This is a genomic window from Micromonospora sp. WMMD967 (assembly GCF_029626165.1).
GTDB lineage: Bacteria > Actinomycetota > Actinomycetes > Mycobacteriales > Micromonosporaceae > Micromonospora > Micromonospora taraxaci.
Genome location: NZ_JARUBK010000001.1, coordinates 7,117,192 through 7,230,598, shown reverse-complemented (window position 1 = coordinate 7,230,598; position 113,407 = coordinate 7,117,192). Strand labels below are relative to the sequence as shown.

Sequence of the window (113,407 nt, the reverse complement as noted above, 5' to 3'; positions counted from 1 at the left end):
AGATCTGCACGGTGTTCGGCACCGTGCTGACGGTGCTCAGTGGGGCAGTGCTGGTCGGCTCCGAGGTGCTGATGGCGCGCTACGAGGGTGCCGTCGGCAAGGCGGACCTGTTCGGTGACCAGGCGGCGGGCGCTCAGGCGAAGAAGAGCGACATCAAGGGTCCGCTCAACATCCTGCTGGTCGGCATCGACCCGCGTACGCCGACGGCGGCACCACTGGCAGACTCGATCATGGTGCTACACGTGCCGGCGTCGATGGACCGCGCCTACCTGTTCTCGATGCCTCGGGACCTCTACGTGCGCATCCCGCCGTTCAAGAAGGCCGAGTTCCTGGGCGAGACCACGAAGATCAACGCTGCCATGTCACACGGCAGCAAGGTCCCGGGGGCGAACCCCGACGCGGCCCGGGGCTTCGAGCTGCTGGCGACGACAGTGCAGAACGTGACGGGCATCAAGCGATTCGACGCCGGCGCGATCATCAACTTCAGCGGTTTCCAGAAGATCGTCGACGCCATGGGTGGCGTCGACATGTACATCGAGCGGGAGGTGCGGTCCGAGCACAAGCAGCCGGACGGTAAGGCGCGACCGGGCAACACCCGCGGTGAGGGCTACGTCGGCCCGCAGGCGGTGTACAAGAAGGGCAACCAGCACCTGAGTGGGTGGCAGGCGCTGGACTACGTGCGGCAGCGTTACCCGAAGAACGGCGTTCCGGATTCGGACTACGGCCGGCAGCGCCACCAGCAGCAGTTCGTCAAGGCGATGGTCGGCCAGGCGTTCAGCGCCGACGTGGTGTCCAACCCGGTCAAGCTGGACAAGGTTCTCCGCGCCGCCGGTCAGTCGCTGATCTTCAACGGTCGGGGCAACAGCGTTGTCGACTTCGGGCTCGCCCTGAAGGACATCCGCCCGAACACCATCGAGATGATCAAGCTTCCGGGTGGCGGGGTGTACGACGGCAAGAGGTACCTGGGTGAGCAGTTCCAGGAGGGGGTCCCGGACTTCTTCACCGCACTGCACAACGAGCAGCTCGATCCGTTCCTGTTGGAGCACCCCGAATTCGTGAACAAGACGAAATAGTCGTGACGCCGATGTCCCCCACCCGCGTGGGGCGCGCCCCGGCGTCAGGCTAGACTTTCGGCAATCCGTAGCCGCAGCAAGGAGACAGCGTGGCACAGCAGCTTCACGTCGAGCTCGTCGCCGTCGAGGAGAAGGTCTGGTCGGGTGAGGCCGAGATGGTCGTCGCCCGGACGACCGAGGGCGAGCTCGGTGTCCTGCCGGGCCACGCGCCGCTGCTCGGCCAGCTCGCCGAGCCCGGCCAGGTGCGCATCAAGCTCGCTGGTGGCGAGCAGGTCTCCTACGAGGTCGCTGGCGGCTTCCTCTCGGTGAGCGCCGACGGTGTCACCGTGTTGGCCGAGAGCGCAACCCCGGTTTCCGCGCAGAGCCGCTGAGTCAGACCGGGGATGGAGATCGTCGAGGGATTCGGGATCGGCGTAGTCGTCATCCTCGTCGCGCTTCTGATCCTCTTCGTCCGGCGAGCTCTGGTCACCCGTAGCGGTGGCATCATCCGGCTCAGCGTCCGAGTCACCACCGTACTGGACGGTCGCGGCTGGTCGCCCGGTTTCGGCCGCTTCGTCGGCGACGAGCTGCGGTGGTACCGGATGTTCAGCTTCGCGATCCGGCCCAAGCGGGTGCTGTCGCGCAAAGGGCTGGCGGTCGAGCGCCGACGGTTGCCCGAAGGTCAGGAACGGCTCTCCATGCCGGCCGACTGGGTGATCCTCCGCTGTACCAGTCACCATGCACCGGTGGAGATCGCCATGGCGCGATCGACAGTCACCGGCTTTCTCTCCTGGCTCGAGGCCGCCCCTCCGGGGGCGGTCTCGCCGCGTATGGCCTCCCAGGACTGGCCGGCTGCCTGACGGCGGCCTGCACAACGTGCGGCCAGCTTGATCGACACCGTATTGCCGATGTGGCGGTGTCGGAGCCAGCAAGTTGCCGCCACATCGCCGAACTGGTGTCGATCATCATCTGCGTAGAGCGCCCGGCGAGAAGCCTGTGTTTTTCAGGCGTGGCCGTGGCGGGACGGGGAACCCACCCCTGCCCGAGATGAGAACCCATCCCGCCAGGGGCGGGAGCCCGCCTCGACGTGGTGCCCAGCGCCGACGTTCAGCGCTTGCCGCCCGGCACCCATAGCACGTCTCCAGCCGGATTTGCCGTTCTTGACAGGATAAAGAGCAGATCGGAGAGCCGGTTGAGATACTTTGCCGGGAGCGTGCTGGTTCGTTCCGGATCGTGGCTGACCAGCGCCCAGGCCGCCCGTTCGGCTCGCCGGGCGATGGTCCGTGCCACGTGCAGCAGTGCCGCGCCGGCGGTGCCGCCCGGGAGGATGAAGGAGTCGAGCGTGCTCAGGCGTGCGTTGTACTCGTCGCACCAGCCCTCCAGGCGCTCGACGTACTCCTCGGTCACCCGCAGCGGTGGGTACTTCGGCTCCGGCTCGACGGGGGTGGACAGGTCGGCGCCGACGTCGAACAGGTCGTTCTGCACCGACGCCAGAACGCCCCGCAGTTCCTCGTCGAGCTGGCCCAGGGCGATCGCGACGCCGATCGCCGCGTTGCACTCGTCGACATCCGCGTACGCGGCGATGCGCGGATCGGTCTTCGGCACCTGCTCGTTGTTGCTCAGCCTGGTCATGCCGGCGTCGCCGGCCTTGGTGTAGATGCGCGTGAGGTGGACGGCCATGACGCACAGCCTACGGATTCCCGACCTGACGATCCCGGCGCGGCCGGACAGCACTCCCAGTTGGCCGGTGGTGGTAGGCCCCGGCGACGCGGGCGACCCGGCGGTCAACGACGTCGACGTCATCCGGGTGCACGGTGACGCCCGGCTGGCCGGCACCGTGCACGTGGTGGGTGCCAAGAACTCGGCGTTGAAGCTGATGGCCGCCGCGCTGCTCGCGCCCGGCCGCAGTGTGATCACGAACGTCCCGCGGATCACCGATATCGCGATCATGGGGGAGGTGCTGCGTCGGTTGGGCTGTGACGTCCAGTTCGACGCGGACGATCCGGTCGATCCGATGGTCGCGCAGGGCGGGATCGCCCGGTCCCGTTCGGTGACCATCGACGTGCCCGAGCAGCCGGGCGCCGACGCCGACTACGACCTGGTCCGCCGGTTGCGTGCGTCGATCTGCGTGCTCGGCCCACTGCTGGCCCGTCGGGGGTACGTGCGGGTGGCGCACCCCGGCGGGGACGCCATCGGCTCCCGTGGGCTGGACATGCACATCTCCGGTCTGACCCGGATGGGCGCGGAGATCTCCGGTGAACACGGCTTCGTCATCGCGTCAGCCCCGCACGGGTTGCGCGGTGCGGACATCGTGTTGGACTTCCCCAGCGTCGGCGCGACCGAGAACCTGGTGATGGCGGCCGTGCTGGCCCAGGGCACCACGATGATCGACAACGCGGCCCGGGAGCCGGAGATCGTCGACATCTGCACGATGCTCAACCAGATGGGCGCGCGGATCGCCGGTGCGGGCACGTCCACGTTGCGGATCACCGGGGTTTCCGGGCTGCGTCCGGTCCGACACGCCACGGTGGGGGATCGGATCGTGGCGGGCACGTGGGCGTTCGGGGCGGCGATGACCCGGGGGGACGTGACGGTGACCGGGCTGGACCCGGCGTACCTGGAGGTCGCGCTGGACAAGGTGGTCGCGGCCGGCGGCCTGGTGGAGACCCGGGGGGACGGCTTCCGGGTACGGATGGACGACCGGCCCCGGGCGGTGGACGTGGTGACGCTGCCGTACCCCGGCTTCGCCACCGACCTGCTGCCGATGGCGATCGGTCTGGCGGCGGTCAGCGACGGCGCCTCCCTGATCACCGAGAACATCTTCGACGGCCGGTTCATGTTCGCCAACGAGATGATGCGGCTCGGTGCGGACATCAAGACCGACGGACACCACGCGGTGGTCCGTGGGCGGGACCGTCTCTCCGGCGCACCGGTACGGGCCACCGACATCCGTGCCGGTGCCGGGCTGATCATCGCCGGGCTCTGCGCGGAGGGGGTCACCGAGGTCTCCCACGTCCACCACGTCGACCGGGGCTATCCGGACTTCGTGGCCGACCTGCGCGCGCTCGGGGTGGCGGTCGAGCGGGGCACCACGCCGGAGGAGCCGTCGCTGGAGATCTGAGACAGCCGCCCACGACGCCACTTAGCCATCGTTCAGGCTCGCGGACTAGGGTGCAGTCAGGCACTCAATCGCAGCGAGGGAGAAGTAGATGGCGGGTCGACTCGCGGTCGTCGGGGCTGGGCTGATGGGCTCCGGCATCGCCCAGGTGGCGGCGCAGGCGGGCTGGCAGGTGACGCTGCGCGACCTGGACGACGCGGCCACCGACCGAGGGCTCGGCGGCATCCGGAAGTCGCTGGAGAAGTTCGCCGAGAAGGGCCGGATCGAGGCGTCCGAGGTCGAGGCGACGCTGGCCCGGATCACCCCGACCACCGACCTGGAAGCGGCGGCCGACGCGGACATCGTGGTCGAGGCGGTCTTCGAGCGGCTGGAGATCAAGCACGAGGTGTTCCGCGCCCTGGACAAGATCTGCAAGTCGGACGCCGTGCTCGCCACGAACACGTCGGCCATTCCGGTCACCCAGATCGCCGCGGTGACCGAGCGTCCCGAGGCGGTCGTCGGCACCCACTTCTTCTCCCCGGTGCCGATGATGCAGCTCTGCGAGCTGGTCCGCGGTTACAAGACCAGCGACGCCACGCTGGACACCGCGCGGGCCTTCGCCGAGGAGATCGGCAAGACGGTCGTGGTGGTCAACCGGGACATCGCCGGTTTCGTCACCACCCGGTTGATCTCCGCCCTGGTGGTGGAGGCCGTCAAGCTGGTGGAGTCCGGCGTGGTGTCGGCGGAGGATCTGGACACGGCCTGCCGCCTGGGCTTCGGGCACGCGATGGGCCCGCTCGCCACCACCGACCTGACCGGCGTGGACGTGCTGCTGCACGCCTCGAAGAACATCTACACCGACACGGCCGACGAGAAGTTCTTCCCGCCGGAGCTGCTCCAGCGGATGGTCACGGCCGGCGACCTGGGCCGCAAGACCGGCAAGGGTTTCTACACGTACTGAGTGTGGCGACCGGGGCGGACGTCCGCCCCGGTCGGCCGCTCAGCCGTCGCGCTTGGTGGTCCAGCGGAAGGTGGTCAGGCAGAGCACCACGCCGATCACGCACCACAGGACCAGCACCAGCGCGACCCGTCCCAGCTCGAACGAGCCGCCCGGCTCCTGCGCGCCGAAGCTCTCCGGCAGGAAGACCGCGCGCAGCCCCTGGCACATCCACTTGAGCGGGAACAGCGCCGCGACCTGCTGCATCCAGGTGGGCAGGTCGGTGAAGACGAAGAACACCCCGGAGATGAACTGGAGCACCAGGGCGACCGGGGTGACCACGGCGGAGCCGCTGCGCGCGGTGCGGGCCAGCGACGAGATGGCGATGCCGCACAGGGTGCACGCGGTCACGCCGAGCACGGAGACCCAGCCGAAGGTGAACCACTTGCCGGCGGTGCCCGGCAGGTCGAGGTCGAACAGCGCCACCGCGACGGCCAGCAGCAGCACGGTCTCGGCGATGCCGATCGCCACCACCATGATCACCTTGCCGGCGAACCAGACCCACTTCGGCATCGGCGTGCCCCGGTAGCGCTTGAGCACCCCACGGTCCCGCTCGACGGGGATCCAGATGCCGAGGTTCTGGAAGCTCACCGTCATCAGGCCGGTCGCGATCATGCCGGTGATGAAGTACTGGGTGAACTTCACCCCACCGCCGATCGTCCCGTCGAAGATCGACGCGAAGATCAGGATCATGATGATGGGGAAGCCCATCGTGAAGACCACGGACTCCCGGCTGCGCAGGAACTGGGTGATCTCCAGCCGGCCCTGGCGCAGTGCGAGCGCGCCGGCGCTCGGCCGTCGGCCGGGGGTCGCGGCGACCGGCGTCGCCGGCTTCGTCGTGGTCGTCATCGTCCGTGTCCGATCATGGTGAGGTAGACGTCCTCCAGGGTCGGCCGGGTCACCGTGAGCCCGGGGACCTCGCCGCCGTGACGCGCGGCCAGGTCGGCCACGAAGACCGTCGGCGTCGCGGTCTGCGCGCTCTCCAGCGCCCCTTCCGGGGTACGCCAGGAAACCGTGGCGAGGGCGTCCTGCCGATTGCCCAGCTGGTTGGGAGCGGCGACCTCCACCAGCCGACCGCCGGCGATCACGCCGACCCGGTCGGCGAGGGCTTCGGCCTCGTCCAGGTAGTGGGTGGTGAGCACGATGGTGGTGCCGGCCGCGGCGAGGTCGCGGATCAGCTCCCAGAATTCGCGGCGGGCCTCCGGGTCGAAACCCGTGGTCGGCTCGTCGAGGAAGAGCAGCTCGGGGCGACCGATGATGCCCAGCGCCACGTCCAGGCGGCGCTTCTGCCCGCCGGAGAGGGTGTGTGTGCGGGCCCTCGCCTTGCCGGCCAGCCCGACCCGCTCGATCACCTTGTCCGGGTCGTCGGCGCCGGGGTAGAAGCCCGAGAAGTGCCGGACCACCTCGGCCACCGTCAGCTCGTCGAACTCGCCGGTGCCCTGGAGCACGATGCCGACGCGGGACCGCCAACTGGCGTCGGGGTTCGCCGGGTCCGCGCCGAGCACGGAGACCTCGCCGGCATCCCGGTGCCGGTAACCCTCAAGGATCTCCACCGTGGTGGTCTTGCCGGCGCCGTTCGGGCCGAGCAACGCGAACACCTCGCCACGGTGCACGTCGAGGTCCACGCCCGCCACCGCCACGTTGTCGCCGTACGCCTTACGCAGCCCTCGGACGGAGATGGCCAGCTCGTCATCCATGCCGTCCAGTGTGCGTCCTGGCAGCAACGGGCGGGTGCCCGGGGTGTGGCGATGCGCGCCACTGCGGGTGCTTAGCGCCCGGTCGTCCTCGACATGGACCTGTGTGGTTTTCCACAGCCCTTTTTACTGGGCGGTAACTTAAACTCCGGCCATGGATGAGACGGCATTTCCGGGGCGGCTGCCCGAGCGGGACCGCCCGTGGGTGATGCGCACCTACGCCGGCCACTCGTCGGCGGCCGCGACCAACGCGCTCTTCCGCCGAAACCTGGCGAAGGGGCAGACCGGCCTCTCGGTCGCCTTCGACCTGCCCACCCAGACCGGGTACGACCCGGACCACGAGCTGGCCTCAGGTGAGGTCGGCCGGGTCGGCGTGCCGGTGGCCCACCTCGACGACATGCGGGCGCTGTTCGACGGCATCCCGCTCGCCGAGATGAACACCTCGATGACCATCAACGCCCCGGCGATGTGGTTGCTCGCCCTCTACGCCGGTGTGGCGTCGGAGCAGGACGCCGAGTTGACCCGCTGCGCGGGCACCACACAGAACGACATCATCAAGGAGTACCTGTCCCGCGGGACGTACATCTTCCCGCCGGCCGCGTCGCTGCGGCTCACCGCCGACGTGGTGGCGTACACGCTGCGGGAGATGCCGCGCTGGAACCCGGTCAACATCTGCTCGTACCACCTCCAGGAGGCCGGTGCCACGCCCGTGCAGGAGGTCGGCTTCGCGCTGGCCACCGCGGTCGCCGTGCTCGACGCGGTCCGCGACTCCGGTCAGGTGCCCGCCGAACGGACGGGCGACGTCGTGCAGCGGGTGTCGTTCTTCGTCAACGCCGGGGTGCGTTTCGTCGAGGAGATCGCCAAGATGCGCGCGTTCGGCGTGCTCTGGGACGAGATCACCCGGGAGCGGTACGGGGTCACGGAGGCCCGGCAACGGCGGTTCCGCTACGGGGTGCAGGTGAACTCGCTCGGCCTCACCGAGGCGCAGCCGGAGAACAACATCCAACGCATCGTGCTGGAGATGCTCGGCGTCACGATGTCCCGCGACGCGCGGGCCCGCGCCGTGCAACTGCCCGCCTGGAACGAGGCGCTCGGCCTGCCCCGCCCGTGGGACCAGCAGTGGTCGCTGCGGATGCAGCAGGTCCTGGCGTACGAGTCGGACCTACTCGAATATCCCGACCTCTTCGCCGGCTCACACGTGATGACCGCGTTGGTCGACGAGATCGTCACCGGGGCGCGGGTCGAGTTGGACAAGATCCTCGAACTGGGCGGCGTGATCGCCGCCGTGGAGACCGGGTACCTCAAGAGCGCCCTGGTCGCCTCGCTGGCCGAGCGCCGCCGCCGGATCGAGTCCGGCGCCGACGTGGTGGTCGGGGTCAACAGGTACGCCGAGACCGAACCGTCCCCGCTCACCACCGCCGGAGCGGACGCCGTCGAGCAGGTCGACCCGGCCGTCGAGGCGGCCGCCGTCGACCGCGTACGCCGATGGCGTGCCGATCGGGACGGTGCGGCCGTGGACGCGGCTCTCGCCCGGCTCCGCGCGGACGCCGCGAGCACCGCCAACCTGATGCCGGCGACCCTGGACTGTGTGCGGGCCGGGGTGACCACCGGCGAGTGGGCCGGCGCGCTGCGTCAGGTCTTCGGCGAGTACCGCGCACCGACCGGCCTCGCCGGCGCCACCGGCAGCGGTGGCGACCCGGGGCTCGCGGCCGTCCGGGAACGGGTCACCGCCACCGCCCGCGAGCTGGGCAGCGGCCGGCTGCGGCTGCTGGTCGGCAAACCCGGCCTGGACGGGCACTCCAACGGCGCGGAGCAGATCGCGGTACGCGCCCGCGACGCCGGTTTCGAGGTCGTCTACCAAGGCATCCGGTTGACCGCCGCGCAGATCGTCGCCGCCGCCGTCGAGGAGGACGTCGACCTGGTCGGGCTGTCCGTGCTGTCCGGGTCGCACCTGGCCGCCGTGCCCGCGGTGCTCGACGGGCTGCGCGCCGCCGGCCGGGCGGACCTGCCGGTGGTGGTGGGCGGCATCATCCCGGCCGGCGACGCGGACACCCTCCGGGCCGCCGGGGTGGCCCGGGTGTTCACCCCGAAGGACTTCGCCCTCACCGACATCATCGACGACCTGGTGACGGTCATCCGTAGCGCCAACGACCTGCCCTGACGGGACGCGCCCCGGACGTCAGACGCGGAACCCGGCGGCGCGGGCCGCGTCACGTTCCCGTCGGCGTTCGCTTCACCGACGGAAGAACCAGTAGACGAAGAACGCCAGGCCGACCAGGAAGACGAGCACCAGCACCGGCAGGAGGACCGCCACCAGGGAGACCACCACGCTCGTCGCGTCCTCGGCGGTGCTCGCGACCGGGGCGCCGAAGCCGGCGGTGGTCGCGTTGACGATGGGCCGCGCCGCGGACTTGAGCAGGTGCACGCCCAGCGCCAGCAGTACGCCGGTGACGACCGGCACCCACTGGTGGGTCGAGAAGAAGCTTCCCGGGTCGCTGACCGTCACCGTCTCGGACGAGGAGCCGGCACCGAAGGCCAGGCCGCCGGCTGTCGGTCGGACCACCGTCTGCACCACGTCGTTGATGTGGTCGACGACGGGCACCTTGTCCGCCACCATCTCCACGGCCAGCAGCACGGCCATGATGAGGATGACCCAGCCGTTGCCGAGCCAGGTCCAGCCGCTGGGCAGGTCGATCAGGTCGGTGTAGCGGCCGAGGAGACCGAGGATGAGCAGGGGTATGTAGGCGTTCAGTCCTGCCGAGGCGGCGAGACCGGTGCCGGTGAGAACTTCGAACACGGTCTCAGCATCGCATCGACGCGCCAGTGCCGCTCGCTGGCGACCGGCGGGTGCTCGGCTACCCTCGTCGGGTGCGGTTGGTCATTGCGAAGTGCTCGGTGGACTACGTCGGACGGCTCTCGGCTCACCTGCCGCCGGCCACTCGGTTGCTGATGGTGAAGGCGGACGGGTCGGTGTCGATCCATGCCGACGACCGGGCGTACAAGCCGTTGAACTGGATGAGCCCGCCGTGCCGGTTGGAGGAGGCCCCCGGTGTGTGGCGGGTCGTCAACAAGGCCGGCGAGGAGTTGCGGATCACCCTCGAGGAGATCTTCCAGGACACCTCGTACGAGCTGGGTGTGGACCCGGGCCTGCGCAAGGACGGGGTGGAGGCGCACCTGCAGGAGTTGTTGGCCGCCAACCCCGAGACGCTGGGGGAGGGGTTCACGCTGGTCCGCCGCGAGTACATGACGGCGATCGGCCCGGTCGACCTGCTGTGCCGGGACGCCAACTCCGGTGCCGTCGCCGTCGAGGTCAAGCGGCGCGGTGACATCGACGGCGTGGAGCAGTTGACCCGCTATCTCGAGTTGATGAACCGTGACCCGCTGCTCAGCCCGGTTACCGGGGTCTTCGCCGCTCAGGAGATCAAGCCGCAGGCCCGGGTGCTCGCCACCGACCGGGGCATCCGGTGCGTGGTCGTGAACTACGACAAGCTGCGGGGCATCGAGAAGGACGAGCTGACGCTGTTCTGATCGGCCGCTCAGCTCCCGGAACGCACCGCGATCAACGACTTGGGCAGGCCGAAGACCCGCTCGACGAGCATCGTCGAGTCGGGGAAGTAGTGGCGCATCTGCGAGCGGTCCAGCAACTCGGTCCAGAGCACCTGGTGGATGGCGGCGTCGTGGCTGCGGGTCGGCTTGTGCCCCAGCGGCCAGCGTCGGGCGAGCGCGGTGCGCAGTCGTACCGGTAGGAACTGCATTCCCGGCGCGATCCAGTGTGGCTCGATGGGGAAGTAGCGGTAGGGCGTCTGCACCCAGTGCCGGTCGGCCAGCGAGCGGACGGAGGCGGCGAAACGCAACCGCCGTTCGTGCCCGCCCACATGCTCCAGCACCGAGTTCGAGAAGACCATGTCGTAGCTGCCCCTGGCGATGTGCTCCGGCAGGTCGCAGGCGTCGGCCTGTTCGACGTGGGCCCATTCCGGAACGACGGACGGGGGCTGTTCCAGGTTGACGACCGTCACGCGTGCCGGCCGGACGGTGGCGCGGTGCCAGGTGCCGAGCCGGCCGCCGAGATCGACCACGTGCATGTCCCCGAGGTCGGGGAAGGTGCGGGCCAGCCAGTCGGAGCGGTGCCGACGCCGACGGGCGCTCCACGACTGGTCACTGTCGACAAGGCGGTAGCGCAATCGATTGGGGCCCATTTAACGCAATGTACCGCTGTTGCCACTGGCCATAAACATGTGGATACACCGATCTTTGCTGAAGATCGGTTATCCGACACTCACCTGCCGTACATCACCTTGATCGCCTTCACGAGTCGGGCCATGTCGGTCGGCGTCCGTTCGAAGGTCATCGACGGCAGCAGCGACCGGGCGCGACGTCGGGTGATCGCCTTGGCCCGACCGAACTCGCGCAGCCCGTCCTCGCCGTGGATCCGCCCGAAGCCGGAGTCGCCCACCCCGCCGAACGGCAGTGTGGACATGCCCGCGAAGGTCAGGGTGGAGTTGACCGAGGCCATTCCGGAGCGCAGCCGCCGCGCGATGGCCACCGCGCGCCGTCGGCCGAAGACCGAACCGCCCAGGCCGTACGGCAGGGCGTTGGCGCGTGCGACGGCCTCGTCGGCGTCGCGGACCCGGTTGATGGTCAACGTGGGGCCGAAGGTCTCCTCCTGGACGGCGGCGGAATCCTCCGGGACGTCCACGAGCACCGTCGGGTGGACGTACGGCGGCTGCACCGCGGTCGAGCCGCCGAGTGCGGCACGCCCGCCGGAGGCGATCGCGGACTCGATGTGCCGGCGGATCACGTCGATCTGTTTCGGCATGGTGATCGGGCCGATGTCGGCGCCCTCTCCTCCGACGGTCAGTCGGCCGGCACGGGTCACCACCTTGTCGACGAAGGTGTCGAAGACGGAGTCGACCGCGTACACCCGCTCGATGCCGATGCAGGTCTGCCCCGCGTTGGTCATGCCGCCCCAGACGCACGCCTCGGCGGCGGCGTCCAGGTCGGCGTCGCTGTCGACGATCATGGCGTCCTTGCCGCCGCCCTCGATCAACACCGGGGTCAGCGTCTCGGCGCAGGCGGCCATGACCTTCCGGGCGGTCGCTGTGGACCCGGTGAAGGCCAGCTTGTCGACCCCGGAGCGGCACAGTGCGGCACCGACGTCGCCCAGGCCGTGCACGGCGGTGAACACCTGCTGCTCGGGCACCACCTCGGCGAAGCTGTCCACCAGCCACTGGCCGACGGCGGGCGTGTACTCGCTCGGCTTGAGCACCACGGCGTTGCCGGCCGCGAGGGCGTACGCGGCGGAGCCGATCGGCGTGAAGACGGGATAGTTCCACGGCCCGATCACGCCGACCACACCGTGCGGCTGGTATTCGAGGTGCCCGGAGAACTCGGCGAGGATGAGCCGGGAGCGCACCCGGCGCGGGCCGAGCACGCGGGCGGCGTTGCGAGCGGCCCAGTCGATGTGCTCGATCGCGGTGACGATCTCGACGATCGCATCGGCGACCGGCTTTCCGCCCTCGACGTGCACCACCTCGGCCAACTGCTCGATCCGCTTGGCGAGCAGGGCGCGCCACCGCAGCAGCCGGTCGCGGCGACCGGTGAAGCCGAGCCCGGCCCACCACTCGCCGGCGACGCGGGCGTGTTCGACGGCCTGGCGCACGTCGGCGTCGGTGGCGACGGGGAAGCGACCGGCCTCGACGCCGGTGGCCGGACTGGTCGACACCAGGTGGCCCGCCTCGATGATCGGGATGCCCGGGACATGCACAGCCGTCATGGCGGAAGTCTAGACCCGAAAATTACTCACTGGTAGCTCACGATTCGAGGAGTCCCGACGGGAGTCGCGCGGCCCCGGCCGATCGTTGATCAGTGCAGGTCAGGGCGGTGGTGTCGAAAACCTCTCGCCCGAATCGTCGAACGGTAGGTGGCCGGGAGGTGACGAGAGGCTGACCGGCCGGTCGGTATTGACGATTACCGTCTGATGGCAGGCTGACGCGCGGAGTAACGGTGTGGGGTGGAGGGCTGACTGTCCATGGAGGAACATCCGGAACTGATGCCGCTGTTGACGGTCGCGGGTGGGCCGATGCGCGGGGCGAGCTTCCGAGTGCGCACCGAACCGCAGGTGATCGGCCGCGCGCCGACCGGTCACGTGGTCATCAACGACCCGCACCTGAGTCGTCGCCACGCCGAGGTGTGCCTGACCCCGGAGGGTCTGTCCCTGCGGGATCTGGGTTCGACCAACGGCACCTGGCTCAACGACCGTCGGATCAGCCAGGTGGAGTTGCTCTCCGACGGCGACGTGATCCGGCTCGGCCGTACCGAACTGCGCCTGTTCGATCCCGGGGTGGCGCTCACCGATCCGGTGGGTCTCAGCTTCGGCCCGTCCCGGCGCGACGTCCGACCGACACTGCCGCTGCCGTTGGCGACGCCGCCGGGCACGCGACGGTAAGCGCCGCCCACACTCGGGGCGGTCCCCGGATGGTTCCCGGACCCCTGGATTGTCGGGGTCGAGCGTGGCAGCATGCCGCGGATGGAGACCGAGCAGCGGACCGTGACGGCGAACGGCATCACCCAGGCGGTACGCGTGGCCGGCCCGACCGACGGCACGCCGGTGCTGCTGATCCACGGCAACTGCTCGTCCGCGCTGTTCTGGGAGCCGCTGGTCCGCCGCCTGCCACCGACGCTGCGGGTGGTCGCCCCCGACCTGCGCGGGTACGGCGACTCCGAGACGGCCCCGGTGGACGCCACCCGTGGGCTCGGTGACTTCGCCGACGACGTGGCCGCCCTTCTGGACGACCCGACGCTCTTCGGCGCCGACGCCCGCCCGGTGGTGGTCGGGCACTCCCTCGGTGGCGGAGTGGCGATGCGTCTGCTGGTCGACCATCCGCACCGGGTGAGCGCACTGCTGCTCGCGGCGCCGGTCTCCCCGTACGGTTTCGGCGGCACCCGTGACCTGATCGGCACGCCGACCACCCCGGACTTCGCCGGCACCGGCGCCGGCACCGCCAACTCGGACTTCGTCGCCCGGCTCGCGGCCGGTGACCGGGGCGTGGACGCGCCGGCCAGCCCCCGTGCGGTCCTGCGAGCCACCTATGTGGCCGATCCCGCCTCGCTCGGCACCGACGAGGACCTGCTGCTGGACACCGTGCTCTCCACCGCCACCGGGGACGACAACTACCCGGGAACGGCGGTGCCCTCGGACAACTGGCCCGGCACCGCGCCGGGGGAGCGTGGCGTGCTCAACGCGCTCGCACCGACCTGGTTCCGGGTCGCCGACGACCTGGTGGCCGTCGCCGAGAAGCCCCCGATCGCCTGGGTACGCGGAGACGCCGACGTCATCGTCTCGGACACCTCACTGTTCGACCTGGCGTACCTGGGTTCGCTGGGTGTGGTGCCCGGCTGGCCGGGCGAGGAGGTGTGTCCACCGCAGCCGATGGTGGGGCAGACCCGCGCGGTGCTGGAGCGGTACGCGGCGGAAGGCGGGGCGTACCACGAGGTGGTGCTGCCCGGCTGTGGTCACAGCCCGCACCTGGAACGTCCGGCGGAGTTCGTCGCGGAGCTGCTCGCCCTGACCACGGTGCCCGCCGCCTAGCGGCCACGGTGCCCGCCGCCTGAACAGGCGCGGCGTCGTGGGTGAAATATGCCACGGCGTCTCGACAACACACCGTCACGTGGCAGACTCGCGCGCATAACCTTAGCGGCCGTTCAGTGGCCGTGCGGAGTCTGGGGAGGCCGGTCGTGGCACGCGATTTCAGCACCGTGGGCGTGGTGGGGCTGGGCACCATGGGTGCCGGCATCGTCGAGGTCTTCGCCCGCAACGGCATCGACGTCGTGGCCGTCGAAATCTCCGAGCCGGCGCTGGAGCGCGGCCGGGCCACCCTCGCCGGCTCCACCGATCGCGCGGTGGCCAAGGGCAAGCTCGCCGCGGCGGACCGCGACGCCCTGCACGAGCGGGTGCACTTCGCCGTCGGGCTGGATGCCCTGCACTCCGTCGACCTGGTCATCGAGGCGGTGCCCGAGCACCTGGACCTCAAGCAGCGGATCTTCGCGGAGCTGGACCGGGTCTGCCGGCCGGAGACCATCCTCGCCACCAACACCTCCTCGCTGAGCGTCACCGAGATCTCCGTGGCCACCAGTCGGCCCAACCAGGTGATCGGCATCCACTTCTTCAACCCGGCGCCGGTGATGAAGCTGGTCGAGGTGGTCCGCACCGTCGTCACCTCGCCCGAGGTGGTCGCCGACGTCGAGGCGCTCTGCGCCCGGCTCGGCAAGGTCGACGTCACCATCAACGACCGGGCCGGCTTCATCGCGAACGCGCTGCTCTTCGGCTACCTCAACCACGCGGTCGGGATGTTCGAGTCGCACTACGCGACGCGGGAGGACATCGACGCCGCCATGAAGCTCGGCTGTGGCCTGCCGATGGGCCCGCTGGCGCTGATGGACCTGATCGGTCTGGACACCGCGTACGAAATCCTGGACACCATGTACCGGCGCGGCGGTCGGGACCGCCGACACGCCCCGGTGCCACTGCTCAAGCAGATGGTGACGGCGGGGCTGCTCGGCCGGAAGTCCGGTCGGGGCTTCTACACCTACGAGCGGCCCGGATCGCCGAAGGTCGTACCCGATGAGACGACGCCGCTGGCCACGGACACCGCGCTCGCCGACGGCTCGCGCGCCATCACCAAGGTCGGCATTGTGGGTTCCGGGACGATGGCCACCGGGATCATCGAGGTCTTCGCGAAGGCCGGCTACGAGGTCGTTTCCGTGACCCGTGGCGTGGAGAAGTCCGCGGCGGTCTGCGAGGCCGTGAAGACCTCGTTGAACAAGGGCGTGGTGCGGGGCAAGCTCGCCGAGGACGACCGGGACGCGGCGCTCGGCCGGATCACCTGGTCGGCCACGCTGGACCACCTCGCCGACGTCGACCTCGTGGTCGAGGCGGTGATCGAGGAGCTGAGCGTCAAGAAGGCCCTCTTCGCGAGCCTCGACGAGATCTGCAAACCGGGCGTCGTGCTGGCGACCACCACCTCCTCGCTGCCGGTGATCGACGTGGCGATGGCCACCCAGCGGCCGGCCGACGTGGTGGGGCTGCACTTCTTCAACCCGGCGCCGGTCATGCCGCTGGTCGAGGTGGTCCGCACCATCCGTACCTCACCGGAGACCACCGCCACCGCCCGCGCGGTCTGCGCCGCGCTCGGCAAGACCGGCGTGGTCTGCGGCGACCGGTCCGGGTTCATCGTCAACGCGCTGCTCTTCCCGTACCTCAACGACGCGGTGAAGATGTTGGAAGCCAGCTACTCGACGGCCGACGACATCGACCACGCGATGAAGCTGGGCTGCGGCTACCCGATGGGGCCGTTCGAGCTGCTCGACGTGGTCGGGTTGGACGTCTCACTGGCCATCCAGCGCGAGCTGTACCTGGAGTTGCGCGAACCCGGCTTCGCGCCCGCGCCGCTGCTGGAACACCTGGTCACCGCCGGCTACCTGGGCCGCAAGACCCGCCGAGGCTTCCGCGACCACTCGCACCGCTGACCGGTCAACGCCGGAGGGTGCCGACGGCGTCTGCAAGGTGTGACCTTCGAGGAGTACGTCAGCAGCCGGGGTCCGGCGCTGGTCCGGCTCGCCCGGTTGCTGACCGGTGACGCACACCGGGCCGAGGACCTCACCCAGGAGGTGCTGTCCCAGGCGTACGTGCAGTGGCGTCGGATCGCCCGCGCCGACCGACCCGACGTGTACGTGCGCCGCATGCTGGTCAACGCCAACATCTCCTGGTGGCGTCGTCGGTCGAGCCGTGAGCTGGTCGTCGACACCTTCGCGGACCGGCCGCACCGCGGCGACCTCGGCCGCGAGGCGGCGGACCGGGACGAGATGTGGCGGCTGATCCTCGGCCTGCCCGACCGTCAGCGCGCGGTGCTGGTGCTGCGCTACTACGAGGACCTCGACGACACGACGATCGCCCAGATCCTGGACTGCTCGCCGGTCACCGTCCGCACCCACGCGATGCGGGCGCTCGCCAACCTGCGGGAGCGCTGCGGTGCCCCGACCACGAACGGGAGCCGACCATGACAGACCTCGACGAGCGGATCGTCCTGACGCTGCGGGAACACGCCGAGGGGCCGGTGGACGGCGACCGGCTGCTGGTCTGCGCGGTGCGCCGAGGGCGTACCCGGGTCCGTCGGCGGCGCGTCACCGCTGGCGCCACCCTGAGCGTGGTCGCGCTGCTCGGCGCCGGCGTGGCCGTCGGGCCGATGGGTCGTCTGCCCGGCCTCGGCCACACTGTCACCCCCGGCCTGGCCGAGCCCACTGTCGCCTTCCTGCCGCCGTCGGTCGACGGCGCTCCCGGCGCGGCGGCCCGCCCCGACCGGATCGGCAGGGACCCCGCCCTGCTGCACATCGGCCTCGCCCCGGGCGGCCCCCGGTTCCTGGAGTGGAACGTCGGCGGCGGCAAGGAGACCGCGAAGATCGACGTGGGCGGCCGGACGGTCACCGTCGAGCTGACCTCGGCCGACGTGCTGCGATCCGTCGGTGCCTGGAACATGCCGCCGTTGGACGGCCCCACCGCCAACCTCTACGACGGCACAGTGGTCCGCGCCGTCGGGCCCGACGATGTGCCGATCTGGCGCCGCTACTGGCAGCCGGCCCCCGGGGTGTACGCCGGCGCCAGCGTGCCCGGCACGGACGAGGGTCCGCTGCACGAGGCCGCCGCCGCGTTACGGCTCGATCGGGCGTACCGGTGCGCCGGGCCACTGCGGTTGACCGACCTGCCGGCCGGTGCCGAGGTGGCCACCTGTTCGAGTGTCGTGGGCACCTACCCGGCGTCGTACGCCGTGGTCCTGAGCGTGCGGGACGACCGGGACAGAGGGGTGTCGGTCGAGCTCCAGTACGCCAGAACCACACTGGTGGAGAAGGCACCGGCGAACCGGACCATCGGCGGCAGACCCGCCTACTACGACCCCTCCTACAACCCCAGCGGCTCACGGCTGGAACTCCTGGACATTCCGCAGGCCCAACTGTTCGCGGCGTTCAACCACGAGCGGAGCTTCAGTGAGGCGGAGGCGACGACTGTGCTCCTCGGTGCGCAGGTCGCCGAACACCTGGACCGGCCCGCGACCTGGTGACCGCCCCGGGCCGTTGCGCGGAACGGACCGTACGCTTGGTGACTGTGAGCCCCCGTCGCAATCGCCCTCGCCGGGACGAGAACGCCAACCTGGACGCCGATCGGGTCCGGCAGGGCGTCGCCTCGGTGCAGCAGTGGACCGACGGCGCCTGGCAGGTACGCGGGATCGGCGCCGGCGCGTCAGTCAAGACGTACCGTTGCCCCGGCTGTGACCAGGAGATCCGACCCGGGGTGGCGCACCTGGTGGCCTGGCCGGCGGACGGCCTGGGTGACCTGACCGACCGGCGGCACTGGCACAGCGGCTGCTGGCGCGCCCGGGACCGACGCGGCCCGGCGGTGCAGCGCGGCCGGGGCACCCCGCGCTACTGACCGATCCACCGAGCGACCTGGATCACCCTGTTCGTGCCTGGGTGGGCGGCGGCGGCGGTTTCGCGACAGACTTGGGCGGTGAGCACAGCGATCCGCGCCTCGTCGATCCTGCCCGGCCGCCGGGAGAACATCGAGCTGCACACCGCCGACGGTCTGCGACTGGTCGGCGAGTTGGCGCTGCCGGCCGACCGCCCGCCGGTGGCCACCCTGGTCTGCCTGCACCCGCTGCCCACCCACGGCGGGATGATGGACAGCCACGTCTTCCGCAAGGCGGCCTGGCGGTTGCCCGCGCTGGCCGACCTGGCGGTGCTGCGGTTCAACACCCGGGGCACCAGCAGCCTGCGCGGCACCAGCGAGGGCGAGTTCGACGGTGCCGTGGGCGAGCGGTACGACGTGGCCGCCGCCATCGAGTACGCCGAGTTCGCCGAGCTGCCCAACATCTGGCTCGTGGGCTGGTCGTTCGGCACCGACCTGGCCCTGAAGTACGGCTGTGACCCGGCGATCGCCGGTGCGATCCTGCTCTCCCCGCCGTTGCGCTTCTCGGCCCCGGAGGACCTGGCCACCTGGGCCGCCTCGGGTCGGCCGTTGACCGCGCTCGTGCCGGAGTTCGACGACTACCTGCGGCCGACCGAGGCGCGGGAGCGGTTCGGTGCGGCGCCGCAGGCCGAGGTGGTCGGGGTGCCCGGTGCCAAGCACCTCTGGGTGGGTGACGCGGAGACGGTGCTCGACGAGATCGTCCGGCGGGTCAACCCCGCCGTCGAGGTCCCACTGCCGACGACCTGGGACGGCCCGATGGAAGCCGGCGACGTCAGCGCGTACGCCGACCGGACGGTGGCCTCGTTCGCGGACACCCCCGTCCCGCAGCCGGGCGACTGACCGGTCACCCTCTCTCCTGGCGGGGCAGCACCACCTCGCGCAGGATCAGTTGCAGCGCGGCCACCGTGGGGATGGCGATCAGCGCGCCCACCACACCCAGCAGCGCCACTCCGAGCAGCGCGGCGAGCAGGGCCGCCACCTCGTTGACCTCGACCGAGCGCCGCATCACCTTCGGGTAGATCAGGTAGTTCTCCACCTGCTGGTAGACGAGGAAGAACACCGCGCAGGCGATACCGGTGGGCAGGTCGGCGGCGAAGCCGACCAGGCTCACGATCACCGCGCCCAGGGTCGCGCCGATCTGCGGGATCAGGTCGGTCACCGCGACCACCACCGCCAACGCGAACGGGTACGGCAGCCCGACGATCAGCGCGAACACGAAGGTGGTCGCCCCGGCCAACACCGCGATGCTCAACGCGCCGACCATGTAGGCGCCCACCTTGGCGAGGATCTCGTCGCCGATCAGCTGCACCCGCTCCCGTCGCGAGCGTGGCACCAGCGAGTAGCCCAGGGCACGCAGCTTGTTGAAGTAGGCCAGGAAGTAGATCGTCAGCACCAGCACGGTAAGCGTCCGGAACACCGTGCCGAAGATCAGTTGAGCCCCGCCGAGCACCCCGCCCAACGCCCGGCCGACAGTCTCCGCGTTGGCAGCGCCCTGGACGCGCTCCACCACGTCGTACCGCTCCACCAGGTCGTTCACCGTCGGATTGCGGCGCAGCTCGTCGAGCAGGCTCGGGATCTGGTCGATGAACTGCCCCGACTGGGTGACGATCGGCGGGACCAGCGCGACAACTCCGCCGCAGAGCAGCAGCACCACAGTCAACGCCACGAGCGCCACCGCCAGGCCGTGCGGCACACCCCAGCGGCGTAGTCGGACCACCGCCGGGTTGAGGCCGACCGCGAGGAAGAGCGCGATCACCACCAGCACCAGGATGCCGCCGGCATTGCGAATCCCCAGATAGAGGGTGTACGCCAGCAGCACGCCCAGCGCACCCGTGAAGCCGATCAGGAAGCTGCTGCGGCGCAACGGCCGCCCCGGGGTGCCGAACTTCCCGGACGGGACAGCCGGTGGCTCGTCCGGGTCGATCCCCGGTGCGGGGACCGGCACCGGAGGCGGCACCTCGGCCGGCGTGGTCGGGGGAGGATCGGCCGGCGTGGTCGACGGGGGATCGGTCGGCGTGTCCGGGGGGTCGGCCGGCGCGTCAGGCGGCCCAGCCGTGACGCCCGGGTCGCCGGACGGCCGGGTGCCTGGTGGTGCGGCACCGGGCTTCGGGGCGCCCAGCGGCGCCGGCCCGGTCGGCGGTGCGCCTTGGGGCGTGTGCGCGGTCGGCGGTGCGCCTTGCGGTGTGTGCGCGGTCGGCGGTGCGCCTTGCGGTGTGTGCGCGGTCGGCGGTGCGGCCTCCGGTGCGTGACCGGTCGGCCGGCTACCGGCCGTCTCGTCCGGGTCATCGGCCGGCGGGTTGGGCTGCGGCACCAGGACCTCCCGGGGTCAGGCGATGGGTAGACGGGCTCGGGTTACCGACGCCCGTCACGCGGTCGGCGCGCAGACCAGCCCCGGGCCGCTCGGGTCCTCGCTGTCCGACGCGCCAGCAGCCTAGCCACCCCATGGTCGCCACCGACCACGAGACCGTCAACGCGGTGCTTCATGTGCCCACCCAACCACCGTCGGCCGCCCGGCACCGTCCACACTCTGACGACGCGCAGATCTTGGACAGTTTCCGTTACGTGTGGACGGAAACTGTCCAAGATCTGGTGGAGCGGCAGCCCTCCGGTGTGAAGGCTGTTCGGATGCTGCCTGCCGACGACGCCGACGCACTCGACTGGCTCGCCTTCGAACAGGCGGGCGTCCTCACGACCGCACAGGTCTCCAGCCTGCTCAGCGAGGGGGCGGTACGCGGCCGCATCCGCTCTGGTCGGTGGCGGTCGATCTGCCGTGGCATCGTGTCGACCGGCAACGGTCGAGGGCCGCGACCAGCAACTCTGGGTCGCGGTGCTGGCAGCCGGACCAGGGGCGATGTTGGCCGGGGCAACCGCCGCCACCGAAGCCGGGGTACGAGGGCTGCGTCGGGAGCCGCTACACGTGCTGGTTCCGGCCGCCCGCCGCGCGGCGCGGACCTCCCTGCGCCGCCTCCCGATCGACATGCCCGCAGTGCTCGTGCATCGCACCTCGGTGCTGCCGGACTCGCACCGTCAACTCGCCCGTCCGCCGCGCACCACCACGGCCAGGGCGCTGGTGGACGCGGCGGGGTGGGCGGTCAGCGTGGACGAGGCGCAGGGGGTGCTGGCAGCCGGTTGTCAGCAGCGCCGGGTTCTCCCCGAGGAGTTGCAGGCGGTGCTCGACGTTCTGCCCCGAGCGCCCCACCGACACCTGATTCAACAGACGGTCCGTGACATCGCCGGCGGTGCGGAGGCGCTCTCCGAGATCGACTTCCTGCGTCTCTGTCGGCGGCATAACCTGCCCCTACCCGACCTACAGGAGCGGCGGCTCGACGCGGCGGGCCGCAACCGCTGGCTGGACGCGTACTGGCGACAGTGGCGTGTGCAGGTCGAGATCGACGGCGCGCACCACATGGACACCCGGCAGTGGGCGGCGGACATGCGTCGGCAGAACGACGTGTGGACCAGCGGCGACCGGATTCTGCGCTTTCCGGCCTGGCTGGTCCGTGCCCGCCCCGACGAGGTCGCCGACACCGTACGGCGCGCGCTCGTCGCAGCCGGCTGGATCCCCACCCCGCAGCTGCGCAAGCCGACCCACATATGAATCTTGGACAGTTTCCGTCATCGCGTAACGGAAACTGTCCAAGATCTCGAAGCTCGCGCCCAGGTTCAGTCCTTTTCGATGGTGACCTTGCTGGGCTTGGCGCTGCGTTCGTCGGTGGTCGGCTTGGTGGGCCGCTTGCCGTTCTCGCCGGTGCTGGTGATCTTGGTCGGTTTGGCGTCCCGGCCGCCCACGCCCGGGACGGCGGCGACGGTCGGCTCACCGTCCACCCCGGCGCTGGCCGTGCCACCGTCGACGGTGGTCACCGGTTCGGCCACCGGACGAGTCGCCGGCTGGCCGGCGTCCTCCGCGTTGGCGTTCACCGGCTGCCTGGTGTCGGTGGGCTCGGCCTTGAGACCGGTGGCCGCACCCGATCCGGGCGTCGAGCCGGAGACGGCCACGCCGTCGTCGCCACCGCCGGTTGCGCTGCTGCTCGCGGCGTCGTCGGCCGTCGGCGCGGTCGGACCGTCGATCGGGCCGGCGACGTTCTGCAACCGCAGCTCGGCCATCTGCCGCTGGAGGTCGTCGGACTCCTGCCGGGCCTTCCAGGTCTCCTGCCGCAGGTCCGCGAGTTGCTGCTGGGCCTGGGCGATATCCAACATCACCTGGGCGAGCTGCTGCCGACCCGCCGCCGCCTCCTGCTGGGTGGCTGCCAGGTGCTGCTGCGTGGTGGCCAGGTGCTGCTGGGTCGTGGCCGCGTACTCCTCGAACTGCCGACGCGAGGACGCGACATGCTCGTCGGCCTCGCGGCGCTTGTCGCTGGCTTCGGTCGTGGCCCGGCTCAGCAGCTCGGTGGCCTCCGCCTCGGCCCGCTCACGCAGAGCCGCCGCATCCTGCTCGGCTGCCTGGAGGACCGCCGCCGCGCCCTGCTCGATCTCGTTCTTGCGGGCCGTGTATTCAGTCTCCAGCTCGTCCCGACGGGCGGTGTACGCGGTCTCCAGCTCGTTCTTACGGCCGGTGTATTCGGACTCCAGCTCGTCGCGGCGGGTGGTGAAGCCCGCCTCCAGCTCCTGCTGACGGCTGGTGAACCCGGTCTCCAGCTCCTGCTGGCGGGACGTGTGCTGCTTGTCCAGCTCGTCGCGGTGCTTGGCGTACTCCTGTTCAGCCGCGGCCCGTCGCTGCTCCAGCTCCCGGTCGGCAGCCTCCCGCCGGGAGTTGACCTCCTGCTCCACCCCGGCCCGCCACGCGCCCAGTTCCTGCTGGGTCTGCTCCCGGGTGTGCTTGACGTACGCCTCGGTCTCGGTGCGCATCCGCTGCACGTACGCCTCGGTCTCGGCGCGGTTGCGCTTGGCCGACTCGGACGCCTGCGTGATCAGCCGCTCCGCCTCCTGCTGCGCCTTGGCGCGGGTGGCCCGGCCCGCCATCGACGCGTCGTCGATGATCTGCTTGGCCTCCTGCTGCGCCTTGGCGTGCGTGGCCCGGCCCGCCTCGGTGGCGGTGTCGGTGAGCCGCTTGGCCTCCTGTAGGGCCTTGGCGTGCACCTCCTTGGCCGCGTCGCGCAGGTCGTTGGCCTCCTGCCGGGCGTTGGCCAGCGTCTCGCGAGCCGTCTCGCGCAGCTTGGTCGACTCCTGCTGGGCCCGGGTGTGGATTTCCTTGGCGGTGTCCCGGAGCTGGGTGGCCTCCTGCTGCGCCTTGGCCAACGCGTCCTGGGCCGCCTTGCGCAGCTGCGCCGACTCGTCCCGGGCCGACCGCAGGGTCTTCTCCGCCTCGGCCCGCTGGGCGGCGCTGTGCCGCTCCTCCTCCGCGCGCCGCGCGGCGAGGGCGATCTCGAAGTCCTTCAGTGCCCGGTCGGCCTGCTCGCGGGCCTCTTCGATGATGTGCTCGGCGGCGGCGCGACGGGCCTCGATCTCCACGTTGGCGTCGGCGACGATCTGCTCGGCCAACTCCTCGGCCTGGCTGAGGATCGAGTCGACGAGCGGCCCGAGGTGCTTGAACGAGGCCTTGTCCACCACGTTCATCTGCTTGCGCACCTGGGTCAGGTCACGCTGGAGCACCTCGACCTGGCCGGCGAGCTTGTGGATCTGTGTGTACGCCTGTTCTCGTTCGGCGGCGAGAGTCGCGATCTCGTGCTCGGCACGTGCGACATAGCGGTCGACCTGTTTCCGTTCATACCCCCGCAGGGCGGACTCGAAGCTGGGCTCCGTCGTCACGTCCCCGCCGAGAGCGAACAGTTCCTCGCCGTGCGACATGCCCCCATCCTCACACGCATCGGACCCTGCTGGGGCGATACGGACGGGCCTTGTGCGAGCTACTTCACTCCGTTCGGGGCGACGCATTCCACGAACTGAGAAACGCATACGGCGCGAGGTGCGACCGGTCACCCGGTGTCACCTCGCGCCGTCGATGCCCCGACCTACGCCACGCGTCAGCCAGCGGTCTCCGCGGGAACCCGGTCCTGACCGCCGTCGGTCTTCTTGGCCTCCGGCTTGGCCGCCGGAGCCGCCGCGGCCGGCACTCCCGGAACGATGCCAGCGAGCCCGGAGAGCATCTGGCCCAGCTGCGAGGTGACCGCGTCCTTCTGCCGGGTGAGGTCCTCGACCTCGCGGCGGGCGGCCTGCGTGGTCAGCTCCGCCTCCGTGCGGGCCTCGGTGAGCAGGCGCTGCGACTCGGCCTTGGCCTCGTTGAGCGTCTTCTCCGAGTGCGCCTTGGCCTTGTCCACCGTCTCGGCGGCGTTGCGCTCAGACTCGATCCGGCGAGCCTCGGCGCGCTGCTCGATCTCCTTGGCGCGCTCCTGCGCGGCCCGGGCACGCTGCTCGGCCTCGCTGACCAGCTTCTGGGTCTGCGCGACCTGGGCGGCGTGGCGCTCGGACTCCTCGCGCTCGGCTTTCTCGCGCCGCTCGGCGAGCTGGAGCTCCAGAGCCTGAAGGTCCTTGTCGCGCTTGTCCCGTGCGTCGGTCAGCAGCTTGGTCGCCTCGGCACGCTTCTCCTCGGCCTCGCGGGCGGCCTTCGCCCGCTGCTGGGTGATCTCGCGCTCGGCGGTGGCCCGGAGGGTGGCCACCTCCCGCTCGACTGTCGACTTCAGCTCGGCCACCTCGTGCGCGGTGACGGTGCGCAGCTGCTTGGTCTCGCGGTCGGCGTCCGCGCGCAGCGTGTCGGCCTCACGGCGGGCCTGCACCCGAACCTCGGCGGCCTCGCGCTCGGCGGCCGTCCGCAGGTTGCCCGCCTCACGCTCGGCGCTCGCCTTCATGGCGGCGGCCTCGGCGCGTGCCTTGTCGGTGATCTCGCGAGCCTCGAGGCGGGCGGCGGAGAGGATGCCCTCGGACTCGCGCTTGGCCTCGTTGCGGTGGTCGTTGGCCTGCTCCTCGGCGAGCCGGAGGATCTGCTCGACACGGGTGCCGAGCCCGGAGAGGGTGGGCCGGTTGTTCTCTTCGAGCTGCTTGTTCGTGTCGGTGAGCTTCTGCTCCAGCGCGCTCATGCGCTGTTCTGCCTGGCGGAGCCGACGCTGGGCGTCGTTCATCCGCTGCTCGGCCTCGGCACGGGCCTGCTCGGACTGGGTGAGCGCGGCGGTCATCCGGCCGAGGAAGTCGTCGACCTGGTGAGTGTTGTATCCGCGCAGGCCCACGGTGAAATCTGGCTGCGAGTTCGCGTTATCGAAGAACGCGAGAGGGGAGGACTGCTGCTGGGGCATTGGGACATACTGGCAGACGCCCCAGGGTGGTTCGCAAGAGCGGTGCGGAGCTTTCATGCCCTCTTTGCATGGTCAACTTCCGCGTTCGGCAGGGCCGGACCAACCGGCGATCTTGGCAGGTCCCGGGCGGGACGGACGCCATGCGGTGTGATCCGGAAAAGGGCCCCGAGGTAACCCCGAGGCCCTTTCTTCGGTCCCAGGCCGGCCTTGCGCTAATGGGATGGAAGAACAATGCCGAGCACCACAATGGCCACCCGGTGCTCATCCGTCCGGCCGGTGACCAGGTCAGTGTCGTCCAGCCGACGGCGTCGGCTCAGTGCCCCCGGAACCGGTTGATCGCGTCCTCGTGCTGCGCGCGCAGCTCCCCGTCGCGTACGCCCAGCCCGTCGGTGGGCGCGAGGCACCGCACCCCGACCTTGCCCTGGTGGGCGTTGCGGTGCACCTCGTACGCGGCCTGGCCGGTCCGCTCCAGCGGATAGGTGCGGGAGACCGTCGGGTGCACCTTGCCGAGCGCGACCAGACGGTTGGCCTGCCACGCCTCGTGGTAGTTGGCGAAGTGGCTGCCGACGATCCGCTTGAGGTGCATCCACAGGTAGCGGTTGTCGTACTGGTGCTGGAAGCCGCTCGTGGACGCGCAGGTGACGATGGTCCCGCCGCGCCGGGCCACGAAGACGCTGGCGCCGAACGTCTCCCGACCCGGGTGCTCGAAGACGATGTCCGGGTCCTCGCCGCCGGTCAGCTCGCGGATTCGCTCGCCGAAGCGCCGCCACTCGTCCGGGTCCTGGGTCTCCTCGTCCTTCCAGAAACGGAAACCCTCGGCGGCCCGGTCGATGACCAGCTCCGCGCCCATCCGGCGGCACAGTTCGGCTTTCTCCGGCGAGGAGACGACGCAGACCGGGATCGCGCCGCCGTTCAGCGCCATCTGGGTGGCGTAGCCGCCGAGGCCGCCGGAGGCGCCCCAGATCAGCACCACGTCACCCTGCTTCATGTTGGCCCCGTGGTGCGAGACGAGCTGCCGGTACGCGGTGGAGTTGACCAGCCCGGGGCTGGCCGCCTCCTCCCAGCTCAGGTGCCGGGGCTTCGGCATCAGCTGGTTGGCCTTGACCACCGCCATCTCGGCCAGCCCACCGAAGTTGGTCTCGAAACCCCAGATCCGCTGCTGCGGGTCGAGCATGGTGTCGTCGTGCCCGGCCGCGTCCTCCAGCTCGACGGAGAGGCAGTGCGCGACCACCTCGTCGCCGGGTGCCCAGCGGGTCACCCCGGGCCCGACGCGCAGCACCACGCCGGCGGCGTCCGAGCCGACCACGTGGTACGGCAGGTCGTGCCGACGGGTCAGCTCGGAGACCCGGCCGTAGCGCTGGAGGAACTTGAACGTGGGCAGCGGCTCGAAGATGCTGGTCCACACGGTGTTGTAGTTGATCGCGCTGGCCATCACCGCGACCAGCGCCTCGCCAGGCGCCAGCTCCGGCGTCGGCACCTCCTGCACGTGCAGCGCCTTGCGCGGGTCCTTGTCACGGGTGGCCATGCCGTCGAACATCCGGGACTCCTCGGCGCGGACCACCACGCCCCGGTAGCTCTCCGGTACGGGCAGCCCGGCGACGCCGGCGAGCTCGCGGTCCGGATCGTTCGATTCCTCCGCCGCCATGATCGCTTCGAGGATGTCCTGCACGGTGACCTCCGGTTCATCCGCACCCGCACGGGCCCGGGTGCTGCCATCGTCGGCGCCGGTGGACACGACCGCCATGTCGGCATTCGACACATCCAGCACCAGTCGCGCTCCGGTGGGGCCGGACGTTACTGAACGGTAGCTAGGCCCGGAAGTCCTCTGTGAAAAACTGCATCCGCCGATGCGTGAAGGTGTCCGACCAGCCCGCCAACCGCGCACTGACGTGCGCGCGAACCCCGATCCGCGCCACCCACACCCACACCCACACCCACACCCACGGCTCCCGCCCTCGCAGAGGCAGCAAGTTCGGGGATGTTGCTGCCTCCATCGCGCTTGAGGCAGCAACATCCCCGAAGTTGTGCGGATCTTGGTGCGGGGTGCGGGGTGCGGGGTGCGGGGTGCGGGCGGGGTGCGCGGTGCGGGGTGGGGCGTGCGGGTGGACGTGGGGGGTGCGGGCGGGGCGATGGGTTTGGAGGGTCGTGGGGGCGTGGGGATCAGTGGGCGGTGGGGGCGGGCTCTACCAGTTCGACGAGAACGCCGCCGGCGTCCTTCGGGTGGACGAAGTTGATCCGGCTGTCCGCGGTGCCGCGTCGCGGGGTCTCGAAGAGAAGTCGCATTCCCCGCTCGCGCAGTGCCGCGCAGGCCGCGTCGACGTCCACCACCGTGTACGCGACCTGCTGCACGCCCGGCCCGCTCCGGTCCAGGAACTTGGCGATCGTCGACTCCGGGGTCAGTGGTGCGAGCAGTTGCACGCAGCCGCCGTCGGTGGTCGGGCCGACGGACAGCATCGCCTCGCGAACGCCCTGCTCCTCGTTCGTCTCGACGTGTACGCAGCGCATCCCGAACGTCCGCTGGTAGAAGTCGATAGCGGCGTCCAGGTCGGCCACGGCGATCCCGACGTGGTCAATCTTGCGAAGCCCGATGTCTGTGACGTAGTCCGCACCGGGCTCGGCGGGGGAGTTCTCAGCCATGGCGTTAGTCTGACCGAATAATCGTTAAGGCGTACAGCTAGGCACCCCCCTTGAACAGTTCGGCACCCCCCTTCGGAGGCAGGCATGGCTTCGGTGATCGTCAGCGGCGCGCGGACCCCGATGGGGCGCCTGCTGGGCAACCTCAAGGACCTCCCGGCCACGAAGCTCGGCGGTATCGCCATCAAGGCGGCGTTGGAGCGGGCCGGCGTCAGCCCCGACCAGGTCCAGTACGTGATCATGGGGCAGGTGTTGCAGGCCGGCGCCGGTCAGATCCCGGCGCGGCAGGCGGCGGTGGAGGCCGGCGTTCCGATGTCGGTGCCGGCGCTGACCATCAACAAGGTCTGCCTCTCCGGCCTGGACGCCATCGCCCTGGCCGACCAGCTGATCCGCGCCGGCGAGTTCGACATCGTGGTGGCGGGCGGCATGGAGTCGATGACCAACGCCCCGCACCTGCTGATGGGCCAGCGCACCGGCTACAAGTACGGCGACGTGGTGGTCAAGGACCACATGGCGCACGACGGGCTCAGCGACGCCTGGGACTGCTGCTCGATGGGCGAGTCCACCGAGCGGCTCGGCGGTAAGCACGGCATCACTCGCGAGGAGCAGGACGCCTTCGCGGCGGCCAGCCACCAGCGGGCCGCCGCCGCGCAGAAGAACGGCCACTTCGCCGACGAGATCACCCCGGTGGTGATCCCGCAGCGCAAGGGTGACCCGCTGGTGATCAGCGAGGACGAGGGCATCCGCCCGGACACCACCGTCGAGTCGCTGGCCAAGCTGCGTCCGGCCTTCGCCAAGGACGGCACCATCACCGCCGGCAGCTCGTCGCCGATCTCCGACGGCGCGGCCGCAGTGCTGGTGATGAGCAAGGCCAAGGCCACCGAGCTGGGGCTGACCTGGCTGGCCGAGATCGGGGCGCACGGCAACGTGGCGGGCCCCGACAACTCCCTGCACTCGCAGCCGTCGAACGCGATCAACCACGCCCTGAAGAAGGGTGGCCTGAGCGTCGCGGACCTGGACCTCATCGAGATCAACGAGGCGTTCGCCCAGGTCGGCATCCAGTCCACCCGTGACCTGGGCATCAGCCCGGACAAGGTCAACGTCAACGGCGGCGCGATCGCGCTCGGGCACCCGATCGGCATGTCCGGCGCGCGTCTCGTCCTCACGCTCGCCCTGGAGCTCAAGCGGCGCGGCGGTGGCACCGGCGCGGCGGCCCTCTGCGGCGGCGGTGGCCAGGGCGACGCGCTGATCATCCACGTGCCGGGCCAGTGAGCGGAGCGGCCGAGCACGCGCCGACGGCGGGCACCACGTCGGTGCGCCGCAGTCGGGACGTACCGCTGCTGGTGGAACGGGCCCGCGCGGGTGACCCCCGCGCGGTGGCCCGGTTGATCACGCTTGTGGAGAACGGCGACACGCTGCTGCCGGAGATCGCCGCGGCGCTGGCACCGTACGCCGGGCAGGCCCAGGTGGTCGGGTTGACCGGTTCGCCCGGGGTGGGCAAGTCGACCACCACGAACGAGCTGGTCCGGGCGCTACGGGCGCGCGGGCACCGGGTCGGCGTGCTGGCGGTCGACCCGTCCAGCCCGTTCACCGGCGGTGCGATCCTGGGCGACCGGGTGCGCATGCAGGACCACGCCACCGACCCGGGTGTCTACATCCGGTCCATGTCCAGCCGGGGTCACCTCGGTGGGCTGGCGGCGGCGACGCCGCAGGCGGTCCGGGTGCTGGAGGGCGCCGGCTGTGACGTGGTGCTGGTGGAGACCGTCGGCGTCGGGCAGGCCGAGGTCGAGGTCGCCTCGCTGGCCGACACCACGCTGGTGCTGCTCGCGCCGGGGATGGGCGACGCGATCCAGGCGGTCAAGGCCGGCATCCTGGAGATCGCCGACGTCTTCGTGGTCAACAAGGCCGACCGGGACGGCGTCGACGCCACCGTCCGCGACATCCAGGGCATGATCGCCCTCGGTGAGCGCGGTCCCGGGCAGTGGCGACCGCAGGTGGTCCGCTCGATCGCCGCCCGGGGCGAGGGCATCGACGACATCGCCGCCGCGATCGACAAGCACCGCGGCTGGCTGGTCGAGCACGGTGAGCTGCGCCGCCGCCAGGAGGCGCGGGCCGCCGCCGAGATCGAGGCCATCGCGCTCGGCATCCTCCGCGCCCGGATCGGCTCACTCCGCGACGGTACGGAGTTGGCCACGCTCGCGACCAAGGTCGCCGAGGGCGCGACCGACCCGTACACGGCGGCGGACGACCTGCTCGCCCAGCTCGCCCGCTGAGCCGGTAGTGCGACGGGGCCGACGCCGATCACCGGCGACGGCCCCGCGTCGGCTCGGTCTAGCCGCAGTGGCCCCAGGGGCTGGTCCACACGGTGCCCCGGCTGAGTCCGCCGAACTGGATGCACTTTCCGGCGGCCGCGGCCCGCACCGGCCCCGCGTAGTACTTGTAGGGGTCCTCGTCGAAGGCGCCAAGATCGTTCGACAGGATCAGGTATGCGCCGACCATGGTGGCCTTGCCCCGGTCTGCGGTCTTGATGGTGACCACGCAGTTGTAGCCGTTGGACTTGTAGAGCAGATACACCGTCGCGCCGGGCAGCCCGTGACTGTCGATGACGTAGTACCCGGAGCCGCAGAGGGCGCTGGGCGACTCGGCCGCCTGGGCCGGGCTGGCCGCGCCGAGCAGCGCGCCGATCGACAGGGTGACCGCCGTGGCGAAACTCAACAACTTCCTGCGCATAAACAGACCTCAATCATGGTGCCTACGGACGTCCAACGTGGACATGCTGATTCGCACCCTAGTCGCCAAGATCAGCCTGCGCGGTCCCTCGGCGGCGCGTCGGGCGACCGGAAGCGAAGGTCGCTCCGGTTTTAGTAGGCTCGCGGCGCGTGGCCGGGAGCAAGGCTGGCCCGCGGCGGGCCGACAGGACGGTCGGTCCACAATGGGTCGCACCAGGGGAGATGTGATCATGACGGACGCGGTGGAGAACGCCGGTACGGTGCCGGCCGCGACGGGTGCGGCGCGGGGCGTCACGTCGGTTTCCGACGAGGTCGTGGAGAAGATCGCCGGAACCGCCGCCCGTGCGGTGCCCGGTGTCGCCGATCTCGGTGGTGACGTGGCCCGATTCTTCAACAGTGTGCTGGACAAGGTCGGCCTGGACGAGGTGGGCGACGCCAGCCGGGGTGTTTCGGCCGAGGTGAAGGGTGCATCGGCCGTCATCGACGTGGTCCTGGTGATCGACGCGGGGCACGTCGTCGCGGACGTGACCGAGGCCGTGCGAGTCGCCGTGATCGAGGCGGTGGAGAAGTACGGCCTGACGGTCACCCAGGTCAACATCACTGTCGACGACATCGAGCTGAACCAGCCAGGGGCGGCCGGAGCCTGAGGCGTAGCGGTTGGGCGGCGCATCCCGAGCCGCCCGTAACCGGTCCACCGAAGACACTCCGACGGCACGTCGGGCTTGTAGGCTCGCACCGCCCCACCGAGGTGGAGGCCGGGCGGTGTCTCGACGCGGTGATGCGAGGAAGGGGAGCGATGGTGGACCACGAGGTGACGCAGGAGCTGACCGGAGCGTCGATGACGGTCGGCGGAACGACGAAGGTCGCGGACGAGGTGGTCGAGAAGATCGCCGTCGCGGCGGCCAGGGCGGTGCCCGGCGTGGTCGAGCTGGGCGGGGACGTCGCCCGGTTCTTCAACGCGGTGTTCGACCGGGTCGGGCTGGACCAGTTGGGCGACGCGCGGCGGGGCTGCTCCGCCTATGTGACCGGGGACGCCGCCGTGATCAACCTGGTGCTAGTGATCGAGGGTGGTCGCCCGGTGCCGGAGATCACCGGCGAGGTGCGCGCCCAGGTGACGGCGGCGGTCGAGGCGTACGGGTTGCGGGTCGACGAGGTCAACATCCGAGTCGACGACGTGGCGATGGGCGACTCCACCGCGTAGGCGGCAGCCGATTACCCGCCGGTAGGCGGTGACTTAGCGATCGTTCAGGTGAGGGCTCTACACTCGACGTGCAGTCGAGGACCCGAGGAGGAGCCCTGCTCATGGACGCCGACGAGATCGACGCCGGACGGGCGCGCTGGCAGGCCCGTTACGACGCCGCGCGCAAGCGGGACGCCGACTTCACCACGCTCTCCGGGATGCCGGTGGACCCGGTCTACGGGCCGCCGGAAGGCGCCACCTACCCGGGCTTCGAGCGGATCGGCTGGCCGGGCGAGTACCCGTACACCCGGGGTCTGTATCCGACCGGATATCGCGGACGGACCTGGACGATCCGGCAGTTCGCCGGCTTCGGCAACGCCCAGCAGACCAACGAGCGCTACAAGATGATCCTCGGCGCGGGTGGTGGCGGCCTCTCGGTCGCGTTCGACATGCCCACGCTGATGGGCCGCGACTCGGACGACCCGCAGGCGCTCGGCGAGGTCGGGCACTGCGGCGTCGCCATCGACACCGCCACCGACATGGAGGCGCTCTTCGACGGCATCGACCTGGCCGGTGTCACCACCTCGATGACGATCTCCGGCCCGGCCGTGCCGGTGTTCTGCATGTACCTGGTCGCCGCCGAGCGGCAGGGCGCCGACCTGTCCGCGCTGGACGGCACGCTCCAGACCGACATCTTCAAGGAGTACATCGCGCAGAAGGAGTGGCTCTTCGACCCCGAGCCGCACCTGCGCCTGATCGGCGACCTGATGGAATACTGCGCCGCCGAAATCCCGCGCTACAAGCCGCTGTCGGTCTCCGGTTACCACATCCGCGAGGCCGGCTCGACCGCCGCGCAGGAGTTGGCGTACACCCTGGCCGACGGTTTCGGCTACGTGGAGCTGGGTCTCTCGCGCGGGCTGGACGTCAACGTGTTCGCGCCGGGGCTGAGCTTCTTCTTCGACTCGCACGTCGACTTCTTCGAGGAGATCGCCAAGTTCCGCGCCGCCCGCCGGATCTGGGCCCGGTGGCTGCGTGACGTCTACGGCGCGACCAGCGAGAAGGCGCTCTGGCTGCGGTTCCACACGCAGACCGCCGGTGTGTCGCTGACCGCGCAGCAGCCGGTCAACAACGTCGTACGGACCGCCGTCGAGGCTCTCGCGGCGGTGCTCGGCGGCACCAACTCGCTGCACACCAACGCGCTGGACGAGACGCTGGCGCTGCCCACCGACGAGTCCGCCGAAATCGCCCTGCGTACGCAGCAGGTGCTGATGGAGGAGACCGGTGTGGTCAACGTCGCCGACCCGCTGGGCGGCTCCTGGTACGTCGAGGCGCTGACCGACAAGATCGAGGCCGAGGCGGAGGAGATCTTCGCCCGGATCCGGCAGCTCGGCGGGGAGGGACCGCACCAGATCGGCCCGATGACCTCGGGCATCCTGCGCGGCATCGAGGACGGCTGGTTCACCGGTCACATCGCCGAGTCGGCCTTCGTCTACCAGCAGGCCCTGGAGAAGGGCGACAAGAAGATCGTCGGGGTCAACTGCCACACCGGCACCGTCGCCAAGGAGCTGGAGATCCTGCGCATCTCGCACGAGGTGGAGCTGGAGCAGCGCCGGGTGCTCGCCGAGCGCAAGAGCGCCCGGGACGAGGCGGCGGTCCGCGCGGCGGTGACCCGGATGGTCGAGGTCAGCCGCACCGACGGGAACATGATCCCCGCGATGTTGGACGCGGTTCGCGCCGAGGCGACCCTGGGCGAGATCTGCGACGCGCTCCGCGCCGAGTGGGGCACCTACCGCGAGCCGGCGCGCTTCTGACCGATACCCCTCCGTCGATCGTGCGTTTCCGGTGGGATGAATACGGCGAACGGCGCGTATTCCCCCTCCTCAAGCGCACGATCGCGGGGGTGTGCGGCGGGGCGTGAGAGTTGCAACGTCGGGGTTGCGGGTGAGCTGAGAATTCGGGCTCACGTGCGAGACTAGGTAACCATGAGCGACCCACGGATCACCTCGTCGATCTTCACCCGCGGCGCGGTCGACCTCAGCACACTGCGCGGCCCCGCACCAGCCAGCTCCCGCCCCGGCACGCCCCCACAGGGCGGCCCGTCCAACGGCGCACCCGCCGGCGGTAACACCGCCATCGTCGACGTCACCGAGGCGACCATCCAGTCCGACGTGCTCGAACGGTCGATGGCCATGCCCGTCGTCGTGTTCTTCGGCGCCGCCGGCTTCCCGGAGAGCGACGAGTTCGCCCCGGTGTTGGAGCGACTGAACGCCGAGGGCGGCGGCAGCTGGGTGCTGGCACGGGTCGACGTGCAGGAAAATCCGCGCATCGCCCAGATGTTCCGGGTCCAGGGCATCCCCATGGTCTACGCGGTCGTCGGCGGCCAGCCGGTCGACGCCTTCTCCGGGGTGGTGCCCGAGGCGCAACTGCGGCAGTGGCTCCAGGCCGTGCTCAAGGCCGGCGGCGTGACGGTCGCCGAGCCGGAGGACCCCCGCCTCGACGAGGCGGACGACGCGCTGATGAGCGGTGACCTCGACGCCGCCGAGCAGGCGTACCGCAAGATCCTCGCGGACGCGCCGGCGGACGCGGCGGCGACGGCCGGTCTGGCCCAGGTCGGGGTGGCCCGCCGGGTGGCCGGAGCGGACCCCGCCGCCGCCCTGGCCGCCGCCGAGAGTGCCCCCGACGACGTGGCCGCCCAGCTGCTGGCCGCCGACATCGAGGTGCTCAGCGGTCTCGCCGAGCAGGCCTACTCCCGGCTCGTCGGTCTGGTCCGGCGCACCGCCGGCGAGGACCGCGAGACGGTGCGCCAGCACCTGGTCTCGCTCTTCTCCATCGCCGGCCCGGACGACCCGGCGGTCGCCTCGGCGCGTCGGGCCCTGGCCAGCGCCCTGTTCTGAGTTCGTAGCACGCCAGCGCGGGCCGGCGCTCCGGCCGGCCCGCCCGACCACCGAGGACGGGAGCTCATGATGCGCCGGATCGCCGTCCTCGACGCGCCGACAAACCTTGGCCTGCGGCCGCCGACGCCCACGTCCGTCCCCGGCTGCGCCAAAGCTCCCGGCGCGCTGCGCGACCACGACCTGCTGCCCCGGCTGCGGGCCCGCGACGCCGGCTGCGTCACCCCACCCCGATACGACCCGGGCGACTGGCGGCCCGGCGACGGGGTCTGCCACGCCCGGGAGATCGCCGACTACTCGCTGGCGCTCGCCGAACGGATCGGCTCGATCATCGACCGGGGAGAGTTCCCGGTCGTGCTGGGTGGCGACTGCTCGGTGCTGCTCGGCTCGGCGCTGGCCATGCACCGCCTCGGCGAGGCCGTCGGCGGGCGGATCGGGCTGGTCTTCGTCGACGGGCACTCCGACTTCCGGCACCCCGGCAACGCCTCCTACGTCGGCGCCGCCGCCGGCGAGGATCTCGCCCTCGTCACCGGGCGAGGGCAGGCCGACCTGGCCGCGCTGGAGGGACGCCGACCCTACTTCCGCGACATCGACGTGGTGGTGCTCGGCATCCGCGCCCAGGACGAGTACCGGCTCGACCTCCAAGCCGCCGGGATCACCACCCGCCCCGTGCCCGCGCTAAGGGCCGAAGGCGCCGCCCGCACGGCCCAGTGGGCGCACGAGCAGCTCGCCGACTGCGCGGGCTACTGGGTGCACATCGACGTGGACGTGCTCGACCCCGCGGTGATGCCCGCCGTGGACGCCCCCGACCCGGGCGGTATCGCCTTCGCCGAGCTGGAGATCCTCCTCGCCGGCCTGGTCGACACCCCGCACTGCCTCGGCGTCGAGCTGACCGTCTTCGACCCCGACTACGACCCGGACGGCTCGTACGCCGCCGAGATCGTCAACACGGTGGTCGCCGGCCTGGCTCCGGTCACCGCCCCGGAGGCGGTGCCGCCCCGACTGCTGTCGGCCCGACCCACGCCCGCCCCTCGGCGTGGCGCTTCCGCCGACCGTGTGGAGCGGTCCGCCGGGGTGGACGCGGGGCGGTCCGGTGGGGTGAACGGGCTCGACGCTGTGGGGCGGCTCGACGCTGTGGGTCTTGCCGCCGGCTCCGGTGACGGGATGGCTGATGCCGGCAGGGACGGCGCGGTCGAGGCGGAGCAGTCGGGTATTCCCGGACCTGCCCACGCCGAGCCGTCCGGGGTGGCCGCTGTGCTCCCGGTCGCGGTCGAGCGCGAACCGGTCGGCCCGCCCGCTTCGGCCGGCCCGGGTCTGCTCCGGCGAACCTCGCCGCCCGCCCAGGACTCCTCCGGGTCGAACTCTGCCCGCGACAATGGCGCAGATCTACACGAAGCCGACACCGCCTGAACTGCCCGCGATCCGTAGGCCGCTGATCGACTCGCGTTCATTGAAGTCGGGGTATCCGATGGTGCCGGATAGCGCGGTTTCACCGAACGCGAGTGGATCGGAGCCGCCTCTCGGCGGCGCAGTCGGCCGTCTATCGGCGGTGGCCGCCTGGAGCCGGGTTGATCGACACGAGATCGGCGATGTCGGGGTGTCCGGGTCGTCGGAAACCGCCACATCGCCGATCTCGTGTCGATCATCGCTGCCCGGGGCCACCGCTCGGAGTGGCCCCGTGGAGTGGCGCAGCCCCGACGAGGTCGAGGTCGAGGTCAGGCCGCCGGGAGGTCGAGGTCGAGGTCAGGCCACCGGGAGGTCGAGGTCAGGCCGCCGGGAGGGCGCGGAGGAAGCGCTCGGCGATCGGCACGGCCGAGGCCGTGCTGGCACCGCCCTTCTCCACGAACACGGCGAAGGCAACATCGCCCCGCCACCCCACGAACCACGCGTGGGTATGGGCCGGGTTGTCGTCGTACTCGGCGGTGCCGGTCTTCCCGTAGACCTCACCCGGCACATCCTTGAGGGCGCTGCCCGTGCCGGAGGTGACCACGTCGCGCATCATCGACTTCAGCGCGGTGACCGATTCCGGCTTGAGTTGCTCGCCGGCCGGGGCGGGCTTGGCCGGCGCCGGGTCGAGCACCAGCTTCGGCTGTTCGAAGCGGCCTCGGGCGACGGCAGCGGTGGCACCGGCCATGGCCAGCGGGCTGACCAGCGTGGTGCCCTGCCCGAACGAGGCGGCGGCCTGCTCGGCGAGGCTGCCGCCCGTCGACACCTTGCCGGTGAAGGCGTCCGCGCCGATGTCCCACTGACCCTCCAGGCCCAGCGAGCGGCCGGCGGCGGCCAGCCCGTCGCCGCCGAGCTTCGGGGCGAGCGAGGCGAACGCGGTGTTGCAGGACTTGGCGAAGTCGGTGCGGAACGGCACCGAGCCGAGCTCGAAGTTGTCGGAATTCTTGAAGGATCGACCGTCCACGGTGAAGGTCTTCGGGCAGGCCACCGGCCCGTCCAGAGTGACCGCGCCCCGATCCAGCAGGCCCAGTGTGCTGACCATCTTGAACGTGGAGCCCGGCGGCACCTGGGCGTTGAAGGCGAGGTTTTCACCGGCCGGCCCGGGGCCGTTCGCCGCGGCGAGCACCGCGCCGTCGCTGATCCGGACGGCCACCAGAGCGGATCGGCGGGACTCGGCACGCAAGGACCCGTCGGCCGCGTTCTGGACGGCGGTGTCCAGCGTGGTCTTCAGTGGCTGGCCGGGCTGCGGCTCCCGACGGAACAGCTCCGCGCCGGTCGGCTCCAGCTTGCCGCCCTCGATGGGACGCTCGACCACCACGGTCAGCCCCGGGCCGCCGCGTAGCCGCTCGTCGTAGCGGCCCTGCAACCCGCCGTGCCCGACCAGGTCGCCGGCGACGTACCGGTCCGGGTGCGCGGCGAGGTCGTCCGCCTGCGCCGGGTCGACGGTCCCGAGCACCGCCCGGGCGAACTCCCGGGTCGGTGCCAGGTCGACCTTGCCGGAGATGAACTTGGTGCCGGGCAGGTCGTAGATCCGGGGCTTGATCTGGAGGTACGCCTCCTCGCGCAGCGACACCACCTCGACGAAGGCACCCGGCTCGGCCTCGGCCACCCGCTTGGGCAGGTCGCTCAGGTCGACGGCGGGGACCAGCGCCGGACGGATCGCCTTGAACGCGGCGTCGAGCTCCTTGACGAGGGCCTTGATGTCGGCGACCCCGTTGGGCTGCACACCGACCCGCACCACCGGGCGGGGAGTCACGATCGGGTTCCCGGCGCTGTCCAGCACGCCGGCCCGGGCACTGGCGTCGCGGCGCAACGCCATCCGGTCACCCTTGGTGAGCTGCTCGTGCACCACCCGTGGCTCCCAGATCACCTGCCACTGGTCGCCGTCGCTCTGGGCGAGGCGTACCTCCCGGTCGTACGTCCAGCGGGTCTCACCCGGCAGGGTCCACTCCACCTGGACGGTAGCGGTCGCGATGTCCGCCGTGACCTTCGGCTCGCCGCGGCGCGTCAGTTTCGGCGGGGTGGCCGCCAACTCACCGGAGAGCTCCTTGATCTCGCGTGTCACCTCGGCCGACGGCAGCTTGCTGCCGGTCGGGTCGATCAGGCCGACCGCCTGGAGGTCACCACTGCGCCAGCCGGAGAGGAACGCGTCGACGGTGCGCTCCGGCCCGTCGTCACCCGAGCAGCCGGCCAGGACACCCGCCGTGAGCGCCGCGGTGGTGAGGGCGGCAATCAGACGGCGGGCGTGGTTCGGCCGGTGGGGCCGGGGGTACGACAACGGCATGGAGCTGGTCCTTCCGATCTCAGAGTGCCCCCGCACGGTAATACGCGAGCGCCGTCCCCAACGTCCCGCAGGAGCGCGAGCGCGGCCAAAGACGGGCCGGGCCCGTGTGATGAACATCGCGTGGCGGGGTATCCCGCAGCCGGCCAACCTCGGACCCGCAACGGGTGAAAGGACAGAGTCCCGATCCGGACGTCTGGCTAGTGGTCCGCCGACGAAGGCGCAGAACGGCAGGGCCTAGGCTGGGCGGCAGAGTGACCCACAACGCGGTGGGTCGAGGGGAGTGGCACCGATGGACCGGCGTCCGGCGATCAAACCGGAACCCGACCTCCGGCAGGATGACTCCGGCCGGGACGACGACAGCTTCGATTCGGCGACCGACGGGGACGGCTACGGCCGGCTCGACGTGGGAGTGACCGGGCTGACCGGGTCGAGCATCGACACCATCTACGATCTGGGCCTACCGACTGAGGTGTTGGCCGACGACGTGGAGGACGCCGAGCTCGACGAGCCCGTTCCCAACGCGGAGCGTCTGGTGGCCCAGGCTGTCGCGCTCGCGGGAGACGACCACGACGCGGCGACACTTGTCGGCCGTTTCTGGCGCTTCGCGCCGGATGAGGAGTTGGTCGGGTTCACGGCCGAGGAGATGCTCGACGCGGCCCGGGCGCACCGGGACCTCGCCCAGCAGCGGGTTCCTGGCGAGTTGAAGCTGCGGATCCACGAACCGCACGCCGACCAGCACCACACGGTCGTCGAGATCGTCACCGACGACATGCCGTTCCTGGTCGACTCGGTGACCGCGCTGCTCAACTCCTACCACCTCGACGTGCACCTGCTGGTGCACCCGCTCGTGGTGGTCCGGCGAGAGCCGCTGGGCCGACTCACCGAGGTTTCCGCGGACGTGGAGCCGGATGATGCGATCAGCGGCGACATCATCGAGAGCTGGATGCGGATCGAGATCGACCCGGTCCGGGACGTGTCCGAGCGGGAGCGGCTGCGCCGTGAGCTGCAGCGGGTGCTCACCGACGTCCGGGAGGCGGTCGAGGACTGGCCGAAGATGCGTCAGCGTGCCCTCGCGCTCGCCGACGAGCTGGCGTCGACCCGCACCTCCGACAACCGTCCGCCGGTGCCGGAGAAGGACATCACCGACTCGGTGGAGTTGCTGCGGTGGCTCGCCCACGACCACTTCACCTTCCTCGGCTACCGCGAGTACCGGCTGGTGGACGCCCCCGGGGGTGACACGACCGACCCGGTCGACGGCAAGGCCCTCGAAGCGGTGCTCGGCACCGGCCTGGGCATCCTGCGCTCCGACTCGCCGGACGCGCGGTCGCTGTCGTCGATGACGCCCGAGGCGCACGAGAAGGTGCTGGAGAAGCGCCTGCTCATCATCACCAAGGCCAATTCGCGGGCGACTGTGCACCGCTCGGCCTACCTCGACTACATCGGCTTCAAGATCTTCAACGCGGCCGGCGAGGTGATCGGCGAGCGGCGTTTCCTGGGCCTGTTCTCCACGGCCGCGTACCGGACCAGCGTCCGGGAACTGCCGGTGGTACGCCGCAAGGTGGCCGAGGTGCTGGACCGCTCCGGCCTGAGCCAGCGCAGCCACTCCGGCAAGGATCTGATCCAGATCCTGGAGACGTACCCGCGCGACGAGCTGTTCCAGATCAAGACCGACGACCTGTACCACGCGGTGATCGGCGTGCTGCGCATGGCCGGGCGTCGGCAGTTGCGGGTGTTCCTGCGTCGGGACGCATACGGGCGGTTCATCTCCTGCCTGATCTACCTGCCCCGGGACCGGTTCACCACCCAGAACCGGCTGCGCATGCAGGACATCCTGTTGCGCGAGCTGAACGGCGTCGGGGTGGACTACACCACCCGGGTCACCGAGTCGATGCTCGCCCGGGTGCACTTCATCGTCCGCACCGACCCGAGCCGGCCGCCGGGCGACATCGACGCCGACCTGCTGGCCGAGGAGCTGGCCGACGCGACGCGGCTCTGGGACGACGACTACCGGTTGGTGCTGGAGCGCAAGCTCGGCGACGAGCAGGCCAAGCACCTGTTCACCCGGTACGCCGACGCGTTCCCGGAGGGTTACAAGGACGGGCACACGCCGTACGAGGCGATGAAGGACCTGGCGAAGCTGGAGCTGCTGGAGGAGCCCGGCCAGCTGGAGATGCACCTGTTCCGCAAGCAACTCGCGCCCCGACCGGGCACCCGGGTACCCGGTGCGGACCTCGCCGAGGCCATGGACGTCCGGTTCAAGGTCTACCGGTACGGCGAGCCGATGATGCTCTCCGCCGTGCTGCCCGTGCTGCACTCGCTCGGCGTACGCGTGGTCGACGAGCACCCGTACGAGGTGGACCGGATCGACGGTCGGGTCTACCTGTACGACTTCGGCCTCATGCTGCCGGAGGGGCACCACGAGCTGGCCGAGGTGCGCCCGCACGTGGAGAACGCGTTCGCGGCGGCCTGGCGCGGCGAGGCCGAGGTGGACCGGTTCAACGAGTTGGTGCTGCGCGGCGGTCTGACCTGGCGGCAGGTGGTGGTGCTGCGGGCGTACGCGAAGTACCTGCGGCAGGCCGGCACGGTCTTCTCGCAGGACTACATGGAGCAGACCTTCATCGCGTACCCGAAGCTCGCCGCGTTGCTGGTGGAGCTGTTCGAGACCCGATTCGCGCCGGGCGAGCAGACCAACGAGCAGCGGCAGCAGCGCAGCGGTGAGCTGGTGGAGACGATCCGGGGCGCGCTGGACGACGTGGCCAGCCTCGACCAGGACCGGATCCTGCGCTCATACCTGACGGTGATCGAGGCGACCCTGCGGACCAGCTTCTACCAGAAGCGCGCCGACGGGCGGCCCAAGGCGTACGTGGCGTTCAAGCTGGACCCGCAGGCCATTCCGGACCTGCCGGCGCCGCGACCGAAGTTCGAGATCTTCGTCTACTCGCCGCGCTTCGAGGGTGTGCACCTGCGGTTCGGGCCGGTGGCCCGGGGCGGGTTGCGCTGGTCGGACCGTCGGGAGGACTTCCGGACCGAGGTGCTCGGCCTGGTCAAGGCGCAGATGGTGAAGAACACCGTGATCGTGCCGGTGGGCGCCAAGGGCGGCTTCGTGTTGAAGCAGAAGCCGGGCGACCGGGACGAGGCCGTCGCCTGCTACCAGGAGTTCGTCGGCGCGATGCTGGACGTCACCGACAACATCGCCAGCGGGCAGATCGTGCCACCCGAGGACGTCGTCCGGCACGACGGCGACGACCCGTACCTGGTGGTGGCGGCCGACAAGGGCACGGCGACGTTCTCCGACATCGCCAACGAGATCTCCAAGGCCCACAACTTCTGGATGGGCGACGCGTTCGCCTCCGGCGGTTCGGCCGGCTACGACCACAAGAAGATGGGCATCACCGCCCGCGGCGCCTGGGAGTCGGTCAAGCGGCACTTCCGGGAGCTGGGCCTGGACACCCAGACCCAGGACTTCACAGTGGTCGGCGTCGGCGACATGTCCGGGGACGTGTTCGGCAACGGGATGCTGCTGTCCGAGCACATCCGGCTGGTGGCCGCCTTCGACCACCGGCACATCTTCCTCGACCCGGAGCCGGACGCGGCCACCTCGTACGCGGAGCGGCGGCGGCTGTTCGAGCTGCCCCGTTCCTCCTGGGAGGACTACAACCCGGAGCTGATCTCGGCCGGTGGCGGCATCTTCCCGCGTACCGCGAAGTCGATCCCGATCACGCCGCAGGTCCGGGCGGCGATCGGCCTGGGCGACGACGTCACGCAGATGTCGCCGCAGGACCTGATGAAGGCGATCGTCACCGCTCCGGTGGATCTCTTCTGGAACGGCGGCATCGGCACCTACGTCAAGGCGTCCAGCCAGACCAACGCGGAGGTGGGCGACAAGTCCAACGACGCGATCCGGGTGGACGGGCGCGACCTGCGCTGCCGGGTTGCGGGCGAGGGCGGAAACCTGGGCTGGACCCAGCTCGGCCGGATCGAGTACGCGTTGACCGGTGGCCGGATCTACACGGACTTCATCGACAACGCGGCCGGGGTGGACACCTCCGACCACGAGGTGAACATCAAGATCCTGCTGAACACCGCTGTTGCCGACGGCGAGTTGACCATGGCCGACCGGGACGAGCTGCTCGCCGGGATGACCGACGAGGTCGCGGAGCTGGTGCTGCGGGACAACTACGACCAGGCTCGGGCGATCAACAACGCCCAGGCCCAGGCCGCCTCGCTGCTCCCGGTGCACCGCCGGATGATCAACGAGTTGGAACGTTCGGGTGGGTTGGACCGGGCGTTGGAGGCGTTGCCGCCGGACGAGGAGCTGGCGGTGCGCAGCGAGTCCGGGCTGACCGCGCCGGAGTTCGCGGTGCTGCTCGCGTACGTGAAGATCGTCCTGGAGCGGGAGATCCTCACCGAGGGGTTGGCGGACGAGGAGTGGACGACCGAGGTCCTGGTCAACTACTTCCCGACGCCGATGCGTGAACGGTTCGCCGAGCGGATGGGCCGGCACCGGCTGCGCCGGGACATCGTCACCACGGTGCTCGTCAACGAGGCGATCAACCGGGGCGGCATCTCGTTCATCTTCCGGGTGGTCGAGGAGACCGCGGCCAGCGCCGCTGACGTGATCCGGGCGTACGTGGTGGTCAGCGAGGTGTTCGGCCTGCGTGACCTGTGGGACGCGGTCGAGGCGCTGGACAACAAGGTGGCGCCCGAGTTGCAGACGAGTGTCTACCTGGACACCCGTCGGCTGCTCGACCGTGCGGTGCGGTGGCTGGTCTCCAACCGGCGCTCGCCGATCGACGTGCCGGCCGAGATCTCCCGGCTGCGCGACGGTGTCACGCGGTTGTTGCCGGGGCTCGAGGAGCTGTTCTACGGCAACGAGCGGCAGGGCATCGCCGCGCACATGGACTCGATGACCGAGCGTGGGCTGCCCCGCGAGCTGGCCGAGCGGGCGACCCGGCTGATGTACAGCTTCGGTCTGATGGACGTGGTGGAGACCGCCAACTCCAGCGGACGGGACGTCAGCGAGGTGGCCTCGGTCTACTTCGTGTTGTCCGACCTCTTCCGGGTGGACTCCCTGCTGTCGAAGATCTCCCTGCTGCCTCGGGAGGACCGCTGGCAGACGCTCGCCCGGATGGCGCTGCGCTACGACCTGTACGCCGCGCTGGCCGCTCTCACCGCCGAGGTGCTCGACTCCACCCCGGACGACCTGCCGCCGCACGAGCGGGTGCAGCAGTGGGAGCAGTCGAACGCGACCTCGATCCACCGCGCCCGTCGCGCGATGGGGGAGTTCGACGAGTCGCGGGCGGATCTCGCCGCCCTCTCGGTGCTGCTGCGCCAGATCCGCACCCTGGTGCGGACCTCCGCGGCCGCCTGAGTCAGGTACGCCGGACGCGGTCCGGCCGATCGGGTCGCCCCGATCGGCCGGACCGCTCTCGTTCGTCGCCGGTCACGCCGCCAGCGTGGCGAAGACGACGATGTTGTCCGGATAGCTCTTGGCGACCTCGTCGAACTGACCGCCGCAGGTGACCACCCGCAGGCTGGGCCGGTCGCTCGGTCCGTACACCAACTCGGTGGGGAAGGCCGTCTTCGGGTACGACGTCACCGAGTCCACGGTGAAGGTGGCGGGCACGCCGTCGGTCCGTCGCACCGTGATGGTGTCGCCCGGGACGAGAGCGCCCAGGTCGAAGAAGACGGCCGGGCCGAGCACCGCCGAGTCCACATGCCCGACGATCACCGCGTTACCCGTCTCGCCCGGGCTGGCGCCCGGCTCGTACCAACCGGCTTTGTCGGCTTGGTCCAGCGGGGGGACCTGGACGGTGCCGTCCGGGTTGGTGCCCAACGACATGATCGTCGCGGCGACGCCGATCCGGGGAATCTCGATGGTGGTCGGCGCGGAACGCGCCAGCCCGGCCGGGGCGTCCCCGACCGGCTGCCCGTCGGTCGGGACGTCGTTCGGGGCGTCGTCCGGGGTGGTCGCCGGTCGGGAGGCCTCGGGGCCGGCCTGGGCCAACGGCTGCGGCGGTCGGGGAGCGGGCGTGGTCTTCAGGGAAGCGCCGATCATGCCAGCGCCGATCATGGCCATGGTGACGACGACGGCCGCGCCGGCGGCACGCCACGGTTTCCCGTGACGGCCGCCGGCCCGTGTCGTCGTCACGTCAGACGAGCGAACCATCGGTCCGCCGACGACGCATCAGCACGATCCCGCCCAGCGCGGCAGCGCCGAGCAGGCCCGCCCCGCCGGTGGCCAGGCCACGGTCGGTGCCGGTGCTGGCGCCACCGTCACCACCGTCGACACCGCCGTGCGGCAGCACGACGAGCTCGCCCTCGCCGCACGAGCCCTTGAGCTCGTAGCGACCCGGCTTGGCGTCCTTGTCGACAGTGGCCTCGCCGTAGTAGACGAACTCGCGCTCCTTGTCCCAGCTGCGCTCGTCCGAGCCACGGTCCTCGGAGTCCCAGCCCTTGTCCGAGCCGTAGCTGCCGTGCTCGTCCGAGCCGTACTCGTCGGAGCCGTAGCTGCCGTGCTCGTCCGAGCCGTACTCGTCGGAGCCGTAGCCCTTGTTCTCCCAGCCCCTGTCCGAGCCGTACTCGTCGGAGCCGTAGCTGCCGTGCTCGTCGGAGCCGTACTCGTCGGAGCCGTGGCCCTTGTTCTCCCAGCCCTTGTCCGAGCCGCGCTCGTCCGAGCCGTGGCCGTTGGACTCCCAGTCCTTCTTGCCTTCGTCCTTGGACTCCCAGTCCTTCTTGTCGCGGCTGTCGTCCGCGTCCTGGCCGTGCTCCTCGCCCTTCCAGTCCTTGCCACCCTCGTCGCCGAGAGCGTCGGCGGCAGCGCCGCCACCCTGGCCGCCGGGCTGCGGCTTGTCCTTGCCGTTCTCGTCCTTGCCCTCGTGGTCCTTGCCCTTGTCGTCCTTGCCGTGCTCGTCCTTGCCCTTGTCGTCCTTACCGTGCTCGTCCTTGCCGTTTTCGTCCTTGCCCTCGTGGTCCTTGCCCTTGTCGTCCTTGCCGTGCTCGTCCTTGCCGTTGTCGTGGTCGCGGGAGTCCTCCTCCTCGCCCCACTCGCGGTCCTCACCCCGGTCGTCACGCACCGGCTTGAGATTGACCTTGCCGGTGACCTTGGACCACACGTACGCGTGCTCCTGCCGATCCGGGCAGATCTCGAGGAGCTTGACCTCTTCGCCGGCCTTGACCACGTGCGGCTTGGCGTAGACCTTGCCGTCGCGGTCCTTGCCGCCGTCGTGGTGACCGTCGGCGAACGCGATCCCCGGCGCGAACACCAGGAGCGACGCGCCGCCGAGCGCGGCGCCCGCTACGACCTTCCCGAGCATCTTCTTAGCCATGACCTGCGTCACTCCATCCCTGTTGTCCTGAGCCCGGCGACAACCGAGCTAAGACCGACGTTAGACCGTTTCATGACTTATGAAGTGAAAGATTCGCGTTTTGGCTTTTGCTCCAGGTAGGCGCTGAACAGGGGGTAAGCGGCCTTCGCCACTCTGAGTGGCGCCTCAGACCCCCGAGGTGTGGTCCGGGCGCGGCGCGGTCTCTGAGGCTCGGCGTGGTCCGCCGTCGCTTGTCGTCCGGTACCGCCAGGGACCGTCCCGTCAGGTGCCGACCGGGAAGGTCCGGGGGTATCGTCCGAAACGGCAACGGCGCTGAACTCTGCCCCGACGCATCGAGCCATTGCCATGGAAGCGCTCCCATGCAAGAATCGGCGAACGCGGTTCGGAGAGCCACACCGCGCAGGCAGGGAGTCGAGGGCACCGGTTCGCCGGGCGACGTCCCGCCGAAGGACCGGCCGCTGCACCGGTCGGTCACGCACCACCACCACCCTCGCCCGTCCGGGCCGGGCACCCCCCGAAATCCCGTTGGCGCCGGCGGCCGTCCGTGACAGGACGCTCACCGGGCCGTCTCGCCGGGCTGTACCTGAGCCCGGTCTCGCCCAAGGAGATCAGTGGCATGAATGTGTGGAGAAGGCTGACCGGCCCACGCCGGGCCCTTGCGCTCGCGGGCGCGGGCGCCCTGGTCGCCGGTGGGCTGGTGACGATTCCGGTTACCGCGGCGCAGGCCGCGACGCAGTGCGACATCGCGTACACGACCAACGACTGGCAGGGCGGCTTCACCGCGAACATCACCATCAAGAACCTCGGTGACCCGGTCAACGGCTGGACCCTGGGCTGGACCTTCCCCAACTCCAGCCAGCGGGTACAGCAGGGCTGGTCGGCCACGTACACCCAGTCCGGCAGTCAGGTGACCGCCCGGAGCATGTCCTACAACGGCAACCTCGGCACCGGCGCGTCGACGACCCTGGGCTTCAACGGCGCGTGGAGTGGCAGCAACCCGAAGCCGACCTCGTTCACCCTGAACGGCGTGGTCTGCAACGGTGGCACCACCACCCCGCCGACCACCACGCCCCCGCCGACCGACCCGCCGCCGACCAGCCCGCCGCCGACCGACCCGCCGCCCACGACCAACCCGCCGCCCGGCACGAAGGTCGACAACCCGTACGCCGGGGTGCGCGGCTACGTGAACCCGGAGTGGAAGGCCAAGGCGGACGCCGAGCCCGGCGGAAGCCGGGTCTCCAACAACCCCACCGCCGTCTGGCTGGACCGGATCGCCGCGATCAACGGCACGCCGGACAGCAGCTCCAACGGCGCCTTCGGGGTGAAGGACCACCTGGACGAGGCGCTGCGCCAGGGCGCCGGCTACATCCAGTTCGTCATCTACAACCTGCCCGGCCGGGACTGCTCGGCGCTCGCCTCCAACGGTGAGCTGGGCCCGGACGAGCTGCCGAAGTACAAGGCCCAGTACATCGACCCGATCGCCGCGATCCAGGGCGACTCGAAGTACAGCAGCCTGCGGATCATCAACATCATCGAGATCGACTCGCTGCCGAACCTGGTGACCAACACCTCCGGTCAGCCCGGCGGCACGGTCATGTGCGACACGGTCAAGGCCAACGGCGCCTACGTCAACGGCGTCGGCTACGCCCTCGCCAAGCTGGGCGCGATCGGCAACGTCTACAACTACATCGACTCCGGGCACCACGGTTGGCTCGGTTGGGACAGCAACTTCAACCCGTCCGCCGAGATCCTGAAGACCGCCGCTGTGGCCTCCGGCAGCACTGTCAACAACGTGCACGGCTTCATCACCAACACCGCCAACTACTCGGCGCTGCAGGAGCCGTACTTCAAGGTCACCGACAACGTGAACGGCCAGACGGTGCGGCAGTCCAAGTGGGTCGACTGGAACTACTACGTCGACGAGCTGTCGTTCGCCCAGGCGTTCCGGACCAAGCTGGTCTCGTTGGGCTTCAACTCCAACATCGGCATGCTCATCGACACCTCCCGCAACGGTTGGGGCGGCTCCGCCCGGCCCACCGGCCCGGGTGCGACGACGAGCGTCGACACGTACGTCAACGGTGGCCGCATCGACCGTCGGGCGCACCTCGGCAACTGGTGCAACCAGGCCGGCGCCGGTCTCGGTGAGCGGCCTCGGGTGGCCCCGGCCACGGGCATCGACGCCTACGTCTGGGTGAAGCCTCCGGGCGAGTCGGACGGCTCCAGCAAGGAGATCCCGAACAACGAGGGCAAGGGCTTCGACCGGATGTGCGACCCGACGTACGGCGGCAACGCCCGCAACGGCAACAACCCGTCGGGCGCCCTGGCCGACGCGCCGATCTCCGGTGCGTGGTTCTCCGCCCAGTTCCAGGAGCTCATGCGTAACGCGTACCCGGCTCTCTGACCGGAACGCTTCCACACCAACCCGCCACCGGCAGTAGGTGAGGCACTGCCGGCGGCTGGTTCCCCCCGGGTCCCCGGCCCGACCGCTCTGGTCGGGTCGGGGACCCGCCCTTCGTGCTCAGGTCAGGGCACGGTGCGCTCGATCGCCGCCTGGCCCTGCTCGGCCAGGTCGCGGCGCGCCTTGTCCAGGTTCTCCGGGGTGAGGTCCTGTCCACGGGCCAGCACCAGGTCCTCCGGCTCCCACTGTTGCTCCGCCCCGGTGCGGATGTTGTCCCCGCCGGCGCCGGTGCCCGTCCCGGTCGCCCCGGTGCCGGCAGCGTACGGGTCGCCGATCAGGTCGTCGGTGTCCGGCGCGAGGTCGTCCGGCCGGCTGTGGGGTTCGGCGAAGGACGGGTTGTCCTGGTCCGGGCCGCCTCCGGTCCGCAGCTGCGTGACGGTGATGTCGTCGTCCACCGCCGAGGCCACCTCCGGGCTCTCCTCCAACGGCGGTTGGCGATCGCGATCGGTCATGGTGCTGCCTCCTGTGTCCGACACGGTGCCTGATTCCCTCGCGTACCCCCTCGTGCCGCCCTCATGCCGCCCGGCCCGGCGGTCAGGTGCCGGGCTGCTGCTCGTTGGGGGCCGGCGGCTCCGCCGGGCGCAGCCACTGCCAGAGCAGCATGAGCAGGCCGAAGGCGAGCATCGCCAGCCCGGCCCACAGGTTGATCCGGACACCTTCGGCCTTGTCGATCTCGGCCCGACTGTCGAAGACGCCGATCAGCGTCACGATCACCCCGTAGGCGACGAAGAGGCCACCGATCACCCGGCGGATGTCGAACAGTCGGGCGGCTGCGGAACGCCGCTGCTCCGCCTGCGTCTCGTCGATCAGCGGGTCCTTCGCCGGCTGGCCGTCGTTGCTCATCTGCCCAACCCCTTTTCCTAGAAGACCGGGATGTAGAAGAGGGCGGCCAGCGCGACCGCGATCACGCCGAGCAGCACCGGGGAGCGGTACCAGACAGCGTCTCCGGCGAGCACGTCACCCTTGAGGTCGACGCCCCCCATGCCGTACACCAGCCCGCGCAGTTCCTCGTCGCGCTTCGGGGCGGTGAGCGGGGTGAGGACCACCGCGACGATCGCCACCGTGACGAACGCGATTCCCGCGCCCCAGAAGCTCTCTTCCAGGTCCGAGTTGAAGTCGATCACGCCGCCCTTGTAGAGCAGGTAGGTCGCCAGCGACGCCAGGGTGCCCAGCAGCAGCGACCAGAAGCCGGCCAGTGCGCTCATCCGCTTCCAGAACATGCCGATGATGAAGGTGGCGAACAGCGGCGCGTTGAACAGCGAGAAGAGCGCCTGGATGTAGTTCATGATGTTGCTGAATCCGGCCGCGATGAACGCGGTGCCGATGCCGATGACCACGGCGGCCACCGTCGCCCACCGGCCGATGCGCAGGTAGTAGTCGTCCGAGCGGCCGGGACGTAGGTACGCCTGCCAGATGTCGTAGGTGAAGACGGTGTTGAAGCCGCTCACGTTGGCCGCCATGCCGGCCATGAACGAGGCGAGCAGGCCGGTGACCGCGACCCCGAGCACGCCGTTGGGGAGCAGGTCGCGCATCAGCAGCGGGATGGCGTTGTTGTACTGCAGGTCGCCGCTCTCCGCGCCGAGCCCTTTCACCGTGACCAGGGCCACCAGGCCGGGGATCACCGTGACCAGGGGAATGAACAGCTTCGGGTACGCGGCGATGATCGGCGTACGCCGGGCGGCGCTCATGTTCTTCGCCGAGAGGGCCCGTTGCACCTCGGCGAAGTTCGTCGTCCAGTAGCCGAACGACAGCACGAAGCCGAGGCCGAAGACGATGCCGATCCAGTGTGCGCCCAGGGGGTTGGCCGTGCTGCCGGTGTCCTGCCACGCGTGCAGGCCCGCCTCGCCGAGCTTGGAGTCGGCGACCGCGTCCATCAGGCCGTTCCAGCCGCCCACCTTGACCAGGCCGATCACGGTGACCGGGATGAGGCCGGCGAGGATGACGAAGAACTGGAGCACCTCGTTGTAGATCGCCCCGGAGAGACCGCCGATGGTGATGTACGCCAGCACGATCGCCGCGCCGACCACGATCGCCGTCCAGAGCGGCCAGCCGAGCAGCGCCTGCATGACCAGGGCCAGCGCGTAGAGGTTCACCCCGGCGATCAACACCTGGGCGACGGCGAAGCTGAGCGCGTTCAGCAGGTGGGTGGGGCGGTTGAACCGCAACCGCAGGTACTCCGGGACGCTGCGCACCTTCGAGCCGTAGTAGAAGGGCATCATCACGATGCCCAGGAAGACCATCGCCGGCACCGCACCGATCCAGTAGTAGTGGACGGTCATCACGCCGTACTGGGCGCCGTTGGCCGCCATACCGATGATCTCCAGCGCGCCCAGGTTCGCCGAGACGAAGGCGAGACCGGTCACCCAGGCCGGCAGGGACCGACCGGAGAGGAAGAAGTCGACGCTGGTCCGGATCGCCCGGCGGGCGGCGAAGCCGACGCCGAGGACGGTCACGAAGTACAGGGCGAGGATCAGGTAGTCCAGCCCGTTCATGTTCAGCCGAAGACCGTCGCCGTCCATGCCGTCACTCCTCGTCCGGACCTCCACGCCGATGTACCGCGCGGCCTATTACCCCGGCCGCGCGGTTTCACACCCGGTGGACGAATCCGGTGAGTTACGGGCCGATCGGGCTCTCTGCCACAACGGGGGCGCCTCGGCTGAATTCGGCCGAGGCGCCCCCGTTGGTCGTGTGGATCAACGGCCCAGTACGCGGTCCAGGAAGTCCCGGTAGTTGCGCACCGCCACCCGCAGTTGTTCGGTGTCGGCCGAGCCGGCGTCCTGCCACCCGCCCAGCGTGGTCTTCTGCGCGGCCAGCGCCGAGGAGAGAGCCTGGATGGCCTCCTCCACCAGCGACTGCGCCTCGCCGGCCGCCGCGTGCGGATCGTCGACGAAACGCAACTGCACGTCGCGCCAGCGGTCCCGGAAGCCCTGGGCAGTGTCCGTGTCCAACAGCGTGGCCGCCGCGGACGCGACTGTCGACCCGGCGGGGCGCGACGTCCCGGCGGATTCCAGCGAGGTGCCGGTGTCCTCGGTGTGGACCGTTTCGCCGTCCGCGTCGGGGTCGACCATCTCCGGTGTCGCACTGCCGTAGCCGGCCGCGTCCGCGTCGGGCCGCGCGTCGACGCCGGTGTCGCGGCGGTGCAACTCGGCGGTCGGGTCGGCGCGCAGACCCTCCCGCTCGCCGTCCTCGGCGCCGTCGCCGGGCTGGGCCGTCCGCTCCGCGCGGGGATCCGGCTGGTCCTGGGGGCGCGGGCTGGCCAGCGCGGACGCGGCCACCGCGTCGGCCACCGTGGTCGCGCCGAACGTCGTCGGCAGCGGCCCCGGCTCGTGGAACTCTTCCGCGTCGGTGGACCGGTCGTCGCGCCGGTGGCGCGAGTCCCGCTCGTCGCCGGCCAGATCGTCGGCGGCGTCCCGTTCGGCGCCGTTCGCCCGCTCCGCGTCGGTGGTCCCGTCGTGGTCGGTCATCCGGTCGCGGTCGGTGGTCCGATCGTGGTCGGTGCCCTGGTCGTCGAAGGTGCCCCGCTCGTCGAGGGCGTCCTCCGGGACGTCGGAGCGGCCGACCCGATCGCCGGCCGGGGGTACCGGCACGGGCGCGGAGCGAACCGCCTCCGGGTGGTCGTTGCTCACCTGCTGCTCTTCCTGGCGCATCGGTGGCCTCCTCAGCGGCTCGTGGAGTCGTGGTCCGGGTGGTGGCGCTGTTCGGGCGTACGGTGGCCGAGCGGTTCCTCGCCGAGCAGGTCGGCGAAGAGCGCCCGGTAGTGCACGACCGCCTGCCGAAGCTCCTCGGTGCTCGCCTCGCCCCGGGTGTTGCGCAGGTGGATGTCGTGCGCGTCCCGGTAGTTGGTCAGCGTGCGCGCGTGCTCGACGGAGAGGTGCGCGATCTGGTCGGAGAAGTCCCCGGTCGGGTAGCCCCGCTCCTCGACGAGCCGGGTGACCAGTTCGTCGGCGTCGCCCACCGTCTCGCCGGGCGAGTCGATGAAGCGGACCTGGAGCTCCTCCCAGGCGGCGCTGTAGCGGGCCCGGGACTCCGGGCTGAGCGGGGTGAGCGAGAGTTCGGCGTGCCGGCGTTCCCGATCACGCAGTTCGCGCTCCGCGGCGGACCGGCTGTCCTGCTCGGCCACCACCCGGTCGTACTCCGGCCCGAAACGGTCGCGCAACGCGCGGCGGCGGCCCAGCGACCGGACGGCCACGGCCAGCGCCGCGACGACCACCAGCACGACGAGCACGATGACGATTACCTGAGTGGGCGACATGGGCTCCTCCTTCGTCATCTGGTATTCCCTCCACACACTGATCGCCAATCCCGATCCGGGACACTTTCCTGACGAGGGACGCAGCTCGCCCCTGCCGAGGAGGGACGCAGCACCGCCGCGCCGCTGAAACTTGACTGGTTCCAGAAAAGGCGCTTTGGTGGGGTGATGCACCCACCGGCCAGCAAGCCGACCCTGACCACCCGGCAGGGCCACCCAGTGCACAACAACCAGCAGCAGCGGACGGTCGGCTCGCGAGGGCCCGCGACGCTGGAGAACTACCACTTCCTGGAGAAGATCAGCCACTTCGACCGGGAGCGGATCCCCGAGCGGGTCGTGCACGCGCGTGGTTTCGTCGCGCACGGTGAGTTCGAGGCGTACGGGACCATCGGCGACGAGCCGGCAGCGACCTACACCCGGGCCAAGCTGTTCCAGGCCAGGGGCAAGAAGACCCCGGTGACCCTGCGCTTCTCCACTGTCATCGGCGGCCGGGACTCCTCCGAGGCCACCCGCGACCCGCGCGGTTTCGCCGTCAAGTTCCGCACCGACGACGGCAACTGGGACCTGGTCGGCAACAACCTGCCGGTCTTCTTCATCCGGGACGCGGTCAAGTTTCCCGACGTCATCCACGCGCTGAAGCCGGACCCGGTGACCTTCCGCCAGGAACCGAACCGCATCTTCGACTTCATGTCCAACACCCCAGAGTCGATGCACATGCTGACCTGGCTGTTCAGCCCGCGTGGCATCCCCGCCAACTACCGGACCCAGGACGGCTTCGGCGTCAACACGTACCGCATGGTCAACGCCGCGGGCGAGGGTGTGCTGGTCAAGTACCACTGGAAGTCGCAGCAGGGCATCGAGTCGCTGACCGAGGAGCAGGCCGCCGCCATCCAGGCGTACGAGCTGGGGCACGCCTCCAGGGACCTCTACGAGGCGATCGAGCGCGGCGACCACCCGCAGTGGGAGCTGAACGTCCAGATCATGAGCGACGAGGAGCACCCGGAGCTGGACTTCGACCCCCTGGACGACACCAAGACCTGGCCGGAGGACGCCTTTCCCCTGCGCCCGGTCGGCATGATGACGCTGCACCGCAACGTCAGCAACTTCCACAACGAGAACGAGCAGATCGCGTTCGGCACCGGTGTTCTGGTCGACGGACTGGACTTCTCCGACGACAAGATGCTGGTGGGGCGTACGTTCTCCTACTCGGACACGCAGCGCTACCGGGTCGGCCCGAACTACCTCCAGTTGCCGATCAACGCACCCCGCCAGGACGTCCAGGTCAACACCAACCAGGACGGTGGCCCGATGGCGTACGCGGTGGACGGTCGGGGCGGCAACCCGCACATCAACTTCGAGCCGTCCTCGGTGGCCGGTCTCCAACAGGCCGACGAGTCGTACCGGGAGTACCGACCGTTCGTCTCGGGCCGGGTCATGCGGGCGCCGATCGAGCGGCAGAACAACTACGGCCAGGCCGGTGAGCGCTTCCGGACCATGCCGCAGTGGGAACGCGACGACCTGGTGAAGAACCTGACCAACCTGTTGGCCCAGTGCGACAAACAGGTCCAGGAGAAGATGGTCTGGCACCTCAGCCAGTGCGACGACGCCTACGGTCGGCGGGTCGCCGAAGGGCTCGGCATCGCCGACGACGCCTGATCCGATCCGCCGCACGACGACGCCCCGCCGCCCGCGGCGGGGCGTTCGCCGTTACCCGGTCGGCCGCATGTCGGAGCGTCGATGTCGGCACGACGGGCGGTAGTGCAAAGGCCCTCGATTACGTATCCTGCCCAAGGCGCCCGCGCCGGTGCCCGGCTTCGACGCCGGGCAACGCACCCGGCCGGCGCGTTGCCCGGCGGTGCCGGCGCCCCTCCTGCCACCCCTGCACGGGCGAGGTCTGATGAGAACCCGCGACTGGCCGATCCGCTCCAAGCTGACCGCACTGGTCGTCGCGCCGGTGACCGCGCTGCTGGCCCTGTGGATCTTCGCTACGACGCTGACCTTCGGTCCCGCGCTGAACCTGCTCTCCGCGCGCACGCTGCTGTACGACCTGGGTCGTCCCGGCGAGGCGGTGGTCACCGAACTGCAACGCGAACGCCGGCTGTCGGTGGTGCAGCTCGCCGGTACCACCGAACTGCCGGCGCTGACCGAGCAGCGTCAGCGCACCGATCGGGCGATCGCCGAGCTGCGCCGCCGGGTCGACGGGGAGGCGTTGCGCGACGCCGCCGACGACCTGTTGGAGGACCGGGTCGACCGGCTGGTCACCGCCCTGTCGGCGCTGCCGAGCGGTCGCGGCTTCATCGACGGCCGCCTGATGGACCGCACCGGCGTGGTCGGCCTCTACAGCGGGATGGTCTCCGCGGCCTTCCAGGCGTTCTCCGCGATGGCGAACCTGACCGATCCCGCCATCAACAGGCAGGCTCTGGCGCTCACCGCGCTGGGCCGATCCCGAGAGCTGCTCGGCCAGACCGACGCCATGCTGGCCGGGGTGCTGACCACCGGCCGGTTCGCCGCGGGTGAGCACGCCCAGCTCGTACAGATGATCGGCAACCAGCGGTGGCTCACCGACAGCGCGGTGGCCGACCTGCCCGAGGCGGGGCGCGCGGCGTACCAGCGGCTGAGCGAAAGCCCGGACTTCACCAGCGTGCGCGCCATGCAGGACGCGTTGATCGGGGCCAACAGGTCAGGCCGGCCGCCGGTGGACGCGGCGAGCTGGCAGGCCGGCCACGACGCCGTCCAACAGCAGTTGCGCGACTTCGAGCTGGACGAGGCCGACAACCTCGCCGACCGCTCGGTGCCGATGGCGGTCGGGATCCTGGCCCGGCTGGCCGCAGCCGGGGTGCTCGGGCTCGTCGCCGTGGTGGTCTCGGTGCTGGTGGCGTTGCGGGTCGGTCGCACCCTGGTCCGGCGGCTCAGCAGCGTCCGCACCGCCGCGCTCGACCTGGCCGAGCACCGTCTGCCGGACGTGGTGACCCGGCTGCGCCGGGGTGAGCAGGTGGACGTCGCCCGGGAGGCGCCGCCCCTGGAGTACGGCCACGACGAGATCGGCGAGGTCGGGCGCGCCTTCACCGAGGTGCAGCGCACCGCCGTCCAGGCCGCGGTGGACGAGGTCACCCTGCGTCGCGGGCTCAACGAGGTCTTCCTCAACATCGCCCGACGCAGCCAGAGCCTGGTCCATCGCCAGCTGCACCTGCTGGACCGGATGGAGCGCCGCGCGGAGGATCCGGACGAGTTGGCCCAGCTGTTCCAGGTCGACCACCTGGCGACCCGACTCCGTCGGCACGCCGAGGACCTGGTCATCCTCGCCGGCTCCGCGCCCGGCCGCGGTTGGCGGAACCCCGTCGCGATGGTCGACCTGATCCGCGGCGCGATCTCCGAGGTCGAGGCGTACGACCGGGTGGACATCGCCGCCGTGCAGCCGGCCGGAGTGCTGGGCCGAGCGGTCGGCGACATCATCCACCTGCTCGCCGAGGTGGTCGAGAACGCCACCGCCTTCTCCCCGCCGGACACCCGCGTCACCGTCGTCGGGGAACAGGTGGCCAACGGGTACGCCCTGGAGATCACCGATCAGGGGCTGGGGATGTCCGCCGCTGCGCTGGAGACCGCCAACACCCGGCTGGCCAGCTCACCGGAGTTCGACCCGGCGCAGAGCGCCCGCCTCGGCCTGTTCGTGGTGGCCCGGCTCGCGGCCCGGCACAACGTACGGGTGCGGTTGCGCCCCTCCGGCGACGGCGGGGTGACCGCCGTGGTGCTGATCCCCAGCGACCTCGTCACCACCGAACCCCCCGCCGGCCCCGACCGTGCCACGCTGGATGCCGCCTCGGCCGACGCCGGCCGACGGCTGACCCGCCCGGCACGCCGGGACACCGTGCCCCGCGCCCGCACCCGCCCGACAGCGGCCCTGTCCGCCGTCGCGGCTCCGTCTCCTGTCGCGGCCCAGTCGGCTTCGGCCGCTGTCGCGGCTGCGTCGGCTTCGGCCGCTGTCGCCGCGCGGCCCGCGTCCGGGGCCGGAGTGTCGACCTCGGACACGTCGCCCGCGAACGGGCGCGGTGAAGCCGGGTCGACGACGCCCGGCGAGACGGTCGACGACGAGCTGGACGGCCTCCCGCGCCGGGTGCGACGCCGCACTCCCACCGCGCAACCCCGGTCGACCGTCACGGACACGCCGTCACCCCGGTCGCCCGAGGAGGTCCGCCGGGTGATGGCCGCCCTCCAGGCCGGCACCGCGCGCGGCCGCGCCACCGTCATCACCCCGACGGCGCCGGTCGCGCCGACGGCGGCGGTCACCCCGACGGCGGCGGTCACTCCGACGGCGCCGGTCACGAAGGCACCGGCGGTGCCGACAGGTCCCGCGAGCCCGGCTGCGCCCGCTGATCCCCAGCCCACCTCCGAACACCCGACCGCGACTGAGAGGGACGCCTAGTGCAGCATTCGACGAAGCAGAGCGCAGGCCTCGATTGGCTGCTCGACGAGCTGGTGCAGCGGGTTCCGGCCGCCCGGGAGGCGGTGGTGCTCTCCGCCGACGGCCTGCTCCTCGGCTGTTCGGCCGAGTTGGAGCGTTCCGACGCCGAGCACCTGTGTGCACTCGCCGCTGGTTTCTCCAGCCTGGCCCGGGGCGCCAGCCGGCACGTGGACGGCGGTCCGGTCCGACAGACCGTGGTGGAGATGGAGTCCGCGTACCTCTTCGTGACCGCTGCCGGTCAGGGCGCCTGCCTGGCGGTGGTCAGCGACGCCGACGCGGACATCGGGCTGGTTGCGTACGAGATGGCGATGCTTGTCATCAGGGTGGGGGAGAGCCTCTCCGCGCCGGCCCGAACGTCGGCCGGAGCCGGTGATGCGGACTGAGCCGCCCGGGCCGCAGCACGAGTGGCTGGACGGCGACGCCGGGCCGGTAGTGCGCCCGTACACCCTCACCGGGGGACGGGTACGCTCCGCCGTCGACGGTTTCAACCTGGTCGCGTTCGTGCTGGCCGGATCGGACGTCGACGCGGCGAGTCACCCGCACCTGCTTCCGGAGCATCGACGGCTGGTCGCGTTGTCCCGCCGGCCGGTGTCGGTGGCCGAGTTGGCAGCCGAGCTGGACCTCGCTGTCGGTGTGGTCCGGGTCCTGCTCGGTGATCTCCTGGCCGAGGGCCTGGTAGCGGTGCACGAGCCGCCGGCCGCCGGCATCCTTCCCAACGACGACATTCTCAAGGCGGTGGTCAGTGGACTCCGTGCGCTATGACCATGTGGGCACCAGCACCACCATCCCGCTGGCCCTGAAGATCCTCATCGCGGGGGGCTTCGGGGCTGGCAAGACGACGTTGGTGAGCGCCCTGAGCGAGGTCCGTCCGTTGCAGACCGAGGAGGTGTTGACCGGTGCCGGGATCGGCACCGACGACATCTCCGGAGTGGAGGGCAAGTCGACCACCACCGTGGCGATGGACTTCGGCCGGATCACCATCAACGACGACCTTCAGGTCTACCTGTTCGGTACCCCGGGTCAGGACCGGTTCTGGTTCCTCTGGGACGAGTTGGCCTTCGGGGACCTCGGCGCTGTGGTGCTCGCCGACACCCGTCGGCTGGCCGACTGCTTCCCCTCCATCGACTACTTCGAGCAGCGGGGCATCCCGTTCGTCGTGGGCGTCAACTGCTTCGACGACTCCCGCCGCTTCAACCTGGAGACCGTACGCCGAGCCCTCGACCTGGACCCGGACGTGCCGATGGTGCTCTGCGACGCTCGGGACCGGCAGTCCGGGAAGATGGTGTTGATCTCGCTGGTGGAGCATGTGGCCCGGCAACGCGGTGAGCCGGTGCCGACGGCGTGAGATCCGGTTAACGGCAGGGCTTCGTGGGCAGCCTCTGGTTGGATCAGCGGAGGACGCCAGCGGAGGAGTCGGACGTGAGTGGTCAGGATGAGGTTGTCCACATCGGTGGATACACCGCCCAGAGCGGTGGTCGGGGCAGCGGCATCGTCGCGGCGCACCGTGACCCGACGACCGGGGCGCTGACCCCGCTCGGCACGGTGGCGGTCACCGCGTCGCCCTCCTTCCTGGCGCGGCACCCCTCCCGACCGGTGCTCTACGCGGTGAACGAGTTGACGGACGGCGAGGTCAGCGCCTGGCGGGTCGGGTCGGAGGGCGCACTGGCTCCGCTCGGCAGCCAGTCCACCGGTGGCGCCGAGCCGTGCCACCTGGCGGTGCTGCCCGACGGCGGCCACCTGCTGGCGGCCAACTACGGCAGCGGCAGCGTCGCGGTCTTCCCGCTGGACGCGCAGGGCGTGCCCGGCGAACGCACCGACCTGGTGGTGCACGAGGGGCACGGCCCCGACCCGGATCGTCAGGACCACGCCCACGCCCACATGGTCTCCCCGGGTTCCGGCCGTGGGCCGATCTTCGCGGTCGACCTCGGCACCGACTCGGTCTACCGCTACGACCTGGACGACGCGACCGGACGGCTGGTGCCCCGCGCGCCGAGGATCCGCACGACGGCTGGCACCGGGCCGCGGCACCTCGCCCGCCACCCGGACGGACGGCGTTGCTTCCTCGTCGGTGAGCTGGACGCCTCGGTCACCGCCTACGAGCTCACCGACGACGGTGCGTTGCACCAGCACGGTCGGGTCGAGGCGAGCGGGCGGTCCGGTCATGTCCAGCCGTCGGAGGTAGCGGTCTCCCCGGACGGGCGCTTCCTCTATGTCGGCAATCGCGGGGTGGGGACTGTTGCGGTCTTCGCCCTGGCCGGGGCCCTGCCCGAGTTGGTGGCCGAGGTGGACACCGGTGGTGAGTGGCCCCGGCACTTCGCGCTGATCGGGGCGCACCTCTACGTCGCCGACGAGCGGGCGGACATGGTGCGGGTCTTCCGGCGCGACGCCGACACCGGTGTTCCCGAGGCGGTCGGTGAGCCGGTGCCGGTGCCGAGCCCGACCTGTGTGCTGCCGTGAGCGACAAAGCCGAGATGTGAGGACGGCACAACTTAGGCAACGCCACGGGGCTGCTTCGTCACGCTGTGTTGCTAAAAAGTGGGCAACTGTTTCTCCTGCGTAACTTTAGTCCGAACGGATGTGGCAGAGACGGCACCTTGTACGCAAGATGGTCACCGTGTCAGCAGGCCGCCATCGCATGCGTTCGAAACTCCACCTAGCAGCCGCCGCCGCGACGGCGGGTGTGCTCGTCGTAACGACGGGCGCGTGGTTCGGCTACCAGGAGTTGATCAAACCGAGCTGCTCAGGGGAGATCCGCCTCGCTGTGGCGGTCGCCTCCGAGCTCGCGCCAGCGGTGGACGCCGCCGCCTCCCAGTGGGTCAAGGACGGCGCGGCGGTGGGCCCGACCTGCATTCGGGTCGACGTCTCGGCGTCCGACCCGGTCGACGTGGCCGCCGTGGTGGCGGCGAAGCACGGAGCGGTCCTGGCCGGCGTGGGGCAGGCCAGCGGCACCGCCGTCAGCCCCGACGTGTGGGTCCCCGACTCCTCGACCTGGTTGCTGCGGTTGAAGAAGGACGCCACGGCGTTCGCCCCGACCAACGGCGCGTCCATCGCGCGCAGCCCCATCGTCGTCGCGATGCCCGAGCCGATCGCCATGCGCCTGGGCTGGCCGGACAAGAAGTTCAACTGGACCGACCTGCTCAAGCAGGTCAACAACTCCAGCGCGCCCCTGCGGACCGGGATCGTCGAGCCGACCCGCGACGCGGCGGGGCTGTCCGGGCTGCTCTCGCTGACCGCGGCGGCCAACGGCGCCGGCGGGGATGCCCAGCGCAACACCGTCGGCGCGCTTCGGGCGCTGGCCACCGGCCGCTCGTCGCTGCGTAACGACCTGCTGGCCCGGTTCCCGACCGCCAACGACGCGACGTCCATCGCCAGCGGTCTCGGCGCGGCGGCCCTGTCCGAAGAAGACGTGATCGCGTACAACAGCAAGAAGCCGCCGGTGTCGCTCGCCGCGCTCTACATGGAGCCGGCGCCGATGCCGCTCGACTACCCGTACGCGGTGCTGCCCGGCATCGAGCCGAGCAAGGCGTCGGCCGCCCGGGTGCTGTTCGAGCTGCTCACCAGCCCCTCGTTCCGCGACCGCCTCGCGGCGCAGTCGCTGCGCGGGCCGGACGGCAACTGGGGCGACGGCTTCAAGGCGCCGCAGGGTGCCCCCAGCCCGTCCGGCGGTGCGCCCACCGCACCGGCGAACGGCGGTAGCGCGGCCGGCGGCCTGGACCCGGCAGCCATCCAGCGGGTCGTCTCCAGCTGGTCGATCGCCACCCAGTCCGGTCGGATGCTGGCCGTCATCGACGTGTCCGGCTCGATGAAGGAACCGGTGCCCAGCGCCAACAACCGGAGCCGGGAGGAGGTCACCGTGGACGCGGCACGCCGTGGCCTCGGCCTCTTCGACGACTCCTGGTCGATCGGCCTGTGGACCTTCTCCACGAAGCTGGTCGGCAGCCGGGACTACCGGCAGCTGGTGCCCATCGGGCCGCTCTCCGCCCAACGGGCCCAGTTGGAGGGCGCGCTCGCCACCGTCAAGCCGTCCAGTGGTGACACCGGCCTCTACGACACGATGCTCGCCGCGTACCAGGCCGTGCAGGAGGACTGGCAGCCCGGCCGGGTCAACTCGATCGTGCTGTTCACCGACGGCAAGAACGAGGACGACGAGGGCGTCAACCAGCAGCAGTTGCTCGCCAAGCTCAAGCAGATCGCCGACCCGGAGCGGCCGGTCCAGGTCATCATGATCGGTATCGGTGAGGGCGTCAGCAAGGCCGAGCTGGAGTCGATCACGAAGGTGACCGGCGGCGACGTCTTCGTCACCAAGGACCCGAGCGAGATCGGCAGCATCTTCCTCAGCGCCATCGCACGGCGTCCACCGGCGCCGCGCTGATCCGACGCTCAGACGCCAAAGGGCCTGCCGTACCGGCAATCGGTGTGGCAGGCCCTTTTTGGCCGCCGGGTTGAAGAAAAGTGACGGCAATACGTCGGAAGCAATCGGCAGTCATAGTTGTCAAGGCAGGATGTCGACTGTTCCGGCATGGTCGGTCCGCCTCCGGTCCGACCCGTCAGCCGGGGCCATCCTGAACAGAGTGGGAGGGCCGGTGAGCGCGGCGACACTGTTGACCCCCGCCACGTCGGCGGAGTCGGACGGCCGTCCTGCCGGGCTGGTGGCCCGGGCCGACGAACGGTCCTACGTCCGGGTTCTGGTTGTCCTGGACACCACCATCATCATCATCGCGCTGCTCATCGGGTACGTCACCCGCTTCGGTGACGACGAGCCGACCGGCTCGGAGGTCCCGTACGTGTTGGTCGCCCCCGGGTTGGTGCTGGCCTGGCTGATCTCCCTCAAGGCACTCGGCTGCTACGACGACCGGGTGATCGGCTATGGGGCGGACGAGTACCGGCGGGTCAGCTCCGCCAGTCTGCGGCTGGCTGGTGCGATCGCGATCGTCGGCTACATCGCCGACGTCGGCGTCTCCCGGGGCTTCCTCGGCATCACCTTCGCGGTGGGCACCGTCGGGTTGGAGGTGGCGCGGTTCGCCGCCCGTAAGCGCCTGCACCGGGCTCGTTCGCAGGGCGCCGGCTGGTCGCGGAAGGTACTGGTGGTCGGCGACACCGCGCACGTGCTGGAGTTGGTGCACACGCTGCGCCGCGAGCCGTACGCCGGGTACCAGGTGGTGGGCGCGTGCATTCCGGACGCCCTGCTCGCGCCGGTGGCGCAGCGGCTGGGTGACGTGCCGGTGGTGGGGTCCTTCCGGGGCATCCCGGAGGCCGCCACCGCGATCGGCGCGGACACCGTCGCGGTGACCGCCTCCGGTGAGCTGACCGCCACCCGGCTGCGTCGCCTCGGCTGGCAACTGGAGGGCACCGGTGTCGACCTGGTCGTGGCGCCCGCCCTGACCGACGTCGCCGGCCCGCGGATCCACACCCGCCCGGTTGCCGGGCTGCCGCTGATCCACGTCGAGGCTCCCGAGTTCCGGGGCGCCCGAAAGCTGGTGAAGGGTCTCGTCGACCGGTCCGCCTCGTCGTTGGCGTTGGCGCTGCTGCTGCCGCTGATCGCGTTCGTCGCCCTGGCCATCAAACTGGACAGTCGGGGGCCGGTGCTGTTCCGACAGGTCCGCGTCGGTCGGGGCGGGCAGGAGTTCGACGTGTTCAAGTTCCGCACCATGGTGGTGAACGCCGACGCCATGCTCGCCGAGTTGACCGCCAGCAACGAGACCGACGGTCTGATGTTCAAGATGCGCCGGGACCCCCGGGTCACCCGCGTCGGTCGGTTGCTGCGCAAGTGGTCGCTGGACGAGCTGCCGCAACTGGTCAACGTCCTGCTGGGTCAGATGAGCCTGGTCGGGCCCCGCCCACCGCTGCCCTCGGAGGTGGCCCGCTACGACGGCGACGTGGCCCGGCGGCTGTTGGTCAAACCCGGCATGACCGGCCTCTGGCAGGTCAGTGGCCGTTCCGACCTGAGCTGGGAGGACGGCATCCGACTCGATCTCTACTACGTGGAGAACTGGTCGCTCGCCGCCGACCTCACCATCCTCTGGAAGACCGTCGGCGCGGTCCTGAACGGCCGCGGCGCGTACTGACCCCGCCGGTCACGGTTGCGGGCCGGTCCAGTCCAGGCAGACGACCACGGCGTCGTCGACCAGGTCACCGGCCACGAACGCGCGCAGGTCACCGATCAGCGACCGGACGGCGTCCAGGGGCGCCATCGGCCCGGTCCGCCGCAGGAACCGGTCCAGTGCCGTCTCGCCGTAGCGCATGTGCTGACCGGTGGCCTCCACCACCCCGTCGCTGACCACGAAGATCCGGTCGCCGCGCTCCAGCGGGAACTTCTGCTCGTGGTAGTCGGTCGCCTCGAACATGCCCAGCGGGAACTGCGCCTCCAGCGGCTGCTCGGTGACGTTCCCGTCGCGGAGCAGGACCAGTCGGGGCGACCCGGCGTCTACCACTGTCATCATCCCGGACCGCAGATCCAGCTCCATCAGCAACGCGGAGATGTGCTGCTCGCCCCGGTACAGGTCGTAGACGGCCTGGTCGGCGAGGGCGGCCTGGTCGGCCAGGCTCAGCCCGGCCCGACGCGCGTTGCGCAGCGCGTGGGTGGCCAGCGAGGTGAGCAGGGAGGCGGCCACGCCCTCACCGGTGCCGTTGATCGTAGACAACCAGAGCCGTTCCCCGTCGTCGGACCAGTCGAAGCTGTCGCCGCGCACCGCGTACGCCGGTTCCAACTGCCCGGCCAGGCTGAACGAGGGTCGGACCCTGCTGCGCCCGGGGAGCAGGTCCCACTGCATCTCGGCGGCCAGGGTGAGGCGCTGGCTGCGCCGGGCCGCCCGGTAGACGTCGGTGCCGGCGGAGACCGCCGCCACCTCGTGGGCGAGCGCGGTGGCGATGACGGTCAGGTCGGCGAGGAACTCCGGGTCGTCCGGAACGGGCGACAGGCGCAGTACCCCTCGACGCTCGCCACGCATCGTGACCGGGAACCAGGCGGTGCCGTCGGTGACAATCGGCGACTGGTGGTCGAAGGCGCGCCAGGCCGGATGCCCGGGGCTCGTGATCGACTCACCCTCGGTTAGTGGCAGTAGCTCCGCGAGTCGGTAGTCGACCTGGTAGAGCTCGACGTCGGTGATCCCGTACGACTGGGCGAGCACGTCCCCGATTCCACCAATGAGCCCGTCAGCGGGTGTCTCGTTCAGGGCGCGACGTGCCCGATTGACCGGTTCGCTCATGCTGGCTCCCTCGCTAAAGCTCGACCACCTGTGGGTTCGGAGTAGTCTCGGGCCACCATGGCCGAACTGAACGGTCCGACGGACCCCGAGACGAGTATGGCTGCCGCGCTGGATGCGGCGGCCGCTTCCCTGCTGGGCATCTGGGAATCCGCCCGGGAGGGGACCTCCAACCGTGTCTCCGGCGCGCAGCTACGGGCGGTGATGGTGGTGGAGCAGGCCGACGGCATCAACCTGCGTCGGCTCGCCACCCAGCTCGACATGCTGCTCAGCTCCGCCAGCCGCCTCTGCGACCGGCTGGTCGCCGCCGGCATGCTGGAGCGTGAGCCGGGCCGCTTCGACCGGCGGGAGATTTCGCTGCACCTCACCCCGGAGGCCCGTCGGCTCCTCGCCGAGCTGCGGGCCGACCGTCAGGCACAGCTCGCCGCCGTGCTTGCCGGGATGACCCCGCAGGGTCGCGACGCGCTGCTGAGCGGAATGCGGGAGTTCGACGGGGTCGCTCGCCGGCAGCAAACGGACACCACACTGGCGGGCGAGTCGGTGGAGGAAAAGGACTGGCCGGGCGACCCGGACGGGCCGGGTGGGCCAGGCGGGCCGCCGGACCGGAGCGGGCAGACCCGCACGCGGTGGACTGATTCGTCGGGCGCCCCGGAGCGGTCGGTCGGCACCACCCGGGAGTGGCCGACCGGCGGGCCGGTGGCGCGGACCGCCTGATCGAGCGGTGCCGGCTCGTCGTCACCGTCCGCGGTGCCGCCGCTGCGTCGGGGCCGCCGCTCACGTCGGCACCGACGCGCGGATGGCCAGCATCGCGATGTCGTCGTGGGCCTGCCCGTCCAGCCAGTCGTCGACCGCCCGGAGCACCCGGTCGATCAGCGCCGCGGGCAGCTGCCCGGCCGCCGACGCCAGCGCGGCGTGCAGTCGGGCCTCGCCGAATATCTCCGCGTCGCGCGGCCCGCGCGCCTCGGTGACCCCGTCGGTGTACGCGAGCAGCACGTCGCCGGGGTCGAGGTGAACCCGGGTCTCGACGAATCGTGCGGTGGTCAGCGCCCCGACCGCCGTGCCGCCCACCGGGACTGGGGTGACCGTGCCGTCGGCGGTGACCAGCAGGGGCGACGGGTGACCTCCACCGGCGATCGTGACGTCCACCCCGGCGGGGCTGTGGTCCAGGGAGCCGAGCAGCAGCGTGGTGAACTGGCTGCGCCGCGCCGCGTCCGGGGCATCGAACAACGCCCGGTTGAGCAGGTGGATCAGCTCCAGTGGGCGTTGCTCGACGAGCCGCAGCGTCTGCAGGCACTGGCGGACCCGGCCGGTCAGCACCGCCGCGCTCACGCCCCGGCCGCACACGTCACCGAGCGCGAACAGGGCCCCGCGTGGGTGCGGGAACACCTCGTAGAAGTCGCCGCCGATGCGCAGGGTGTCCCCGGCGGCGCGGTAACCGCCGGCCACTGTCACGCCGGGCACCGTGGGCAGCTCGGGCGGGAGCAGGCTGGCCTGGAGCACCCGGGCCAGGTGGGCCTGCTCGTCGTGGAGATCCGCGGTGGCCAGCGCGGCGCCCGCCCGGGCGGCGAACTCCCGGGCAAGCTCGATCTCGCGCTCGTCGAAGCCGGGCCGCCCGGTGCGTCGGACGAGCAGCAGAGCACCGGCCGAGCCGTCGGCGCCGGGCATCGGGCAGACCAGCACGGTGCCCGGCGAGCCGAACCCGGGCGGCAGCATGGTGGCCAGGTCGGTGAACTCGGTGCCCCGGCAGGGGACCGGGTCGGCGAGGTCGCCGGCCAGCGCCTCGGCCAGCACGGGCACGGTGCTGGTCAGCGTCAGCGGGGCCAGCCCGTCGGTCGGGGCGGGCTCGCCGTCGGCGTACCGGATCCAACGGGCGTGCGGCTCGGCCGGCGCGACCGGTCGGGGCAGCGCCACGGCGGCATCGGCCAGGTACGGCACGGCCAGGGTGGTGGTGGACCGCAGCACCTGGTGCCGGTGCAGGGACATCCCGAGTTGGTTGCCCGCCTCGGCGAGGAAGGTGGTGCGGGATCGTTCGGCACGTAGCGCGTCGGCGCGGTCGTGCTCCTCGGTGACGTCACGGACGTACCACGCGAAACGGGGACCGGCGAGTTGCCGCCGGGCACCGCGCAGCCGTCGGCCGTGATGGTCGGCGTCGAAGCGGTCGGCGCCGGTGGTGACCGCGTCGGCCACTGCCGCCACCGGGCATCGGGACAACTCGGTGCCGACGGTGATCTCCGGGAGCAGTCGCGCCGCCATGGCGTTGAGCAGTGTGACCCGGCCGGTCTCGTCGGTGGTCAGGACCGCTTCGGCGAGCCCGTCGAGCAGCTCGCGAGCCAACGGCGCGTCGGCGGGCAGCGGGGTGCCACTGGGTTGCCGGGTCGTGGTCACCGCCGGACGCCGGCTCGCAACTGGCGACTCCTGCGCATGCTGCTTCTCGACTCCTCACCCGGCATCGTTGCTGTGGGGCAAGGATAGCGACCCCCTCCGACAGACACCCACAGCGTGGCGACGGTCAGCCCTAGGGCCTGTGTCAAAACCCTTGGCCGGCCTGCGGCGGGCCCGGACTGTGACACAGGCCCTAGGGCCTGTTTCATAAGAACTGGTCGGCCTGCGGCGGGCCCAGACGACGCCCGGCGGCGTTGCGGTTTCGTCCGGATACAACACCGGTATCCGGACGAAACCGCGCCTTGCCGGATCGCCGCCCGGACTCCGCCTCGGCTCGACCGCCCTTATGAAACAGGCCCTAGCGGGCCAGCCAACCGGCGGGCTGGGCGACGATGCGCCGGACGACCGACCCGGCGGCCCCTACCGCCGCGGCCTCCGCGCCGAGCGTGGACGGCCGAACCGTGACCGGTGACCAGGCGGCGGTCAGCACCCGGTCGGCGATCTCGGCGAGCACCGGAGGGCACAGCCAGGGCGCCAGGGCCGCGTAACCGCCGCCGAGCACCACGGTGTCCAGGTCGAGCAGGTTGACGACGCCGGCCACCGCCACGCCGAGCGCCGTCCCGGCGTCGTGCAGCGCCCGCAGCGCGTCGGCGTCGCCGGCCTCGGCCAGCTCGGCGAGCCGTGCCGTCGCGGTGTCCGCCGGAAGCTCCGCCCGCGCCAGCCCGGCAGCGGTCACGATCGCCTCCTGGCCGGCGTACTGCTCCAGGCAGCCCTGCCCGCCGCAGCGGCACGGACGACCCTCGGGGTGCACCGGGAGGTGCCCGATCTCGCCGCTCCAACCGCGGACGCCGCGAAACAGCGCGCCGTCCAGCACGATGCCCGCGCCGATGCCCACCTCTCCGGAGATGTGCAGGAAGCTGGACGGGGCGGGTGGTCGGGAGTGCAGTTCGCCGAGCGCGGCGAGGTTGGCCTCGTTGTCGACCACCAGGCCGGGCACGCCGGGCACCTGCTCGACCAGCGGCGGGTGCTCGGCGAGCAGGGCGGGCACCGGCACGTCGTGCCAGCCGAGGTTCGGCGCGAGCCGGACCAGACCGGCGTCGTCCACCAGGCCGGGCACCGCGAGCGCGGCCCCGACCAGTGTGAGGCCCTGGTCGGCGGCGTCGTCACGGGCGGCCCCGGCCATCTCGACCAGCTGTGCCAACGCGTCGGCGGGGGCCACCGGACGCAGGTCGGCCCGGTGTACGGTGCGGTGCCGGACCTCACCCGCGAGGTCCACCACGCAGACCGCCAGGTAGTCGACGTTGACCTCCAGGCCGAGCCCGGCCGGCCCCTGATCGGCCAGGACCAGCCCGCGCGCCGGACGGCCGGCGCCGGAGCGGGGAGCCGGGTCGGACTCGCTGACCAGACGGCCGGCGAGCAGGTCCTCGACCACCGCGGACACTGTTGCTCTGGTGAGGCCGGTCGCGGTCGCCAGGTCGGCTCGGGACGGGGGGCGTTCGGCCGCGGCGATGCGGCCGAGCACCAGGGCGAGGTTGAGCTCGCGCAGACTGCCCTGACGGACTGCGCCAGCCGGGGCGTGGGTGAGGCTCACCCCTTGACACTGCCATAGGGTGGGCAAATAATTCAATGGCTGAACAAATAGCCGACAACACCACCCCGGAGGTTGCTCATGGCACCCCGTCCCACTCCCGCCGACAAGTTCTCCTTCGGGCTCTGGACCGTGGGTTGGCAGGCCCGCGACCCGTTCGGTGACGCCACGCGCCCCGAGCTCGACGCGGTCGAGGCAGTGCACCGGCTCGCCGAGCTGGGCGCGTACGGCATCACCTTCCACGACGACGACCTGATCCCGTTCGGCGTCGACGCCGGCACCCGCGACCAGCACATCGCGCGGTTCCGCAAGGCCCTCGACGAGACGGGCCTGGTGGTGCCGATGGTGACCACCAACCTGTTCACCCACCCGATCTTCAAGGACGGCGGCTTCACCAGCAACGACCGCGACGTCCGCCGCTACGCGCTGCGCAAGGTGCTGCGGCAGGTCGACCTGGCCGCCGAGCTGGGCGCCAGCACCTTCGTCATGTGGGGTGGCCGCGAGGGCTCCGAGTACGACCTCGCCAAGGACGTCCGCGCCGCCCTGGACCGCTACCGCGAGGCCGTCAACCTGCTCACCCAGTACTCCATCGACAAGGGCTACAACCTGCGGTTCGCCCTGGAGCCCAAGCCCAACGAGCCGCGCGGCGACATCCTGCTGCCCACCATCGGGCACGCGCTCGGCTTCATCTCCCAGCTGGAGCACCCCGAGCTGGTCGGCCTCAACCCGGAGGTCGGTCACGAGCAGATGGCCGGGCTCAACTACGCGCACGGCATCGCCCAGGCGCTCTGGCAGGGCAAGCTGTTCCACCTCGACCTCAACGGCCAGCGCGGCATCAAGTACGACCAGGACCTGGTCTTCGGCCACGGCGACCTGATGAACGCGTTCGCCCTGGTGGACCTCCTGGAGAACGGCGGCCCCAACGGCGGACCGGCCTACGACGGCCCCCGGCACTTCGACTACAAGCCGTCCCGCACCGAGGACATGGACGGCGTCTGGGCCTCCGCGGCGGCCAACATGAGCACCTACCTGCTGCTCAAGGAGCGCGCCGCGGCGTTCCGCGCCGACCCCGAGGTGGTCGAGGCGCTCGCCGCCAGCAAGGTCGGCGACCTGAACACGCCGACGCTCAACGACGGCGAGGGTTACGAGGAGTTCCTGGCCGACCGGTCCGCGTTCGAGGACGTCGACGTCGACGCGGTGGCCGCCCGAGGCTTCGCCTTCGTCCGGCTCAACCAGCTCGCCGTCGAGCACCTGCTCGGCGCCCGCTGAGGCCCCGCCATGCCGTTGGTCGCGGGCGTCGACTCGTCCACCCAGTCCTGCAAGGTGGTCATCCGGGACGCGGAGACCGGTGCCCTGCTCCGGCAGGGTCGGGCCGCACATCCGGATGGCACCGAGGTCGACCCGGAGGCCTGGTGGCAGGCGCTGCGTAGCGCTGCCGACCAGGCCGGCGGGTTGGCCGACGTGGCCGCGATCTCCGTCGCCGGCCAGCAACACGGCATGGTGTGCCTCGACGAGGACGGCCGGGTGGTCCGCCCGGCGCTGCTGTGGAACGACACCCGGTCCGCCGACGCCGCCGCCGACCTCATCGAAGAGGCCGGCGGCGGTGCGGCCGGGCGTCGGTTCTGGGCCGAGGCCACCGGCAGCGTGCCGGTGGCCAGCTTCACCCTCACGAAGCTGCGCTGGCTGGCCCGGCACGAGCCGGAGCAGGCCGCCCGGGTGGCCGCCGTGTGCCTGCCACACGACTGGCTGACCTGGCGGTTGGCCGGCGCCCCGGGGTTGGGCGCGCTGCGTACCGACCGGGGGGATGCGAGCGGCACCAGCTACTGGTCGCCGGCCAGCGGCGAATATCGGCTGGACCTGTTGGAGCAGGGCTTCGGGCGGCGACTGATCGTCCCGGAGGTGCTCGGCCCGGCGGACTCGGCGGGGAAGCTCGCCGACGAGCTGGGTGGCGGTGCGTTGCTCGGTGCGGGCACCGGCGACAACGCCGCCGCAGCGCTCGGCGTCGGTGCCGGTCCGGGTGACGTGATCGTCTCCATCGGCACCTCCGGCACCGTGTTCAGCGTCGCCGACGTGCCGGCCGGCGACGAGAGCGGCGCGGTGGCGGGCTTCGCCGACGCCTCAGGTCGTTTCCTTCCGCTGGTCGCCACGCTCAACGCGGCCCGGGTGCTGGACGCGGCCGCCGCGATGCTCGGCGTCAGCCTGGACGAGTTGGCCGAGTTGGCGCTGTCCGCGCCGGCCGGTGCGGACGGGCTGGTCATGGTGCCCTATCTGGAGGGTGAGCGGACGCCCAACCGCCCGCTCGCCACCGGGGCGGTGCACGGTCTGACCCTGCGTACGTCGACGCCGGCGCACCTGGCGCGGGCCGCCGTGGAGGGCATGCTCTGCGCTCTCGCCGACGGTCTGGACGCGCTGACCGCACAGGGTGCCACGGCCCGCCGGGTCATCCTGGTCGGCGGCGGGGCCCGGTCGGCCGCGGTGCGTCGGATCGCGCCGCAGGTCTTCGGCTGCCCGGTCGTCGTCCCGCCAGCGGGGGAGTACGTCGCCGACGGCGCCGCCCGGCAGGCCGCCTGGGTCGCCCTGGGTGGCCCGACGCCGCCGCTCTGGGCGCTCGAGGGCACCGAGGAGTACGCGGGCGAGCACGTCCCCGCCGTTCGTGAGCAGTACGCGGCGGCCCGTGGACTGGTTCTCGACCGCCGCTGACCGTCGGGATCGACGCGGGTGGGTGCCCGGGAACGCTGACCGGCACCCACCCGCGTGACGACCTCCTCAGCCGCGTCTGGTTGGCTGCCGGTCATGACGGTGACCAGTGGCGGGCCGGGCCGGGGCGGGCAGCAGCCCGACCGACGCCCGCACGCCCGGGGCGGCGGCCCGGCGCACCGGCTGTACAGCGTCGTGGTGTTCGTGCTGCTCGCCTCACTGGACAACGTGGCGATCGGGTTGGTCCCGCCGCTGTACGGCCCGATCTCCGACGCCTTCGACGTGTCGGGGCGGCTGCTCGGCCTGGTCACCGCCGTCAGCTTCCTGGTCAGCGCGGTGGCAGCGGTCGGCTGGGCGTACGTCGGTGACCGCACCAACCGTAAGCCGCTGCTCATGGTGGGCACTCTGTTGTGGGCGGCGGGCACCGGCGGTAGCGCGCTCGCCGGTGGTTACCTGACCTTCTTCGCGGGGCAACTGGTCGCCGCGGTCGGCCTCGGTGCGGTCGGCTCGGTCGGCTTCTCGGTGGTCACCGACCTGATCTCACCGACCCGGCGCGGGCTGGTGATGAGCTTCTGGGGGCTCTCCCAGGGGGTCGGCACCCTCGCGGGCACCCTCGTCGGAGGGCTGCTCGGCGCGACGGACTGGCGGCGGCCGTTTTTGATCCTGACCGGTGTCGGCCTGGTCGCCACGGTGGCCTACCTGTTCACGTACGACATCCGACGCGGCCAGAGTGAACCGGAGTTGGCCGACCGGCTGGACGCCGGCGCCGAGTACGACTACCGGATCAGTCGCGCCGACCTGCCGCGCATCCTGGCCCGACGCACCAACCGGTGGCTGATCCTGCAGGGCCTCACCGCGCAGGCCGCGTTCGGGTCCCTGGTGTGGTTGCCGGTGCTCTTCGCCGAACGAGCCGAGGCCCAGGGCTACTCGTCGTCCACGGCGGTGGTGGTGGGCAGCGTCTTCGCCACGCTGTTCCAGCTCGGCGGGGTGCTCTCCATCGTCGGTGGGCTGGTCGGCGACGCGCTGCAACGGCGTACGCCGAGAGGCCGCGCCCTGGTCGCCGCTGTCGGCATCCTCGCCGCGTTGCCGTTCTACCTGGTGTTGTTCTTCGTCCCGGTGACCATCGACGTGCCGGACGGCGCGGGCGGCGGCGCGGTGGTCGGCGCGGTGCTGTCCAGCGTCTTCACCGAGCCGTCGGTGGGGCTGAGCCTGCTCACCGCGATCGTGGCGCTCGCGTTGACCTCGGCCAACTCGCCGAACTGGTTCGCGCTGATCGCCGACGTCAACCCGCCGGAGCACCGGGGCACCGTCTACAGCTTGGGCAACCTGGTCAACGGGGTCGGTCGCGCGGCCGGCAACGGGCTGGTCGGGGTGGCGTTCCAGGGGCTGCGCGCGGCATTCCCGCCGCCGTTGAACTTCGCCGTCGGGCTGGCCGCGTTCCAGCTCTTCTTCATTCCCACGGGTGTCATGTACTGGTTGGCGTCGCGAACCTCACCGGAGGACATCGAGAACGTGCACGACCTGCTGCACACCCGAGCCGACCGCCTCTGACCCTCACGCGCCCCACCCGCGCGTCCCGCGGGCGCTCCCCGTCCACGCGCCCCGCGCCCCGCGCCTCAAGATCCGCGCAACATCCGGGAAAGTGCTGCCTCGGGCGAGCATGAGGGGCCAACATCCCTGATGTTGCGCGGATCTTGGCCCCTCCCAGGCTCGGGTCAGGCGGTGCGGAGCCAGACGGTCACGTCGGTGGGGACCGCGCCGTCGCCGTCGAGCGGGGCGCTGCTCGCTAGCACCTCGGCTCCGGTCGGGACCGGCACCGGCGTCTCGCCGAAGTTGGTCAGCACGGTCAGCTCGCCGTTGCGGAAGGTCAGCACCTCGTCGCCGGAGGACAACCACTCAAGGGTGCCGCGACCCAGCCCGTGGGCGCGGCGCAGCCGCAGCGCCGTGCGGTACAGCTCGTACGTCGAACCGGGCACGTCGCGCTGGCGGTCCAGCGCGTACTCCGCCCAGAGCGACGGCTGCGGCAGCCAGCTCGCGTCGGTGGGCCCGAAGCCGTACGACGGCGCGTCGGCCTCCCACGGGATCGGCACCCGGCAGCCGTCCCGGCCGCGCTGGGTGTGCCCGGTGCGTGCCCAGGTCGGGTCCTGCCGGGCCTCGTCCGGCAGCGTGGTGTGCTCGGGGAGACCCAGCTCCTCGCCCTGGTAGAGGTACGCGGAGCCGGGCAGGGCGAGCATCAGCAGCGTGGCCGCCCGGGCCCGGCGCAGGCCGAGCGCGGCGTCCGGCTGCGGGTCGCCGATGCCGATGCCGTTGGGGCGGCCACCGCCGATCGCCAGGCCGAGGCGGGACGCGTGCCGCACCACGTCGTGGTTGGACAGCACCCAGGTGGTCGGCGCGCCGACCGAGTCGGTCGCCTCCAACGAGCGGGTGATCACCGCGTACTGGGCCGGTGCGGTCCACGCGGCGAGCAGGTACTCGAAGTTGAACGCCTGGTGCATCTCGTCCGACCGCACGTACCGGGCCAGCCGCTCGGCCGGTTCCACCCACGCCTCGGCGACCAGCACCCGCTCGCCCGGGTAGCTGTCCAGGACCTGCCGCCACTGCCGGTAGATCTCGTGCACACCCTCCTGGTCCCACATCGGCGGACGCGGCTTGTCGATCTCGTTGCCGGAGAGGATCTCCTGCGGTTCCTGCCAGTCGGCCAGGTCGGCCTGCTTGACCAGGCCGTGCGCCACGTCGACCCGGAAGCCGTCCACCCCGCGGTCCAACCAGAACCGCAGCACGTCCAGGAACTCCGCGTGCACCTCCGGGTTGTCCCAGTTGAGGTCCGGCTGGCCGGTGTCGAACAGGTGCAGGTACCACTGGCCGGGCTGCCCGTCCGGGTCCACGGTGCGGGTCCAGGCGGGGCCGCCGAAGACGCTCTGCCAGTCGTTCGGCGGCTGCTCGCCGTCGGGGCCGAGACCGTCGCGGAAGATGTACCGGGACCGTTCCGGGCTGCCGGGCGGTGTGGGCAGGGCCTCCTGGAACCAGCGGTGTGCCGAGGAGGTGTGGTTCGGCACCAGGTCCACGATCACCCGCAGGCCGCGGGACCGGGCCTCGGCGATCAGCTTGTCCGCGTCGGCGAGGCTCCCGAACAGCGGGTCGACGTCGCGGTAATCGGCCACGTCATAGCCGGCGTCGGCCTGCGGCGACGGGTAGAACGGGGAGAGCCACACCGCGTCCACGCCCAGCTCGACCAAGTGGTCGAGGCGGGCCGTGATGCCGGGAAGGTCACCGATGCCGTCGCCGTCGGAGTCGGCGAACGAGCGGGGATAGATCTGGTAGATGGTCGCCTCGGTCCACCAGCCGGTGACCGGGTGACCGGAGGGGGTCTGCTGCGTCGGATCGGTGTTCAGGGTCTTCTCCCGTGTCGCGCCGTGGTTAGGTTTTCAGTGTGCCCGGGGTGGTGCTGTCGACTCCCGGACCACCAGTTGAGTGGGCAGGATCACCGATGTCTCGCAGTCGGCGTTCTGCTGACCCGGAATGGGCCCCGGGGGCCGGGCTTCGAGCGGGTCGAGCAACATCCGGGCGGCCAGTCGGCCCTGCTCGGCGGCGGGCTGGGCGATGGTGCTGAGCCCGAGCATGCCGGCCAGGTCATGGTCGTCGATGCCGATGACGCTGACGTCCTGTGGCACCCGCAGTCCGGCGTCGCGCAGCGCTGTCATCGCGCCCATCGCCATCTCGTCGCAGGCGGCGACGATGGCGGTCGGCGGCTCACCGCGGGCCAGCAACTCGACGGTGGCCCGGGTGCCGCCGTCGATCGTGAAGGTGGACTCGACGTCGAGGCTCGGATCGGGCCGCAGGCCGGCGGCCCGCAACTCCGCCTGGTAGCCCCGGCGGCGGTCGAGGTGGGTGGTGAACGCCAACTCGTCGTCCGGGTCACCGGAGATGTGCGCGATCCGGTGGTGGCCGAGGTCGATCAGGTGTCGGGTGGCGGCCCGCGCGGCGGCCACGTCGTCGATGCGTACGCACGGCCAGTTGGGCACCCTGCTTCCCGAGCTGATGGTCACCCCGGGCAGTTCCAGGGCGGCCAGCGCGGTCAGGTCGGCCGGCCGCAGTGGGGTGGCGACCAGCATGATGGCGTCCACCCGCTTGTGCAGGTTGGCGGTCCGCAGGACCCGCTGGCGGACCTGCTCCCGACCACCCAGGTTGTAGAGCAGCAGGTCGTAGCCGGACTGGTGGAGGTACTCCTCGACCGCCTCCACGATGGTGCTGAAGAACCAGCGGGTGATCCGGGGTACCACCACGGCGACGGTGCCGGTCCGGCCACCGGCGAGCCGCGACGCGCTCGGCGACACCTCGTAGTCGAGCTGCTCGGCGGCGGCGAGCACCCGGCGTCGGGTGGCGGCCGAGACCGTCGGCAACCCACGCAGGGCCCGCGAGACGGTGGCCGTGGACACGCCGGCCAGCCGGGCCACATCATCAATCTTCGTCACGGTTTCCCCCGCTCGGTGCCCGGCGCGCCCGCCGCCGCCCGAGGGGCCAGGCGGCGGCGGGCAAGCGGGTCAGCCCTTGACGCTGCCGGCGAGCAGACCTCGCACGAAGAAGCGCTGCAGGGACAGGAAAACGATGAGCGGTACGACGATGGAGACGAACGCGCCGGCGGTGAGCCGCTGCCACTCGTTGCCCCGGGTGCCGGCCATCTCGGCCAGCCGGACGGTGAGCGGGGCGGTCTCGTTGCCGCCACCGGCGAAGATCAGCGCTACCAGCAGGTCGTTCCAGACCCAGAGGAACTGGAAGATGCCGAACGCCGCCAGCGCCGGGGTGATCAGCGGCAGCACGATGGTCCGGAAGATCTTCGGGTGGGTGGCGCCGTCGACGCGGGCCGCCTCCATCAGGTCCCCGGGCAGTTGCGAGACGAAGTTGTGCAGCAGGAAGACGGCGAACGGGAGCGCGAAGCAGGTGTGCGCGAACCACACCTGGGCGAACTTCTGTTCGTCGACCAGGTCCCAGGCCGGCATCAGTGTGACGCCGCCGAGGCTGACGCCGGTGGAGAAGAACTTCAGCAGCGGCACCAGGGCCATCTGCAACGGGACGATCTGCAAGGCGAAGATCGCGATGTAGAGCCAGTCCCGGCCGCGGAAGTTGATCCATGCCAGCGCGTACGCGGCGAGGGCCGCGAACGCGAGCGGAAAGAGCACCGACGGGATGGTGATGGCCAGCGAGTTGATGAAGTAGCTGGCGAGCTGTCCGGAGGACGACGACCGTCCGAACAGGACCTGCTCGTAGTTCTCCAGCGTGAACTGCGGGTTGGTGAACGCGGTCCACCAGCCGGTCGTCTTGATCTCGTCCTCGGGCCGGAGGGAGGAGATGAACAGCCCGAAGGTCGGGACGGTCCAGACCACCGCGATGACGATCGAGACGAGCGTCGCGGTGCGGCTGTTGAGCCGCTTGCGGACCCGGCCGGCGGTGGTGGACGGGGGGCCGGCGGTCTTCTGTGTGCCGGCGGCGACGGTGGGCGTTGCGGTGGTCATCTCAGCCCTCCCGCTGCTGACGGAGGTTGCGGATCTGGTAGATCACGACCGGGATGACCAGGATGAACAGGAAGACCGCCAGCGCGGAACCCTGCCCGTTCTGGCCGTACCGGAAGGCCTGGTTGTACATCTCGCTGGCGATCACGCTGGTGTCGTAGTTGCCGTTGGTCGAGGTCCGGACGATGTCGAAGACCTTGAGCGTGGCGATCGTGAGGGTCACCACCACGACGATCAGGGCCGGCCGGATGCTCGGCATGGTGATCTGCCAGAACATCTGCCAGGGGCTGACCCCGTCGAGGCGGGCGGCCTCCACGATGTCGCCGGGGATCGCCTTGATCGCCGCGGAGAGCACCACCATGGCGAAACCGGCCTGGATCCAGACCATGATGACGATGAGCAGGAGCGTGTTCAGTGGTGATTCGAGCAGCCACTGCTTCGGCTCACCACCGAGGCTCACCACGATCTGGTTGAGCAGACCGATCTGGTCGCCCTCGCCGCGGTAGGCGTAGACGAACTTCCAGATGATGCTGGCGCCGACGAAGGAGATGGCCATCGGCAGGAAGATCAGTGACTTGGCCACCGCCTCGAACCGGGCCTTGTCCACCATCACGGCGTAGAGCAGGCCGAAACCGGTCGCGACCAGGGGAACGAGGAGCACCCAGACCAGGGTGTTGATCAGGACTCGGACGATCGAGTCGTCGGAGAACATCCAGCCGTAGTTGCGCAGCCCCACCCAGTTGGTGCTGCTCCCGTCCATCAGGGAGAGCAGCATGGTGCGGATGGCCGGCACGACCAGGCCGATGAGGAGCAGTAACAGCGTCGGCAGCAGGAAGAAGAGGGCGAAGAGGCCCTCCCGCGGCTTGGTCCGGCGGGGGAGCGGAGCCCCACTCGCCGAGGCGGCGACGAGCTGCGCCTCCCGTCTCCGGGCGAACCAGGCCGGCACGACGTCGAGCAGCAGGAGCAGACCGCCCACCACCACCACGAAGGCGACCAGCCCGTACATCAGCATGAGGAGCTTCGGCTGCTCATCGGCGAAGTCGAACCCCATCAACCCTCCCTCTCGGGTCCACAGCGGCCGGTGGCCCGGCCCGCGAACGCGGGCCGGGCCACCGCCGGGATCACTTAGGCCAGCTGCTTTCGATGCCCTGGAGCACCGGAGCGGTCTGCTTGCCGTTCAGCCAGTCGACCATGCCCTTCCAGAACGTTCCCGCGCCGACGGCGGCCGGCATCAGGTCGGATCCGTCGAAGCGGAAGGTGCCGGTCTTGTCCTGCAGGATCTGGACGGAGAGCTTGTCGATCGGGCTGGCCACGTTGGCGATGTCCAGCTTGTTGTTCGCCGTGACCCAGTTGCCGAGCTTCGCCCGGCTGTTGACGTACTCGGCGGAGGCGAGGTAGGTCTGCACCGCCTGGACCTCGGGACGGTCGGCGTACGCGACGACGAACTCGCCAGCGCCCAGCACCGGCTTGCCCTTGGCCGGGTCGATGGCCGGGAAGTAGAAGGCGAACGCGTCGCCGTCCTCGGCCACCTTGGTGCCCTCGGGGAACTGGTTGGCGTAGAACGACGCCTGCCGGTGCATCGCGCACTTGCCGGTGGTCACCGGCACGCCCGCCTCCTGGAAGGAGGTGGTGGTGATGCTCTTGACGCCGCCGAAGCCGCCGTTGACGTACTTCTCGTTCTTCAGGATCGTGCCGGCGCGGTCGACCGCGTCGACGATCTTCGGGTCGTTGAACGGGATGCCGTGGGTGGTCCACTGGTCGTAGACCTCGGGGCCCTGCGTCCGCAGGATCACGTCCTCGATCCAGTCGGTGGCCGGCCAGCCGGTGGCGTCACCGGACTCGACGCCCACGCACCACGGCTTCGTGCCGCTGGCGGCGATCTTGTCGCTCAGGGCGATGAGCTGGTCCCAGGTGGTCGGAACCTCCCAGCCCTTCTCCTTGAACGTCTTCGGCGAGTACCACACGAAGGACTTCACGTTGGCGCCGAGCGGCACGCCGTAGAGCGTCCCGTTGACGGTGCCGTACTTCAGCCAGTCGGCCGGCATGTTCTGCTCGGCGAGGGCCTTGGTGTCGGCGCTCAGGGACTTCAGCTTGCCGGCGTCCGCGAACCGCTTCACGAGGCCGGGCTGCGGCACGAAGGCGATGTCGGGGGCGTTGCCACCGTCGACCCGGACGGGGAGCTGCGCCTCGAACTCGCCGCTGCCCTCGTACGCGATCTCGATGCCGGTGCAGTCGGTGAACTGCGACCAGGAGCGCTCCAGCAGGTCGGCCTCGGCGTCACGAATGGACGCGTAGATCGAGACCTTCTTGCCGTCGTGACCCTCGTACTTCTCGTATGCCGCGCACTCCGCGGAGCCCGCGTTGCTGCTCTTCTTGTCGTCGCCGGTGCCGCAGGCGGTGGCGCTGAGCGCCAGCCCGAGTACGCCGGCGATCACGAAGGCCTGGCGTGGTCTGGTAAAGACCGCCATGCCGTCCTCCTTCCTAGCCGGCGCGGTCGTGCTGGTGACCCGTCGCCGGTCCGATTGGGCGTGCACACATGTAAGCGCTTGCATCCGGCGCGGTCCACCCCCTGTCAGACACGAGCGAGTAACAATCCGGAAACCTGCGGGCTGCCTGGTGGGCGCGCTACCGGCACGAATCTCGGGCTCTTTCGAAGATTGACGATATCTGTCAGGCTATGGCCACTTCATCGAAGGTTTTCGACATAGGAGGAGCTGTATGCGAAAGCGGTGGATCAGCCTGCTGGTGACGGGTCTGCTCGTCGGAGGCGTGTTGACGCCGGCGAGCCCGGCGTTGGCCGCGCCGACCTTCAAGGTGCCGTTCCCGTGCGGCCAGTCCTGGTCCGGGCAGACTCGGACGGGTCACAGCCCGGCGAACGCCATTGACTTCAACCGGACCGACGACCTCGGCGACCCGGTCGTGGCCAGCGCCCCCGGCACCGTCGACCGGGTGACCGACCTGGGCGGCACCAGCTACGGCAAATATGTCCGAATCAACCACGGGGGCGGTTACAGCACCTACTACGCCCACCTCAACGGCTTCAACGTCTCGGTCGGCCAGACCGTCGGCTACGGCAAGGTGCTCGGCTGGGTCGGCAGCACCGGTGGCTCGACCGGCCCGCACCTGCACTACGAGCAGCGCCTCAACGGCGGCGACATCCAGGCGCGTTTCAACGGCACCCTCGCCCTGTACTGGGGCACCAAGACCTACACCAGCGACAACGGGTGCTCCTCGGGCAGCGGCAACGCCACCGTCGACACCAGCGGGACCCCGCTGACCGTCCGCTCCGGCCCCGGCACCGGGTACGCCTCGGTGGGCACCGTCGCCGACGGCACCCGGGTGACGATCGCCTGCCAGACCAGCGGCACCACTGTCACCGGCACGTACGGCACCAGCTCGATCTGGGACCGGATCGGCGCCGGCCGGTTCATCGCCGACGCGTACGTGTACACCGGGTACGACGGCTACATCCCGGGCATCCCACGCTGCTGAGGCTGACCGGATGACGGTCTCCGGCGGGCTCGGCCGCCCCGTCGGGGGGCGGGCTCGGCCGCCCGTCGGGGGCCCGGGTCAGGAGTTCAGCCGCCAGATCGACAGGTTCAACGCGGCGGCGAAGGTGACCCAGGCCCAGTAGGGCAGCAGCAGCGCGGTGGCGACCCGGGACACCCGGGCGAACAGCACCACGGTGAGGCCGATCGCCAACCACATCAGCACGATCTCGGCGAACGCCAGCCCGTACTGCCCCGCGCCGAAGAACAGCGGCGTCCAGATGGCGTTGAGCACCAGCTGGGCGGTCCAGGCCCAGAGGGCGGGGGAGAAGCCCACCCGCCGCCACACCAGCCAACCGGCAACCGCGATCAGGGCGTACAGCAGCGACCAGACCGGGCCGAACAGCCACGAGGGTGGCGCCCAGCCGGGCTGCCGCAGGCTGGCGTACTCGTCGGTGGTGCCCTGCACGCCCAGCCCGCCGATCGCCGCCGCGACGAAGACGGCCGCCGCGAAGCCGACCAGCGCCCACCACTGTCGCCGGCCCGAGGCCGGCGGAGCGTCCCGAGATGTCTCCATGGTCAAGATGTTTCCGCGCCGCGCCGGATCAAACCGCCCGGACAAGAAGGCGCCGGGATCGCCGCAGCCGGTGCTCCTGTCGGGAGGACGGAGCTCCGGTCGCGGCGACCCCGGCGGGTCCCGGTGTTAGGAAGTAAGCGCGTCAATTGAAGATGCTGACACCACCCGGGCCGACCAACAGCCCGACAACGATGAGGACGATGCCCCACAGGATCTGCCGGCGGAACAGCGCGAGGATGCCGGCGACCACGAGTACGACTGCGAGAATCCAGAGAATCAGCTCCATGACCTCTGACTACCCGACTGGCCGATCGGGGAAACCTGGTCGGTATCAAGTTGATCGCCGACGTGGAAGACGCTGTACGCCTGCTTGATCACCGGGTGCGCGACGTTGCGGACGCGTACCCCACCGGGGGTCGTGCCGCGCTCGGTGCCGGCGTGCGCGTGCCCGTGCAGGGCCAACGCCGTGGGGGCCGAGTCGATCGCCTGCCCCAACTGGTACGACCCCAGGAACGGGTAGATCTCCAGCGGCTCGCCGACCAACGTGTCCGGTACCGGTGAGTAGTGGGTGAGCGCGACGAGCATGTCGCAGTCCAGCGAACGGAGCGCCGTGCCGAGGCTCTCGGCGCTCTCGTTGGTGGTCCGGACGAACGCCTTCATCTCCGGCTCACCGAAGTCGCTCGCGCACCGCCCGGCGAACCCGCCGCCGAAGCCCTTCACGCCGGCGATGCCGAGCCGGCCGCCGGCGCAGTCCAGCACGACGCCGTTGCCCTCCAGCACGGTGATGCCCGCGTCCTCCAGCACCTTGACCACCTGCGGCACCTGGTCGCACTGGTGGTCGTGGTTGCCGAGCACGGTCACCACCGGCACGGCCAGGCCGCCGAACTCCTCCGCCACGCAGCGCGCCTCGGCCTCGGTGCCGTGCCGGGTCAGGTCACCGGCCAGCAGCAGCACGTCGGCACAGTCCGGCAGCTCCTCCAGTGCGGGGCGGAACCGTCCGACCACGTCCTCGTCCAGATGTACGTCGCCCACGGCGGCGATCCGGATCACCATGGAACCTCCCTCAGGGCAGTTGCTCGATCTCCGTGGGCGCGTGCGTGCGGATCACCCCGATGTCACTGGTGATCGGCACGTCCGGGAAACGCTCGGACACCCGGCGCAGGATCTCCTCCCGCCGGTGCGGGCTCTCCACCTCGCCGTTCAGCACGATGGCGCGTTCCCGGCGGACCACGGTGATCCCTTGTTCGGCGACGGCGGGGTCCTCGGCGAGGAGCCGTTGGATCTCCGCCTCGACGTACTCGTCCGGTGGCCCGGCGTCGATGTCGCGATGGTGGGTCACGATGTCCCCTCTCCGGTCGTGGTGCCGGTGCCCGGCACCACCTCCAGCCGGTCCAGCAGCATGAGGAACGCCTCGGCGTACGGCGAGTGCTGCGTCTCCTTGCGTACCCGTTCCCAGTCGATCTGCTCCCGCAGCGACCGGGCCAGCGGCAGGCCACGGGCGAAGTCGCAGTAGTGCTGGGAGAAGCTAAGCAGCTTGTGCACCATCAGTTGGGTGGCGGACAGGACCGGCATGTGGATCGCGTCCACCGGCCGGATCACCGTGTCGGCGAACGTCTCCTCAGTCACCGGCGTCTCGATCGGCCGGTGGATCAGGTCCACCATGCGGCCGTCGTCGAAGACCTTGACCAACCAGTCCTCCGGCGGGCGCTCGGCCACGAAACCGGCGGCCACCAGGGCGTCCAACGCCTGTTCCACGTCGGTCTCCCGGATCAGGAAGTCGACGTCGTGATCGCTCGAGTGACCTCCGTGGGCGTAGACGGCGAAGCTGCCGCCCAGGGCGAACGGAATCTCGGACTGCTTGAGCACGGCGGCGACCTTTTTCAGGGTGTGCACCAGACTCTCGTCCCCGCGCTCAGCCATCTGGTTCTCCCGTCGTCGTATAGGTGGACCGGCGGTTGGATTTCGAACTCCGGTACCCGGCATTCCGGTCGGCCACACCTGCTGTCGTCGCGGTCAGGCGTCAACCGGGATGAACCACCACAAATTTCGCAGCGAAGGTGCATGGGTCGGATAACCTGTGGAGGGTGGCCAGATCATCGGGGACGCGTCGACGCAGGGCCCGATTGCGCACCGTCGCCCTGATCGGGATCGACGGCTCCGGCAAGACCACCCAGGCGCACCGACTGGCCGACGCGCTGACCGCGGCCGGCCGCCCGGCGACCTACCGGCGCAACGCCAGCGGACGCCGATGGCTCGGCCGGATCGCCCACCGGCTCGGACGCCCCGACGCCCAGCGGCTCGTCGGGCGCGACGGCGTACTGGCGGTGGAGTCCGTACTGCGCTGGCTCGCGATCGCCGCCGCTCTGATCAGTTGCCTGCTCACCGGCCGGACAGCGGTGATGGACCGCTACTCGGCCTGCCAGTACGCGAGCATCCGCGCACACGGCGGGCAACGCTGGGAGCGGCTGGCGCGGGCCGGTTACCGGCTGTTCCCGACGCCGCAGGTGACCTTCCTGCTCGCCGTCGACCCGGCGGAGGCGTACCGGCGGATCGAGGAACGCGGCACCGACCACGAGACGATGGGCTGGCTGACCGCCGCCGACACCGCCTACCGGACCCTCCCCGAATATCCGAGTTTCGTGCTCGTGGACGCGGGCCGCCCCGCCGAGGAGGTGAGCGAGCAGATCCAGGCACACCTGGAGACCTGGCTGCCGCTCTCCGCTGACCAGCCGCGCGACGTGGGCCCGTTGGCGACTCAGGCCCGCCCGTAGACCGGCACCGTGGCGCCGCTGGTCGGGGCGGACTCCGCCGACGCGAGGAAACGGATCACCGGGGCGATCTCCGCCGGCGTCACCCAGCGCGAGTGGTCGGCGTCGGGCTGGGCGGCCCGGTTGGCCGGGGTGTCGATGACGCTGGGCAGCACTGTGTTGCAGCGCACCCCACGGTGCCGGTACTCCACCGCCACCGCGTTGGCGAAGGCCAGCACCGCCGCCTTGGCCGTCACGTAGCCGGCCGCGCCCGGGAACGGGCTGACCGCCGCGCGGGCCGAGACGCAGACCACCGCGCCCGCACCGCTCGACATCAGGTGCGGCAGCGCGGCCTGGGTGACCAGGTACGTCGGCCGCAGGTTGACGGTGAGCATCCGCTCGAAGACGTCGACCGGCGTCTCGTGCACCAGGCCACCGCTGGCGTACCCGCCGACCAGATTGACCACGGCCCGCAGCGGCGCTGTCGGTTCGCCGGCGGCGACATCGACCGCCCGCGTCACGTCCACCGGATCGCTCAGGTCCGCGACCAGTCGGACCACGCCGGTCGCCGGCTCCGACCCGGGCCGGGCATCCCGTTTCGGTACGACCACCCGCCAGCCCGCCTCGACGAACGCGGTGACGACCGCCCCGCCCAGCCCGCCGCTCCCGCCGGTAACCAGAACACTCCGCCCCACCATCCACCCACGCTAACCCCCACCCCCACCCCACCCCACCCCCGCCCGCCCCGCCCGCCCCCGCCCGCCCGCCCCACCCGCCCTCTCCCACCCGCCCCCGCCCCGTCGATCATGACGTTGTCGCCGGGACACGCCGACCTGGGTGGTGACAACGTCATGATCGTCTGCCCTGGGCAGACAGGTTGGCTTGCCGGGGGTTTGGGGGCGCAGGATCGGCGGATGCGGATGCGGATTCTGATTCTCGGTGGCACCCGGTTCCTCGGTCGGGCGGTGGCGCAACTTGCCGTCGCGCAGGGGCACGACGTCACGTGCGCCGCTCGTGGTGTGTCCGGCGCCGTTCCGACCGGGGCCACGTTGGTGCCGGTCGACCGGGACGACCCGGACGCGCTGGTGCCGCTCGCCGGCGACGGCTTCGACGCCGTGGTCGACGTGGCCCGCCAGGTCAGCCACGCGCGGCACGCGCTCGCCACGCTCGCCGACCACGTCGGTCACTGGTCGTTCGTCTCGACGATCTCGGTGTACGCCGACAACACCACCCCGGGCCAGACCGCCGTCGACGCGCCGGTGCTGGCAGCGGCCCCACCGGACGTGGACGGCCCGGTCGGCCCGGACCACCGCTGGTACGGCGAGTGCAAGGTCAGCATCGAGCAGGCGGTTCGGCAGCGGGTGGGCGTCGACCGGTCGTTCATCTGCCGGGCGGGTCTGATCGTCGGCGTCGAGGACCCGAGCGACCGCTTCCCGTACTGGGTGCGGCGGCTGGCGGCCGGTGGCGAGATCCTCGCGCCCGGACGCCCGACCGACCGGGTGCAGTTCGTGGACGTCGCCGATCTGGCGAGCTGGCTGCTGCACGCCGCCAGCACCCGCCTCGGCGGCACGTACGACGGCGTCGGGCCGGCGATGACCCGCGCCGACTTCCTGGCCGGGGTGGCCGCCGGGCTGGACGTGGCCGACCCCTCCCTGACCTGGGTCGATCAGGACTTCCTGGCCTCCCACGACGTACGCGAGTGGTCGGGGGAGCGGGCCCTGCCGCTCTGGGTACGACTGCCGGAGTCCGGTGGCCTCATGGCCCGCGACGCTCGACCGGCTCTGGCGGCGGGGTTGGCGGTCCGTCCGTTGTCCGACACCGTTCGGGCGACCGCGTCCTGGCTGGCAGCACAGCCGGACGCCGTACGGCAGAGTGGTCTCGACCCGGCGGATGAGGCGGCGGTGCTGCGGGAGTGGCAGGCTGTGCGGGACCGGTGATCCCGGCTGCCAACACTTTCCCCCACCCGGACAGTCATAGTTGACGCTCACGCCTGGTGAAAGTAAGTTTCATCCGTGGCGAAGAGTCCGAAGATTTCTGCGAGTCAGGAGCCCGGTGGGCTCATCGTCCACATCAGCGGGCTGTTGCCGTCGCTGTCGCCCGCCGAGCAGCGGGTTGCCCGGCTGGTCGTGTCCGACCCGGCTGCCGCCGCACGGCGGACCATCACCGACCTCGCCACCGCAGCGGAGACATCCGAGGCGACAGTCATCCGATTCTGCCGTTCGGTGGGCATGGATGGTTACCCCCAACTGCGCATCCGCCTCGCCGCCGAGGCCGCCCGCCGGATCGAGCCGCCGGACGCCCGGGTGGTCGGCGGTGACATCCCGCCCGGTGCCGACCTCGCCCAGATCATCGCCACCATCGCGTTCAACGACGCCCGAGCGGTCGAGGAGACCGCCGAGCAACTCGACCCCGCCGTCTGCGAGCAGGTGGTCGAGGCGATCAGTGGCGCCGGCCGGATCGACATCTACGGCGCCGGCGCCAGTGGGTTCGTCGCCTCGGACTTCCAGCAGAAACTGCACCGCATCGGCCGGATCGCCTTCTACTTCCCGGACGTGCACACCGCGCTGACCTCCGCGGCCCTCCTCGGCCGGGGAGACGTGGCGATCGGCATCTCGCACACCGGCACCACCTCTGACGTGATCGAGGTGCTGGAGCAGGCCCGCACGCGGGGAGCCGTCACAGTGGCGCTGACCAACTTCCCCCGGTCACCGATCACCGAGGTGGCGGACTTCGTGTTGACCACGGCGGCCCGGGAAACCACCTACCGCTCCGGCGCGACAGCCAGCCGGCTGGCCCAGCTCACGGTGGTCGACTGCCTCTTCGTCGGCGTGGCGGCCCGCAACCGGGCCCGGGCCCGTAAGGCACTCGAGGCCACCGCCGAGGCGGTCCAGTCGCACCGGGTGGGTGCCAACCGGAGGCGGGCATGACGGCCGGCGCGGTGGAGCCGGACAAGGACATGCCAGCGCCACCCGCCCGCCCCGCCGTCCGGGTGGGCGCCCCCACCGAGCGGCGCAACCCCCTCAGCGTCGACCTCGACCTGATGTCGACCCGCGACGTCCTCAGCGTGATCAACGAGGCGGACCGGCGGGTGCCGGCGGCGGTCGCGGCGGTGCTCGACGAGATCGCCGCCACCGTCGACCTGGCAGTCACGGCCCTGCGCGGCGGTCACCGGGTGCACTACTTCGGGGCTGGCACCTCCGGCCGCCTCGGTGTGCTCGACGCCGCCGAACTGGCCCCCACCTTCAACTCGCCCCGGCACTGGTTCTGCGCCCACCTCGCCGGTGGCCCCGACGCCATGTGGCGGGCCGTCGAGGACGCCGAGGACGACGACCGGGGTGGAGCGGTCGAGGCCGCCAGTTGCGTACGCGCCGGTGACCTCGCGGTCGGCCTGGCGGCCAGCGGACGCACTCCGTACGTCCTCGGGGCGCTCGCCGCGGCCCGCGCCAAGGGTGCTTCGACGGTGCTGCTCTGCGCCAATCCGGAGGCGGAGGCCGCCCGGTCGGTCGACGTGTTCATCGGGGTGGACACCGGACCCGAGGTGGTCACCGGGTCGACCCGGATGAAGGCGGGCACGGCGCAGAAGTTGGTGCTCAACGCGTTCTCGACAGCCGTGATGGTGCGACTGGGGCGGGTCTACTCGAACCTCATGATCGATATGGTCGCCACCAACGCGAAGCTCCGCGGACGATTGATCTCGATTCTGGTCGAGGCCACCGGCTGCTCCGAGCAGGTCTCCCAGAAAGCCCTCGCGGAGGCCGGCGGTGACCTGAAGACGGCGCTCGTCTCCCTGGTCTCCGGAGCCGAGGTCGACGCCGCCCGGGCCGCGCTGGCCCGCTCCGCCCACCAGGTACGCGGCGCCCTCGCCCTGCTCGCCCGCTGACGCCCGCTCCCCGGGAACGGGAAGCGAAAGGCCCCTCGGATTGTTCATCAGGCCGGGGGGTAATAACACTTCCGATGGATGAACCGACCGGTCCGCCGCTGCGTATCTGCCAGTGACCAGGATCGCAGCGTGGTGGTGACCCGGGTCGCTGTGCCCCCACGGCTGGCGGTGTTGCCATGGTGCGGTGACCCGTGCGTGGTGCCCAACGGAGAGCCGCCCGACGGGGTGCTGACAGCAAATATGGACCGTGCTCTCAGCTAGTACTCAGGCATTCGTGACACTTTCGACTCACGAGACGGAATCCCCGACACGTCTCATCTGTTGTGTAGGTGTCAGCACCGCTGGGCACAGCAGAAGTTACCAGGGGTTGACGGACGTGGGGAATGGCAAGGAACCGGGCAACCGGCGCGAGCGAGGGGACCGTGGGCAACGTGGACAAGAACATCGGCATGCGAACCGACGAGGTTGCCGAGGAGCGCGACCTGGTCGGCGTCTACCTGCACGAGATCTCCCGGACGCCACTGCTGGACGCCGCCAAGGAGGTCGATCTCTCCAAGGCGATCGAGGCCGGCCTCTACGCCGAGCACCTGCTCGGTGAGGAAGCCGTTCCCGCCGGTGTCGACCGGGCCGACCTGGAATGGCTGGTCGTCGAGGGGGAGCGCGCGAAGGACCTCTTCATCCGCGCCAACCTGCGACTGGTCGTGTCGATCGCCCGCCGTTACGTGCGTTCGGGCATGCCCATGCTGGACCTGATCCAGGAGGGCAACACCGGCCTGGTCCGGGCGGTCGAGAAGTTCGACTACGAGCGCGGCTACAAGTTCTCCACCTACGCGACGTGGTGGATCCGCCAGGCGATCAGCCGGGCGATCGCCCAGCAGGAGCGCACCGTCCGTCTGCCGGTGCACCTGGTGGAGGACGTCAACCGGATGCGCAACGTGGCTCGGCAGCTGACCCGTGAGTTGGGCAGCGACCCGGAGCCGGAGCAGATCGCGGCAGCGCTCGGCGTCACCGTCGAGCGGGTCAACGAGTTGCGCCGCTGGTCGCAGGACACCGTCTCGCTGGACACCCCGGTGGGCGACGACGGCGACACCAACCTCGGTGACCTGGTCGCCGACAGTGACGCCCCGTCGCCGGAGGACATCGTCCTCAGCGGTCTGGAGCGGCAGCGCATCGAGGGGCTGCTCAACCACCTCGACGACCGGTCCGCCGGCATCATGCGGGCCCGCTACGGGCTGGAGGACGGTCGGGAGCACTCGCTCACCGAGGTCGCCTCCCGGTTCTCGCTGTCCCGCGAGCGGATCCGACAGCTGGAGATCCAGGCGCTCGGCCGGCTGCGTGAGCTGGCCCGGGCAGAGGGGCTGCAGGCAGCCTGACCTGGTAGTAATTACGGCGAACGGCCGGCGTCCGATAGGGGGACGCCGGCCGTTCACCGTCTTCGGACGTCTAGCGGACCCGACCGTAGCCCTGGATGGGCATCATGTTCATGCCCCGCTTGAGCACGTTGCGGCCGGCGCTCGGCGCGTCGATCACCTGACCGTCGCCCACGTACAGGGCGACGTGCCCCAGCCCGCTGTAGAACACCAGGTCACCCGGCCGTAGGTCACTCCGACCGATGTGGGCGACAGCGCTCCACTGCATCCGCGTGTTGTGCGGCAGCGACCGACCGGCCGCCCGCCAGGCCGCCGAGGTGAGCCCGGAACAGTCGTAGCCGTTCGGCCCGTCGCCGGCCCACACGTACGGCTTGCCGATCGCGCCGAACGCGTATCGCACCGCGGCGCCGGCATCACCGGCCACCGCGGGCACGTTCTTGGCCTCGGCCACCGCGGCCTTGGGTTCGGGTCGCTCGGTCGCCGCCCCGTACGCCTGCCGACGCATCTCGTACAGCTTGGTCAGATCCTGCTCGATCTGCTTCTTGGCCGTCGCGAGCTGGCGGGCCTGCGCGGCCTGCTTGGTCAGTGTGGCGTCCAGCCGGGCCTTCTCGTCCAGCAGCCGTCGCTGGTCGGCCGTGTAGCCGGAGATGCGCTCCTGACGCTGGCGGGTCAGCTGGTCCAGAGTGCCGAGGCGGTCCAGCAGGGCTGTGGCGCCCTCGGAACCGAGCAGGGCGTCGGCGGTCCGCAGACCGCCGCTTTTGTACGCGGTGCTGGCCAACTCGGCCACATCAGCCTGGCTCTGCTTGGCCTGCTGTTCCAGCGGGCCGATACGGGCCTGTAATCGGGCCACCGCGGCTTCGTTTGTCTTGATCTCCTCACGCAGCTTGTTGTACGACTCGACGACCCGCTCCAGCTCGGTCGAAGACGCCTCGATCCGGCGGGTCAGGTCGGCGGGGGACGGCTCGGCGTAGGCCACCACCGTCGGGGCGATCAGCGCGGCCGACATACCGGCGAGCGCCATGGTGCGCAGCAGGTTTTTCAGGGATGACAAGAGCGGAAGGCCCCTCTCCCACGGCCGCCGGGGCTGCTGACGCCCTCGGCGACACCGGCCGGGGCCACCCGGGCGGACGGCACTGGGCCGGACCGGCTCGCCCAACCTAACCCGGGACGGCTGTCGCTCGCAGTTGAAGCAGGGGCGAATGTTGGCGAAGTGGCCGGGCGTGGCCCTGCGTCAGGTGGCGTCATCGTGACTGATGACGCGTGAAAAGAGAGGCGAACGGTCCGTTGAGCGAAGTATTGACGGATACACGACTTTCGTCGTTCCGGGCGTATGCCGCCGGATATCTGGACGCCATAACCGATAAAACCTGAAATGGATGCTGTTTCTTGGCGATGTCACCGGTTGGGGGAACGGTCGAGAGTCGACAAATACACAGGTCAGCTGGCGGCGCCGCAACACAATGAACGGAGCCGGGAATCCCGTCGGCAGGTAGCGATGCTCGTCGGGTCCACCTCGGCCAACCGTCTCCCGCGGGAGGAACCGTGGAACGTGAAGGCGCAGGAACGCGGCCGCCGCGAACGGCGCCGGGTACCCGGTCGACCCTGCTGTACGCGCGGCCCGGCATCATCGTGACCGTCGACCGGTTCACCGCCGGCCGAACCAGCTACCAGGTGGCCGACCTGACCCACCTGCGTACCACCCGAGGCCCGCACGACCGGATCGCCGTCCGGGCCGTCGTCGTCACCGCCAGCATGCTCGGCGGTGTCGGGCTGCTCCTCGGCTTCACCGGTGGTCTGCACCGCCTGACCGCCGGGGCGTACCTCATTCTCGGCGCGGTCTTCCTGCTGCCGGCCGTGCTGGCGATGGTCGGCGATCGTTGGCGTCCACCGCCCTACGAGCTGTGGGGGTGGTACCGGGGAGCCGAGGTGCTGCTTTTCAGCGCCGACGACGAGCGGCAGTTCGGCCAGGTCACACGGGCCCTGCTGCGGGCCCGGGAGGTCAACCGGTACGGCGGGTGGGTCGACCCCCTCGCCTCGGCCGAACCGTGGCGGCCAAACCGTTGACCCGACGCGGTGGGCCGGCGCCGAACCGGCGTCGGCCCGCCGGCCGCTCAGCTGGAGACCGGCTCCGGTGCCCGCCGCTCCTGCGGCGCGGCCACCCAGGCGCTGACGCGGCGCTCGGCGTAGAAGGAGACGAACGGCACGGTGCCGGCCAGCATCACCAGCAGCATCCGCTTCAGCGGCCAGTCGGCACGGCGGCTCAGGTCGAACGCGGCCACCAGGTAGATCATGTAGAGGAAGCCGTGCGCCGGGCCGATCGTCTCGACCACGACCGGGTTGTCGAACGCGTACTTGAGCGGCATGCCGATCACGACCAGCAGGATCAGGACCACGCCCACGATCCAGGCGATCACGCGGTACCGGGTAAGGGCAGCGCCCACCTTCGTCCGTCCTTCCGAGCCCGGCTCAGCCGGGATAGTCACCGGGCCGGGCGCCCGGATTGGCGTTCAACCATGACAGGTAGCGGTTGTAGGCTGCCAGGTCGGTGTCCTCGACCGCGTCGCCGCCGGTGGCCGGTGCCCGGGACACCCGCACCGGTCGGCGGACCGCCGGTCGGGAGCCGGCGTCGACCGTCGGCGTCGGCTCGACAGCCGGGTCCGGCGACGGCGCTTCGGCCTCCGCCCCCCGGCGGCGGGCGAGCTTCACCTCGCGCCACCAGACGTAGACCACGAAGCCGGCGAAGATCGGCCACTCGACCGCGTACCCCCAGCTCAGGCTGTTGCCGGCCGCGGCCCGGCTGACCTGCCACCAGCCCAGCCCCAGGAAGCCCACGGTCAGCACGACCATGGCCACGTGGCGCGCGATCCACGCCGGGGTCCAGAGCCGCCTCATGGCATCGAGGGTACCGGGGACGGCTCCGGTCTCCGACACCGTGTCGTAGTTGTGGCGTCGCGGCCATGGTTTGGCCGCACGCCGCCTGGGCAATCGTCTAGACGCCAGCCCAAACGAGATCAAGGGGGGCGATCATGACCGGATCGGTACGTGAGGACGGCTTCGCGTCCAGCGGCAACACCGAGATGAGCCCGGAGCAGCGGATGCCCGAGTGGGGCGGCGACGACCCGGCCGGCACCGCGGGCCTCGACGGCGATCTGCCCGGCGTCGACCCGACGGAGTTGACCGACGAGGATCTGATCCGCGAGATGCACAGCCTGCACCGCACCCGCCTCGACACCCTGCGGCACGCGGCGGACTCCGCGCTCGCCAACCACCTGCGGCGTACCGCGGAACTCGAGACCGAATACCTGGCCCGCCACCCGGGCCGGGAGGTCGACCCCAGCCGCCTGCGGGACGCCTGATGCCGGCGCGCGCCGTGCGCGGCATGTCCGCGCCACCCGAGGTGGTCTTCAACACGGCCACCGACCCGGATCGCGCCTCGGCCTGGCTGCCGGAGCCGCTGCGCGGCGACGGAAGCCCCGCCGCCGAGATCGACGGCGAGGAACTGCGCGCACGCTGGGGCGACGGCGACGACTGGTCCGCCGAGATCCGGGTGGAGCCGGCCGATGCCGGCGGCGCCCGGATCCAGCTGGACCTGGCCGACGGGTCGGGCGACCCCGGCCCGGACCAGCTGGCCGACGAGGCACTCAGCAACCTGGCACGCGAGGTTGCCGACAACCTCCAGGCCGGCTGAGCGGGCACGCGGGACGCCCGGTCCCGCACCACCACGACATGGGAGGAGAACGGGTGAGCGACACCGGCCTGCGCGACAAGGCGGCGCGGTTGCGGTGGGCGTACGCGCCGCACGAACACCGGCCGCTCGGCGGCTACCTGGTGGCAATGGGTGCCTACGCCGGGGTGACCGGCGCACTCGCCGGTCTGGTCAAGGTGACCGGTCGACCGGTGCCGGAGCGTCCCGCGCCGTCCGACGTGGTGCTGCTCTCCATCGCCACCCACAAGTTGAGTCGGCTGCTGTCCAAGGACGCGGTGACGAGCCCTCTGCGGGCGCCGTTCACCCGTTATGACCGCCCGATCGGCAGCGGCGAGGTGATGGAGCAGGTCCGTGACTCGGGCAGCCCCACCCGGCACGCCATCGGCGAGTTGCTGAGCTGCCCGTTCTGCCTGGCGGTCTGGGTGGCCACCGGGCTGACCGGCGGCCTGGTGCTCGCGCCCCGGCTGACCCGGCTGGTGGCCACCGCGCTGACCGCGGTCGCCGCGTCCGACTTCCTCCAGATGGCGTACGCGACGGCGCAGCAGGCCGCCGAGGGCGGGCACGACGACGACTGACGAGCACAAACGGAAGGGGCCGGCGCTGCCGCCGGCCCCTTCCGTCGTACCTGAGTCTCAGCGCTGCATGCCGGACCAGCCGTGCGGCGACTCCGGCTCCCGCTCGTCCTCGTCCGCGCCGGTGATGATGTCCCGGTCCACCGCCGTCTTGTCGTGCTCGTTGGCGAAGTCCGGCTCGGGGGTGGTGTCCATGCCCTTCGGCGGTTGACCGAGCGCCGGAATCTTCTCGTCGTGGTCCTCGTGGTGGGTCATGTCGGTGTCCCTTCTACGGTCGCTCACGCGACGGAGCTGGCGGGGTCGCTCGCGGTGAGGGTCGCTCACGCGACGGAGCCGCCGAGGAGGTCGCTGGCCTCGTCCACCGAGTACTCGCCCTCGGGCAGTGCGTCGACTCGGGCGAGTAGGTCCGCTGGAAGCTCGGCAGCCACCGCCCGGCGGTAGATCTCGCCCTGGTCGACCCGCTCCTGCGCCCGGAAGACGTCGTCGAGCAGGTCGTCGAGGGCCCGGGTGTCCGGCTCGCCGGACACTGATGCGTCGTCGGTCACCTCGATCAGCTACCCGGGCCGGAATCGGTCAAACGTCACGCCAGCGGGCCGCCTAGGCCGCCGGTCGATGACCTCCTGCGCCGCCTTTGCTCTGCACCCACCCGCGCACCAGTTACGGACCGTGTCCGTCGCATCGGTGGGTGCAGAGCAAAGGCGGTGGCGGATACTTCGTCGCGCTCGTCGCGCTCGTCGCGCTCGTCGCGCTCGGGGACCGGTCGCTGGCGGCGTTGTGTCTGCCTGGGGCCGTCGCGGTGGTTTCGGCTGCTCGGTCTGGTGGGGTTCGGGGGTACAGACAGAGCCGCCCCCGGCCTTGTGGGCCGGGGGCGGCTCTGGTGTCGGTGTGCAGGTCGCCTCTCGGCGAGTGGCGCTACGCGGCTCCAGCCGGACGGTATTCCGCGAAGGCTATTTAGGTGAGGCCCGGGGACACTGGGCACACCGACACCTCGGTCAACGAGCCGACCCCCACTCGTGTTCCGCGCCTTCTGGTGTCAGCCGTCACACTGTCGTCGGCAGGGTGGCCCGCCGCGCCCGCACGGCCGAGGCCAGGTGATCGAGCACCTCGGCGGTGTCGTCCCAACCGAGGCAGGCGTCGGTGACCGAACGGCCGTACTCCAGCTCCCGGGTCGGGTCGAGGTCCTGCCGGCCGGGCAGCAGGAACGACTCCAACATCACGCCGGTGATCCCACGCTGCCCGGCGGCCATCTGGGCGGCCACGTCCGCGGCGACCAGCGGCTGGTTGCGGTGGTCCTTGCCGCTGTTGGCGTGACTGGCGTCGATCACCAAGCGCTCCGGCAGCCCCGCCGCACGGAGCAGGTCGATCGCGCCGGCGACCGACTCCGCGTCGTAGTTGGGCCGCCCACCCCCGCCGCGCAGCACCAGGTGCCCGTCCGTGTTGCCGCGGGTGTGCATGATCGCCGGGGTGCCGGAGAAGTCGATGCCGGGGAAGACATGCGGTACGCCGGCCGCGCGGATCGCGTCCACGGCGGTGCCGATGCTGCCGTCGGGGCGGTTCTTCATGCCGATCGGCATGGACAGGCCGGAGGCGAGCTGCCTGTGCACCTGGCTCTCCACGGTCCGGGCGCCGATCGCGCCCCAGGCCACCGTGTCCGCGATGTACTGCGGGGTGATCGGGTCCAGGAACTCGCAACCCACCGGCAGACCGAGGCGCAGCACGTCCAGAAGCAGCGCCCGGGCCAGCCGCAGGCCGGTGTTGACGTCCCCGCTGCCGTCCAGGCCCGGGTCGTTGATCAGGCCCTTCCAGCCGACAGTGGAACGGGGCTTCTCGAAGTAGACCCGCATGACGATCAGGAGGTCGTCGGCCAGCCGGTCGGCGGTGCCGCGCAGACGCTCGGCGTATTCGAGGGCGGCGGCCGGGTCGTGCACCGAGCAGGGGCCGACCACCACCAGCAGGCGGTCGTCCTCGCGGTCGAGCACCCGACCCACGGCGCGTCGGCCGTTCAGCACGGCTGAGGCGAGCGATGCGTCCAGGGGTAACTCGTGATGCAGCAGGGCGGGCGTGGTCAGCGGCACGACGCGGTCGATCCGCTGATCGCTGACCCGATCGGTCTCCGGGGTCGTCACGGTGGGGAATCCTTCCGCCGACCGCGCCCGGGGCCGGTGCCCGGGACGAGCCGGCTGCTCGTACACAAAAGGGCAGGAACGAAAGCTCCTGCCCAGCCGGCTCGGTCTGCGGTGACGTCAGATCATGGTGAAGTCACCGGCGTGCGAGCCGGCTGCCTAAACCATCGATACGAACGCGTCACGTCGCCCAGCGTACCCGACCCGATGCGGAAGCCCACCGCGTCGTCCCAAGATGCGGAGTGAACATCGCGTGTCACGGTCCACGGCGGGGTAACAGGGGTGCCATGACTGACGAGCAGAGCGATCAGGACCGGGTGGAGTCCCGAGCCCACCACCTCCTGCCCGAGGAGGAGGCCGTGGGCAGCGACGACCCGGAGGCGCAGGCGGAGGCCATCCTCGCCGAGTCGGACCTCCGCGAGGAGGACCAGAACGCGGCACCGGACACGGTGCTGGAACGTCGTACCTCGGATCAGACGGTGGTCGCTGTCGAACCCCCGGACTGAGCGTCCGCCCCGCGAGCCCGGCGTGACCCCCGATAGGTCTGCTCCCGCAGCCAGGCCAGAGGGCCTGCCACCCGCAGGTCGGGTGGCAGGTTGCGCACCGGGTCGAACGCGAGCGCGGCATCCTCCTCGGCGTCGAGTTGGACGCCGATGCTGATCTGCCCCACCGGCCGCCACGGCCCCACGGCGGACGCGACAGCGAGCACCAAGCGCGGCGTGTCCGTCCGGGTCGCGGCGGCCGCCGCGCTCAGGCTGCGTCCGAGGCCGACCGAGTCGGGGTCGGCCAGCGCGGACAGCCAGATCCGGCGGGGACCCACGCGGTAACACATGATCGAGGTGTACGTCCCGGTGAAGTCGCGCCGGGGCAGCGGCAGGTTGCGCAGCAGCGGGGCCGCGCCACTGGAACTGACCAGCAGGTCGAACGGATGGCCGCCGTCGCGGTGCAGGCGTACCGCGAGGCCGAGCACGTCCGGCCAACTGCCGGGCGTCGGTGTGCCCTTGGAGAGCCGGACGGTCGCCCGGTACCGGCCCGGGTCGTCCAGCAGACCGGCCCCGGTGGGTGGTCCGGGCGTACCCCAGATCATCAGTTCGCCGGTGAAGGAGCGACCGGCCGGATGCAGCAACCGGCCGCGGCGTCGGCTCAGCGCGACGCTGGCGCGTTCGACGGCGGTGGCGAGCCGGGACGAGGGCGGGGTGACGGTCATGGCCCTCCGATACCCCGGGCGGCCTCCCTGATGCGGCGGGTCGGCTCGCCGACGGGCCGCACGTCACCTTTCCGCCCGGGAGATCGGATAGCGTCGGGGCATGCCCGACAGCGGTTACCCCTGGCCCATTGAGACGTCCCGACTGGACAACGGCCTGCGCGTGGTGGTGAGTGAGGACCGCACCGCGCCGGCCGTGGCCGTCAACCTCTGGTACGACGTCGGCTCCCGGCACGAGCCGGCCGGGCAGACCGGCTTCGCCCACCTCTTCGAGCACCTGATGTTCGAGGGCTCGGTCAACGTGGCGAAGACCGAGCACATGAAGTTGATCCAGGGCTCCGGCGGCTCGCTCAACGCCACCACCAACCCGGACCGGACGAACTACTTCGAGACGGTCCCGGCCGAGCACCTGGAGTTGGCGCTCTGGTTGGAGGCCGACCGGATGGGCGGCCTGGTTCCGGCGCTCACCCAGGAGACGCTGGACAACCAGCGCGACGTGGTCAAGAACGAGCGCCGGCAACGCTACGAGAACGTGCCGTACGGGGACGCCTGGCTGCGGTTGCTGCCGCTGCTCTACCCGCCGGGGCACCCCTACCATCACGCGACGATCGGCTCGATGGCTGACCTGAACGCCGCCGACCTTGCCACCTTCCAGGCGTTCCACCAGACCTACTACGCGCCCAACAACTCGGTCCTCACAGTGGTCGGCGACGCCACCGCCTCGGACGTGTTCGCGTTGGCCGACAAGTACTTCGGGGCGCTGCCCCCGCGCGACGACATCCCGCCGGCCCCGGACGGGCGCAGTGTCCCGGCCACCGGGCAGACGGCGGTCGAGTCGGTGAGCGCGGACGTGCCGGCGCCCCGGGTGTACATCGCCCACCGCAGCTACCCGTTCGGCAGCGCGGAATACAACGTGATCACCGTGCTCGCCACAGTCCTCGGCAGTGGCCGGGGCAGCCGGCTCTACCAGCGGCTCGCCGACGGTGAGCGGATCGCCCAGCCGGACCTGGTCGGGGCGTACGGGGTGGACCTCGCGCACGCCCCGGCACCGCTGATCGCCACCGCCACCGCCCGCCCCGGGGTGAGCGGCGAGCGGCTGGCCGAAGGGCTGGCCGAGGTCGTCGACGAGTTGGCCACCGTGCCGGTCACCGCCGCCGAACTTGACCGGGCCAAGGCGCTGCTGAGCACCGGGTGGTGGCGGCAGCTGTCCACGGTGGACGGCCGGGCGGACCTGCTCGGCCGGTACGCCACCCAGTTCGGTGACCCGGCCCGCGTCGCCGACCAGTTGCCGGGCCTGCTCGCGGTGACCGCCGAGCAGATCGCCGAGGCCGCCGCCGAGGTGCTCACCACCGACCGGGTCATCCTGACCTACCTGCCCGAGGAGACCTCATGACGTTGATCGCCGACCGTCCCGGCCCGGGCGCCGCCCGCCCGTACCGGTTCCCGGCGGTGGTCCGCCGCTCCGTGGCCGGTGGTCAGGTCGTGGCCGCGCACCTGCCGGGGCAGAACCTCGCCGTGGCCCTGCTGCTGCTCGACGTGGGAGCGGGCCGGGAGCCGGTCGGCAAGGAGGGTCTGTCCGGTGTGCTGGCCAAGGCTCTCGAAGAGGGGACCGCGCAGCGGGACGCCGCCGCGTACGCGCTCGCTGTCGAAGGGCTCGGCACCGCGTTGACGACCGGGCTGGACTGGGACTCGTTCCAGGCCAGCGTGGTGATCCCGGTGGACCGGCTCAGCGCGGCCGTGGAACTGCTCGCCGAGGCCGTCCGGACGCCCCGACTGGACCCCGCCGACGTGCGCCGGGTCCGCGACGACGAGGCGACCGCGTTGCGGATGGACTGGGCCAACCCGGGACCGCGCGCCGACGCGGCGTTGCGCGCCGACCTGTTCGGCGCGGAGAACCGCTGGGGACGTCCCCTGCACGGCGACCCGGAATCGGTCGCCGGGTTGGACGTGGAGGACGTCACGGTCTTCCACTCCGAGTGGTTCCTGCGCCCCGGCACCCTTGTCGTCGCCGGGGACCTGGACCGGATCGACCTGGACGCGCTCGCCGCCGCGGCGTTCGCCGGCACGGGAGGCGGGCCGGCCGACCGGGGCGGCCCGATCGAGGTGCCGCTGCACACCGGCCGGCGGATCATCCTGGTGGACAGGCCCGGTTCGGTGCAGTCCACGCTGCGACTCGGCCACCCGTCGCCGTACCGGGCGCACCCCGACCACGTGCCGATGACGCTCGCCGGCACGGTGCTCGGCGGGGCGTTCACGTCGCGGCTCAACCACCTGCTCCGCGAGGTGCACGGCTACACGTACGGCATCCGGGGTGAGTTCGCGTCGTCCCGGCGGTTCGGGCGGTTCGCCGTCAGTTCCGGCGTGCAGACGGCCGTCACCGCGCCGGCCCTGGTGGAGGCGGTGGGTGAGATCACCCGTACCCAGGCCACCGGGGTCACCGAGGACGAACTGGAGGTGGCCCGGTCCTGGCGAGCGGGGCAGCTCTCGGTCGAGTTGCAGAGCCCTCGGGCGATCGCCTCCGCGTTGACCACGCTCGTCGTACACGATCTGCCGGACGACTATCACGCCCGGCTGCGGGAGTCGCTGTTGGCGGCGGACGTCGACCAGGTCTCCGCGGCGGCGGCCAACCACCTGCACCCGGAAGCGTTGACCCTGGTCATCGAAGGTGACGCCGCCGTCATCCGCGACGACCTGACGGCAGCGAACCTGGGCGACCTGATCGCCTGACCGCGCTGCCGTCTCCCTCCCGTGCCCACCGCCGTCGCTCTCCCACGTTGATCATGAAGTTGTTGTCACACCACGGCGTTTCGTGGCGACAACTTCATGATCAACGGCTGAAGGGTGTGGGAGGGGGACGGGTGTGATGCGGGACCCGGGGGGTGGGAAAGGGCTCCCGGTTTCCGGGGTGGGCTGGGTAGCCTCCGGGCATGAGGATCGGCATTGTGGGGTCCACCGGCCAGGTCGGTGGCGTGATGCGGCAGGTGCTGGCGGAGCGGGAGTTCCCGGCGGAGCAGGTGCGGTTGTTCGCCTCGGCGCGGTCCGCCGGGCGTACGCTGCCGTGGCGCGACGGCGAGGTGACCGTGGAGGACGCCGCGACAGCGGACTACTCCGGACTGGACATCGTGCTCTTCTCGGCCGGTAAGGGCACGGCACGGGAGTTGGCTCCCCGGGTCGCCGAGGCCGGCGCCGTGGTGATCGACAACTCTTCGGCGTTCCGCATGGACCCGCAGGTGCCGCTCGTGGTCGCCGAGGTCAACCCGCACGCGGCTCTCGACCGCCCGAAGGGCATCATCGCCAACCCGAACTGCACCACGATGGCCGCGATGCCGGTGTTGCGTCCGCTGCACGCCGAAGCGGGCCTGGTCGGCCTCGTCGTCTCCACCTATCAGGCGGTCTCCGGCGCCGGGCTGGCCGGCGTCGCCGAGCTGGACGAGCAGGTCCGCAAGGTCGCCGAGCACGCCGCTGGGCTGGCGTTCGACGGGTCGGCGGTGGAGTTCCCCGCGCCGCGGTCGTTCGCCGAGCCGATCGCCTTCAACGTCCTCCCGCTGGCCGGTTCGATCGTCGACGACGGTTCGTTCGAGACCGACGAGGAGCAGAAGCTCCGCAACGAGAGCCGCAAGATCCTGGAGATCCCCGACCTGAAGGTGTCCGGGACCTGCGTCCGGGTGCCGGTCTTCACCGGCCACTCACTGCAGATCAACGCCCGGTTCGCCCGGCCGCTCACCCCGCAACGCGCGCACGAGCTGCTGGCCGACGCGCCCGGCGTGGCACTGACCGACGTTCCGACGCCGTTGCAGGCCGCCGGGCAGGACCCGACCTACGTCGGGCGGATCCGGGCCGACGAGACCGTGGAGTACGGGCTCGCCCTGTTCTGCTCCAACGACAACCTGCGCAAGGGCGCCGCACTGAACGCGGTGCAGCTCGCCGAGCTGGTCGCCGCCGAGCGCCGCTGACCGTCGCGTCACCCCGAGCCCTCGCCGGTCGCCGGCGGGGGCTCGGTCGCGTTCCGGGCGGCGGCCAGCCGGGCATGCTTGGATGGACGGAGCCGACGTCCACCTGGAGGAGACCGTGCCGGACGACCGCACCCAGCAGGCGTTGACCGACCTGATCGCCGGCCGCTCGATGGGCGTGCTGGCGACGATCAAGCGGGACGGGCGACCGCAGATGTCCACAGTGGTCTACTCGTTCGACCGGGACGCCGGGCTGATCCGGGTCTCCGTCACCGAGGGGCGGGCCAAGACCGCCAACCTGCGCCGGGACCCGCGGGCCAGCTTCCACGTGAGCAGCGAGGACGGCTGGGCGTACGCGGTGGTCGAGGGACGCGCCGAGCTGACCCTGCCCTCCACCGAGCCCGGCGATGCCACTGTCGAGGAACTGGTGGGTCTCTACCGGGCACTGCGCGGCGAACACCCCGACTGGGCCGAATACCGGCAGGCCATGGTCGACGAGGGGCGGCTGGTGCTGCGTCTGCACGTGGAGCGCGTCTACGGGATGCCGCCCCGGGGCTGACGCGCCCGCCATCCGGTTGGTAGACCCCACCCGGCCGAAGCCGACCCGCGTCCGCGTCGGCCGGGTGTCGCGGTGGCCGACGGGTATACCGCCCTCTACGAGCTGCGGCGACTGCGACACCCGCACGGATAGCCCGGCGAGCAGTGCGGGTTACCCCCTCCCGGGCGGCGGGTAGACGGGCCGTGCCGACACCGAGAGGGGAGCACCATGACAACGGTCGGAGAGTTCATGACGACCCGGTTGGTGACGATGGACGGCAACGACACGCTCACCGCGGCCGCGCAGGAGATGCGCGACAGCGCGATCGGTGACGTGGTGGTGACCGACGGAGACAGCGTGGTCGGCATCGTCACGGACCGGGACATCACGGTCCGGGGTGTCGCGGAGAACATGGACGCGAGTTCGACCCGGCTGAACCAGATCACCACCCGTGATGTGATCACGGTGAGCCAGTACGACGACGCGGTGGCCGCCGCGGACCTGATGCGTACGTACGCCGTACGCCGACTGCCGGTCATCGACGACGGGCGTCTGGTCGGTCTGGTCTCGATGGGTGACCTCGCGGTCGAACGCGAACCGCAGTCGGTGCTCGCGGACATCAGCGCCGACGACCCGAACAACTGACCGTCCGCCGCGGGCGCGCCGGCCCTTCCCCCAAGGGGGAAGGGCCGGCGCTGCGCTGCCCCGCGCCCGCCCTGCCCCCGCCCGCCCCGCGCTGGTGATCAAGAGGTTTGCGTCAGCCCGCCCGGCGTGTCGTGACGCAAACCTCTTGATCACCGGGGGAGGCGGGCGGGGGAGGGAGGCGGGCGGGGGAGGGGTCACCCGATTTGGGCGAGGTTGGGTGGGTGGTCGTGCGGGGACCCGTGCGGGGACGTTCGACGCCGGCCGTCCGCGCGAGGTGAGCGCGGTGGGTGGGATCCCGGGCCCGGCAACTGGGAGGAGTGGACCCGATGGTGGACGCGACCACGAGGTTCTTCGAGGACCTGGACCGGCGGGGGTATGAACCTCTGCTGGCGAAGACCTCCGGGACACTGCGTATCGACCTGCACGAGGGGGCGCAGACCCGGCACTGGCTGCTGAGGATCGACCACGGCCGGTTGAACGTGAGCCAGGAGGATCAGGAGGCCGACACCGTCATCGGCGCCGATCCGGTCCTGTTCGACGACATCGCCGCCGGGCGTGAGCACGGCCTGGCCGCGTTGCTGCGGGGGGACATGACAGTGTCGGGTGACGCTCGGCTGGTCGTACAGGTCGAGCGGATCTTCCCGGGTTCCCCGGACGCCCGTGGGCCCCGCCGCCGCTTCGTCGGGGAGGTGCACTGATGGGGCAGAGCAACACGATCCGGATCCTGGACGGCAACACGTTCGTCGTCTGCGAGGACACCGGCGACATCGAGGCGACGCCGAGCGAGCCGACCGGGCTCTTCTCCATCGACACCCGGTTCCTGTCGACGTGGGTGCTGACCGTCAACGGTGAGCGCCTCAACTCGCTCTCCTTCGACGACCTGCAGTACTTCGAGTCGCGGTTCTTCCTGGTGCCGGGCATGGCCACGCACTACGTGGACGCGAAGCTGTCGATCATCCGGGAGCGGGCGGTGGGAAGCAGCTTCCGGGAGCAGCTCACCATCCTCAATCACGACGAGAAGCCGGTCGACCTGGAAGTACGGATGGACGCGGCGTCGGACTTCGCCGACCTGTTCCAGGTGAAGGACGAGATCCTGAACAAGAAGGGCGAGCTCTACACCGAGGTCGAGTCGGACCGGCTGCGGCTGGGGTACCGGCGGGGCAACTTCCGGCGGGAGACCACCATCTCCTCGTCGATGTCGCCCCGGTACGACAGCAAAGGGTTCGCGTACACCGTGCACCTGGAGCCCAACGAGCAGTGGGAGGCCTCGATCCACGTCGAGACGCACGCGGTCGGGCCCGGTGGCCGGGACCTGCGTTTCGGGCTGCGGATGCAGGACACCGAGCGGCTCGCCCTCCAGCACGACCTGGAGCAGTGGATCGCCGACGCCCCGAAGGTCAACAGTGAGCACGGTCGGGTGGCCAGCACGTACCGGCGCAGCCTGATCGACCTGGCCGCGCTGCGCTTCTCACCGCTGTCGCTGGGTGGGGCCACCCTGCCGGCCGCCGGTCTGCCCTGGTTCATGACCATGTTCGGGCGGGACAGCATCCTGACCTGCCTCCAGACGCTGCCGTTCACCCCGCAGCTGTCGAAGACGACGCTGCGCATCCTGGCCTCGCTGCAGGGCAGCCGATTCGACGACTTCCGGGACGAGGACCCGGGTCGCATCCTGCACGAGATGCGCTACGGCGAGACCGCGGCGTTCGAGGAGCAGCCGCACTCGCCGTACTACGGCTCGGTGGACGCGACGCCGCTGTTCGTCGTCCTGCTCGACGAGTACGAGCGGTGGAGCGGGGACGTCGCGCTGGTCAAGGAGTTGGAGCAGGAGTCCCGGGCGGCGCTGAAGTGGATCGACAACTACGCCGACCTGATGGGCAACGGCTACATCTGGTACGAGCGGCGCAACACCGACACCGGTCTGGAGAACCAGTGCTGGAAGGACTCCTGGGACTCGATCTCGTACTCCGACGGCACCCTTCCGCCGTTCCCGCGCGCCACCTGCGAAGTGCAGGGGTACGCGTACGACGCGAAGATCCGCGGGGCACGGTTGGCCCGCGAGTTCTGGGGTGACCCGGAGTTCGCCGACCAGTTGGAGCGGGAGGCGGCACAGCTGAAGGAGCGGTTCAACCGGGACTGGTGGGTGGAGGACGGCGGGTACTTCGCCCTGGCCCTTGATCCGGACGGCCGCCAGTGCGACATCCTCAGCTCCAACATCGGTCACCTGCTGTGGAGCGGGATCGTGGACGCCGAGCGGGCGGAGAAGCTCGCCGAGCACCTGGTGGGGCCGCGACTGTTCTCCGGTTGGGGAGTACGGACCCTGGCCGAGGGGGAGACCAGGTACAACCCGATCGGCTACCACAACGGCACGATCTGGCCGTTCGACAACTCCTTCATCGCCTGGGGTCTGCGCCGGTACGGCTTCGCCGAGGAGGCCGCCACCATCGCGAACGGCATCCTGGACGCGGCCACGTACTTCGACGGCCGGTTGCCGGAGGCGTTCGGCGGTTACCCGAGGGAGCTGACGAAGTTCCCGGTGGAGTATCCGACGGCGTGCAGCCCGCAGGCCTGGTCCACCGGTACGCCGCTGCTGCTGTTGCGCACCATGCTCGGTCTGGAGCCGCACGAGGGGCACCTGGCGGTCGAGCCACGGCTGCCGGTGGGCATGGGGCGGATCGAGGTGCTGGACATTCCGGGGCGCTGGGGTCGGGTGGACGCGTTCGCCCGGGGCCGACTGGACCTGCACAACCTCGACGGCTGAGGAATTGGCCGACGAACCGGCGGCGGCACGCGGGTCGTGTCGCCGCCGGTTCGCCACCGAGCCGAACCGCAGCCGGTCAGGGTAGATTCTGCGGATGCCGGAGCTCGTGTACCCGCCTGTTATCGCCACCGCCAAGACGATGTTCCGTCTCCTCGACCTGAAGATCACCATCGAGGGCGCCCACCACGTACCCCGCACGGGCGGGGCGGTGTTGGCCAGCAACCACGTCAGCTACCTCGATTTCATCTTCGCCGGTCTGGGCGCGAACGCGTCGGGTCGGCTGGTCCGGTTCATGGCCAAGGACTCGGTGTTCACGCACCGGATCTCCGGCCCGCTGATGCGCGGCATGCGGCACATCCCGGTGGACCGGCAGGCCGGCGCGGCCTCGTTCCGTGCCGCGGTGAGCGCACTCAAGCAGGGGGAGGTCGTCGGCGTCTTCCCGGAGGCGACGATCAGCCGGTCGTTCACCGTCAAGGAACTCAAGAGCGGCACGGTCCGGATGGCCCGCTCGGCGAAGGTGCCGGTGTTGCCGGTCGCGCTCTGGGGCACCCAGCGGCTCTGGACCAAGGGCCGGCCCCGCACGCTGACGCGCAGGCACACGCCGATCACCATCCTGATCGGTGAGCCGATCAGCCCGGCGGACTTCCCGGACCCGAACGTGCTGGCCGCCGAGCTGACCACCCGGCTCAGCGCCCTCGTCGACCGGGCCCAGCGGGACTATCCGGAGAAGCCGGCCGGCCCGGAGGACTCCTGGTGGCAGCCGGCGCACCTGGGCGGCACCGCGCCCACGCCGGAGGAGGCCGCCGCCCTGGACGACGCCGCCGAGCACAGCACTCCCAGCGCCTGACGCCGACGTGGCCGGATCGTTCCGCACCTGGGCATGATGGTGACTCCCGGTGTGGTCGTCATCCGGTCAGGATCTTCAGTCATGAGCAGAGCAGCACTCGTCGTGATCGACGTCCAGGAGTCCTTCCGTCAGCGCCCGATCTGGGCGTACGGCTCGAACCCCGACCTGGTCCGGCAGGTCGAACGGCTGGTCGCCGCCGCCCGGGAGCGCGGCGACCTGGTGGTCTGGGTCCTGCACTCCGAGCCCGGCACGGGTGGGCTGTTCGACCCCGACCTCGGCCACGTGCGGCTGATCGACGGGCTCGTTCCGGTCGACGGTGAGCCGACGCTGGTCAAGACGGCGCACAACGCGTTCACCACCACGAACCTTCAGCAGGTGCTCACCCAGGCCGGCATCCACGACCTCACCGTCTGCGGCATCCGCACCGAACAGTGCGTGGAGACCACCACCCGGGTCGGCGCGGACCTCGGCTATCGGATGACCTTCGTCACCGACGCCACGTTGACCTTCCCCATCCCACACCGGAGCCTCCCGGAGACCGCCACGGTCGCGGAGATCCTCGCCGATCCGCGCACCCTGACCAACGAGGAGATCGTCACCCGCACCGAGTACGCGCTGGCTGGCCGCTTCGCGACCATCCGCACCGTGGACGAGGTGACCGGCGCGACCCTCGCCGGTGCCCGGGGCTGACGCGATGACCCGGGTCGTCTTCCTGTTGGTCCCGCAGGTGCACCTGCTGGACCTCGCCGGACCGGCCCAGGTCTTCTCCAGCGCCGCCGACCTCGGGTTCGACTACCGCCTGCACTACGTCGCCGAGCGGGAGCAGGTGCCGACCGTGCAGGGCGTACCCCTGGTCGCCGAGACCCGGTGGCCCGAGCTGACCCCGGACGACCTGGTGGTCGTGCCGGGTTGGCGGCCGGCGGCGCACGGGCCGGAAGGGCCGGTGTCGCCCGTCGACCTGCGGCGGCTGGCCGAGCACCACGCGGCCGGCGGCACGGTCGCCAGTGTCTGCGCCGGCGCGTACGCCCTCGGCCGCGCCGGCCTGCTCGACGGCCGACGGTGCACCACCCACCACGAGGTGCAGGACGATCTGGCCCGCCGTCACCCGGCGGCCCAGGTGGTCCGCGACGTGCTGTACGTGGTCGACGACCGGGTGGTCACCTCGGCCGGCATCGCCAGTGGCATCGACGTGGCGCTTCACCTGGTCGCCACCCGGCACGGGCCCGGGGCCGCCGCGAAGATCGCCCGCACGCTCGTCGTCTACGCCCGCCGACACGGGCACGAGCAGCAGGCCAGCGCGATGATGCGGCACCGCTCCCACCTGTCGGATTCGGTGCACCGGGTGCAGGACCTGATCGACAGCCGGTACGCCGAGACACTGCCGCTGGCCGACCTGGCCGCCGCCGGAGGCGTCGCGGAGCGGACGCTGACCCGGCTGTTCCGGTCGGCCACCGGGCTCACTCCGCTCGGCTACCAGCAACTGCTGCGGGTGGAACGTGCCGAGCACCTGATCGGGCACGGCGCGACGGTGGAGGCCGCAGCGCGGACCGTGGGCTTCAGCGATGCCCGGATGCTGCGCCGCCTGCGAGCCCGCCCCACGAGCTCGGCTCCGGCCCCGAACGGTAGTAGTCGTCGCGGGAGTGGAACTCCACCGGCAGCGAGCCGGGCAGCGTGACCCGGGTTTCGCCGGCGAGGAGGGCGGGGCTGGCCCGCAGCAGCAGCACGTCGCGCTCCTGCGCCGAGAGGTCGACCAGTTGGGGATGGGTGAGCCGGAACATGGCCACCGCCCGGCGGATCTGCTGAGCCAGTGCCGCGACCTCGGCCGGTGACCCACCGAGAGCCAACGCCGGCTGTTGGATGGTGCGCAACGCGTCGCAGACGATCAGCAACTGCGAGGGTGTGCCCTGCTCGGCCGCCGGCAGCTCCAACCGGGACGGCCACTGCCAGCGGATCTGGCCGCTCATCAGACCGTTGGGTCGGACGGGCGGTCGTGCCCGGGTCGTGTCGGCCACGACCAGCGACAGGTGCGACCCGCTGCCCACCCAGCAGATGCGCTGGTCGGTGATGGTCACCGCGACCGGCTCCGGTAGCTGCCACCGGCGCCGCGCCTCGCTCGGCCCGAGCAGGTAACCCGCCACCAGCAGGCGGTGGTGGCCGAGGACCCGCTCGCCGGGGACCGGACGCAGGCTGTAACGGCGATCCAGGATCGGCCCCACATCGTCGTCGGGCGCGTCGAACCGGTGGGGACCGATGAAAAAGGGGGACGCGTCGGCGTGCATCGTCACGACCTCCCGTTCGACTGGCTGTGATGAGAAGCCTGTCGGATCGGGAGGCCCGCTGTCATGACGCCTGTTAGGGGGTCGGCCGGTCGTGCGTCGCCTGTGACCGGTAGATGCCGATCTCCTCCGGGCGGACGAGGCCGTCCTCGATCGCGCGGGCGAGTAGTGCCGCCTTTGTGGCGGCCGGTCGCCCCGCCCGGGTGTACTTGATCCGCGCACGGTCGACGTACTGTTTCACCGTGTGCTCGCTGATCTGCATCCGGCGGGCCACCGACGCCTTGGACATCGACTGGAACCAGAGCAGCAGCGCCTCCCGTTCCTTGTCGGACAGCATGGGCCGATCCGGCCGTGGGTCGCCGACCATCGCCCCGGCCAACGCCGGTGGCACGTACGGCCGGTCGCTCGCCGCGGCCAGCACTGTCGCCACGCAGTGCTCCCGTCCCTCGTGCTTGGCCAGGAACGCCGCCGCCCCGGCGTCCAGCGCGGCGAGCATGGTCTGCGGGTCGGTGTGCTCGGAGTAGACCACCACCCGCCGCCCGGCGGCGCTCAGCTCGGCCAACTTGTCCAGCGCCATCCGCCCGTGCAGTCGCAGGTCGAGCAGGACGACGTCGGCGTCCGGCGCGGCCCGCAGCACCGCGTCCGGGTCGTCGCCGGTGGCCAGCACGGTCAGCCGTGGTTCGGTGGCGAGCCAGGCCCGGACCCCCTCGACCACGACCGGGTGGTCGTCGACGATAGCCACCCCGATCGGCCGTTCGCCGGTCATCGCCGCCACCGGGTCTGCGCCCATCTGATGTCCCCGTCCCGTTCGTAGAGGTGCTCCACCGGCCCGCCGTCGTGTTCCGCGAGCGGTGGCCCGGTCGCCTCCGGCCCCTCCCGGTCCGGGGTGACCAGGCTGACCACCACCTCGTTCGGCCCGGAGACCACTGTCAGCCGGGCCCAGCCGTGGGCGTCGGCGAGGGTGGCGGTGAGCGGGTCGGCCAGCCGACGTCGGATCTCCACCGGCAGCGGCGGAGGGTTGCCGATGGTGACCAGGTCGATCGGTAGGCCGTTGCGTTCGGCCAGGTCGGCGGCGGCCCGCAACTCGTGCAGCAGCGGGTCGGGCACGTCGTCCGACTCGGCGATCAGACGGCGTAGCCGGGCGGCAGCCAACACGCTGCGGCGTTGCACCTCCGGGTCGTTCGGATCGGCCTTACCGGCGGCCAACTCCCCGAGCACCCGCCCGGCTGCCGAGCTGACCAGCGCGAGCCGGTCCCGGCGGTCCCGGCGGCCACGTTCCGCGGCGTCGCGCTCGGCCGCCAGCGCATGGCCGGCAGCCGAGACGGCGGCCCGTTCCCGAGCCAGGGCGACGATCGCGGTGCTGCCCACGAACACCGCGACCGGCAGGGAGAACGTGCCGTAGACGTACATCACGTAGCGGGCGATGTCGGTCGGGTCGGCCCCGTGCCCGAGTACGGCGACCAACGCGATCACCGCATGCGCGCTCAGCAACGCGATCAGCCCGGCGACCCGCCGTCCCCACACGGCCAGCACGAAGAACCAACCGAGCGTGCCCCAGACCCAGTTGGCGGCGGTGAACAACTGCCCCTCGCCGGCGGCGGCGAAGACAGCCGCGTCGACGACGAGGAAGAAGCCGGCCAACGGCCACGACGGCAGCGGCGAGCCACGCAACAGGCGTACCCCGGCCACCGCGCCGACGACCGCGACCAGCACCCACGCGCCGACCACCACGGCCGGCGCGGCGAACTCCGAGCGGGCGGCCACCACCGCCGGCAGCCCGATGGCGACGTGCCACACCAGCGCGATGGCGACGGCGGCGATACGGGCACCCCGGTCGGATGCGCGCGCGACGGCCGACGGCGCGGCCGGCCCTTCGGCGGCGACCGGCTCCCGGGGTGCCGGCACGCTGGTTCGGTCCGGTGCCTCCGGTTCGCCGGTGATCTGCGTCGGTGCGCCGAGGTCAGCCGACACCGGGCCACTCCAGTCGGATCCGGGTGCCCGCGCCGGGTGCCGAGTGCACGTCGGCCCGCCCGCCGATCGCCACCATCCGGCCGCGGATCGACTCGCGCAACCCGTACCGGTGAGGTGGGACGGTGGCCGGGTCGAAGCCGGGACCGTCGTCGGCGACCTCGACCACGACGCCCACCGCGTCCCGGCTCATCCCCACCGTGACCTGGGCGCCCGGTGCGTGACGGACCACGTTGGACAGCGCGGCGTAGGCGCTCTCGCTGATCGCGTCGGCAACCCCCGCCGGGACCGCGTACGACTCCAGGGCCAGGTGCACCGGAAGCTCGGGCAGGCGGTCGACCACCGCCCGCAACCGGCCGTCGAGGGGCACCGGGCCGTCGCCGGCCACCGGGCTGACGTCGGTGAGCGCGACGAGGGTACGCAGGTCGGCGGCACACCGTTCGCGGAACGCGGCCGAGGGGCCGGACACCGCGCCCAGCCCCACCATGGTCAACGTTCCGAGCACTGTGTCGTGCAGGTCGCGGTTCTGCTGGCGTTCGGCGTCGCGGGCGGCCCGCGCGACCAGCGACTCCCGGGTCAACAGTTGGTGCTCCACGAAGGCGCGGTCCGCACGACCGATCCGTCGGCGCATCACCCCCGCCATCATGGCGGTGCAGAGGGTCTGCATCAGCAGGGTGGCGGCGTGCGCCCGGGCTTCGGTCGGATTGCCGGCCGCCTGCGCGCCCGTGACGTACGTGGCGACGACGAGCAGCCCGGCCGGGATGGACCAGCGCGCCGGGGCGGTGGCCTGTGTGTTGATCACCGTGGTGCTGGCCAGCACGGCGATCCAACTGCCCTCGCCGGGCAGGACGCCAGGTGCGACCAGGACGGGGATGAAGAGGCAGGTCACCGCGGTGACGGCGACGTCACCGGTGACCAGGTTCGGGCCGATGCCGTGGCGTAGCGCGCGGTGCGCGTACCAGATCGACCAGGCGGTGAGCGCTGCCACACCGGGCAGCAGCACGGCCGGCTCGACCGGCGGGGTCTGCACCGAGAGGGCCACAGCCGCGCCGACCAGCCCGCAGGTCAGCCGCAGGATCGCCGGCAACGTGGTGAAGATGAGGCCGAGCGCCCCGCCGGCCGGGTTGTCCAGCGTGGTCGGCGGCACGGAAGAAGTGGCAGTGCCCGGCATCGGGAAGTGTCCTTCCGACAACGACCCGGTCCGGGTCCGCGCGGGCGGAGATCGACATCGGACAATAGCATGCTTTACTGCGAGCGCCGACAACTTGAGTGCATAGTGTCGCTAATGTGTCACTCTGCGCTGCGGGGTTGGAGCAGGTCCCAGCGGTTTCCGTATAGATCGACGAACACCGCTACGGATCCGTACGCCTCGTGGCGCGGCTCCTCCACGAAACGCACCCCGGCGGCCACCATCCGGGCGTGGTCCCGGGCGAAGTCCTCGGTGTACAGGAACAGCCCGACCCGGCCGCCGGTCTGGTCGCCGACCCGAGCCTGCTGCTCGGCGGTGCTCGCCCGGGCCAGCAGCAACGCCGTCTCCCGGGCACCCGCCGGCCGAACCACCACCCACCGCGAACCGTCCGGCCGGGCGGTGTCCTCCACCAACTCGAAACCGAGGCCGCCGACGTAGAAGTCGATCGCCTCGTCGTACTCGGTGACCAGCAGCGCGACAAGTCCCAGATGTGCCATTCGGCCATCATGACGGCGGGCGTCGCGGGCCCGATCGGCGGCATGCCCGCCGGTCGCCCGCGTCACGCCGCCGGTCGCCCGCGCTCGCCCGCGTCACCCCGCCGCTCGTCAGGCGAACCCAATCGGAGTGGACTGAAGGAGCCAGTTGACGTGCCGCTGACGCTCGTCCATGGCGTTGCCGTAGTCGACCGCCGCGTACTGACGCCCGGTCTCGGGCATCGCGAAGCTCGCCTGCTTCTCGACCCCCGTGCCCGCGACGACGCGCACCACATGGTGACCTGGAGCGACCCGCACCGGGAACAGGACCCAGTTGTGCTGGTGCTCGACCGCGAAGAATCGATCGAGGATCTTCGTGCCGTCGATGCTGACGGTGAGGGCGACCGGGTCGTCCGTGAACGACTGGTTGCTCACCCAGAGGTGCAGGTTCGCCTGGTCCGTCTCCACGAGGCCCACGGCCGAGGCGTCCGGGCTCAGCGACGCGGCAGGGCTCGGCGGCGGCGGGGGAACGTCTGCATCGGTGCACCCCGCCGTGGCGAGGAGCGCCGTCACGGTAAGGGTCGCGGCACGCAGTCGGTCCATTCCGCTGTGACGCCCGAAGGTTGCCGTCGGTTCCGTTGGTTGTCGGCGGAACCGAGCGTGCCCGTCGGCCGTCCGATCCTCGGGTGGAGAGGTGGTGAGCCGGATGCGCTCGTCCCGGACGGCACTGGCGGTCGCGCTGCTCGGCGTGGCGCTGGCGGGCTGCGTCGACACGACAAGAGCGCCGAGGGTGGAGATGGAGCTCGGCCCGGCCGAGATCGTCGACGGGTGGACCTCCTGCGCCAAGGCGGCACCGCGGGCGGGCGAGGTGATCAGCGTGCCGAACACGGAGACGTCCACGCCAGCCGTGCCCGAGCCGAGAATCGGGCGCATCGACCCGGCGTTCACACCGGTCGCCGCGGTGCTCTGCGGGCGGGAGATCCGGCCGCGTACCAACGGGGGGCAGGAACAGACCGCCACCGAGCGGCGCGCCGAGGACATCGCCGCGCTGCTCGCCGCGCTACGGCTGCCCAACCAGCAGGCCGACGGGGAGCACGCCTGCACCCTCGACATGGTCATCCCGCCCTGGTTGGCCCTCGTCGACGAGCAGGGCCGCTGGCTGCGGCCGTACCTGCCGACGGACTCCTGCCGCAAACCGCGTAGCGAGGTGACCGCCGCACTGGCCGGGCTCCAGTGGAAGACGGTGGCCACCCGTACCGTCGGCCAGGTCGAATCCCCGGCGGCCGACGCCGCCGGATGCGCGCAGCGGTGGTCGGACATGGTGTGGGTCGAGACCCGCAACGGAGGTCCCAAGCCGCCCGCGTCGGCCGTGCCGCCGGCCGCCGGGCCGCTGCGCCTCTGCGTCTACGAGGTGCCCGCGTCGGAACAGGGCGGCGGCAAGCCGGCGGGAGATTTCGTGTACGGCGGGCCGCTACCTGCCGAGCGTCAGGCGGGCGTGCTCCGGGGCCTGTCCAACCGTCGAGCGGTGGCCGACTGCGCCACCCCGGCGACCCGGTTCGCGGTGCTGCGCCCGCTCGACGAAACCACCGCCGGACCGGAGCGGTACGTGGAACTCGACGGGTGCCTTCGGTTCCTGGTCACGTCCCCGACCGGTGGGGGGCAACTCGGTCAGGGCGACGAGGCGCTGGCCAAGCTGCTGGGGCCGGTCTGAGAGTCGGAGGGTCGCGCTAGCGTCCCGTTCATGGCTGCTCGAATCTCCCTGACCCTCGACTCCACCGACGCCCGGGTGCTTGCCGCGTTCTGGAAGACCGCCCTGGGCTACATCGACGAGCCACCACCACCGCCCTTCGCCACGCGCGAGGAGTGGCTGGCGCAGTTCGATCTACCCGAGGACGACGTACCCGAGGACGGCGCGTGGCTGTGCGACCCGGACGGTGTCGGCCCGTACCTCTCCATCCTCAACGTCCCGGAGCCCAAGACCGCGAAGAACCGGCTGCACATCGACATCCGGGTGCCCGGGCACGGCAGCCCCGACGAGCGGTGGGCCCGGATCCGGGCCGAGGCCGATCGCCTGGTGCGGGCCGGTGGGACAGTGCTCCGGGAGGACGACCTGCACCACGTGGTGATGGCCGACCCGGAGGGCAACGAGTTCTGCGTGGCGGCAGCATCAGCCTGATTGCGGTGTCACCAGGTGTCCGGGCGGTCGAAGTCGCGGGTCGGTTGGTAACCGCCGAGGATCGTCAAGCCGTCCGCCTCGGTGTAGCCGCTGCCCCAACCCTTGAGGAATGCCTCCACGACGCAGGGTCTGACGGTCATCTCCAGCACGTCGCTACCCTGCCGTCGGGCCCGGTAGGGGCCCGCGACGAGGTCACCGGATCTGGCGCCGTTGCTGGCCGGCGCGGGCTGCGCCCGCACTGTCAACCAGCGACCGGTGTCGTCGCCGACCACGAGCGAGGCTTCGACGAAGCGACTGTCCCGCTTGCG

The 113,407-nt window shown here is 71.0% G+C and carries 106 protein-coding genes and 1 pseudogene (2 of these 107 running past the window's edge); 59 read left to right on the top strand and 48 right to left on the bottom strand.

Going from position 1 to position 113,407, the window contains the following annotated elements:
- The 3 genes from O7631_RS32625 to O7631_RS32615 form a co-directional block, all read left to right on the top strand.
- On the top strand, positions 1 to 1,073 hold the 3' portion of the coding sequence (locus O7631_RS32625) for an LCP family protein (protein WP_278147737.1). The gene continues 70 nt to the left of window position 1, outside the view; only the last 1,073 of its 1,143 coding nucleotides appear in the window; the start codon falls outside the window, past its left edge; the stop codon is at positions 1,071 to 1,073.
- 89 nt (positions 1,074 to 1,162) lie between these two features.
- Positions 1,163 to 1,444 carry a F0F1 ATP synthase subunit epsilon gene (locus O7631_RS32620; protein WP_088987887.1) on the top strand — a complete coding sequence of 94 codons (282 nt, stop codon included), beginning with the start codon at positions 1,163 to 1,165 and terminating at the stop codon, positions 1,442 to 1,444.
- Positions 1,445 to 1,456: 12 nt separating this feature from the next.
- Entirely contained in the window at positions 1,457 to 1,912 is a 456-nt protein-coding gene (locus O7631_RS32615; RefSeq protein ID WP_088987888.1) for a DUF2550 domain-containing protein, read from the top strand.
- 247 nt (positions 1,913 to 2,159) lie between these two features.
- Here O7631_RS32615 and O7631_RS32610 read toward each other — a convergent pair whose 3' ends face one another.
- The gene (locus O7631_RS32610) at positions 2,160 to 2,732 is read right to left on the bottom strand and encodes a cob(I)yrinic acid a,c-diamide adenosyltransferase (RefSeq protein WP_278147736.1); all 573 of its coding nucleotides are present in this window, start codon (positions 2,730 to 2,732) and stop codon (positions 2,160 to 2,162) included.
- Between O7631_RS32610 and murA the strand changes: the two genes are divergently transcribed.
- Positions 2,731 to 4,173: a UDP-N-acetylglucosamine 1-carboxyvinyltransferase gene (murA, locus tag O7631_RS32605; protein ID WP_278147735.1), complete on the top strand. Its 1,443-nt coding sequence runs from the start codon at positions 2,731 to 2,733 to the stop codon at positions 4,171 to 4,173. The genes O7631_RS32610 and murA overlap by 2 nt on opposite strands.
- Positions 4,174 to 4,261: 88 nt before the next feature.
- Complete coding sequence (locus tag O7631_RS32600; protein ID WP_278147734.1) at positions 4,262 to 5,110, top strand: 3-hydroxyacyl-CoA dehydrogenase family protein; 849 nt, start codon at positions 4,262 to 4,264, stop codon at positions 5,108 to 5,110.
- A gap of 39 nt (positions 5,111 to 5,149) precedes the next feature.
- Here the strand turns inward: O7631_RS32600 and O7631_RS32595 are convergent, their stop codons facing one another.
- Together O7631_RS32595 and O7631_RS32590 are read right to left on the bottom strand one after the other, a co-directional pair.
- On the bottom strand, positions 5,150 to 5,995 hold the full coding sequence (locus tag O7631_RS32595; RefSeq protein WP_278147733.1) for an ABC transporter permease: 846 nt from the start codon (positions 5,993 to 5,995) through the stop codon (positions 5,150 to 5,152).
- Complete coding sequence (locus O7631_RS32590; RefSeq protein ID WP_278147732.1) at positions 5,992 to 6,843, bottom strand: ABC transporter ATP-binding protein; 852 nt, start codon at positions 6,841 to 6,843, stop codon at positions 5,992 to 5,994. The genes O7631_RS32595 and O7631_RS32590 overlap by 4 nt, the downstream gene beginning before the upstream one ends.
- Before the next feature lie 151 nt (positions 6,844 to 6,994).
- On the opposite strand from O7631_RS32590, the gene O7631_RS32585 reads away from it, so the two are divergent.
- Positions 6,995 to 9,001: a protein meaA gene (locus tag O7631_RS32585; RefSeq protein WP_278147731.1), complete on the top strand. Its 2,007-nt coding sequence runs from the start codon at positions 6,995 to 6,997 to the stop codon at positions 8,999 to 9,001.
- Between the two features lie 72 nt (positions 9,002 to 9,073).
- Here the strand turns inward: O7631_RS32585 and O7631_RS32580 are convergent, their stop codons facing one another.
- On the bottom strand, positions 9,074 to 9,637 hold the full coding sequence (locus O7631_RS32580) for a DUF4126 domain-containing protein (RefSeq protein WP_278147730.1): 564 nt from the start codon (positions 9,635 to 9,637) through the stop codon (positions 9,074 to 9,076).
- A gap of 71 nt (positions 9,638 to 9,708) precedes the next feature.
- Here O7631_RS32580 and nucS point away from each other — a divergent pair, with 71 nt between their 5' ends.
- The gene (nucS, locus tag O7631_RS32575) at positions 9,709 to 10,368 is read left to right on the top strand and encodes an endonuclease NucS (RefSeq protein ID WP_278147729.1); all 660 of its coding nucleotides are present in this window, start codon (positions 9,709 to 9,711) and stop codon (positions 10,366 to 10,368) included.
- Positions 10,369 to 10,376: 8 nt separating this feature from the next.
- Here the strand turns inward: nucS and O7631_RS32570 are convergent, their stop codons facing one another.
- Positions 10,377 to 11,036 (bottom strand): class I SAM-dependent methyltransferase, encoded by a 660-nt coding sequence (locus O7631_RS32570; RefSeq protein ID WP_278147728.1) that lies wholly within the window; start codon positions 11,034 to 11,036, stop codon positions 10,377 to 10,379.
- An 80-nt stretch (positions 11,037 to 11,116) separates the two neighbouring features.
- Complete coding sequence (locus O7631_RS32565; protein ID WP_278147727.1) at positions 11,117 to 12,613, bottom strand: aldehyde dehydrogenase family protein; 1,497 nt, start codon at positions 12,611 to 12,613, stop codon at positions 11,117 to 11,119.
- A 255-nt stretch (positions 12,614 to 12,868) separates the two neighbouring features.
- Between O7631_RS32565 and O7631_RS32560 the strand changes: the two genes are divergently transcribed.
- The 7 genes from O7631_RS32560 to O7631_RS32530 all read left to right on the top strand — a co-directional run bounded on the left by O7631_RS32560 (position 12,869) and on the right by O7631_RS32530 (position 19,195).
- Positions 12,869 to 13,285: an FHA domain-containing protein gene (locus O7631_RS32560; protein WP_278147726.1), complete on the top strand. Its 417-nt coding sequence runs from the start codon at positions 12,869 to 12,871 to the stop codon at positions 13,283 to 13,285.
- Between the two features lie 81 nt (positions 13,286 to 13,366).
- Positions 13,367 to 14,428: an alpha/beta hydrolase gene (locus tag O7631_RS32555; protein WP_278147725.1), complete on the top strand. Its 1,062-nt coding sequence runs from the start codon at positions 13,367 to 13,369 to the stop codon at positions 14,426 to 14,428.
- Positions 14,429 to 14,574: 146 nt separating this feature from the next.
- The gene (locus O7631_RS32550) at positions 14,575 to 16,365 is read left to right on the top strand and encodes a 3-hydroxybutyryl-CoA dehydrogenase (protein ID WP_278147724.1); all 1,791 of its coding nucleotides are present in this window, start codon (positions 14,575 to 14,577) and stop codon (positions 16,363 to 16,365) included.
- A gap of 39 nt (positions 16,366 to 16,404) precedes the next feature.
- Entirely contained in the window at positions 16,405 to 16,899 is a 495-nt protein-coding gene (locus O7631_RS32545) for a SigE family RNA polymerase sigma factor (RefSeq protein ID WP_278147723.1), read from the top strand.
- Entirely contained in the window at positions 16,896 to 17,951 is a 1,056-nt protein-coding gene (locus tag O7631_RS32540; protein ID WP_278147722.1) for a hypothetical protein, read from the top strand. The genes O7631_RS32545 and O7631_RS32540 overlap by 4 nt, the downstream gene beginning before the upstream one ends.
- A gap of 38 nt (positions 17,952 to 17,989) precedes the next feature.
- On the top strand, positions 17,990 to 18,319 hold the full coding sequence (locus O7631_RS32535) for a hypothetical protein (protein WP_036411703.1): 330 nt from the start codon (positions 17,990 to 17,992) through the stop codon (positions 18,317 to 18,319).
- Positions 18,320 to 18,397: 78 nt separating this feature from the next.
- Positions 18,398 to 19,195, top strand: a complete 798-nt coding sequence (locus O7631_RS32530; RefSeq protein ID WP_278147721.1) for an alpha/beta hydrolase — start codon at positions 18,398 to 18,400, stop codon at positions 19,193 to 19,195.
- A gap of 4 nt (positions 19,196 to 19,199) precedes the next feature.
- Here O7631_RS32530 and O7631_RS32525 read toward each other — a convergent pair whose 3' ends face one another.
- Positions 19,200 to 20,300: an AI-2E family transporter gene (locus O7631_RS32525; RefSeq protein WP_278148093.1), complete on the bottom strand. Its 1,101-nt coding sequence runs from the start codon at positions 20,298 to 20,300 to the stop codon at positions 19,200 to 19,202.
- A 906-nt stretch (positions 20,301 to 21,206) separates the two neighbouring features.
- On the opposite strand from O7631_RS32525, the gene O7631_RS32520 reads away from it, so the two are divergent.
- On the top strand, positions 21,207 to 21,953 hold the full coding sequence (locus O7631_RS32520) for a DUF559 domain-containing protein (protein WP_278147720.1): 747 nt from the start codon (positions 21,207 to 21,209) through the stop codon (positions 21,951 to 21,953).
- A gap of 65 nt (positions 21,954 to 22,018) precedes the next feature.
- Here the strand turns inward: O7631_RS32520 and O7631_RS32515 are convergent, their stop codons facing one another.
- From O7631_RS32515 to mce, 4 genes are all read right to left on the bottom strand, one after another.
- Positions 22,019 to 24,139, bottom strand: coding sequence for a hypothetical protein (locus O7631_RS32515; protein WP_278147719.1), 2,121 nt, complete (start codon positions 24,137 to 24,139; stop codon positions 22,019 to 22,021).
- Positions 24,140 to 24,315: 176 nt separating this feature from the next.
- Positions 24,316 to 25,578 (bottom strand): DivIVA domain-containing protein, encoded by a 1,263-nt coding sequence (locus tag O7631_RS32510; protein WP_145779232.1) that lies wholly within the window; start codon positions 25,576 to 25,578, stop codon positions 24,316 to 24,318.
- 313 nt (positions 25,579 to 25,891) lie between these two features.
- Entirely contained in the window at positions 25,892 to 27,247 is a 1,356-nt protein-coding gene (ccrA, locus tag O7631_RS32505) for a crotonyl-CoA carboxylase/reductase (protein ID WP_269683776.1), read from the bottom strand.
- A 491-nt stretch (positions 27,248 to 27,738) separates the two neighbouring features.
- Positions 27,739 to 28,215, bottom strand: coding sequence for a methylmalonyl-CoA epimerase (gene mce / locus O7631_RS32500; RefSeq protein ID WP_145779233.1), 477 nt, complete (start codon positions 28,213 to 28,215; stop codon positions 27,739 to 27,741).
- Positions 28,216 to 28,299: 84 nt separating this feature from the next.
- Between mce and O7631_RS32495 the strand changes: the two genes are divergently transcribed.
- Complete coding sequence (locus O7631_RS32495; protein ID WP_278147718.1) at positions 28,300 to 29,484, top strand: acetyl-CoA C-acetyltransferase; 1,185 nt, start codon at positions 28,300 to 28,302, stop codon at positions 29,482 to 29,484.
- Complete coding sequence (gene meaB / locus O7631_RS32490) at positions 29,481 to 30,485, top strand: methylmalonyl Co-A mutase-associated GTPase MeaB (RefSeq protein WP_278147717.1); 1,005 nt, start codon at positions 29,481 to 29,483, stop codon at positions 30,483 to 30,485. The genes O7631_RS32495 and meaB overlap by 4 nt, the downstream gene beginning before the upstream one ends.
- Before the next feature lie 58 nt (positions 30,486 to 30,543).
- Here meaB and O7631_RS32485 read toward each other — a convergent pair whose 3' ends face one another.
- Complete coding sequence (locus tag O7631_RS32485; RefSeq protein ID WP_278147716.1) at positions 30,544 to 30,942, bottom strand: hypothetical protein; 399 nt, start codon at positions 30,940 to 30,942, stop codon at positions 30,544 to 30,546.
- Positions 30,943 to 30,985: 43 nt separating this feature from the next.
- Here O7631_RS32485 and O7631_RS32480 point away from each other — a divergent pair, with 43 nt between their 5' ends.
- From O7631_RS32480 to O7631_RS32460, 5 genes are all read left to right on the top strand, one after another.
- Positions 30,986 to 31,588 (top strand): Asp23/Gls24 family envelope stress response protein, encoded by a 603-nt coding sequence (locus tag O7631_RS32480; RefSeq protein WP_347403546.1) that lies wholly within the window; start codon positions 30,986 to 30,988, stop codon positions 31,586 to 31,588.
- Between the two features lie 149 nt (positions 31,589 to 31,737).
- The gene (locus O7631_RS32475; protein ID WP_278147715.1) at positions 31,738 to 32,142 is read left to right on the top strand and encodes an Asp23/Gls24 family envelope stress response protein; all 405 of its coding nucleotides are present in this window, start codon (positions 31,738 to 31,740) and stop codon (positions 32,140 to 32,142) included.
- 101 nt (positions 32,143 to 32,243) lie between these two features.
- Positions 32,244 to 33,932, top strand: coding sequence for a methylmalonyl-CoA mutase family protein (locus O7631_RS32470; protein ID WP_278147714.1), 1,689 nt, complete (start codon positions 32,244 to 32,246; stop codon positions 33,930 to 33,932).
- A gap of 171 nt (positions 33,933 to 34,103) precedes the next feature.
- The gene (locus tag O7631_RS32465) at positions 34,104 to 35,015 is read left to right on the top strand and encodes a tetratricopeptide repeat protein (RefSeq protein WP_278147713.1); all 912 of its coding nucleotides are present in this window, start codon (positions 34,104 to 34,106) and stop codon (positions 35,013 to 35,015) included.
- Between the two features lie 66 nt (positions 35,016 to 35,081).
- A complete protein-coding gene (locus tag O7631_RS32460; RefSeq protein ID WP_347403532.1) occupies positions 35,082 to 36,422 on the top strand; it encodes an arginase family protein in 1,341 nt (446 codons plus the stop codon).
- Between the two features lie 355 nt (positions 36,423 to 36,777).
- Here the strand turns inward: O7631_RS32460 and O7631_RS32455 are convergent, their stop codons facing one another.
- Positions 36,778 to 38,742, bottom strand: coding sequence for a penicillin-binding transpeptidase domain-containing protein (locus O7631_RS32455; RefSeq protein WP_278147712.1), 1,965 nt, complete (start codon positions 38,740 to 38,742; stop codon positions 36,778 to 36,780).
- A gap of 289 nt (positions 38,743 to 39,031) precedes the next feature.
- On the opposite strand from O7631_RS32455, the gene O7631_RS32450 reads away from it, so the two are divergent.
- Positions 39,032 to 44,113: an NAD-glutamate dehydrogenase gene (locus O7631_RS32450; RefSeq protein ID WP_278147711.1), complete on the top strand. Its 5,082-nt coding sequence runs from the start codon at positions 39,032 to 39,034 to the stop codon at positions 44,111 to 44,113.
- 72 nt (positions 44,114 to 44,185) lie between these two features.
- Here O7631_RS32450 and O7631_RS32445 read toward each other — a convergent pair whose 3' ends face one another.
- Positions 44,186 to 44,893, bottom strand: a complete 708-nt coding sequence (locus tag O7631_RS32445; protein WP_278147710.1) for a class F sortase — start codon at positions 44,891 to 44,893, stop codon at positions 44,186 to 44,188.
- Position 44,894: 1 nt separating this feature from the next.
- The gene (locus O7631_RS32440; protein ID WP_278147709.1) at positions 44,895 to 46,070 is read right to left on the bottom strand and encodes a hypothetical protein; all 1,176 of its coding nucleotides are present in this window, start codon (positions 46,068 to 46,070) and stop codon (positions 44,895 to 44,897) included.
- Positions 46,071 to 46,686: 616 nt separating this feature from the next.
- Here O7631_RS32440 and O7631_RS32435 point away from each other — a divergent pair.
- Entirely contained in the window at positions 46,687 to 48,471 is a 1,785-nt protein-coding gene (locus O7631_RS32435; protein ID WP_278147708.1) for a glycoside hydrolase family 6 protein, read from the top strand.
- Positions 48,472 to 48,593: 122 nt separating this feature from the next.
- On the opposite strand, the gene O7631_RS32430 is transcribed toward O7631_RS32435, so the two are convergent.
- From O7631_RS32430 to O7631_RS32410, 5 genes and pseudogenes are all read right to left on the bottom strand, one after another.
- On the bottom strand, positions 48,594 to 48,980 hold the full coding sequence (locus O7631_RS32430) for a hypothetical protein (protein ID WP_278147707.1): 387 nt from the start codon (positions 48,978 to 48,980) through the stop codon (positions 48,594 to 48,596).
- Positions 48,981 to 49,062: 82 nt separating this feature from the next.
- Positions 49,063 to 49,371 carry a hypothetical protein gene (locus tag O7631_RS32425; RefSeq protein ID WP_278147706.1) on the bottom strand — a complete coding sequence of 103 codons (309 nt, stop codon included), beginning with the start codon at positions 49,369 to 49,371 and terminating at the stop codon, positions 49,063 to 49,065.
- Between the two features lie 17 nt (positions 49,372 to 49,388).
- Positions 49,389 to 51,047, bottom strand: coding sequence for a sodium:solute symporter family protein (locus O7631_RS32420; RefSeq protein ID WP_278147705.1), 1,659 nt, complete (start codon positions 51,045 to 51,047; stop codon positions 49,389 to 49,391).
- A 624-nt stretch (positions 51,048 to 51,671) separates the two neighbouring features.
- Positions 51,672 to 51,863: pseudogene (locus O7631_RS33310) on the bottom strand (hypothetical protein); the annotation flags it as partial.
- A 323-nt stretch (positions 51,864 to 52,186) separates the two neighbouring features.
- Positions 52,187 to 52,780, bottom strand: a complete 594-nt coding sequence (locus O7631_RS32410; RefSeq protein ID WP_278147703.1) for a hypothetical protein — start codon at positions 52,778 to 52,780, stop codon at positions 52,187 to 52,189.
- A gap of 165 nt (positions 52,781 to 52,945) precedes the next feature.
- Between O7631_RS32410 and O7631_RS32405 the strand changes: the two genes are divergently transcribed.
- The 8 genes from O7631_RS32405 to O7631_RS32370 all read left to right on the top strand — a co-directional run bounded on the left by O7631_RS32405 (position 52,946) and on the right by O7631_RS32370 (position 63,301).
- A complete protein-coding gene (locus O7631_RS32405; RefSeq protein WP_278147702.1) occupies positions 52,946 to 54,433 on the top strand; it encodes a catalase in 1,488 nt (495 codons plus the stop codon).
- 241 nt (positions 54,434 to 54,674) lie between these two features.
- Positions 54,675 to 57,197 (top strand): nitrate- and nitrite sensing domain-containing protein, encoded by a 2,523-nt coding sequence (locus O7631_RS32400; RefSeq protein ID WP_278147701.1) that lies wholly within the window; start codon positions 54,675 to 54,677, stop codon positions 57,195 to 57,197.
- Entirely contained in the window at positions 57,197 to 57,619 is a 423-nt protein-coding gene (locus tag O7631_RS32395) for a roadblock/LC7 domain-containing protein (protein WP_278147700.1), read from the top strand. Before O7631_RS32400 ends, O7631_RS32395 begins: the two co-directional genes overlap by 1 nt.
- Positions 57,609 to 57,998 (top strand): DUF742 domain-containing protein, encoded by a 390-nt coding sequence (locus O7631_RS32390; RefSeq protein ID WP_278147699.1) that lies wholly within the window; start codon positions 57,609 to 57,611, stop codon positions 57,996 to 57,998. The genes O7631_RS32395 and O7631_RS32390 overlap by 11 nt, the downstream gene beginning before the upstream one ends.
- Complete coding sequence (locus O7631_RS32385; protein ID WP_278147698.1) at positions 57,979 to 58,581, top strand: ATP/GTP-binding protein; 603 nt, start codon at positions 57,979 to 57,981, stop codon at positions 58,579 to 58,581. Before O7631_RS32390 ends, O7631_RS32385 begins: the two co-directional genes overlap by 20 nt.
- 74 nt (positions 58,582 to 58,655) lie before the next feature.
- Positions 58,656 to 59,693: a lactonase family protein gene (locus O7631_RS32380; RefSeq protein WP_278147697.1), complete on the top strand. Its 1,038-nt coding sequence runs from the start codon at positions 58,656 to 58,658 to the stop codon at positions 59,691 to 59,693.
- A 157-nt stretch (positions 59,694 to 59,850) separates the two neighbouring features.
- Positions 59,851 to 61,608 (top strand): substrate-binding domain-containing protein, encoded by a 1,758-nt coding sequence (locus O7631_RS32375; RefSeq protein ID WP_278147696.1) that lies wholly within the window; start codon positions 59,851 to 59,853, stop codon positions 61,606 to 61,608.
- A gap of 211 nt (positions 61,609 to 61,819) precedes the next feature.
- The gene (locus O7631_RS32370; protein ID WP_278147695.1) at positions 61,820 to 63,301 is read left to right on the top strand and encodes a sugar transferase; all 1,482 of its coding nucleotides are present in this window, start codon (positions 61,820 to 61,822) and stop codon (positions 63,299 to 63,301) included.
- A 9-nt stretch (positions 63,302 to 63,310) separates the two neighbouring features.
- On the opposite strand, the gene O7631_RS32365 is transcribed toward O7631_RS32370, so the two are convergent.
- Positions 63,311 to 64,441 (bottom strand): PP2C family protein-serine/threonine phosphatase, encoded by a 1,131-nt coding sequence (locus O7631_RS32365; RefSeq protein WP_278147694.1) that lies wholly within the window; start codon positions 64,439 to 64,441, stop codon positions 63,311 to 63,313.
- 57 nt (positions 64,442 to 64,498) lie between these two features.
- Between O7631_RS32365 and O7631_RS32360 the strand changes: the two genes are divergently transcribed.
- Complete coding sequence (locus O7631_RS32360) at positions 64,499 to 65,152, top strand: MarR family transcriptional regulator (RefSeq protein ID WP_278147693.1); 654 nt, start codon at positions 64,499 to 64,501, stop codon at positions 65,150 to 65,152.
- Positions 65,153 to 65,212: 60 nt separating this feature from the next.
- Here O7631_RS32360 and O7631_RS32355 read toward each other — a convergent pair whose 3' ends face one another.
- Both O7631_RS32355 and O7631_RS32350 read right to left on the bottom strand, forming a co-directional pair.
- A complete protein-coding gene (locus O7631_RS32355; protein ID WP_278147692.1) occupies positions 65,213 to 66,823 on the bottom strand; it encodes a PP2C family protein-serine/threonine phosphatase in 1,611 nt (536 codons plus the stop codon).
- A gap of 355 nt (positions 66,824 to 67,178) precedes the next feature.
- Positions 67,179 to 68,411, bottom strand: coding sequence for an ROK family transcriptional regulator (locus tag O7631_RS32350; RefSeq protein WP_278147691.1), 1,233 nt, complete (start codon positions 68,409 to 68,411; stop codon positions 67,179 to 67,181).
- A 78-nt stretch (positions 68,412 to 68,489) separates the two neighbouring features.
- Between O7631_RS32350 and xylA the strand changes: the two genes are divergently transcribed.
- The 3 genes from xylA to O7631_RS32335 all read left to right on the top strand — a co-directional run bounded on the left by xylA (position 68,490) and on the right by O7631_RS32335 (position 72,656).
- Positions 68,490 to 69,677 carry a xylose isomerase gene (gene xylA / locus O7631_RS32345; RefSeq protein ID WP_278147690.1) on the top strand — a complete coding sequence of 396 codons (1,188 nt, stop codon included), beginning with the start codon at positions 68,490 to 68,492 and terminating at the stop codon, positions 69,675 to 69,677.
- Between the two features lie 9 nt (positions 69,678 to 69,686).
- Positions 69,687 to 71,108, top strand: a complete 1,422-nt coding sequence (xylB, locus tag O7631_RS32340) for a xylulokinase (RefSeq protein WP_278147689.1) — start codon at positions 69,687 to 69,689, stop codon at positions 71,106 to 71,108.
- Between the two features lie 192 nt (positions 71,109 to 71,300).
- Complete coding sequence (locus O7631_RS32335) at positions 71,301 to 72,656, top strand: MFS transporter (protein ID WP_278148091.1); 1,356 nt, start codon at positions 71,301 to 71,303, stop codon at positions 72,654 to 72,656.
- Between the two features lie 164 nt (positions 72,657 to 72,820).
- Here O7631_RS32335 and O7631_RS32330 read toward each other — a convergent pair whose 3' ends face one another.
- From O7631_RS32330 to O7631_RS32310, 5 genes are all read right to left on the bottom strand, one after another.
- The gene (locus O7631_RS32330; protein ID WP_278148090.1) at positions 72,821 to 74,497 is read right to left on the bottom strand and encodes a glycoside hydrolase family 13 protein; all 1,677 of its coding nucleotides are present in this window, start codon (positions 74,495 to 74,497) and stop codon (positions 72,821 to 72,823) included.
- A gap of 33 nt (positions 74,498 to 74,530) precedes the next feature.
- Complete coding sequence (locus tag O7631_RS32325; RefSeq protein WP_278147688.1) at positions 74,531 to 75,577, bottom strand: LacI family DNA-binding transcriptional regulator; 1,047 nt, start codon at positions 75,575 to 75,577, stop codon at positions 74,531 to 74,533.
- Between the two features lie 69 nt (positions 75,578 to 75,646).
- Positions 75,647 to 76,615, bottom strand: coding sequence for a carbohydrate ABC transporter permease (locus O7631_RS32320; RefSeq protein WP_278147687.1), 969 nt, complete (start codon positions 76,613 to 76,615; stop codon positions 75,647 to 75,649).
- 1 nt (position 76,616) lies between these two features.
- Complete coding sequence (locus O7631_RS32315; RefSeq protein WP_278147686.1) at positions 76,617 to 77,663, bottom strand: sugar ABC transporter permease; 1,047 nt, start codon at positions 77,661 to 77,663, stop codon at positions 76,617 to 76,619.
- Positions 77,664 to 77,733: 70 nt separating this feature from the next.
- The gene (locus O7631_RS32310) at positions 77,734 to 79,080 is read right to left on the bottom strand and encodes an ABC transporter substrate-binding protein (protein WP_278147685.1); all 1,347 of its coding nucleotides are present in this window, start codon (positions 79,078 to 79,080) and stop codon (positions 77,734 to 77,736) included.
- A 250-nt stretch (positions 79,081 to 79,330) separates the two neighbouring features.
- Here O7631_RS32310 and O7631_RS32305 point away from each other — a divergent pair, with 250 nt between their 5' ends.
- Positions 79,331 to 80,104, top strand: coding sequence for a peptidoglycan DD-metalloendopeptidase family protein (locus O7631_RS32305; protein ID WP_278147684.1), 774 nt, complete (start codon positions 79,331 to 79,333; stop codon positions 80,102 to 80,104).
- Positions 80,105 to 80,182: 78 nt separating this feature from the next.
- On the opposite strand, the gene O7631_RS32300 is transcribed toward O7631_RS32305, so the two are convergent.
- From O7631_RS32300 to O7631_RS32280, 5 genes are all read right to left on the bottom strand, one after another.
- The gene (locus O7631_RS32300) at positions 80,183 to 80,677 is read right to left on the bottom strand and encodes a TspO/MBR family protein (protein WP_278147683.1); all 495 of its coding nucleotides are present in this window, start codon (positions 80,675 to 80,677) and stop codon (positions 80,183 to 80,185) included.
- 142 nt (positions 80,678 to 80,819) lie between these two features.
- Entirely contained in the window at positions 80,820 to 80,963 is a 144-nt protein-coding gene (locus O7631_RS32295; protein ID WP_007464364.1) for a GPGG-motif small membrane protein, read from the bottom strand.
- Positions 80,954 to 81,730: a metallophosphoesterase gene (locus O7631_RS32290; RefSeq protein ID WP_269682635.1), complete on the bottom strand. Its 777-nt coding sequence runs from the start codon at positions 81,728 to 81,730 to the stop codon at positions 80,954 to 80,956. The genes O7631_RS32295 and O7631_RS32290 overlap by 10 nt, the downstream gene beginning before the upstream one ends.
- 10 nt (positions 81,731 to 81,740) lie before the next feature.
- Complete coding sequence (locus O7631_RS32285) at positions 81,741 to 82,016, bottom strand: hypothetical protein (RefSeq protein ID WP_145779269.1); 276 nt, start codon at positions 82,014 to 82,016, stop codon at positions 81,741 to 81,743.
- Positions 82,013 to 82,597, bottom strand: a complete 585-nt coding sequence (locus tag O7631_RS32280) for a nucleotidyltransferase (protein ID WP_278147682.1) — start codon at positions 82,595 to 82,597, stop codon at positions 82,013 to 82,015. Before O7631_RS32280 ends, O7631_RS32285 begins: the two co-directional genes overlap by 4 nt.
- Positions 82,598 to 82,761: 164 nt before the next feature.
- On the opposite strand from O7631_RS32280, the gene O7631_RS32275 reads away from it, so the two are divergent.
- A complete protein-coding gene (locus O7631_RS32275; RefSeq protein ID WP_278147681.1) occupies positions 82,762 to 83,448 on the top strand; it encodes a thymidylate kinase in 687 nt (228 codons plus the stop codon).
- Here the strand turns inward: O7631_RS32275 and O7631_RS32270 are convergent.
- A complete protein-coding gene (locus tag O7631_RS32270; RefSeq protein ID WP_278147680.1) occupies positions 83,433 to 84,122 on the bottom strand; it encodes an SDR family NAD(P)-dependent oxidoreductase in 690 nt (229 codons plus the stop codon). The genes O7631_RS32275 and O7631_RS32270 overlap by 16 nt on opposite strands.
- A 216-nt stretch (positions 84,123 to 84,338) precedes the next feature.
- On the opposite strand from O7631_RS32270, the gene O7631_RS32265 reads away from it, so the two are divergent.
- The 4 genes from O7631_RS32265 (at position 84,339) to O7631_RS32250 (ending at position 88,677) form a co-directional block, all read left to right on the top strand.
- Positions 84,339 to 85,361, top strand: coding sequence for an NAD-dependent epimerase/dehydratase family protein (locus O7631_RS32265; protein WP_278147679.1), 1,023 nt, complete (start codon positions 84,339 to 84,341; stop codon positions 85,359 to 85,361).
- A gap of 75 nt (positions 85,362 to 85,436) precedes the next feature.
- Positions 85,437 to 86,351 carry a MurR/RpiR family transcriptional regulator gene (locus O7631_RS32260; protein WP_269682640.1) on the top strand — a complete coding sequence of 305 codons (915 nt, stop codon included), beginning with the start codon at positions 85,437 to 85,439 and terminating at the stop codon, positions 86,349 to 86,351.
- Positions 86,348 to 87,304, top strand: coding sequence for an N-acetylmuramic acid 6-phosphate etherase (locus O7631_RS32255; protein WP_278147678.1), 957 nt, complete (start codon positions 86,348 to 86,350; stop codon positions 87,302 to 87,304). Before O7631_RS32260 ends, O7631_RS32255 begins: the two co-directional genes overlap by 4 nt.
- Positions 87,305 to 87,687: 383 nt before the next feature.
- Positions 87,688 to 88,677 (top strand): sigma-70 family RNA polymerase sigma factor, encoded by a 990-nt coding sequence (locus O7631_RS32250; protein WP_203148097.1) that lies wholly within the window; start codon positions 87,688 to 87,690, stop codon positions 88,675 to 88,677.
- 70 nt (positions 88,678 to 88,747) lie between these two features.
- Here O7631_RS32250 and O7631_RS32245 read toward each other — a convergent pair whose 3' ends face one another.
- Positions 88,748 to 89,725: a C40 family peptidase gene (locus O7631_RS32245; protein ID WP_278147677.1), complete on the bottom strand. Its 978-nt coding sequence runs from the start codon at positions 89,723 to 89,725 to the stop codon at positions 88,748 to 88,750.
- 491 nt (positions 89,726 to 90,216) lie between these two features.
- On the opposite strand from O7631_RS32245, the gene O7631_RS32240 reads away from it, so the two are divergent.
- Positions 90,217 to 90,738 carry a DUF6232 family protein gene (locus O7631_RS32240; protein ID WP_278147676.1) on the top strand — a complete coding sequence of 174 codons (522 nt, stop codon included), beginning with the start codon at positions 90,217 to 90,219 and terminating at the stop codon, positions 90,736 to 90,738.
- Between the two features lie 47 nt (positions 90,739 to 90,785).
- Here O7631_RS32240 and O7631_RS32235 read toward each other — a convergent pair whose 3' ends face one another.
- A complete protein-coding gene (locus O7631_RS32235) occupies positions 90,786 to 91,115 on the bottom strand; it encodes a DUF3817 domain-containing protein (RefSeq protein WP_278147675.1) in 330 nt (109 codons plus the stop codon).
- Positions 91,116 to 91,140: 25 nt separating this feature from the next.
- Complete coding sequence (locus tag O7631_RS32230) at positions 91,141 to 91,566, bottom strand: hypothetical protein (protein WP_278147674.1); 426 nt, start codon at positions 91,564 to 91,566, stop codon at positions 91,141 to 91,143.
- A gap of 134 nt (positions 91,567 to 91,700) precedes the next feature.
- Here O7631_RS32230 and O7631_RS32225 point away from each other — a divergent pair, with 134 nt between their 5' ends.
- From O7631_RS32225 to O7631_RS32215, 3 genes are read left to right on the top strand one after another with little or no spacing between them, the layout of a single operon-like run.
- Positions 91,701 to 92,030, top strand: a complete 330-nt coding sequence (locus O7631_RS32225; RefSeq protein ID WP_278147673.1) for a DUF6158 family protein — start codon at positions 91,701 to 91,703, stop codon at positions 92,028 to 92,030.
- Positions 92,030 to 92,362, top strand: a complete 333-nt coding sequence (locus O7631_RS32220; protein ID WP_278147672.1) for a hypothetical protein — start codon at positions 92,030 to 92,032, stop codon at positions 92,360 to 92,362. The genes O7631_RS32225 and O7631_RS32220 overlap by 1 nt, the downstream gene beginning before the upstream one ends.
- 53 nt (positions 92,363 to 92,415) lie before the next feature.
- Positions 92,416 to 92,955, top strand: a complete 540-nt coding sequence (locus O7631_RS32215; protein ID WP_278147671.1) for a DUF1360 domain-containing protein — start codon at positions 92,416 to 92,418, stop codon at positions 92,953 to 92,955.
- A 57-nt stretch (positions 92,956 to 93,012) separates the two neighbouring features.
- Here O7631_RS32215 and O7631_RS32210 read toward each other — a convergent pair whose 3' ends face one another.
- From O7631_RS32210 to O7631_RS32200, 3 genes are all read right to left on the bottom strand, one after another.
- A complete protein-coding gene (locus O7631_RS32210; RefSeq protein ID WP_278147670.1) occupies positions 93,013 to 93,207 on the bottom strand; it encodes a hypothetical protein in 195 nt (64 codons plus the stop codon).
- 65 nt (positions 93,208 to 93,272) lie between these two features.
- Complete coding sequence (locus O7631_RS32205; RefSeq protein ID WP_088987954.1) at positions 93,273 to 93,497, bottom strand: hypothetical protein; 225 nt, start codon at positions 93,495 to 93,497, stop codon at positions 93,273 to 93,275.
- A 495-nt stretch (positions 93,498 to 93,992) separates the two neighbouring features.
- Entirely contained in the window at positions 93,993 to 95,078 is a 1,086-nt protein-coding gene (locus O7631_RS32200) for a 3-deoxy-7-phosphoheptulonate synthase (protein WP_088987955.1), read from the bottom strand.
- Positions 95,079 to 95,362: 284 nt separating this feature from the next.
- Here O7631_RS32200 and O7631_RS32195 point away from each other — a divergent pair, with 284 nt between their 5' ends.
- Positions 95,363 to 95,581: a hypothetical protein gene (locus O7631_RS32195; RefSeq protein WP_278147669.1), complete on the top strand. Its 219-nt coding sequence runs from the start codon at positions 95,363 to 95,365 to the stop codon at positions 95,579 to 95,581.
- Here O7631_RS32195 and O7631_RS32190 read toward each other — a convergent pair.
- The gene (locus tag O7631_RS32190) at positions 95,548 to 96,282 is read right to left on the bottom strand and encodes a phosphodiesterase (RefSeq protein WP_278147668.1); all 735 of its coding nucleotides are present in this window, start codon (positions 96,280 to 96,282) and stop codon (positions 95,548 to 95,550) included. The genes O7631_RS32195 and O7631_RS32190 overlap by 34 nt on opposite strands.
- A gap of 100 nt (positions 96,283 to 96,382) precedes the next feature.
- On the opposite strand from O7631_RS32190, the gene O7631_RS32185 reads away from it, so the two are divergent.
- From O7631_RS32185 to O7631_RS32140, 10 genes are all read left to right on the top strand, one after another.
- Positions 96,383 to 97,672: a pitrilysin family protein gene (locus O7631_RS32185; protein ID WP_278147667.1), complete on the top strand. Its 1,290-nt coding sequence runs from the start codon at positions 96,383 to 96,385 to the stop codon at positions 97,670 to 97,672.
- Positions 97,669 to 99,006 (top strand): pitrilysin family protein, encoded by a 1,338-nt coding sequence (locus O7631_RS32180; RefSeq protein WP_278147666.1) that lies wholly within the window; start codon positions 97,669 to 97,671, stop codon positions 99,004 to 99,006. Before O7631_RS32185 ends, O7631_RS32180 begins: the two co-directional genes overlap by 4 nt.
- Positions 99,007 to 99,206: 200 nt before the next feature.
- Positions 99,207 to 100,232 (top strand): aspartate-semialdehyde dehydrogenase, encoded by a 1,026-nt coding sequence (locus O7631_RS32175; protein ID WP_145779286.1) that lies wholly within the window; start codon positions 99,207 to 99,209, stop codon positions 100,230 to 100,232.
- A gap of 82 nt (positions 100,233 to 100,314) precedes the next feature.
- The gene (locus tag O7631_RS32170; protein WP_278147665.1) at positions 100,315 to 100,788 is read left to right on the top strand and encodes a PPOX class F420-dependent oxidoreductase; all 474 of its coding nucleotides are present in this window, start codon (positions 100,315 to 100,317) and stop codon (positions 100,786 to 100,788) included.
- A gap of 207 nt (positions 100,789 to 100,995) precedes the next feature.
- On the top strand, positions 100,996 to 101,412 hold the full coding sequence (locus tag O7631_RS32165; RefSeq protein ID WP_278147664.1) for a CBS domain-containing protein: 417 nt from the start codon (positions 100,996 to 100,998) through the stop codon (positions 101,410 to 101,412).
- A 326-nt stretch (positions 101,413 to 101,738) separates the two neighbouring features.
- A complete protein-coding gene (locus O7631_RS32160) occupies positions 101,739 to 102,110 on the top strand; it encodes an SCP2 sterol-binding domain-containing protein (RefSeq protein WP_269682656.1) in 372 nt (123 codons plus the stop codon).
- Entirely contained in the window at positions 102,110 to 104,170 is a 2,061-nt protein-coding gene (locus tag O7631_RS32155; protein WP_278147663.1) for a glycogen debranching N-terminal domain-containing protein, read from the top strand. Before O7631_RS32160 ends, O7631_RS32155 begins: the two co-directional genes overlap by 1 nt.
- A gap of 94 nt (positions 104,171 to 104,264) precedes the next feature.
- Positions 104,265 to 105,017, top strand: a complete 753-nt coding sequence (locus O7631_RS32150; protein WP_269682658.1) for a lysophospholipid acyltransferase family protein — start codon at positions 104,265 to 104,267, stop codon at positions 105,015 to 105,017.
- 81 nt (positions 105,018 to 105,098) lie between these two features.
- Positions 105,099 to 105,707 carry an isochorismatase family protein gene (locus O7631_RS32145; RefSeq protein WP_278147662.1) on the top strand — a complete coding sequence of 203 codons (609 nt, stop codon included), beginning with the start codon at positions 105,099 to 105,101 and terminating at the stop codon, positions 105,705 to 105,707.
- Positions 105,708 to 105,711: 4 nt separating this feature from the next.
- Positions 105,712 to 106,692 carry a DJ-1/PfpI family protein gene (locus O7631_RS32140; protein ID WP_278147661.1) on the top strand — a complete coding sequence of 327 codons (981 nt, stop codon included), beginning with the start codon at positions 105,712 to 105,714 and terminating at the stop codon, positions 106,690 to 106,692.
- On the opposite strand, the gene O7631_RS32135 is transcribed toward O7631_RS32140, so the two are convergent.
- From O7631_RS32135 to O7631_RS32110, 6 genes are all read right to left on the bottom strand, one after another.
- A complete protein-coding gene (locus O7631_RS32135; RefSeq protein WP_278147660.1) occupies positions 106,574 to 107,296 on the bottom strand; it encodes a hypothetical protein in 723 nt (240 codons plus the stop codon). The genes O7631_RS32140 and O7631_RS32135 overlap by 119 nt on opposite strands.
- Before the next feature lie 73 nt (positions 107,297 to 107,369).
- The gene (locus tag O7631_RS32130) at positions 107,370 to 108,083 is read right to left on the bottom strand and encodes a response regulator transcription factor (protein ID WP_269682662.1); all 714 of its coding nucleotides are present in this window, start codon (positions 108,081 to 108,083) and stop codon (positions 107,370 to 107,372) included.
- A complete protein-coding gene (locus tag O7631_RS32125) occupies positions 108,056 to 109,198 on the bottom strand; it encodes a hypothetical protein (protein ID WP_278148088.1) in 1,143 nt (380 codons plus the stop codon). Before O7631_RS32125 ends, O7631_RS32130 begins: the two co-directional genes overlap by 28 nt.
- Before the next feature lie 55 nt (positions 109,199 to 109,253).
- Positions 109,254 to 110,432 (bottom strand): ATP-binding protein, encoded by a 1,179-nt coding sequence (locus tag O7631_RS32120; protein ID WP_278147659.1) that lies wholly within the window; start codon positions 110,430 to 110,432, stop codon positions 109,254 to 109,256.
- A 119-nt stretch (positions 110,433 to 110,551) separates the two neighbouring features.
- Positions 110,552 to 110,947: a VOC family protein gene (locus O7631_RS32115; RefSeq protein ID WP_278147658.1), complete on the bottom strand. Its 396-nt coding sequence runs from the start codon at positions 110,945 to 110,947 to the stop codon at positions 110,552 to 110,554.
- Positions 110,948 to 111,055: 108 nt separating this feature from the next.
- Positions 111,056 to 111,496, bottom strand: a complete 441-nt coding sequence (locus O7631_RS32110) for a hypothetical protein (protein WP_278147657.1) — start codon at positions 111,494 to 111,496, stop codon at positions 111,056 to 111,058.
- A 133-nt stretch (positions 111,497 to 111,629) separates the two neighbouring features.
- On the opposite strand from O7631_RS32110, the gene O7631_RS32105 reads away from it, so the two are divergent.
- Together O7631_RS32105 and O7631_RS32100 are read left to right on the top strand one after the other, a co-directional pair.
- A complete protein-coding gene (locus O7631_RS32105) occupies positions 111,630 to 112,634 on the top strand; it encodes a hypothetical protein (protein WP_278147656.1) in 1,005 nt (334 codons plus the stop codon).
- Positions 112,635 to 112,664: 30 nt separating this feature from the next.
- Complete coding sequence (locus O7631_RS32100) at positions 112,665 to 113,099, top strand: VOC family protein (protein ID WP_278147655.1); 435 nt, start codon at positions 112,665 to 112,667, stop codon at positions 113,097 to 113,099.
- A gap of 8 nt (positions 113,100 to 113,107) precedes the next feature.
- On the opposite strand, the gene O7631_RS32095 is transcribed toward O7631_RS32100, so the two are convergent.
- Positions 113,108 to 113,407: the 3' end of a hypothetical protein gene (locus O7631_RS32095; RefSeq protein WP_278147654.1), read on the bottom strand. It continues 750 nt past the right edge of the window; the window shows 300 of its 1,050 coding nt (coding positions 751–1,050); the start codon falls outside the window, past its right edge — the gene reads right to left on this strand; the stop codon is at positions 113,108 to 113,110.

Excerpts from the sequence above, each read along its gene's own strand:
- O7631_RS32190 (WP_278147668.1), bottom strand. The coding sequence starts at position 96,282 with ATGACCGTCACCCCGCCCTCGTCCCGGCTCGCCACCGCCGTCGAACGC.
- O7631_RS32265 (WP_278147679.1), top strand. The coding sequence starts at position 84,339 with ATGCGGATGCGGATTCTGATTCTCGGTGGCACCCGGTTCCTCGGTCGG.
- O7631_RS32120 (WP_278147659.1), bottom strand. The coding sequence starts at position 110,432 with ATGCCGGGCACTGCCACTTCTTCCGTGCCGCCGACCACGCTGGACAAC.
- O7631_RS32515 (WP_278147719.1), bottom strand. The coding sequence starts at position 24,139 with ATGTCGCACGGCGAGGAACTGTTCGCTCTCGGCGGGGACGTGACGACG.
- O7631_RS32300 (WP_278147683.1), bottom strand. The coding sequence starts at position 80,677 with ATGGAGACATCTCGGGACGCTCCGCCGGCCTCGGGCCGGCGACAGTGG.
- O7631_RS32610 (WP_278147736.1), bottom strand. The coding sequence starts at position 2,732 with ATGGCCGTCCACCTCACGCGCATCTACACCAAGGCCGGCGACGCCGGC.
- O7631_RS32470 (WP_278147714.1), top strand. The coding sequence starts at position 32,244 with ATGGACGCCGACGAGATCGACGCCGGACGGGCGCGCTGGCAGGCCCGT.
- O7631_RS32305 (WP_278147684.1), top strand. The coding sequence starts at position 79,331 with ATGCGAAAGCGGTGGATCAGCCTGCTGGTGACGGGTCTGCTCGTCGGA.
- O7631_RS32230 (WP_278147674.1), bottom strand. The coding sequence starts at position 91,566 with ATGAGGCGGCTCTGGACCCCGGCGTGGATCGCGCGCCACGTGGCCATG.
- O7631_RS32435 (WP_278147708.1), top strand. The coding sequence starts at position 46,687 with ATGAATGTGTGGAGAAGGCTGACCGGCCCACGCCGGGCCCTTGCGCTC.
- mce (WP_145779233.1), bottom strand. The coding sequence starts at position 28,215 with ATGGCTGAGAACTCCCCCGCCGAGCCCGGTGCGGACTACGTCACAGAC.
- O7631_RS32145 (WP_278147662.1), top strand. The coding sequence starts at position 105,099 with ATGAGCAGAGCAGCACTCGTCGTGATCGACGTCCAGGAGTCCTTCCGT.
- O7631_RS32410 (WP_278147703.1), bottom strand. The coding sequence starts at position 52,780 with ATGTCGCCCACTCAGGTAATCGTCATCGTGCTCGTCGTGCTGGTGGTC.
- O7631_RS32480 (WP_347403546.1), top strand. The coding sequence starts at position 30,986 with ATGCTGATTCGCACCCTAGTCGCCAAGATCAGCCTGCGCGGTCCCTCG.
- O7631_RS32520 (WP_278147720.1), top strand. The coding sequence starts at position 21,207 with ATGTTGGCCGGGGCAACCGCCGCCACCGAAGCCGGGGTACGAGGGCTG.
- O7631_RS32475 (WP_278147715.1), top strand. The coding sequence starts at position 31,738 with ATGGTGGACCACGAGGTGACGCAGGAGCTGACCGGAGCGTCGATGACG.
- O7631_RS32155 (WP_278147663.1), top strand. The coding sequence starts at position 102,110 with ATGGGGCAGAGCAACACGATCCGGATCCTGGACGGCAACACGTTCGTC.
- O7631_RS32250 (WP_203148097.1), top strand. The coding sequence starts at position 87,688 with ATGGCAAGGAACCGGGCAACCGGCGCGAGCGAGGGGACCGTGGGCAAC.
- O7631_RS32615 (WP_088987888.1), top strand. The coding sequence starts at position 1,457 with ATGGAGATCGTCGAGGGATTCGGGATCGGCGTAGTCGTCATCCTCGTC.
- O7631_RS32210 (WP_278147670.1), bottom strand. The coding sequence starts at position 93,207 with ATGACCCACCACGAGGACCACGACGAGAAGATTCCGGCGCTCGGTCAA.
- O7631_RS32495 (WP_278147718.1), top strand. The coding sequence starts at position 28,300 with ATGGCTTCGGTGATCGTCAGCGGCGCGCGGACCCCGATGGGGCGCCTG.
- O7631_RS32540 (WP_278147722.1), top strand. The coding sequence starts at position 16,896 with ATGACAGACCTCGACGAGCGGATCGTCCTGACGCTGCGGGAACACGCC.
- O7631_RS32600 (WP_278147734.1), top strand. The coding sequence starts at position 4,262 with ATGGCGGGTCGACTCGCGGTCGTCGGGGCTGGGCTGATGGGCTCCGGC.
- O7631_RS32455 (WP_278147712.1), bottom strand. The coding sequence starts at position 38,742 with ATGCCGTTGTCGTACCCCCGGCCCCACCGGCCGAACCACGCCCGCCGT.
- O7631_RS32510 (WP_145779232.1), bottom strand. The coding sequence starts at position 25,578 with ATGCCCCAGCAGCAGTCCTCCCCTCTCGCGTTCTTCGATAACGCGAAC.
- O7631_RS32220 (WP_278147672.1), top strand. The coding sequence starts at position 92,030 with ATGCCGGCGCGCGCCGTGCGCGGCATGTCCGCGCCACCCGAGGTGGTC.
- O7631_RS32195 (WP_278147669.1), top strand. The coding sequence starts at position 95,363 with ATGACTGACGAGCAGAGCGATCAGGACCGGGTGGAGTCCCGAGCCCAC.
- O7631_RS32180 (WP_278147666.1), top strand. The coding sequence starts at position 97,669 with ATGACGTTGATCGCCGACCGTCCCGGCCCGGGCGCCGCCCGCCCGTAC.
- O7631_RS32135 (WP_278147660.1), bottom strand. The coding sequence starts at position 107,296 with ATGCACGCCGACGCGTCCCCCTTTTTCATCGGTCCCCACCGGTTCGAC.
- murA (WP_278147735.1), top strand. The coding sequence starts at position 2,731 with ATGACGCACAGCCTACGGATTCCCGACCTGACGATCCCGGCGCGGCCG.
- O7631_RS32315 (WP_278147686.1), bottom strand. The coding sequence starts at position 77,663 with ATGGGGTTCGACTTCGCCGATGAGCAGCCGAAGCTCCTCATGCTGATG.
- O7631_RS32100 (WP_278147655.1), top strand. The coding sequence starts at position 112,665 with ATGGCTGCTCGAATCTCCCTGACCCTCGACTCCACCGACGCCCGGGTG.
- O7631_RS32390 (WP_278147699.1), top strand. The coding sequence starts at position 57,609 with ATGCGGACTGAGCCGCCCGGGCCGCAGCACGAGTGGCTGGACGGCGAC.
- O7631_RS32280 (WP_278147682.1), bottom strand. The coding sequence starts at position 82,597 with ATGGCTGAGCGCGGGGACGAGAGTCTGGTGCACACCCTGAAAAAGGTC.
- O7631_RS32425 (WP_278147706.1), bottom strand. The coding sequence starts at position 49,371 with ATGAGCAACGACGGCCAGCCGGCGAAGGACCCGCTGATCGACGAGACG.
- O7631_RS32360 (WP_278147693.1), top strand. The coding sequence starts at position 64,499 with ATGGCCGAACTGAACGGTCCGACGGACCCCGAGACGAGTATGGCTGCC.
- O7631_RS32460 (WP_347403532.1), top strand. The coding sequence starts at position 35,082 with ATGATGCGCCGGATCGCCGTCCTCGACGCGCCGACAAACCTTGGCCTG.
- O7631_RS32405 (WP_278147702.1), top strand. The coding sequence starts at position 52,946 with ATGCACCCACCGGCCAGCAAGCCGACCCTGACCACCCGGCAGGGCCAC.
- O7631_RS32560 (WP_278147726.1), top strand. The coding sequence starts at position 12,869 with ATGGAGGAACATCCGGAACTGATGCCGCTGTTGACGGTCGCGGGTGGG.
- O7631_RS32255 (WP_278147678.1), top strand. The coding sequence starts at position 86,348 with ATGACGGCCGGCGCGGTGGAGCCGGACAAGGACATGCCAGCGCCACCC.
- O7631_RS32430 (WP_278147707.1), bottom strand. The coding sequence starts at position 48,980 with ATGACCGATCGCGATCGCCAACCGCCGTTGGAGGAGAGCCCGGAGGTG.
- O7631_RS32320 (WP_278147687.1), bottom strand. The coding sequence starts at position 76,615 with ATGACCACCGCAACGCCCACCGTCGCCGCCGGCACACAGAAGACCGCC.
- O7631_RS32140 (WP_278147661.1), top strand. The coding sequence starts at position 105,712 with ATGACCCGGGTCGTCTTCCTGTTGGTCCCGCAGGTGCACCTGCTGGAC.
- O7631_RS32595 (WP_278147733.1), bottom strand. The coding sequence starts at position 5,995 with ATGACGACCACGACGAAGCCGGCGACGCCGGTCGCCGCGACCCCCGGC.
- O7631_RS32450 (WP_278147711.1), top strand. The coding sequence starts at position 39,032 with ATGGACCGGCGTCCGGCGATCAAACCGGAACCCGACCTCCGGCAGGAT.
- O7631_RS32160 (WP_269682656.1), top strand. The coding sequence starts at position 101,739 with ATGGTGGACGCGACCACGAGGTTCTTCGAGGACCTGGACCGGCGGGGG.
- O7631_RS32170 (WP_278147665.1), top strand. The coding sequence starts at position 100,315 with ATGGACGGAGCCGACGTCCACCTGGAGGAGACCGTGCCGGACGACCGC.
- O7631_RS32130 (WP_269682662.1), bottom strand. The coding sequence starts at position 108,083 with ATGGGCGCAGACCCGGTGGCGGCGATGACCGGCGAACGGCCGATCGGG.
- O7631_RS32150 (WP_269682658.1), top strand. The coding sequence starts at position 104,265 with ATGCCGGAGCTCGTGTACCCGCCTGTTATCGCCACCGCCAAGACGATG.
- O7631_RS32185 (WP_278147667.1), top strand. The coding sequence starts at position 96,383 with ATGCCCGACAGCGGTTACCCCTGGCCCATTGAGACGTCCCGACTGGAC.
- O7631_RS32485 (WP_278147716.1), bottom strand. The coding sequence starts at position 30,942 with ATGCGCAGGAAGTTGTTGAGTTTCGCCACGGCGGTCACCCTGTCGATC.
- O7631_RS32115 (WP_278147658.1), bottom strand. The coding sequence starts at position 110,947 with ATGGCACATCTGGGACTTGTCGCGCTGCTGGTCACCGAGTACGACGAG.
- O7631_RS32270 (WP_278147680.1), bottom strand. The coding sequence starts at position 84,122 with ATGGTGGGGCGGAGTGTTCTGGTTACCGGCGGGAGCGGCGGGCTGGGC.
- O7631_RS32310 (WP_278147685.1), bottom strand. The coding sequence starts at position 79,080 with ATGGCGGTCTTTACCAGACCACGCCAGGCCTTCGTGATCGCCGGCGTA.
- O7631_RS32295 (WP_007464364.1), bottom strand. The coding sequence starts at position 80,963 with ATGGAGCTGATTCTCTGGATTCTCGCAGTCGTACTCGTGGTCGCCGGC.
- xylB (WP_278147689.1), top strand. The coding sequence starts at position 69,687 with ATGCCGTTGGTCGCGGGCGTCGACTCGTCCACCCAGTCCTGCAAGGTG.
- O7631_RS32585 (WP_278147731.1), top strand. The coding sequence starts at position 6,995 with ATGGATGAGACGGCATTTCCGGGGCGGCTGCCCGAGCGGGACCGCCCG.
- O7631_RS32465 (WP_278147713.1), top strand. The coding sequence starts at position 34,104 with ATGAGCGACCCACGGATCACCTCGTCGATCTTCACCCGCGGCGCGGTC.
- O7631_RS32565 (WP_278147727.1), bottom strand. The coding sequence starts at position 12,613 with ATGACGGCTGTGCATGTCCCGGGCATCCCGATCATCGAGGCGGGCCAC.
- O7631_RS32570 (WP_278147728.1), bottom strand. The coding sequence starts at position 11,036 with ATGGGCCCCAATCGATTGCGCTACCGCCTTGTCGACAGTGACCAGTCG.
- O7631_RS32400 (WP_278147701.1), top strand. The coding sequence starts at position 54,675 with ATGAGAACCCGCGACTGGCCGATCCGCTCCAAGCTGACCGCACTGGTC.
- O7631_RS32290 (WP_269682635.1), bottom strand. The coding sequence starts at position 81,730 with ATGGTGATCCGGATCGCCGCCGTGGGCGACGTACATCTGGACGAGGAC.
- O7631_RS32590 (WP_278147732.1), bottom strand. The coding sequence starts at position 6,843 with ATGGATGACGAGCTGGCCATCTCCGTCCGAGGGCTGCGTAAGGCGTAC.
- O7631_RS32365 (WP_278147694.1), bottom strand. The coding sequence starts at position 64,441 with ATGAGCGAACCGGTCAATCGGGCACGTCGCGCCCTGAACGAGACACCC.
- O7631_RS32440 (WP_278147709.1), bottom strand. The coding sequence starts at position 46,070 with ATGGCTAAGAAGATGCTCGGGAAGGTCGTAGCGGGCGCCGCGCTCGGC.
- O7631_RS32165 (WP_278147664.1), top strand. The coding sequence starts at position 100,996 with ATGACAACGGTCGGAGAGTTCATGACGACCCGGTTGGTGACGATGGAC.
- O7631_RS32175 (WP_145779286.1), top strand. The coding sequence starts at position 99,207 with ATGAGGATCGGCATTGTGGGGTCCACCGGCCAGGTCGGTGGCGTGATG.
- O7631_RS32225 (WP_278147673.1), top strand. The coding sequence starts at position 91,701 with ATGACCGGATCGGTACGTGAGGACGGCTTCGCGTCCAGCGGCAACACC.
- xylA (WP_278147690.1), top strand. The coding sequence starts at position 68,490 with ATGGCACCCCGTCCCACTCCCGCCGACAAGTTCTCCTTCGGGCTCTGG.
- O7631_RS32555 (WP_278147725.1), top strand. The coding sequence starts at position 13,367 with ATGGAGACCGAGCAGCGGACCGTGACGGCGAACGGCATCACCCAGGCG.
- O7631_RS32420 (WP_278147705.1), bottom strand. The coding sequence starts at position 51,047 with ATGGACGGCGACGGTCTTCGGCTGAACATGAACGGGCTGGACTACCTG.
- O7631_RS32105 (WP_278147656.1), top strand. The coding sequence starts at position 111,630 with ATGCGCTCGTCCCGGACGGCACTGGCGGTCGCGCTGCTCGGCGTGGCG.